Genomic DNA, 115343 nt, shown 5'->3' with positions numbered 1-115343 from the left:
TGCCGTCATGTTGTTCTTCACGCTGGTGGATACGGCCAGTAAGGAAACCCTGCCGCTGATCACGATCCCCGCCCAGTAGTTCTTTTTGGCATAGGCGCAGGAACCTTCAGCGAGAAGCATTTGCGCGCGTTTGCGGGAAGAAAATTTACGGTGAGCAAATATGGATACCACCATCAAAGACTACCCATTGCTGGTTTTCGTCGTCACGTTCAGCCTGTTATGGCTGGCCGAGAGGATCGGCGCCAGGGCCATCCGCGGGACCAGGAGTTCCTCTGCGGATGCACGGCAGGACGTAGGCGTGATTCAGGCTGCCGTTCTCACGCTGCTCGGGCTACTGATCGGCTTCTGCTTTGCCATGGCGGTCAGCCGCTACGACCAGCGCAAACTCTACGAAGAGGCAGAGGCCAATGCCATTGGTACGGAATATGTCCGCGCGGGACTGTTGCCGGCGGCCGATGCGGAGCCCGTGCGTGCGCTGCTTCGCGAGTACCTCCAGTGTCGGCTCGACTTCTATACGAACCATGATGCCGCCAGTCTGAAGAAGACCGACGCCGCGAGAGCAGCCTTGCAAGCCAAGCTTTGGGCGGTCGTGGAACGCAATGCCGCAGCCAATCCGAACGTCATCGTGGGGCTGGCGGTGGCGGGGATGAATGAGGTGCTGAACGCGGAGGGCTATACCCAGTCATCGTGGTGGAACCGGATCCCCAACTCCGCCTGGATGCTGATGCTTGTCGTGGCGGTGTGCAGCAACGCTTTGGTCGGATACGGCCTGCGCAAGAGGGAATCGGCGGGCTACCTGCTGCTGGTATTGCCCCTGGTGGTTGGCGTTTCTTTCGCGCTGATTGCCGATATCGACAGCCCACGCGGCGGCCTGATCCGCGTGGAGCCATACAACCTCATGCGTCTGGCGACTTCAGTTCATGCGGGGTCCGCAAGCGGTATTGCTCCCGCTGAAATGCGTGGCGCGGAGGGTTGGAGCGGTTCATTGGGCAAATAGCCGCTTTGAGACTTGAATTCCGGAGAAACGGGCTCACGTTATTCAAGGAAGCGCCGACTCGGTCAATCAGCCAGAGTATCGTCCACCATTCGCAAGGGCGTGCGCAGGCGCCGCGCGACCTCGATTCGAGAGGCCATCATGCTTAACAAAACCATTCCGACCCTGATCATTGCCGGGCTGGCAGCATTCGGTGTGACGCAAGCAGCCAATGCGCAGAAGAACTACATGGACGGCGGCGATCTGTACGGGGGCAGCCACGCGGCGAAGAAGGTATCCCCAAACTCGGGCGCGGCGAAGTCCGGCAAGTTTGACCCCTACACCGATGGAGCAAAGCAGTCGACCCGCTCCAGCCTGAACGCTTCGGAGAAGCGTTTCGATCCGTATTCCGAAGGTGCCAAAGCCGGAAAGTACGATCCATACACCGATGGCGCAAAGACGGGGAAATTTGACCCTTATACGGATGGCGCGAAGGCCTCTGGCGACAAGGCTCAGTAAGCCGGATCAGGAAAAAGCAAAACGGCCCGCTTCTTGCGGGCCGTTTTATTTCGGTTTTTGTTCGCGTGCATCGCTTCCATGGCCACCGCGCGGCACGACATGCTGCCAACTTGATCCAGCCCAAGTTCGGGGGCGCGGCCCAGACTACTGTTGAAACAGGCGTGTGGCAGCTAACGATGGCTAGGAGGAAGCGCTGCAGAAGAGTCGGCCTTGACGGAAGGCCGACTCCTTTTGCCGACCCGACCCGACCTGACCGTTAGCCCACGCCCAACCCCAACCTAACCTCAGCATAGAGAGCACAACCATGATCCGAAAGATTATCCCCATCCTGGCTGCAGCGTCGCTGAGCGCTCTTGGCGCGCAGAGTGTCCTTGCACAAAAGAACTACACCGACGGTGGTGACCTGTACGGCGGAAGCCACGCTCCAAAGCCGAAGAGCGAGGACCAGGCGAAGTCCGGCAAGTTCGATTCCAACACCGAAGGGGCGAAGCAGTCGACCAAGGCTGGTCTGGCGGGCAATGGGGCGACGCCGGACGCCAACACCAGTGGCGCCAGATCCGGCAACTTCGATCCCTACAGCGAAGGTGCGAAATCCGGCAAATTCGACCCTTATACCGATGGCGCGAAGAAGGCAGCCGCGGAGAAAGGACGCTAAGTCAACGCGATGCAGGGCCGGTCTTTCTTCCTGCTGGCCGGCTCTCGATCGCCAGTTTGACTTTCAGCGTCCACATCGTGAGTTACATGCCCCATCCTCGGCGCTGGGGATCCTGCCGCCGGCCGGCCCTCAATCGCAAATCTGACTATACCGAGGACGATCACATGTACCGTCGTATTCTTGTAGCCCTCGATGGTGGCGTCGCGGCTGAGGCAGGGCTGGAGCAGGCCATCCTGATTGCGCAAGCCTCGGATGCCGAGGTGGAAGTCATTTTTGTGCTCGACATCAGCGCTCCGTTCCTGGACGTAGCGGGCGCGGATCCGGTCCGAATGGCGGAGAATCTGACCACGGCTGCGGAAGGCGTGCTCGCAGCGGCCGCCACCAAGCTGGACCGGGCCAGAGTCCGATTCACGACGTGTCTGTCGGGCAGGTCCGGCATTGAGCAAGGCATTGCCGAAACGATCGCGGCGGAAGCCGATGCGTGGTCAGCGGACCTGATTGCGATGGGAAACAATGGAAACCACGGCCCGTCCGGGCCGCGCATGGGCGAGATCGCGCGCAAGGTCATGGCGCGGACCAGCCAGCCACTTCTGCTTGCACGAGCGCAGGTGGACAGAGGCCATGCGCCGAGTGAGGCGCACCGCCGCGCCGGGTGACGGTGCGCCTTTGGCAGTGAGCCCTACTTCAGTACCTCGACCATACCGGCTGACTGCTCAGTTCGCCTCCAGCCTGGCCTCGATACGCCCTTCGCGAATCGCTGCGACAAACGTGCGGAAATCGCTGCGGTTTTGCGAACAATATTCCGTGGCGAACTCGCAGATTGCATCATCGAAGGTCTGGCCGGAGCCCATGTAGCCAGCCATCATGGCGGCGTCCCCGGAGCGTGCATGCGCGCGCGCAAGGGCGTGTGCGCACATGCGGCCATATTGCCTGAGCATGCCCGTATCCCAATCCTCGATCACCGCGGAGAGCTTCATGTCGCGCAACTGGCGCACATAGAAGTCGCGTCCGTTTTCTCCGCGCGTCCAGCCAAGGAATACGTCGCTCGCCGCCTGCATGAGACGCTGGCCGGCGATCACGCGCTCACCGTGGTTGGCATGCAGGCTCTTGCCCGCGTAGGGCTCCAGCACGGAAGCGCGCGCTTCTTTCACCTGCAGGAACAAAGGGTCGTTGTCCGCAGCCATGAGCAATCCCACGCCACACATGGTCCCGACGCTGCCGACACCGACGACCTTGACGGCCATGTCGAAGAAGTGGAAACGGTCGAACAGCACACGGACATGCTCAGCGAGGCTGCTGCGATAGGAAGCAATGGCTTGCGCGTAATCCGATTCCATGCCGGGCGCCAGTTCTTCGGTCGGGTGAAAAATCAAGGGAGGCTCATCCTTGATCCTCGGCTGTTCTCCTTCCTCCGACACCAGTTTGGGATAAAGATAGTCGGGAACCGTCTTGCGTCGTTCCGCTTCAATGCGCTGCGCCAGGCGCTTGCGTGCCGCGGCAACGATCTCAGGATCGCCGCTGCGGTCTTCATACTTTTGCAGATCAATTCGGTCGTACCAAACGTCGAGAGCGCGCATCCACCCGTAGTTGAACATGCGTTCGCGGTACTCGCGCACGGTATCGGTCACGACGCGTGCGGCATCGCTCTTGGGCAGTACGAGATGCTCGGCCGCGATCGCCAGACTGGCCGCCAGTCGCTTGAGGTCCCACTCGAATGGGGCCGGCAAGGTTTCGTCGAGGTCGTTGATGTCGAAGATGATGTTTCGTTCGGGCGTGGCGAACCCGCCGAAGTTCATCAGGTGGGCGTCTCCACACGCCTGCACGCGGATGCCGCTGGACGGCGTGGTGGCAAGATCGGCCGCCATGAGCGAGGCCGATCCGCGGTAGAACGCAAACGGGGATGCCGCCATCCGGCCGTATCGGATGGGAACCAGGTCGAGAATCCGCCCGGCGTTGGATTCGTTCAGCAGTTCGATCGGATCGCGGCGATCTTCCGGTGCTTGCCAGCCGGATTGCGAACCGCGAGGGACTGTGTCGCGTAGCGCGCGTCCTTTTGCTGCGCGCTCGTCAGCGGTCAGGTAGCGCGTGGGTTCCTGACGCGCGGCGGCCAGGTGACTGGGTTTTTCCGGTTTGTTCATGACGCTTTCCTTCTCTCAAGCCAGCGCCGCTGCATGCGAGGCCAGCGGACTCTGCCGCGCGCGGACACCCGGGCGGCAACGATGCGCGCTACGTTGCTGCCAACGCTGTGGTGCTCGCGATGGGACTCTCTTGTGCGGCGGCACGAAACTCATCGATCACATCCGCAACCGAGATACGACGTCCGAAATACCCCACACGCTCTTCGAGCCCCTCTGCACGCAGCATGTCTCTCACAACGGCATGCGCGGCAACGAGGCGCAATCCAATGCCGGCGGCTAGCAGTTCCTTGTGCAGTGTCGCAAGCATGCGCGCGCCTGCCAGGTCGACCACGGGGCAAACCGAGAGGTCGCAGACCACCAGCCGGAGCGGCGGCGCGGAGTTGCGGATCGCCTGCCATACCACCGAGCGCACATGCTCGACGTTGAAGTACAGCAGCGAAGATTCCGCACGGAAGATCAGCGCCTGCGGAACGGCTTCATTGTCAGGGTTGCGTTCCATGTCCGAAAAGCTGCGCGTTCCCGGAATTCGCCCAAGGAATGCGACATGCGGGTGGGCGGCGCGCCGGATGATCAGCAGCATCGACACGAGCACGGCCACGATGACGCCCTTCAGGATGCCAAGCAGCAGGACGGCCGCGAATGCAACCATCGAGACGATGAACTCGAAGCGGCTCACGCGCCATACGTGGCGCAGTTCGCGGATATCGACCAGGCCTTTGACCGCGACCAGCACGATGGCGGCCAGCACCACGTTGGGAAGATTGGCCAGCAGGCCGGTGAGGAACATCAGGCAAAGGGCGATCGTTGCCGACGCGAATACCAGCGCCAGCGGTGTCCGTGCCCCGGCCTTGTCGTTCACCGAGGACTGCGACAACCCTCCCGCAACGGGATATCCCTGGAACAGGCCGACCGCCAGGTTCGCCGCGCCGAGCCCCAGCAGTTCCTGGCGCGCGTCGACCTCGTCCCCGTGTGCCTGCGCAAGGGCGCGCGCAGCGGAGACGCTTTCGACGTACGACAGCAGGAGGCAGGCGAAGGCCAGCGGAACGACCCCGTCCACATCGCGCGGCCGCAGGTCTGGCCAGTGCATGTCGGGCAGGCCTTGCGGCAGCGCGCCAACGACCTTGAAACCCAGCCCTCCCAGCGGCGTCAGCGACAGCAGCATGATCGAAGCTACGACGACGAGCAGGGCGACCGGACGCCCCGGCAGGAACTTCTCCCCAAGCAGCAGCACGGCGATCGCCGCCACGCCGAAGCCGAACACTGCGAGGTTGGTCAGCGGCAGTTGCTGCACAAGGATGGCAATGCGCTCGAAGAAGAACTCTCCGCCGCCTTTGACGCCGAACAGCTTCGGCAACTGGGTCAGGGCGATCGTCAGTGCCGCGCCGGCCTTGAATCCGAGCAGGATCGTTTCACTGATGAAGTTCACGAGCGAACTCAGCCGGAAGAGCCATGCGAGGACGCACATGGCGGCAATCAGTAGTGCCGTCAGCGCAGCGATCGACGCCCAGCGGCCTGGATCCCCCTGCGCCATGCCCGCGATGGTGACGCCGACCAGCATCGAGATCGCAGAGGTGGGGCCGATGGCGAGCTGCCGCGATGAGCCGAACAATGCGTAGGCCAGTCCCCCTGCCAGATAGCAGTAGATCCCGTACTGCGGGGGCACGCCTGCCAGCGACGCATACGCCAGCGATACCGGAATCCCATATGCCGCCAGCGTGACGCCGGCAACGACATCATGTGCGAGCCATTCCCTCTGATAGTGAAGCAGCCATTGCGCAGGCGGGAACCAGGCCTGCCAACCGCCCGCTACGGCGGTGCCGCGCTGTGTGTCGGGCAAGGAAGAGTCTTCCATGGCGGTGCCTCCATTAGCTTGAGATGTCCTGGCGCAGGACGAGGCGGGTTCAATGCGAGGCCAAGTGAACCTCGGAGGAACTGGGGTCGAGGATTCGGCTCCTCGCGTCGATCAGCAGCGAACTTCGCGCCCGAAGAACGGTTTCGTCGAATCTCGAAGCCGCTTCGCGAAGGAGGTCCATGTCGACCTGACTGGGCTTGGATGCTGACTGAAGCAGTTCCATCTCGTTGTAGATGATCCGCCCGACATCCCGCACCAGTTCCGGGTCCAGTTGCCCTTGCGATGCCGCGTGGACAAGGTGGTACAACAGGCTGACCAGTCCTGACGCCGTCGATACGGGTCTCGACCGTAGCGTCTTCTTCGTACCAGGCATTGCCGCGTCCTCCGATCCATGTATCTGAAGGCTAGATGCCGCGACACAACAGGACTTGACGCGTATCAAGCCGGACGAGGGCCTTGGACGCCGGCTGCCACCATCGCGAGTCTTGACGTACGACAACTGCGCGGATGCCCTGCGGCCTACATTGCAAATGCTGAGGTAGAGCCGGTCTGGCTGATGGAGCACCCGTACGAGAAGGGGGCGCGAATGAAACTCGTCACTGCGCAACAAGTGGTGATCCACGTGGATGACGTGGGACTCCCCGGGGAACTGGCCTTGCCCGAGACACCTTGCGGGATTGTCCTGTTTGCCTGCGGGAGCGGCAACTCGCGCCATCACCCGCGCAACCGCCTGGTCGCGTCGATACTCCATGATGCGGATATCGGTACCCTGTTGATTGACCTCCTGACGCCGGAAGAAGATGTTGGGTTGGCGCGGCGTTTCGACATTGCGCTGCTGAGCGACAGGCTGAGGGCTGCGACGGAAGCGGTGGAACGCCTGGCTGGGCAGCGCGACCTTCGGCTCGGCTACTTCGCGGCGAGCACGGGTGCGGCCGCAGCGCTGCGTGCCGCTGCGGCGCCGCCTTCGCAAACGCGTATCGACGCCGTGGTGTCCAGGGGCGGACGTGTCGACCTGGCCGGTGTTGACGCGCTCTGCCGCCTGGCTTCTCCGCTGCGGATGATCGTCGGGGAAGCCGATCCTGTTGTCGTCAACCTCAGCGCCCGGGCAGCGGCGTGCATCTCTTGTGAGAAGCGGCTGGATGTGGTGCCCGGGGCGACCCACCTGTTCGAGGAGCCAGGTGCACTGGAGCAGGTGGCAGAGCTTGCGGCGGGATGGTTCGTTCGCCATTTTGCTGCAGCGCAAGCGGGAAGGGGCACATAGCGTCGTTGCTGTCAGCGCCGTCAAGGGTGAGCCGCACGAGCAAGAGGTGGTGCGAAGCGCAGTCGTTCGGAACGATATTGCGTTGCCGCAAGCGTGCGCCGCTTCTGTCGATTATCTTGGTGTCAGGCGCGTTCACTTCAACGAGGTCGTTGAATATACCCGGGCACTTCCGCGTCATGGTCGATGGCATTGGCGGCATCCCGCCCGGCACAAACCAGATAAGCGGCCGGATTCCCTCTGGCAGCCGCAGCATGAATTCCTCGATGGGCAGTCCGGATGACTTTTCGGCGGCGGCGTGGGCACCGGTGGGGACATTCTTGTCGGCCATGCGGGGTGCCCAGTTTGCCTGCGCCTACGAACTCTTCCAGAGGTCGATGCGCCAGTTCGGGCCGCCGTCATACCATCTGGACACTGTCTGCCAGGAGGGCAAACACGTGCCCGTGACAATGACCGTCGTTGCCGAGACCCCGTTCTGCCGTTTGCTGCGCTTCTCGGCGGGTGACGGTCGTGGTGTACGCCGGATGTTGTGCGCACCGCTTGCCGGGCACCGAGCGGTGGTGGTCCGCGACACCATCGAATCCATGCTCCCCGACGCGGACGTTTATGTCACCGACTGGATTGATGCACGGGACGTACCACCTGAAGCCGGCCAGTTTGGCCTGGCAGACTGCGTCTTGCTGCTGGAGCAGTTCATGACGATGCTCGATCCGGCGCACCTTGACGTGGTGGCGATCTGCCAGGCGACCGTTCCAAGCCTGGCGGCCGTTTCTCGCCTGGCATCCGGAGATGCGCCGGAAGTGAGGGCGCTGGCACTGATTGGCGGCCCGCTGGATGCAAGGCTTCACCCGACCAGACTCGGCGACATCGCGGCCATGATGCCGCTGCCGGTGTTTCTCGCCCACTGCACAGGCGCCGTGCCACACGGATATCGCGGCGCGGGACGAATCGTGTATCCGGGCTTTCTGCAATTGCCTACGCTGGCAAGTGGCCAGCCGGAGCGCCTTTCGGCGATGGTGCTCGCTGCGCTTCAGGGGCCATGGCCAGGGTCCCGTGCGCAGGCAGATCTGCGCCATGCAGCCGTAGCCGGCTATGTGGCGATGATGGACATGCCGGTTGAGTTTGTGCTCGATACCATGCGCATCGTGTTCCGCGAACACCTGTTGCCACGCGGGTCGTGGTCCGTGGGTGAAATGCCGGTGGATCCGGCAGCCATGCGGGCAACACGGCTACTGACGGTTGAAGGGCAACTCGATGCGATCACCGGCGCCGGGCAGACGCACGCCGCGCAGACGCTGTGCCTTGGTCTGGATCAACGGTTGTGTACACAAGTCACCGTTCCGGGTTGCGACCACTATGGGTTGTTTTCCGGTCCGGTGTGGCGAAGCCGCGTTTATCCCATGCTACAGAGCTGGCTGAACGCGCCCGAGCGGTTGCCAAGGTGAGGTAAGAGCACCCGCGGGCGTGTTGCTGCCGCGCCTGGCCGTAGCCGAGCCGCAGGGTGACGGCCATTCGACGTCGTGCCGGATGTGCCTGATCGGCCCCGGCCTCTGAATCCTGCAAGCTCGTCATCTCGTGCTACGATCCGCCCAAATGAAAAAGCCTATCTACTACACCTGCCAGAACCAGTCCTGCGGAACCCGCTGGGAGTCCACCGAAGTGGTTGTCGTCAACGAGGGCCAGGGCCCACTGTTCCGCTGCCCGATCTGCGGCGCGCGCAATGTGCTGGCCGCGCGCGAAGAGGACGGCGTGACCGTCTACCGTCAACGGCGGACGACCGGCTCCTGACGCAACGCCTGAACCAGACGGTGGCCGACTTGTTGACGCCGGTATGGTCCGTGACCAGACGCGCGAGGGGGCAAAGAGGTGACAGAGGCATCAGGCCTTTTCTTTTAATTTGATTTCGCCCGCTTCCGCGCAAGCGCATTGGCGACGTGGTAGCCGGACGTACCGCCAAGACCGGGCCCTGGATGGGTCGAGGCGCCGATGTGGTGCAGATGTCTAACCGGCGTTGCGTGATCCTTGACGCCCGGAAGCGGCCGCCAGAACATGAACTGGTCGATGCTGCATTCGCCGGAATAGGGATCGCCGCCGACGAGATTGACGTTCATCGCTTCGAGGTCGGCCGGCGACAGGACAGTCCGACCGACGATGCTTGCCTTCAGGTTGGGAACATGACGCGCAATACGGTCGATGATCCGGTCGGCGTAGCGCTCTCTGACTTCCGGCGTCCAGCGGCCGTCCGCGGGGGCGTCGATGACTCCCAAGGCATCGCCTTTGATAATCCGCGGGCACTCGGGGACCTGGATCCAGAGCACCCAGCCACCAGCCGGGCTCCTGGACGGGTCGACCGCGCAAGGCTGGGCCACGCAAATCGTGCCTTCGGCGGGAAGCAGTCCGCGCTCGGCTTCGCTGACTGCCCTGGAGACGCCGTCCAGCCCGGAGGTAAGGTGCAGGTAGATGACGTCCCGCAGATGCTCCTGGGGCCAGTCCGGCGGCGCCGACAACGACAGGTGAATCTGCATATTGCCCTTGCCATACCGGTATTCCGTGGCCTGCTGCCGCAGGGCTGGAGGAACATGAGCGGGGGCCAGCAGCTTGCCGTAGAGCTGCCCGGGCGTGACGTTGCAGACGATCTCCTTGCCCATGAACACGCGATCGTCCCGCGTCCGTACGCCGCGCGCCGAGCCGTTTTCGACCAGGATGTCCTCGACGTCCGCATTGACGTGGAAAGCACCGCCGCGGCTTTCCACGATTTGACGGAATGCGTCCACAGTGCGGGCATTTCCACCCTGGACGATCGGAAGTCCCACTGCCTCCAGACTGAACGCGACCACTTTGCCCATTAGCGCGGACATGGCGCTCTCCGGGCCAAGGCCGGTATGCAATACCCAGGGCGCCAGCAGCGCGCGGACCAGGTCGGACCGCATGCGAGTCTCCAGCCAACTGCGGCAACTCATCAGTGCAGGGGAAAAGAAGGCCACGGTGTCATGCACACCTTGCTTCCAAAGGCGGCCAGCCACCGTCTTTGCCACGCCGGCACTCCACAATTCGTTGCCGAGCAGCGAGAACACGAGGCCTGCATTCTGCTCGACCTCCCGCATGGCGGCCAGATAGGCATCGCCGTCGCCGCTTGCCAGTGCATTGAATGCGCTGACATTGCGCTCGCGGGACCTCGCCAGAATCAGCGAACGATTGTCGGGCAGCAAGACGCCCGTGGGCGTGTCGTTGTTGCCATAGCTGAGTCCCGCCTGATGGAGATCATCCTTCAGCTCCGCGTAGCCGGGGGACGTGACAAACAGCGGGTGTGCCGTGGACAACGTATCGTGCAAATAGCCCGGTGCATTCAGGGTCTCGGTGCGAATGCATCCGCCCAGCGTGCTGTTGCGTTCGAGTACGCAGACGCGCTTGCCGCGCTGGGCCAGGACGGCGGCGCACACAAGCGAATTGATACCACTGCCGACAATCACGGCGTCATAGGTAGGCATGGATTATCCCGGGGGCAAGGATAAGAAGAGGCAACGCGTCTGGCCACAGCGCTGGCCTGCAGCTGGCCTGCGCGGCCGGCCGTGTGCGGCATTCAGGCCGCTGCGATGTATTCGCTGCGGATCAGATTAGCAAGGTCGTTGAGCGAATTGGCGGCGCGGGTATAGCTGCCCTTGTAGAAGAGCAGGGATTCGCGGTCCGATGTGTCGAAATGATGGACCTCGCCAATGAAAATGATGTGGTCGCCGCCGTCGTACTGCTGTGCGTTGCGGCATTGGAAGACTGCCGCGCACCCTGGCAGGACAGGCGCGCCCTCGATACCATCGGTACACGAGATTCCATTGAACTTGCCGTCCGCACCGCGCGCAAAGCGGTTCGAGACGTCTTCCTGGTCAGAAGCCAGGACATGGATCACGAAACTGCCGGTGTTCCGGAATGCTTCGAGGCTGTATGACTTCTTTGCGAGGCTCCACAGCACCAGGCGCGGCTCCAGGGATACCGAGCTGAAACTATTGACAGTCACGCCCCATGGCTCACCATCGGTGGTGCGGGTTGTGACAATGGCTACGCCAGTGGCGAAGCGGCCGAGGGCATTCCGAAACCCGCGAGCATCGATCATGGTTGTCTCCTGTGGCCTGCTTGCACCGATGACGGGGCAAGCAGGCGGCTTGTTCTGGCGGGACTGTGATGTCTTCAGGCGGCGCGAGACTGGGACTCTTGTGCGATCCAGGCGTCGGTGGCGTCTTCGTCGAACCAGTAGCTGCCGTAGTCGCGCGGATCGTTGAAGCCGTTGGCAATGCGCTGGGCGACACGCGGCGCGTGCTGCGCGGTGGCCAGCAGCCTGACGATATGGTCCGGCGGCGGGAACAGCAACGAGTTGGTCCACCGGATCACAGGCTCTGCGTAGCCCTCATAAAGGCCGTCGAAAGTCGACTGCATCCATGCCTTGTCGAAGGGCTTGTCACCGTTGCGCAGGATGGCGTCGAAATAGTGCAGGGCGCCTTTGGTGGCGTTATTCGAGCCTTGCCCGGTAATCGGATCATTGACCATGACGGCGTCGCCGAGGCCCATCACAACACGGCCCGAGGGCAGCGTAAGCGTGGGATTACGCACGGTCGGGGTGACACGCCCACTCAGGATGCCGTTCGCATCGGTAAGCTGGACATTGGCGCACCGTTCGCTTTCCCAGGGGAGGTAGTCGCGCAGGATGCCCAGGCAAACGTCAAGATGCTGGTCGGCAGATTTGACATCCGCCCAGCGGTCCATGGGGCCGCCCGGAATGGCTTCGAAGACCATGATGTCACAGGCCTGCGTTTCGTTGCTGCCCTGGGTGGTCAGGGCCGGGAACACGAAATACTCGCCAACGCCGGGAATCAGGTTGAAGTTGACGCATTCAAACGGGCCACTGCGCTCCATCCCCGTCACATATGCAAGTGCCAGCTGGCGTTGCGGTTGGCGAACGGGGGAGCGCGCATCATTGCGGGTCAGCAGGTTGACGATCTCGCCCTTGCCGCCGGCCAGCAGGACCAGGTCATGGCTTTCGGTCAATGCCTCGAGCTGGGGGATTTCGACGTTCTCGATGCGCAGATCTCCGCCGCGGCGCTCGAACTCCGTCATCCATCCGGGCATCTTGACACGCTGGTCCACCGACTGCGCACAGGCATTCAGGCGAGCACGCCAGTGAATGGCCATCTCACCCTTGCCATCGGAAGTCGGGATCGTCAGGCCAATACCATTCACGTTGGGGCACTGCGCTTCCCATTGGTTCATCCCGAAATTGCGCTCGATCTGCAGGGCCTGGTCGAAGATGCACTGAGACGACATCACCTTGCCGCTCCAGACTTCTTCTGCTGTTCGGTTTGTCACCAACGTGACCGCATAGCCTTGATGGAGCAGGGCGCATCCGAGCAACAGGCCAGCCTGGCCTGCGCCAACGATGGCAATCTTGCGGGGCGTGATCTTGGCAAAGGAATGCGTAGTCATGTGTCTCTCCAGTGGGGGCTTGTCGTTGTGTGACGCGTGGGCGCAATCGGGACGCCCGCACGGCGATTTCATCTGGCGCTGTTACGCCATGAGGCGTTGGATGGCTGCATGCCGGCCTTCGGGTCCCAACGCGCCATAGCCCCCATCGCAGGCGTAGTCGGTTCCGGTGACGAAAGCGGCTGCGTCGGACAACAGGAACAGGACAACCTGCGCAACTTCCTCAGGCTTGCCAAGGCGTCCGAGCGGATGGAAGTCGGCGGCGACACTGTCGGCCTTGGCCTTGTCGCCGCCGCTGAGCGCACTGATGACCGACGACCACGTCCACCCCGGAGAAACCGAGTTCACGCGAATGTTGAGCGGGGCCAGGTCAAGCGCCGCGCTGCGGGTGAACTGCTGCATTGCGGCCTTGCTGATGGGGTATAGCCAGCGCCCCGACTGCGCCACGCCGGCGGAGATCGAGGCAAAGTTCACGATCGCTCCGCCGCCGCGCTTCTTCATCTCCGGCACGCATGCCTGGAGCATCATTGCCGCGCCGACGACATTGACGTTGTAGGAATCCAGCCACTGCTCCCGGGTGGAATCGGCGCCATTGTCTACATAGGTGCAGGCGCAGTTGATGAGTAGGTCGATGCCACGAAATGCATCGACGGTCTGGGTGATGCAGGTCGCGATGTCGGCATCGCTGGTCACGTCCACCGCGACAAAGCGGCAACGCAACGGATGGCGTTCCGCAATCCGACGGCCACCTGCCTGGTCGATGTCAACGACAACAACGTTCGCGCCTGCCGAAATGAGGGCCGAAACCACGGCCTCGCCAATCATCGTTGCACCACCGGTCACGATGGCCGTCTTGCCTTCAATGCCTTGCATGTCTGTCTCCGCTTGTTTTCTGGCTTGCACGTCGCCATGTGGGAGGTAGTTTGGTTTAGCGATGACGAGGCTGCTATCCGGAATCCGCTGGCCCGATATCCGGATTGCGCGCCTGTGCTGCAGGGTGGGGATGTGGGTGGCGATGCCCGCAGGAAGATCAGGGCGACGTTGTGAGACGGCTCGGCCTGGAGGTGTCGGTGCGCGACGTACGCAGTCTTATTGTTGTATCAACGACTGAACGGGGCAGGTGCGTTCGATGCCTCTCAGCGCCGCGTATCGCTGGAATGGCGTTCCGCCGCCTCGCCACGCAAAGTCGCTGAGGGGGAAACGCCGAAGCGCTTCTTGTAGTAGGCCGCAAACCGGCCCAGATGCGTAAAGCCAAACCGATATGCAATATCGGTGATGGAGGCGTGCTCGGCTCCCGCTGCGGCGATCAGTGCCTGTCGCACGCTGTCCAGCCTGACGTCGCGCAGGTAACCGACTGGCGTTGTATTCAGATGACGCCGGAAACCTTCCTCCAGTGCCCGGACGCTGACGCACGCGATTTGCGCCAGATCTGCGACGGTCAGCGGCGTATCGGCATTCGCGTGGACGTAGTCGATGACCCGCTGCATATGGCGAGGCCTGGCAGGTTCGGCGCTGCGTGCGAGGAGATAGGAATAGGTGTGGGGCTGCAGCAGCAACAGTGTCCGCAGGAGATAGTCCTCCATCGACGCCACCGCTGCAGGAAACTGAAGCCAGTGGGTGCCGTGCTGATCGATATTCCTTGCAAGGTCGAGTACCGCTTGCGTCCAGGGGCTGGAAAGACCTGCCTGCTGAGGCAGCGACGGATCGAATGCGAGGGGCCCGTCCGGGTCACGCCCAGTCAACAGGGCGAAGCGGTGCTCCATCGCCGCCTTCTCTATCCAGAGCAACACCTGTGCACAGTCCTCGTGCCAGTGCATTCGAGTGGGTGTGTCCGGGCTCAGCAAGCTGGCCGTGTTGACGTCTGAAACGACGCTTTGCGCGCCGCACTGGATGTCTGCGTGGCCTGCGACAGGAATCTGAGCCAGATAGAAGTCGCCCAGCCGGCCAGGGTCGATTTCTACATCGGCGCCGTATGACAGGAAGTTGATGGCGGTGTCATGCAGCTTCACGAGGTTGTGCTGGACATGCAAATGCTGGGCCGCCCCCGCCACGCGCAGAACGTGCGGACAAAATACTGCTGCAACCCTGCCCTGAGTTTCCTCAACGTCCTCGGAGCGAAACAACGGATAGTGGGCGAGCAGATCCGGAAACGAGTCTTTTTCGAAACTTTGACGGGGCGGCATTGCGGATGTTCGGGGGCTGTCTCTATCGTTGGACCTGCAAAGATAATCGCCGGATGCCCGGTCTAAGGCAATCATAGTTTAAGGCTAAACAATTCCACAATCATGGTTATGGCGGGTGACGGATGCGCCGGCGCTGCGCAGGATGATGGGTGTCGGGGAAGCAACCGACCGTTGCGTTTTCCCATACGTACATTTACGTAATGCTGCAATGCAACAAATTCTTTGCTACAATCAGGGAAAACCCGATGAGGGTAATCCCTGTAAGGAAGGACGCCATGAACACCCAATCCGATATCAAGCTGACCGATCAACTGGAACGCGACCTCATCGATCGTGAGCTGGGCTACCGTGGCCTGGGCGTTGCCAACGATGTGAAGCGCGCGATTGCTTTTGTGCAATCGGTGCTGTCGCGTCTGCAAATGCAAGCTCGCAAGGCCAAGGTCAGCTACGCCAACGGCTGAACGATCGAGCATGCTGGTTTCCTCAGCGAGACCGCAACGAAGCCGGCTGAAGCCGTCCGTATGGACGTTCTCGCCGGCTTTGCCATTGATGGACCGACGATAGCAAGTGATTTAGCGGTTGCTTGTGAACGGAATTCGCAAGCGTTGCCAGAGCTTTTCGTTTTGAGCCGGCGTGGCGGAAGGCTATCGTGGAGGCCTTCCCGCAGTTCCCCCGCACGCCATGCCGCCGCTCGTCCTGTGCTGCCTGCTGATCACCTACGTGGTCTGGGGCACGACCTATCTCGCTATCCGGTTTACGCTGGAGAGCTTCCCGCCGTTGCTGATGATGGGCTCGCGCTTTCTCTGCGCCGGCCTGCTGCTGGCCGCCTGGCTGGCCTGGCGGCGCACGCCGATGCCGACATGGCGCCAGCTGCGCAACTGCGCGGTGCCAGCGGTATTCCTGCTCGTCGGCGGGATGGGTCTGACCGCCATTGCCGAGCAAACCATTTCTTCGGGCGCGACTACCGTGATGATCGGGGCGATGCCGATTTTTGGCCTGTTCTGGAGTGCATGTTTCGGCACGCGTCCGCGCTGGTATGAAGGGCTGGCGATTGCGATCGGCAGCGTCGGCATCCTGGTGCTGACCGCCGGCGCCGAATTCCGCGTCAGCACCGCAGGCGTGGTGGCGCTGCTGCTCGCTGTGGCGAGCTGGTCGTTCGGATCCCAGCTTGCGCGTCGGCTGGAACTGCCGGAAGGTCCGTCCGCGTTCGCCGCGGAGATGCTGATCGGCGGAGCGATCCTGATGGGGCTATCGGCGTTGCGCCAGGAGCCGTGGCCGGCCACGATCAGCACGCAGGCGTGGTGGGCGTGGGGCTATCTCGTGGTGATTGGCTCGCTGGTGGCGTTCTCCGCTTATATGTACCTGGTCGCGAACGTGAGCCAGACGCTGGCCACCAGCTATGTCTATGTGAACCCGCCCGTGGCGCTGGCCGTGGGCGCGTGGCTGGGCGGGGAGCAGGTCGCGCCGCAGACGCTCGGGGCGATCTTGCTGATCCTCGCTGCGCTGGTGGTGCTGAGCGTGGGCAGCCTGCGGACCGCGCGCGCGGCGGCGGCCTGAGCCGCGCCGAATGCGTCAGGACGAGGATTGTTCCTCGATCCAGAGCGACAGCCGCACCTTGTAGGCCTGCTGGATATGGCGGCGCGTGATCTGCTCGGCCAGCGCGGGGTCGCGCTTTTCCAGCGCTTCGACCAGGGCAAGGTGTTCCTCGTAGGAACTGCGGGGCCGGCCCGGCACCGACAGCGTGGTGCGGCCGAGCAGCGCCATCGACTCGTGCAGCGACCGCAGGGTCTTGAGCAGGTAGCGGTTGTGCGCGCAGCGATGCAGCGTTTCGTGGAAAAGCCGGTTGTTGGCGGCCAGCCGGTCGGGATCGTCGATCATGGACAGGTCGCGCTCGACGATGTCGCGCAGCAGCGAGATCTCGACATCCGTGGCGTGGCGCGCGGCCAGCGCGGCGGCGGTGCCTTCGAGCACTTCGCGCATGACATAGAGCTCGCTGACCATGCTGGCGTCGAGCTGGGTCACCATCATGCCGCGGTTGGGCTCGTTGACGACCAGGCCTTCGGATTCCAGCCGCGACAGCGCTTCGCGCACCGGAGTGCGCGACAGGCCCAGCGATTCCGCCAGCTCGACCTCGCGCAGGCGCGTCCCCGGGGAAAGCTGTCCGGCCTGGATGGCAGCACGCAACTGCTGGTAGGCGCGCTCTGAGCGCGGCAGGGACGAGGCCTGGCCGGCGTCGGTGCCGCCGGTGAATTCGGTGGAGATCATGTGAAGCTGGCTGGTTGACCCATGTAAGCGGTCATCATACCCGCTCGCAAGCCGCTGACATCACTGCGACGCAATAGTGTGCAACGCAGCCGGGCGCTTGCCGGACCCTGGAATCCGGGGCCCGGCAAGCGGTGTGTCAGGCGCTGTAGGCCGTCTGCGACTGGAACGGGTGGTACTGGTAGAGCCAGGTCTCGGACAGCGGCTTGCCATCCAGCCGCAGGAACAGCCGCAGGTCGATCGGCTCCTTGCCGTCGGCTGTCAGGTCGAACTGGGCGCGCCAGTGGCCCGGTACGCCGTTGGGCACGGCCTCGGTGAAGACATAGGAGAACTTGCCGCGCGAGGCGGTCAGCACTGCTTCGGGCTTGACGCCGAACGGCAGCTTCTCCAGCGGGGCGCCCTTGAATTCCACCATGAACTTGCGCACGCCCTTCGGGCGCGGCTGGCCCGGCTGGCCGCCGTTGCCCATGCGCGTGGCCACGCAGCGGGCCAGTGGCGAGGGAAACGGCTCGTCGGCCAGCCAGTGCAGCCGGTAGCGCAGCCGGTAGGTGTTGCCTGCACGCGCGGGCGCCTTGGGCACCCACATGGCGACGATGTTGTCGTGGATCTCGTCATCGGTGCGCAGCTCGACGAGTTGCACCGCGCCCGCGCCCCAGCCGTCGCGCGGCTCGACCCACAGGCTTGGCCGGCGTTCGTAATTGACGCCGTCCTGGTAGTGGTCGAACAGCCGGTCGCGCTGCAGCAGGCCGAATCCGCGCGGGTTGTCGTCGCCGAAGGCGGATGCCATGGTCTGCGGCGGGTTGTTGAGCGGGCGCCAGATATGCTCGCCTGCACCGTTCCAGATAGCCAGGCCGTCGGAGTCGTGGACTTCAGGGCGCCAGTCCACGGCGGTGCCTTTCATGGTCTCGGAGAACCAGTACATCGACGTAAGCGGTGCGAGCCCGAGCCGCGCCACGTCCTTGCGCAGGAACAGCGCGCATTCGACGTCCATGACCACGGCCTTGCCGCGCTGCATGACGAACTTGTATGCGCCGGTGATGCTGGGCCCGTCGAGCAGCGCATAGACGGTGACCGTGTCGCCCTTGCCCTCGGGCGGTTCGAAATAGAAATGCGTGAAGTTCGGGAATTCCTCGGACTTGCCGGCCTCGGCCACGTCAATGGCGATGCCGCGCGCGGACAGGCCATATTGGTACAGCTCACCGATCGCGCGGAAGTACGACGCGCCGAGGAAGGCGACCCAGTCGTTCTTCTTCCAGTCGCGCACCTTCTGGTCGCCCTGCCGGCTTTCCTGGAAGCGGAAGCCCGCGAAGCCGCTGCCGCGCGGCAGCTTGTGCGCGGGGCTGTCGGCGGGCATGTCGAAGTAGCTTTCTTCGTAGACGATTTCCCGTGCGTTGCTCTTGCTGTCCTTGCCGCGCTCGACCACATGCATGCGCACCGGCGTGCGGAAGTAGGTGCCCAGGTGGAAGAACGTCACCGGGAACTGGCCCGGGCCATCGGCAAACAGCGCGTTTTCCGGACGGAAGCGGATCTTCCCGTGGGCATCGTAGTCGATGCGGTCGAGGATCTCGGGTGGCGGCGCGGGCGGTGCGGCATAGGGTTTGCCGGCGAGCGCGCGGGCCTGGTCGATGAGGGCGTCGAAGCTGAACGGGCGTGCGTCGCCCAGCTTGATCCCACTGGCGGCCAACGCCGAAGGGGGGATGCCCAGTGCGGCCAGGGCAGCCGAGGCGGTGGCGGAAACCAGCAGGGTGCGGCGGTTCATCATGTGGCGTCAGCGTCCTTTTTCTCGTCTTCGATCAGTGCAGAACTGTAAGAGACGCCATCGCCGTGCGAAAGTTCGGACACCGACTGTTACAGCGGATGGCTCGAACGTCACTGCCCGGCGCGTGCGCGACGCTGCGCCCGCCGTTTCCTTGAAATCATGTTCAACCCTTCGACCGCCGCGGAGAACGCCATCGCCGTATAGATATAGCCCTTGGGCACGTGGGTGCCGAAGCCTTCGGCGATCAGCGTCATGCCGATCATCATCAGGAAGGCCAGCGCCAGCATCACGATGGTCGGGTTGCGGTTGATGAAGTTGGCCAGTGGCGTGGCGGCGAACAGCATCGCCGTGACGGCGGCGATCACGGCGATGAACATGATCTCCACATGCTCGGTCATGCCGACCGCGGTGATGATGCTGTCGATCGAGAACACGAGATCCAGCACCAGGATCTGGCCGATGGCGCTGGCAAAGCTCTGGGACGCACTGGCTTTGCCCGTGTCGTCGCCTTCTGCCTCGCCGGAAACGTGGTGATGGATTTCCCGCGTTGCCTTCCACATCAGGAAAGCACCGCCCGCAATCAGGATCAGGCCGCGCCACGATATACCCCGGCCGAGTACGGTGAAGAGCGGCTCGGTCAGCGTGACGATAAACGCAATGGTGGCCAGCAACGCGAGCCGCAGGATCAGCGCCAGGCCGATGCCGACGCGCCGCGCCTTCTCGCGCATGTCTTCCGGCAGCTTGTTGGTGAGGATAGAGATGAAGATCAGGTTGTCGATGCCGAGCACGATCTCCATGACCACCAGTGTGGCCAGCGCCGCCCACGCGGCGGGATCCTGCAGCAAAGCGAGGGACGATTCCATGTCAGCTCCGGTCAAGAGGGGGCCGATGGACCCGGGCCCGCAAGCGCAGTGTTGCCGACATGTTAGCAACTGACCTGCGACGAAGGAAATCTTGTTCGCCTCCCAGCGAAGATTGGGGTTGTCGTCTGCCTTTGTGGAATATAGTATGTGATATATCAATGAATACTATCGAGCCATCAAGGAGACAGGCAATGAAAGTGTGCATCTATGGGGCAGGGGCCATCGGCGGCTACGTGGGCGCCCAACTGGCGCGCGCGGGAGCGGAGGTCAGCTTCGTCGCGCGCGGTCCGCACCTGGCGGCCATGCAGGCCAACGGCGTGCGGCTGCTGATCGACGGCGAGGAGCGCGTGGCCAAGGTCAACTGCACGAGCGATCCGCGCGAGCTTGGTCCCCAGGATTACGTGTTTATCACGCTCAAGGCTCATTCGGTGCCCGGCGTGGTGGACCTGATTCAGCCGCTGCTGGGCCCGCAGACCGCAGTGGTCACGGGCGTCAACGGCATTCCTTACTGGTACTTCTACAAGCACGGCGGCAAGCTGGCAGGCAGCACGCTCGAAAGCGTGGACCCGGGCGGCAAGCAGTGGCGCGGTTTCGGACCCGAGCGCGCGATCGGCTGCGTGGTCTATCCCGCCGCGGAAATCATCGAGCCCGGGGTGATCAAGCACGTGTACGGCAAGAAATTCCCGCTTGGCGAGCCGGATGGCAGCCAGTCGGATCGCGTCAGGCGGCTCAGCGAGATGATGATGGCGGCCGACCTGGAGGCGCCGGTGCGAGAGAACATCCGCGATGAAATCTGGCTCAAGCTGTGGGGCAACCTCTGTTTCAACCCGATCAGCGCGCTGACCCACGCCACGCTGGACGTGATCACGGCGAATCCCGCCACCCGTGCGCTGTCGCGGCAGATGATGCTGGAAGCCCAGAGCATTGCCGAATCGTTCGGTGTGAAATTCCGGGTGGACGTCGAGCGCCGTATCAACGGCGCGGGTGCCGTGGGCGCCCACAAGACGTCGATGCTTCAGGATCTGGAAGCAGGCCGCGCGATGGAGATCGATCCGCTGCTCACCGTGGTGCAGGAGATGGGCCGGCTGGTTGGCCATCCCACGCCGATGTGCGACGCAGTGTTGGGCCTGATCAAGCAGCGCGACGAGATGGCACGACTGGCTGCCTGATACGGCGCTGTGTGTCCGCCGCCCGGTCCCTCGCCCCGCACGGACCGGGTGGCCCTTTCTGCTATCGGATTGGCGGGGAAAGTCACGCTTTCGTGGCTTCGCAATCGGGACTGGGAACGCGATTGTGATATACCATATACGACAGACCGGGCATCGCGCGGGCGCCCCGCATCGAACCTTTATCGGGTTTGATGCGATTCGGGAATGATCCCGGGCGATTTTGCTAAGCTGTGCAGGAATGTGGCGGGCAGCTATTGTGGCCGCCGCGCCACCGGTCTCCCTCGAGCTTATTCATGTCTGCGCAAAGCCAACCTATCGTCCAATCACCAGCACTGGCCCTGTCCGTGCAACCGATCAACGCCGGCGCCAGCCTGCGCGACCAGGCTTACGCCATGTTGCGCCAGGCCATCGCCGACGCGGACATCTATCAGTCGCGCGACGAGATCCGGCTCGATGAACGCGTGTTGAGCGAGGCGATGGGCGTGAGCCGCACGCCGATCCGCGAAGCCATGACGCTGCTGGAGCAGGAAGGCTTCCTGCGCACGGTGCCCCGCCGCGGCATCTACATCATGCGCAAGACCAAGCGCGAGATCGTCGAAATGATCCAGATGTGGGCGGCGCTGGAAAGCATGGCGGCGCGCCTGGCCACGCTGCACGCCACCGACGCGGAGATCGCGCAACTGCGCAGCATGTTCGACAGCTTCCGTGATTCGACGCCGGCGGAGCATATCGAGGAATACTCCGACGCCAATATCGTGTTCCACCAGGCGATCGTGCAGCTGTCGAAGTCGCAGATCATCATGGACACGATCCGCAACATCTTCATCCACGTGCGGGCGATCCGGAAGATGACCATCTCGCAGAGCGACCGCGCGGCCCGCTCGATTGTCGATCACCTGCGCATCATCGAGGCGCTGGAAAAACGCGACACGGAACTTGCGGAGCGGCTGGTGCGCCAGCATTCGCTGGACCTGGCCGACTACGTCGAGAAGCACTGCGACTTCCTTGACTGAGCGGCGGTCCATCGCCACAGCTTGCTGACAAAAACGGCGGACTCAGGTCCGCCGTTTTTGTTTGTGAGTGGAGGGCGGAGACCGGCTGTACTTTTGGTATGTAATATATCAGTGAAATTTCCCCGACGATGTCATCCGTTTAGCCTGATACATCACTTGGGATTGACCCCGAACCTGCAAGCTTAGTGCTGACAAGGGCTCGCTTCGATCGACTTGGTCCGGGCGGGCGTTGCAATTGTTGCGGTGCACCGACGAAAGTTGGTGTGGGAACAGGAAAAGAGCTTGCCGTTCTCTGATATATCACATACCGTATGTCATCAAGACGGTCGAAACGATCAGCAGAGATTGAAGCACCCAGCGGGGCCCACCGCCACCCGAATTCAAGTCAAACGAGGAGACCAAGCATGTCCGAAGTCCAAGCCACGCGCGCCGAGAGCAGCACCGCGGAAAACACCCTGAAGACCCTGCACCAGTAAACGGACGCCATCAGAGCCGAGGAGACATCGCCATGGAACGAAAAGCATTGGATGGCATCCGTGTTCTGGACATGACGCACGTTCAGGCAGGCCCTTCCGCCACGCAGCTGATGGCGTGGATGGGCGCCGACGTGATCAAGGTGGAAATGCCGGGTCGCGGGGATATCACCCGCAGCCAGCTGCGCGACGTGCCCAACGCCGACAGCCTGTACTTCACCATGTTGAACAGCAACAAGCGCAGCCTCACGCTGAACATGAAGACGGCGGAAGGCAAGGCGCTGCTCGAAGACCTGATCCAGCGCAGCGACGTGCTGATCGAGAACTTCGGCCCCGGCGTGCTGGCGCGTGCCGGCTTTGACTGGGATCGCATGCAGGACCTGAATCCGCGCCTGATCTATGCCTCGATCAAGGGCTTCGGCCCCGGCCCGTACCAGGACTGCAAGGCCTATGAAAACGTGGCCCAGTGCATGGGCGGCTCGGCCTCCACGACCGGCGATGCCGCTGGCGTGCCGACCGTGACCGGCGCGCAGATCGGCGATTCGGGTACCGGTGTGCATTGCGTGGTCGGCATCCTGGCCGCGCTGCTGCAACGCGAGCATTCGGGCCGCGGCCAGCGCGTGGAAGTGGCCATGCAGGATGCGGTGCTGAACCTGTGCCGCGTGAAGCTGCGCGACCAGCAGCGGCTCGATGCGGGCCCGCTGCGCGAGTACCCCAACGAGCAGTTCGACGACCACGTGCCCCGCGCCGGCAACGCGTCGGGCGGCGGCCAGCCGGGTGCTGCGCTGCGCTGCTCGCCGGGCGGCCCGAACGACTACGTCTACGTCATCATCCAGCCGCAGGGCTGGGAACCACTGATGCGCCTGTGCGGCCGCGAGGACCTGATCACTGACCCGGAGTTCGCCACGCCCGAAGTACGCCTGAAGAAGCTGGGGCAGTGCTTCGGCATCATCGAGCATTGGACCCAGGGCAGGACCAAGTTCGAAGTGATGAACGCGCTCAACGAGGTCGATGTGCCGTGCGGCCCGATCCTGTCGATGAAGGACCTGATCGAAGACCAGTCGATGTACGAGCGCGGTTATCTTGTGGAACTGGATCACCCGGCGCGCGGCAAGTACGTGCAGTTGGGTTCGCCGATCGCGCTGTCCGATTCTCCGGTGAAGGTGGAACGTGCCCCGCTGCTGGGCGAACACACCGAGGAAATCCTGGAGTGGCTGGGCCGCACGCCGGCCCAGATCGCGGCGATGAAGCTGGCCGGCGCCGTCTGAACGTCCGCCTTCCTTTCCTCTTCTTCTTCCCCTGTTTCTCACACCGAGCGGGCACGCCTGGCGCGTGCCCGCCGGAGGAGCTCGTGCTGTGAAATCCTGGATTCGTTTTCGCCGTCCCGACGGCAGCGTCGGCCACGGCCGCACGGAAGGCGACGGTAGCGACCGCGTCGTTGAATTCAATGGCCCCGGCTATGTCGATCCTCAACCCACCGGTGCTACCTACAAGCTTGGCGAACTGCACCTGCTCGCCCCGTGCGAACCCGGCAAGGTCGTGGCGCTGTGGAACAACTTCCACGCATTGGCGCGCAAGCTGGAAAAGCCCGTACCGACCCATCCGCTGTTCCTGATCAAGCCGGCCACTTCGCTGGCGGGCCCTGGCGATGCCGTGGAGCGTCCGCGCAGCTATGACGGCAAGATCGTCTATGAAGGCGAGCTCGGCATCGTGATCGGCAAGAAGGCGCGCAATGTGTCGGTGGCCGAGGCGGCGTCGCACATCTTCGGCTACACCGTCGTCAATGACGTGACCGCGGCCGAGCTGATCGCTGCGGATCCGAATTTCCCGCAGTGGACCCGTGCCAAGGGCTTCGACACCTTCGGCTGCGTTGGTCCTGCCATCGTGCCTGGATTCAACTGGCGCGCCGCCAGCGTGAAGACGCGGCTGGACGGCGTGGAGCGCCAGAACTACCCGCTCTCGGACATGATCTTCACACCCGAAGAGCAGGTCAGCCGCATCTCGCAGGACCTGACGCTGATGCCGGGCGATGTGATCGCCGTAGGCACGTCGCTGGGCGTGGGCTCGATGAAGGATGGCGCGGTGGTGGAGGTGAGCATCGAAGGCATTGGCTCGCTGGTGAACCACGTGCGCGGGTAATCGCGCTGCAACTGAACCTGAAACTGCAAGGCCGCAAGGTTCCTCCCCTCTCGCGCTTGCGGGAGAGGAGAGGAACCAATGCGGTCGCGAATACAAAGGTAATCCCATGCCAATGACCATTGGTGTCCCCCGCGAAGTCCATCCGGGGGAGCGGCGTGTCGCCGCGACGCCGGATTCCATCCGGGAGTTGCTCAAGCTCGGCTACGAAGTGGCAGTGGAAAGCGGCGCCGGGCAACAAGCTTCGTTCTCCGATGACGCCTATCGTGCCGCGGGCGCGGCCATCGTCGACGCTGCCAGCCTGTGGGCGTCGGTCGACGTCGTCATCAAGGTGCGCCCGCCGCAGGTCCATCCAAGCCTCGGCGTGGAGGAAGCGGCGCTGCTCAAGAAGCACGCCACGCTGATCAGCTTCGTCTGGCCTGCACAGCAGATGACGCTGCTGGAACGTCTTTCGCAACGCGGCGCCACTGTGCTGGCCATGGATTGCGTGCCGCGCATTTCGCGCGCGCAGAAGCTCGACGCGCTCAGTTCGATGGCCAATATGGCGGGCTATCGCGCAGTGATCGAAGCCGCGCATGCATTCGGCCGACCGTTCGCCGGCCAGATCACGGCCGCGGGCAAGATTCCGCCCGCGCGCGTGCTGGTGATCGGCGCTGGCGTGGCTGGCCTTGCTGCCATTGGCGCAGCGCGCAGCCTCGGTGCCGTGGTGCGCGCGTTCGACACGCGGCCTGTGGTGCGCCAGCAGATCGAAAGCCTCGGCGCCGAATTCCTGACGGTGGAAATCGAGGAAGACGGCAGCGGCAGCGGCGGCTACGCGAAGGAGATGAGCCCGGCCTTCATCGAGGCCGAGATGAAGCTGTTCGCGGAGCAGGCGCGCGAGGTGGACATCATCATCACGACCGCGCTGATTCCCGGCAAGCCGGCACCACGGCTGCTGGAAGCCGACACGGTGATGCTGATGCGTCCCGGCAGTGTGGTGGTCGATCTCGCCGCGGAGCAGGGCGGCAACTGCGTGCTGACCGTACCTGGTGAGTCGGTGACGCACCAGGGCGTAACGGTGGTCGGCTACACCGACCTGCCGAGCCGCATGGCGGCCCAGTCGAGCCAGCTCTATGCCACCAATATCCGGCACCTGCTGACGGAGCTGACACCCGGCAAGGACGGCCAGCTCGTCGTCGACATGGATGACGAGATGATCCGTGGCGCCACGGTGCTGCACCAGGGCGACGTCACCTGGCCGCCGCCACCGCTGAAGACCTTGCCGCCGCCTGCGCCCGCGGCGGAGGTGCAGGCGCCTGCCGAGCCTGCTGCGCCGCCCAGCCGTACGGGCACAACGCTGGTGTCGCTGGGCATCGCCGTGATCGCGTTGCTGGCGCTCGGTGCCGTGGCGCCACCGGCCTTCATGGCGCACTTCACGGTGTTCGTGCTGGCCATCTTCGTCGGCTACCAGGTCGTGTGGAACGTGACCGCGGCCCTGCACACGCCGCTGATGAGCGTGACCAATGCGATCAGCGGGATCATCGTGGTCGGCGCGCTCGTGCAGCTCGGCAAGCCGTCGCTGGTTACCGCCATCGTCGCCGGCGCGGCGGTGCTGATCGCCACCATCAACATTGCAGGCGGCTTCCTCGTGACGCAGCGCATGCTGAAGATGTTCCAGCGAGACTGAGGAGACAGACATGCCTTCGGGAATCAGCAGTATTGCTTACCTGGGCGCGAGCGCGCTCTTCATCCTCAGCCTGAGCGGGCTGAGCCATCCGGCCAGCGCGAAGCGCGGCAACCTGCTCGGCATCGCGGGCATGGTGATCGCCGTGCTGACCACGGTGCTGGCCGGCAGCCCCGACGGGGTGCCCATCATCATCGGCGCGATGGTGCTTGGCGCGGCGGCCGGCGCGGTGCTGGCGCGGCGCGTGGAAATGACGCAGATGCCGGAGCTGGTCGCGGTGCTGCACAGCTTCGTCGGCCTGGCCGCGGTGCTGGTGGGCTACGCGAACTATCTGGACGCGCATGCGCTCACCGGTGCGGAGAAGGCGATCCACGAGATCGAAACCTACCTCGGCATCCTGATCGGTGCGGTAACGTTCACGGGCTCGGTGATCGCGTTCCTCAAGCTGCGCGGCACGCTCGGCGGCAAGCCGACGCTGCTGCCAGGCCGCCACGTGCTCAACGCGCTGGCGCTGATCGTGTGCGTGGTGCTGGCGTACCAGTTCCTCAACGCGCCATCGGTGCAGGGCGGGCTGGTGCCGCTGGGCGTGATGACGGTGATCGCGCTGCTGGTGGGTGCGCACCTGGTCGCGGCGATCGGTGGTGCCGACATGCCTGTGGTGGTGTCGATGCTGAACAGCTACTCGGGCTGGGCCGCTGCGGCGACCGGCTTCATGCTCGGCAACGACCTGCTCATCATCACCGGTGCGTTGGTCGGCTCCAGCGGCGCGATCCTCAGCTACATCATGTGCAAGGCCATGAACCGCAAGTTCCTGTCGGTGATCCTGGGCGGGTTCGGCGCCACGCAGGCCAAAGGCGCGGCGACGGAGCAGGGCGAGGTGCTGCCGGTGTCGAGCGACGAAGTCAGCGCGCTGCTGAAGGATGCGAACGAGGTCATCATCGTGCCCGGCTATGGCATGGCGGTGGCGCAGGCGCAGGGCACGATCAGCGAGATCGCAAAGCGGCTGCGGGCGCAGGGCGTCAATGTGCGGTTCGGCATCCATCCGGTGGCCGGCCGTCTGCCCGGGCATATGAACGTGCTGCTGGCCGAGGCGCGCGTGCCGTATGACATCGTGCTCGAGATGGAGGAGATCAACGACGATTTCGAGCATGCCGACGTCGTCCTGGTGGTCGGTGCCAACGATATCGTTAACCCGGGGGCGCTCGAAGACCCCGCGAGCCCCATCGCCGGCATGCCCGTGCTCGAAGTCTGGAAGGCGCGCACCGTGGTGGTGTCCAAGCGCAGCATGGCCGCCGGCTATGCGGGTGTCGATAACCCCTTGTTTTACAAGGAAAACACCCGGATGTGGTTCGGCGATGCCAAGGGCAGCGTAGACGCGTTGCTGCGCCAGCTCGAGGAGGTTCCTGCCTGATTGGCCACGTCCGTCTGCTCAAATGATGACGATGACTTATGTATCAACTTGCAGTCATCTGGCGGACGGACGCCAAATTGATGCGGAATCTGCAATATATAAACGATCGTAAATAGATACGATAAAAAAGTTTAAGACTGATCAAATTAAGCATCGGGTAGCATCAATCCCCAGATTCACGTGCCGCAATGTCAGGCGCCGATCCAGTTGTGAAGAAGGATGCCGAAATAGAGCACCCCAAGCAGTCCCGACGAGGACGCAGAAAAAGCACTAGGAGACAGGTAGATGGCGCATCAAGAAGCGGGAGCCACGTCCGGCAATGGTCGTGGCCTGCAGAATCGTTGGTTTCAGTTGGCCGTAGGTGTGGTTTGCATGGGGCTGGTGGCGAACCTGCAGTATGGCTGGACTCTCTTTGTGTCACCGATGGACGCCAAGCATCACTGGGGCACGTCCGCGATCCAGGTGGCATTTTCAATTTTCATCGTGACCGAGACCTGGCTGGTGCCGCTTGAGGGCTGGCTGGTAGACAAGTTCGGTCCGCGCCCGGTCGTGGCGGGCGGTGCGATCTGCGCCGGCCTGGCGTGGGTGATGAACGCCTACGCGACGACACTGCCGGAGCTGTACGCAGCAGCGGTGATCGCGGGCATCGGCGCCGGCGGTGTGTACGGCACGTGCGTGGGCAATGCGTTGAAGTGGTTTCCGGACAAGCGCGGCCTGGCGGCCGGCCTGACGGCAGCGGGCTTTGGCACGGGCGCGGCGATCACGGTAATTCCCATCGCGAACATGATCCACAGCGCCGGGTACGAAAAGGCGTTCCTGTTCTTCGGCATCCTGCAAGGCGTGGCGATCTTCGCGCTGTCGCTGCTGCTGGTGAAGCCGCGCGCACCGAAGGGCGCGGTGGCCGCGAAGGCGGTGCTGACCAACAAGGTGGAATTCACTCCCGGCCAGATGGTGAAGACGCCGGTGTTCTGGGTGATCTACGCGAGTTTCGTGGCCGTGGCCGCGGGCGGCATCATGGCGACCGCGCAACTGGGCCCGATCGCCAAGGACTATGGCTTTGCGTCGATGCCGGTGACACTGCTGGGCCTGACGCTGCCGCTGCTGACGATGACGCTGTCGATCGACAACCTGTGCAACGGCTTCACGCGTCCTCTCTGTGGTTTCCTGTCTGACCGCTTCGGCCGTGAGAACACGATGTTCGTGATCTTCATCGGTGAGGGGCTCGCGCTCCTGGGCCTGATGCAGTTTGGCCGCGACCCGTATGCGTTCATCTTGTTCGCGGCGCTCACGTTCCTGTTCTGGGGCGAGATCTTCTCGATTTTCCCGGCGCTGTGCGCGGACACGTTCGGCAGCAAGTTTGCGGCGTCGAACGCGGGCACGCTGTACACGGCAAAGGGCACGGCGGCGATGCTGGTACCGCTTGCATCGGTTCTCTCGGCAAACGGTGGCTGGGATGCGGTGTTCACCGTCGCGGCGGTCGTCACGATTGCGGCTGGGGTGTCGGCCAAGTTGTTGCTGGCCCCGATGCGCAAGCGGTTCATCACGGGCCATTCGGACACGCCCATGCCGGTATCGGACGTCGCCTTCTTTGCGAGTGCATCGGCCAAGCGCGGCGAATAGGCACAGGCCGGACATTGCCGTCAGCGTACTTGTAGCGATGCATTGATGTTTGTAGAGGCCTGGCGCATGCGCCAGGCCATCAGGCGCAAGCGCCTGGAGCCAGGAAGAGACGTCGGGGACCTCGCCAAAGCATTTCAGAGGGCCTCAAAACGTCTGAAAACGTGGTATGTAATATATCTATGTGCCGAGGATCCCTAGGCCCCTGGCTTGTGGATAGGCTTTCTTCATCTGTGCACGATGCGAATCAATGGCGCAGATTGAGAAGTTGCGCTGATTTAGGCACAGATCCAGGCTGATTTGCTGCAGTGCACCGACGAAAGTTGATTGCGAGGTAGGAAAATAGCTTGCCGTTCTCTGATATATCACATACCGTATGTCATCAAGACCGGTCGAAATGATCGGGACAGGTTGAAGCAGGGGGCGAGCCCCATGCACCACGAAGATAAGTCCAATGAGGAGACCAAGCATGTCCGAAGTCGTAGCCAAGCAGCCCGATAGCACTACCGCGGCAGCCACGAAATAAAACATTCCCACCCCAGTCAATTTGCATAGAAGGAAGCAACCATGGCAGAAGTCGGAAACGAGCTCCAGCGTCACGCCGCGGAAGAACATCAGGCACAAACCGATGGTTTTCATCTGGTCATCGACGCGCTGAAGCTGAACGGCATCGAAAACATCTACGGCCTGCCCGGCATTCCGGTCACCGATCTGGCTCGTCTGGCGCAGGCCAACGGCATGCGCGTCATCAGCTTCCGTCACGAGCAGAACGCGGGCAACGCCGCAGCGATTGCCGGCTTTATCTCGCAGAAGCCGGGCGTTTGCCTGACCGTGTCGGCCCCCGGCTTCCTGAACGGCCTGACGGCGCTGGCACATGCCACCACCAACTGCTTCCCGATGATCCTGATCAGCGGCTCGAGCGAGCGCGAGATCGTCGATCTGCAGCAGGGTGACTACGAAGAGATGGACCAGTTGGCCATCGCCCGTCCGCACGCCAAGGCTGCCTTCCGCGTGCTGCACGCCGAAGACATTGGCGTGGGTATCGCGCGTGCCATTCGTGCCGCCGTGTCGGGCCGTCCGGGCGGTGTGTACCTCGACCTGCCGGCCAAGCTGCTGGGCCAGTCGCTGGAAGCAGCGAAGGGCAAGAAGTCGCTGATCAAGGTGGTGGATCCGGCCCCGCGCCAGCTGCCGGCACCGGACTCGGTCGACCGCGCCGTCGCACTGCTGAAGAACGCCAAGCGCCCGCTGATCCTGCTGGGCAAGGGCGCCGCCTACGCACGCGCCGATGCGGATATCCGCGCGCTGGTCGAGAAGACCGGTATTCCGTACCTGCCGATGTCGATGGCCAAGGGCCTGCTGCCCGATACGCACCCGCAATCGGCCTCGGCGGCACGCTCGTACGTGCTGGCTGAAGCCGACGTGGTGATGCTGGTCGGCGCCCGCCTGAACTGGCTGCTGTCGCACGGCAAGGGCAAGACCTGGGGCGGCCCGAAGCAGTTCATCCAGATCGACATCTCGCCGACCGAAATGGACAGCAACGTCGCCATCGCCGCGCCGGTGGTGGGTGACATCGGTTCGTGCGTGTCGGCGATCCTCGGCAAGGTCGGCAACGACTTCGCCAAGCCGCCCGCCGAGTGGCTGAACGCGGTGTACGAACGCAAGGACAAGAACCTGGCGAAGATGGGCGAGCTGCTGAACAAGGAAGTCTCGCCGATGAACTTCCACACCGGGCTGCGTGTGCTGAAGGACGTCATCAAGGCCAATCCGGATATCTCGTTCGTCAATGAAGGCGCCAACACGCTGGACTACGCCCGCGCCGTGATCGACATGTACGAGCCGCGCAAGCGCCTCGACGTCGGCACCTGGGGCGTGATGGGCGTGGGCATGGGCTACGCGGTCGCCGCGGCGGTGGAGACCAACAAGCCGGTGCTGGCGCTGTGCGGTGACAGCGCGTTCGGTTTCTCGGGCATGGAAGTCGAGACGATCTGCCGCTACAACCTGCCGGTCTGCATCGTCATCTTCAACAACAACGGCATCTACAAGGGCGTCGACGTGAATCCTACCGGTGGCAAGGACCCGGCAGTCACGACGTTCGTGCCGGGTGCGCGCTACGACAAGATGATGGAAGCGTTCGGCGGCGTCGGTGCCAACGTGACCACGCCGGCGGAACTTGAAGCTGCCGTGAACGAAGCGCTGCGCTCGGGCAGGCCCACGCTGGTCAATGCTGTGATCGACCCGTCTGCCGGCACCGAAAGCGGTCGCCTGACCAACCTGAATCCGCAAAGCTCGGCCAAGAAGTAATTCAACCGAATCTCACTCCCGAATTCACCCCTCTGATCCAATAGGAGAACGAAAGTGACCCTCCCACTCAACGGCATCAAGATCATCGACTTCACGCACGTTCAGGCAGGGCCCGCGTGCACGCAGCTTCTCGCGTGGTTCGGTGCGGACGTGATCAAGGTGGAGCGCCCCGGCTCGGGCGATGTCACGCGCACGCAGCTGCGCGACATCCCGGATGTCGACGCGCTGTACTTCACCATGCTCAACAGCAACAAGCGCTCGCTCACGCTGGACACCAAGAAGCCGGATGGCAAGAAGATCCTGGAGCAGCTGATCCGCGAATCGGACGTGCTGGTCGAGAACTTCGGCCCGGGCGCGCTGGATCGCATGGGCTTCTCGTGGGAACGCATCAACGAACTGAACCCGAAGATGATCGTCGCCTCGGTCAAGGGCTTCAGCGACGGCCACCACTACGAAGACCTGAAGGTGTATGAAAACGTGGCGCAGTGCGCCGGCGGCGCGGCGTCGACCACGGGCTTCTGGGATGGTCCTCCCACGGTATCGGCCGCGGCGCTGGGCGATTCCAACACCGGCATGCACCTGGCCATCGGCATCCTGACCGCTATCATCGGCCGCCAGCAGACCGGCAAGGGCCAGAAGGTGGCCGTGTCGATGCAGGACGCTGTGCTGAACCTGTGCCGCGTGAAGCTGCGCGACCAGCAGCGCCTGGACCGCCTGGGCTTCCTGGAAGAGTATCCGCAGTATCCGCACGGCGAATTCAGCGACGTGGTACCTCGTGGCGGCAACGCCGGCGGTGGCGGCCAGCCGGGCTGGGTGCTGAAGTGCAAGGGCTGGGAGACCGACCCGAACGCGTACATCTACTTCACCATCCAGGGTCATGCGTGGGAGCCGATCTGCAAGGCACTGGGCAAGCCCGAGTGGATCAGCGATCCGAACTACAGCACGGCCAAGGCGCGCCAGCCGCATATCTTCGATATCTTCAAGACCATCGAGGAATGGCTCGCTGACAAGACCAAGTACGAAGCGGTGGATATCCTGCGCAAGTTCGATATTCCGTGCTCGCCGGTGCTGTCGATGAAGGAAATCGCCGAGGATCCGTCGCTGCGCGCCAGCGGCTCGATCACCGAAGTGCCGCACAAGGAGCGCGGCTCGTACCTGACGGTGGGCAGCCCGATCAAGTTCTCCGACCTCAAGCCGGAAATCACGGGTTCGCCGCTGCTCGGCGAGCACAGTGAGGAAGTGCTGGCGGGCCTCGGCTACGCCGCGGAAGACATCAAGCGGCTGCGCGAAAGCCAGGTGATCTGAGCCGGCTCGCCCGTGCCTGAACAGGACTGAGCTGGAATGGACGCCGGAGCGCCGCGCATGCGGTCTCCGGCGTTTTTTACTGCGGCCCGGAGCTGTGCCAAACTGCATTGCGGCACGTTGCCGCCAATCTGTACCGCCAACCTTTACACCCTGCCGCAATGTCCGGCAAAGAGGGGATCCCCATGCAAGCCAGCATCGACTACGAACAACTGGTTTCCGCCATCGGTGACGCCGTCATCATCTCCGACGCCAACGGCGCCATCACGCTCTGGAACCCGGCAGCCGAACGCATGTTCGGCTACACGCAGGCCGAAGCGATGGGCCAGTCGCTGGACCTGATCATCCCGGAGCGGCTGCGCGGCCGCCATTGGGAAGGCTACGACAAGACCATGGCCACGGGCATCACGCGTTACGGCCACGACCTGCTGAAAGTGCCGGCCGTCGACAAGGATGGCAAGTCGATGTCCATTGCGTTCACTGTGGCACTGCTGCGCGGCGCGGACGGCAATATCTCGGGTATCGTCGCCATCATTCGCGATGAGACCGTGCGCTTCCAGGAAGAGCGGGCGCTGCGCAAACGCATTACCGAACTCGAGGCGCAGTTGAAGGTCGGCGCCTGACGCCGGCCTGCGCGGTCAAGCGGCACAACAGCTGGTTTGCGAGAGCCGGGGAGAGTATCTCGTCCTCGCAAAACCGGTGTAAGTCCAGTTGCGATTCAGAGGGATTTATTTGGCAATAATGATTTAAGTCAATCCATAACTATTCCTCTTCGAGAGATGTGCGCGTAGCACCCTTCCTCAGTGTGATTCGAGTTCCATTTTTCTGCCGAGTCCCTGTTCTGTAGCTTCACGGTGCCGGGCAAATCCGTATGGGAAGGCTATGTCCCGCGTGACAGACTAGGTACGTCCGAATGTCAACGAGATGACGATTCGTTTCGTTTACAAACAATTACGTGCTGAGTAGCGAAGGCGCTGCACGGAGACACAGTGCGGTACCTGGAATAAAGTGAATAGAACAGTGGATGGACAGTTGTTGGGTGGCGATGCTACGGGTTCTCGCAATACAGTTGCAGCCCTATTGATCCACGGTCTCGGCGGCACCGAACATGAACTTCGGCTCGTCGAGAAGACGCTGAAGGCGGAAGGATACGAAACAAAGTGCGCCGTACTGCCCGGTCATGGCACACGCCCCGAGGATCTGGTCGGCGTAAGGTTCGAGCAGTGGCTCGAGGCCGTATCGGTTGAATATCTCGAACTGCGCGCCAGGCACGATACCGTCCACATCGTCGGCATGTGCATGGGCGCGTTGCTCGCGCTCGCGTTGAGCCAGCTGATCGGGGACAGGCGGGGGAGGGTCGTCGCACTGGCTACCCCTGTGTTCCTGGATGGCTGGTCGCTGCCCTGGTACCGCCGGCTGCGGCATCTCGCCTATCACTTTCCCCGTGTCCGCGACAAATTTCGCGTCAAGGAATCCGAGCCGTTTGGCGTCAAGAACGGCGTGTTGCGGGCGGCGATCAAGGCACGCTTCCTGCGCGGCGATACTTTCCACTATTCGTGGACACCACTTGCCTGCATTCGCGAACTGGACCGTCTGCGCCGCTACGTACGCAAGCGCGTGCGGCGCGTTAGCCGGCCGGCACTGATTATTCACGCTCGCGAAGATGAGCTGACGAGCCTGCGATCGGCCTACTTTCTCAGCAAACACATTCGCAGCGCCAAGTTGCTCGTTGTGGACCAGAGCTACCACATGCTCAGCATCGACAATGATCGCAGGCTGGTCGCGAGCACTGTGGCGCAGTTTCTCCGCGAAGACGAGAACGGTGGACAGAACTTCGGCACCGCGCTGAGGGGCGTCTTTGCCGAACCCGCGAACGAGCCTTTCGAGGCATTGGTCGGTATTTCCCTGGCCGCCGAATAATCACGAGTCACGCCGCCATTGCCGGCCAAGCCGGCGTGTCCGGAAGGGATTGGTAATGATTCCTGTTTGCGTTCGTGGCCGCCTTTAACCTACAATCTTCGATCCCCGACCCGAAGGTAGGCACAAGCCATGATGCTGCAGATTCCGGACATCCTGTCCAAGGCCCAGGTGGCGCAATGCCGACAACTGATGGATGCCGCGGACTGGGCCGATGGCAACGCGACCTCCGGACATCAGTCGGCGCTGGCCAAGCGCAATCTGCAACTGCCTGAGGGCTCGCCCGTGGCGCGGCAGATCGGCGATCTGATCCAGGATGCACTGGGCGCCAACGCGACGTTCTTCTCCGCGGCGCTGCCACTCAAGGTGTTTCCGCCGCTGTTCAACCGCTATGAAGGCGGCCAGGCGTTCGACAACCACGTCGACAATGCCATCCGATACCTGCGCGGCACCGGTTTTCGCGTGCGTAGCGATTTGTCCGCGACGTTGTTCCTGACGGAGCCGGAGGACTACGACGGCGGCGAACTCGTGGTCGAGGACACCTACGGCCAGCACCGAGTCAAACTGCCGGCGGGCCATTTGGTGCTGTATCCGGCCACGAGCCTGCACCACGTCACGCCCGTCACGCGCGGTGCGCGCGTGTCATCGTTCTTCTGGATCCAGAGCATGGTGCGCGACGAAGGGCAGCGCGCGTTGCTGTTCGAACTCGACACGCGGATCCAGCAGGTCGCGGAAGCGATGGGGCAAAAGGATTCGGGCGTCGTTGGATTGACCGGCGTCTATCACAACCTGCTGCGTCGCTGGGCAGACGCCTGACAACAGCCGAGCGCCAAACTGCGCGCTTGTTTAAAACGGCATTGAAGGGCGCGACGCCCTGACTTCACACACACCGCCTCCAGCGCGCACCACTCCCGGTTCAGCGATTTCGAAGGAGGTGGTCCCTACGAGCTTGGGCATGTGCCCGCAGGAAACGTGCAAGGCGATCACACGATATCGCTCGCAGCAGGGTCCACAGACGCTTGCAGGGCTCGTTCAATCAGCGCTGTATTCCCACTCACGGTGGTGCCCCACGCGGCAGGCAGCGTAATTCACTCTGAAGCCCATACCCGTACAACACCCCTGGCACACTACGATAAAAATTCGCCCCTTTGGGGCAACCAAAACGCGTTTTTGGTTACTTTTGTCGCTCGGACAAAAGTGACTCGCCGGCTACGCCGGCGAAACAGCCGCGCCAGCCAAGAGCGATAACCCCGCCCGAACGACAAGCCCCCGCCGGCTACGCTAGCGAAACAGCAGCGCATGCCAAGAGCGATAACCCCCGCAATTCAACGATGACCCTAAAAAAAACCGCAGGCTCCGGCAGATGCCGAAACCCGCGGTTGCTCGCAACATCTAAATCAACTTTCCGTCAGCCTCAGAACCTGAAGTTCGCCGTCAGCATGCCAAAGCGGCCCGCCGCCATGGCGCCGTAGTGCGTATGCGCCTTCGTGTAGTACGTCTTGTCGAACAGGTTCTGGATGTTCAACTGCAGCGTCAGGTTCTTGTTCACGCGGTACGCACCCATCAGGTCGAAGCGCCAGTACGACGGCACATACAGCGAGTTGGCCGGGTTGGCGTAGACCTTGTCGACATAGTAGGCGCCTGCGCCCACCGTCAGCGGCGCCAGGACCTGGTAGGTCGTCCACAGGCTGAAGCTGCTCTTCGGCGTGTTGGGGAACTGGTTGCCGTTGTTGGCGGCGTTCGCGGTCTGCGGGCCGTTGTCGACCAGTACGCTGTCCAGGTAGGTGTAGCCGCCGAACACGCCCCACTTGTCGGTCAGGTTGCCCGCGAAGCCCAGCTCGAAGCCCTTCACGCGCTGCTTGCCGGCGTTGATGGTGGTGTTGGCGTCAACCGCGACGCGCGCATTGTTCTTCTCGATCTGGAAGATCGCGCCGGTCAGCGACAGGCGGCGCGACAGCAGGTCCCACTTGGTGCCGATTTCGAACGAACGCGCGGTTTCCGGCTCAAGGTTGCGCTGCGCGGCGGTGATGTTGTCCGCGCCATCGCCGTTGGTGGAACCCGGCGGCGTTGACGACGTGCCATACGACACGTAGATGCTGCCGTACTCGACCGGCTTGTACACCACGCCGGCCTGGTAGTTGAAGAAGTGCGACTTGTTGCGGATGTCCACCTGCGCCACGGCCGCGCCGGTGTTCGGGTTGGTGTACGCGTTGGTAAACGAGTGCGTGTCGTAGTTGTCGTAGCGGATGCCGCCGTTGATCATCCACTGCTTGGTGATCTCGATCGTGTCGAACAGGTAGACCGACTGCGTGTTCGTCGTCGTGGTCTGCGTGTACGGCATCTTGGTGGTGCTGCCGCGCCACGGGTCGTTCGGGTTCGGATTGCCCAGCGGTGCGCAGTCGAAGCTCGCCAGCAGCGACGCGTTGCAGGTGCCGCCCGATGCGGCCGCGTTGGCCGACACCACGTTGTACGGGTTGTTGTCCGTGTTGTCGCGGCTGAACTCGAAGCCGAACAGCAGGTTGTGCTTGAGGCTGCCGGTGTGGAATTCGGACGTCAGGTCGGTCTGGTTGGTCAGCGTCTCGGTAGCCGAGTCGCGGTTCTTGGTGTTGCGCCATACGAAACCGCGCGGCACGTTGCCGCGGCTGTCGTCGGGGTTCGTGACGACGTAGTCGTTCGTGGAGCGGCCCCAGCGCGTCGTGTTGCGGAACACCAGGCCATTGCGGAAATCATGCTGGACCGATGCGGTGGCGATGTCGGCCTGGGTACGCTGGAAGTCGCGGTCGGTCAGGCCATAGAAATTGTTGCGGTCGACGCTGGCCGGCGCCGATGGGTTGGCCTTGGTTGCCTGGCTGGACGGGCGCGCGTACGGGATGCTGTAGTCGGGCATGCCGTCGCCCTGCAGATGGTAGTACGACAGCGTGACTTGCGTGGGCGAGTTCAGGCCGAACGTCACCGACGGTGCGAAGCCCCACGAGTGCTGGTCGACTTCGTTGCGGCCCGGCACGTCGAAGGACTGGCCCATCGCGTTCAGGCGCACCGCGGTGTTGTCGTTCAGCAGGTAGTTGCCGTCCGCCGTGGCGCGGAAGTACGAATCCGTGCCCACGCCGACCGAACCCTGCACGAAGTTCTCGGCGGTCGGCAGCTTCGACACAAGGTTGATCATGCCGCCGGCCGAACCCTTGCCGCCGAAGGCCGAACTCGGGCCCTTGATGACTTCGACGCGGTCAATGTTGAACATGTCGCGCGTCTGCGAGGCCGTGTCGCGCACGCCGTCGACGTAGATGCTCGACATCGAGTCGAAACCGCGGATGAAAGGACGGTCGCCGATCGGGTTGCCGCCTTCGCCGGCGCCGAACGTGATGCCCGGCGTGGTGCGCAGGGCATCCTGCAGCGAGTTGGAGCCGGTCTGCTGCAGGACTTCGGCGGGCACGACGGTGACGGACTTCGGCGTGTCGAGCAGCGGGGCGGTGAATTTGGACGACTGGGCTTCATCGACCTTGTAGCCATCGTCCTTCTTGCTCGTTACCGTCACGCTTTGCAGCGTCACCGGCTTCGACGCGGCCGCAAGCTCGGCGGCCGGCTGGTTTTCCTGCGCGCCCGCACCTTGCATGGCAAAGACTGCGACGGCACCAGTCAGTGCAGCGGCCAGCGGGTTCAGCCGGAATTTGTCCTGTTTTCCTTCCACGGTTCTACCTTCCCTTTGTAGTTCTTGACACGATCAATGCATGGTCATGAAGACAAGTTCAGGCAGCCTTGAAGCTATTGATGCAAGTCATCCATAACGGCGGGCGATTATACGGTGTTACAAATCAAAACACAAATGCGAATCATTCGTACTTACCGAAAATGTGAATTGTTGCTCCGAATAAAGTAGATCATAGGCTACTTATTGGCGGATTATATGGTGTATTCATCATATTGATATTCGCCGTCGGGGCTTGACCTTCCTCCCCGACGAGCTGATCAGCCCCGCCTGAGTGCCTCAGTCGCCATGCCCACATCGGCATGTGTGACAGATTTGATACAACTGGCGGCTTTCCTGATTGTCTGGAATACGCTTAATGAGGCGCACCGATCTCGTCTTCCCGGTGCAATTCGGTACCAGAATCATTGACGTGGTACCGAATGCCTCTTACATTGGCAGCACAAGAAATCACCACAGCGGAGACACCATGACCCCTTCCCAGGCGCTACATGGTTGCGCGACGGTCGCGCAACTGTATGTGTCGGCTCTTCGGGCCGCGCCGACATCGCTGGCGATCGTCGGCGACGGTATTGCGCTCAGCTATGCCGAACTCGCGCAGCGGTCGTACCGCATGGCGCGGCTGTTCCAGGCGAAGGGGCTGAGGCGGCAGGATGTGATTGCCTTCCTCGTCGGTAACCGTGCCGAGGCTGTCGTGGCGATCATTGCTGCGCAGCTTGCGGGGCTGAAGAACGTGTCGCTGCATCCCATGGCGTCGGAAGACGACCACTGCTTCGTGCTGGCGGATGCGAACGCAAGCGCACTGGTGGTAGACAACGCCCGGTTCGGCGCACGGGCCGAAGCGATTGCCGCGCGCGGCGCGGTGCCGCGCATCCTGCTGCTCGATGACAGCGCATCCGGCCCGGGGCTGGCCAGCGAGGCGGCCGGCATGGACGCCGCCGCATTCGAATCCGGCGGCGATGCGACGGAAATCACCAAGCTGTCCTACACGGGCGGTACCACCGGCCGTTCCAAGGGCATCCTGCATACCCACCGCACGGTGGTGACCATGCTGCAGCACATGCTGGCTACCTACGAGTGGCCGGCGCAGATCCGCTACCTCGTCACGACGCCGATTTCACATGCGGCCGGCAGCCTGATCCTGCCGACGCTGCTGCGCGGCGGCACGGTGTACCTGAGCGACAAGTTCAGTCCCGCCGATTTCCTGCGGCGCGTGCAGGAGCACCGCATCAACCTGACCTTCCTGGTGCCGACGCAGATCTATGGCCTGCTGGACCATCCAAGCCTGTCCGCGGCCGATCTGTCGAGCCTGGAACTCGTGCTGTATGGCGCCGCCCCGATTGCGCCGGTACGGCTGCAGCAAGCGCTGGAAAAGATCGGCCCCGTGTTCGGCCAGGTGTATGGACAGGCGGAAGCGCCGATGACCATCAGTTACCTCGCGCGGCGCGACCATGACTTGTCGCGCCCGCATTTGCTGCGGTCCTGCGGCAAGGTCATTGCCGGCAACCAGGTCGCGCTGCTCGATCGTGACCTGCGCGAGGTGGCGCCAGGCGAAGTCGGTGAGCTCTGTGTGCGCAGCCCGCTCGTGATGGATGGCTACCTGAACCGGCCCGAAGAGAACGACAAGGTCTTTGCGGGCGACTGGCTGCATACCGGTGACATGGCGCGCCGCGACGAGGCTGGCTATCTCTACCTGGTCGACCGCGCCAAGGACATGATCATCTCGGGTGGCTTCAACGTCTACCCGAGCGAGGTCGAGCACTGCCTGGCCCAGCACCCTGCCATTGCGATGTCCGCGGTCTTCGGCGTGCCGGACGAGAAGTGGGGCGAGGCGGTGACCGCCATCGTCGTGCCTCGCGAAGGACAAGCGTTAAGCGAGGAAGAAGCAATCCGCTATGTCACGGAAAGGAAGGGCGTCGTCAACGCGCCGAAGTCTGTGATCTTCGCCGAGGACCTGCCTTTGACGGCGCTGGGCAAGATCGACCGCAAGGCCATTCGCAGCCGGTACTGGACTGACCAGGACCGGCAGGTGGCCTGAGCGGTCCGACACGACAAGGCAAAGCAAAACACAGACGAGGAGACAACCATGCGCTTGATTCGCAAGCTGATGATGACGTGCGCGCTCGCCCTGGGCCTGGCGGGCACCGCCGTGCACGCGCAGGACACCTATCCTGCACGGCCGATCCGGTTTGTCGTGCCGTTCGCGCCCGGTGGCGTGACCGACCTGACCGCGCGCACCTTTGCCAAGTACATGGGCGATGCCCTGCACCAGCCGCTGGTGACCGAGAACAAGCCCGGTGCCGGCGCGACCATCGGCGCAAATTTCGTGGCACGCGCGGCGCCGGACGGCTACACGCTGCTGCTCGGCACCAACGTCACGCATGCGATCAACCCGCGCCTGATCGCCGCGACGCCGTATGACCCGCTCAAGGACTTCCAGGCCGTCGCGGTCTTCGGCCTGAACGGCAACGTGCTGCTCGTGAGCAACACCTTTCCGGCCAAGACGTTTGCCGAGTTCATTGCCTACGTGAAAGCGCGGCCCGGCAGCGTCAACTATGCGTCAGGCAGCGTCGGCAGTTCCGCGCACCTGGCGGCGGAATTGCTCAAGCAGGACGTCAAGGGGCTGGACTACACGCATGTGCCTTACGGCGGACCGTCCGAGGCCATGTCCGCGCTGATGGGCGGGCACGTGGATTTCCTGTTTGCCAACATCGGCGCGGCGGTCACGCAGATCAAGTCCGGCAAGGTGAGGGCGCTTGCGGTGACGACGGCGACGCGCGCGCCGCAGTTGCCTGATGTGCCGACGATTGCCGAATCGGGTGTGCCGGGGTTCGAGGTCGTGGGCTGGATGGCGGCGTTCGTGCCCAAGGGGACGCCGGCACCAGTGGTGGCACGCCTGAATCAGGTTATCAATCAGGCGCAGAAGAATGCGGATCTCAGGACCACGCTCGACGCCGCCGCGCTGATTCCCGTGGTGGCGGCGCCCGACCAGAGCAGCCGGTTTGTGCAGGACGAGTATGAGAAGTGGGGGCGGGTGATTCGGACAGCGGGGATTCCAAAGCAGTAAGGCAGGAAGGACGCCACTGCGCCGGCTCGGTTTCTGGAGGGAGAAACCGAGCTACGGATCACTGCATGTCAGTGCGCCGGTCCGCTTGGACGCCCCTCGCTGGCCCCTGGCCGCATCAACAACCCGTTCAGAATGATTTCATAGAACTCGCTGAACGCATCCCCGATCTTCATTCCCGTTTCCTGCAGGAACTGCTGGTTGCGCAGCCGATGCGCCGCGCCGAGGATCGCCTCGGACACCAGCCTCGGATTGTGGGGTGCCATCAGCCCCTGGCTGACACCCGCTTCGATCATGCTTTCCAGCCCGCGCACGCGGGCAAGCTGGTACGCATCGAACACGGCCCGGCCGCTTTCGATCATGTCGAGATCGGTGAGCGCAGCCTTGCTGAGCCCTGACGCATTCAGCGTGGCGTGCAGGTATGCGGAGATGGCCCGCGCGGGATCGGGCGCATGGCGGGCTGCGGCATAGCCCTTTTCGAGATTGGCCGTCAGGACGTCGCGGCAGACATTCACGAACAGCGTTTCCTTGGTCTCGGCGATTTCATAGATCCGGCGCCGCGAGCAATGCAGCCGCTGCGCGATTTCACCGATGGTCATTGATGAAATGCCCTCGGCACTCAACAGCCGCGTCAACTCCGTGGTGAATTCTTCGTCGGTACGTCGCTTTGCCATGAATCGATGGATGCCGGTGCCGGGCGGAGAAGGACCGGAGGGAGGCTGGAATCGGGACCCCGAATCTTACCGTTCCGTGGCATCCATCGACTACAAAACAAAAAAAGCGAGCACGCCCCGTGAGCGCGCTCGCTTCAAGTGGAGATCGGCGTCTCAGCTGTTCAGTTGAGATGACCGACCGCTCGCAGGTACTCGTTCTTCTTGTCGAAGATCAGCTGGCTCAGGAACGCGGCGTCATACGCGGTGAGCAGATGGGTGTGGTGTTCCTCGATGTAGCGGGCCACGCGTTCCTTCTCGCATTCGATGCCGCACAGCCATTCGTACATGGCCTCGTCCCAGCGGAAGCGCAGGCCCAGTTCGATGAACGCCGCGTTGTAGGCGGCGAGCTGGGTGGCGCGCGAAAGCGGTTGGTTGTCACGGCCGAGCGTGGCGGCCGGCTGGCGTTCGATCTGGATCTGGTTCATGGTGTGCCTCCTGTCTTCTCTCTGGCGGTGCGGTTGAGGGAAGCATAGGGGCGCCCATGGATTTACGATAATTAAAGTTTCATCGACAAATCATAAGGCATTGTTTATGGATCAAGCGTGACGGATCAGCCCTTCCACGCCAGTGATGCGCTGGATCAGCCCCGCACCTTCCTCCATCAGGAACTGCTTGAACGCGAGCGCCACCGGCGGCAGCCGCTTGTTCTTGCGGTGCACCACATACCAGTTGAGCATGACCGGGAAGCCCTCGATATCCAGCACGGCGAGCTTGCCCGTCTGCAATTCCAGGCCAACGGTATGGGCCGAAAGGAAGGCAATGCCCATGTTCGCAATGACCGCCTGCTTGATGGTTTCGGTGCTCTTGATCTCCATGGCGATGCGCATGTTCGACAGCCGTCCGGCAAAGCCTTCCTGCATGGAGTTCCACGTATCGGAACCCTTTTCGCGCGCGACAAAAGCCTCGTCCGTGAGCGCGGACAGCGGTATCTTGCGCTGGCCGACCAGGGGGTGTGTCGGCGCTGCCACGATCACATAAGGGTGCGGCGCGAACGATTCGTTGATGGTGTCCATGCCTTCGGGCGGGCGCACCATGACGGCCAGGTCCGTGAGGTTGCCGGCCAGCTGGTGCAACAGTTCCTCGCGATTGTGCACCGCAAGATTCAGCGTGACGCCGTCGTGCCGCTCCATGAATTCGGCCAGCAGCCGGGGGAAGAAATAGTCGCCCGCGCTGATCACGGCGACGTTGAGCCGGCCGCCGGAGATGCCCTTGAGCTGCGACATGGCGTCTTCGGCTTCGCGAAATTGCTGGATGATGCTGCGGCTGTAGTGGAGCATCTCATGGCCCGCGGGCGTGAGATAGATTTTCTTGCCCAGTTGCTCGAACAACGGCAGGCCGACATGGCTTTCGAGTTGCCTGACCTGCGTGGACACGGCCGGTTGAGTCAGGTGCAGCTCTTCGGCGGCACGCGAAAAGCTCATGTGCCGGGCCACGGTTTCAAAGACTTTAAGCTGGCGCAGGGTGGCATTCTTCATCAGTCGTTCCGTGCAATATATAAACGTTCGTCAATGCATATGATAAAAAACTTTAAGCCGTCTGAATCTCAGATTGAAGTAGCATCAATCCCACAGATTTGCATGCCGCAATGTCAGGCGCCGATCTAGTCGTTTAGGGCCCGCCCCACAGAGGCCCCCGAAAGCGTCCCGCCAGGGACGCATCAGAACCGCACTAGGAGACAGTTAGATGGCGCAACATCAAGCGGCAGCCGTGTCCGGCAATGGACGCGGCGTGCAGAATCGTTGGTTTCAGTTGGCCGTAGGCGTGGTTTGCATGGGTTTGGTTGCGAACCTGCAGTATGGCTGGACCCTGTTCGTGTCACCGATGGACGCCAAGCATCACTGGGGCACGTCCGCAATCCAGGTGGCGTTTTCGATTTTTATTGTGACCGAAACCTGGCTGGTCCCGCTTGAGGGCTGGCTGGTGGACAAGTTCGGCCCGCGGCCGGTCGTGGCAGGTGGCGCGATCTGCGCGGGCCTTGCGTGGGTGATGAATGCGTATGCGACGACGCTGCCGGAGCTGTATGCGGCCGCGGTGATCGCGGGCATCGGCGCCGGTGGCGTGTATGGGACCTGCGTCGGCAATGCGCTGAAGTGGTTCCCGGACAAGCGCGGCCTGGCGGCCGGCCTGACGGCGGCAGGCTTTGGCGCGGGCTCCGCAATCACGGTGATTCCCATCGCGAACATGATCCAGAGCTCGGGCTATGAGCACGCCTTCCTGTTCTTCGGCATCCTGCAAGGCGTGGCGATCTTCGCACTGTCGCTGCTGCTGGTGAAGCCGCGTGCACCGAAGGGCGCGGTGGCAGCTAAGGCTGTGCTGACGAACCCGGTCGAGTTCACGCCTGGCCAGATGGTGAAGACGCCGGTGTTCTGGCTGATCTACGCGAGCTTCGTCGCAGTCGCTGCCGGCGGGATCATGGCCACGGCGCAGCTGGGCCCGATCGCCAAGGACTTCGGCTTCGCCTCGATGCCGGTGACGATGCTCGGGATGACGCTGCCGCTGCTGACGATGACGCTGTCGATCGACAACCTGTGCAACGGCTTCACGCGTCCGCTGTGCGGCTTCCTGTCTGACCGCTTCGGCCGCGAGAACACGATGTTCGTGATCTTCATCGGCGAAGGGCTGGCGCTGCTGGGTCTGATGAAGTTCGGCCACGACCCGTACGCCTTCATGTTCTTCGCGGCGCTCACGTTCCTGTTCTGGGGCGAGATCTTCTCGATCTTCCCGGCGCTGTGCGCAGACACCTTCGGCAGCAAGTTTGCCGCGGCGAATGCGGGCACGCTGTACACGGCGAAGGGCACGGCCGCGATGCTGGTACCGCTGGCGTCGATCCTGTCCGCACGTGGCGGCTGGGATGCGGTGTTCACGGTGGCGGCAGTGGTGACGATCGCGGCCGGGCTGTCGGCGAAGCTGGTGCTTGCGCCGATGCGCAGGCGGTTCATCATGGGCCATGCCGAGGCCGCCGTGCCGGTGTCGGATGCCGCGTTCATGGTACGCAGCCATAGGGAAGCAGAATAAACAGGAAGCAGGGAAGGACTGGGGGGCCGGCTGCATCCGGACCCCAACGCCCCCGGCAAGCGGTCTGCGCACGACGCAGGCCGCTTGGCATGTGGGCCACGGACACAACAACTCATAACAGGTGGCCTCGCCGCCAAGGAGACAGCCGTGCGCAGACTGAAACCATCCACGCTTGCCGCAGGAACTTCCGCCGCGACGCATCGCAGTCCTGCGATGCCGTTGGCGCAACCGAAATGGGACGGAGGAGGAGGGCGGTCATGAACATTTCACTTCCCCAACTGAAGGCATTCGCCGCCGTCGCCCGGCACAAGAGCTTTACGCGCGCCGCGGCTGAACTGGGCCTCACCCAATCGGCCGTGAGCCGCAGCGTGCGCGAGCTGGAAGAAGAAATCGACCAGCGCCTGTTCGACCGTACCACGCGCCAGGTCGAGCTGACGGACGCCGGACAGCATCTGTCGCAACGCATCTGCCACCTGATCGAAGAGGTCGAGCAGACGCTGCGTGAAAGCCAGGGGGCCGCGCGGCCATCGCTGGGCATGGTGCAGATTGCGACGGACCCGGTGCTCAGTTCGATGTCCGTGCCCGCGTGGCTGGCCGGTTGCCGCAAGGCGTGGCCCGCGATCGCCATCCACCTGAAGGACCGTTCGCAGGAATCCGTATTGCAGAGCGTGCGCAGCGGCGAAGTCGACTTCGGCATTGCCACCGATCCGCAGTCGAGTGATGACCTCTATTGCGAGCCGCTGTGCGTCGACCCGTATCACGCCGTGCTGCCCGCGCAGCATCCGCTCGCATCGCGTGACGCCATTGCATGGGGCGACCTGTGCAATGCCAACGTGCTGACGCTCGACCAGCAGTGCGGCGTGCAGCCCGTCGTGGAGAAAGCGCTCAGCCACCACCACGTGCGTGCCGGTTCGTTGCAGCTGCTCGGGCATTTCGCTGCGGTGTTCGGCATGGTGGCGCTTGGGCTCGGCATCGGCGTAGTGCCATCGCGCGCGCAGGCGGGCGGTCTTCATCCCGCAGCCGTCATGCGGCCATTGCGGCCGCAGGTCACATCCACCGTCATGCTTGTGCGGCGCAAGAGCCGATCGCTGAAGCCCAATGCCGCGGCCATCTGGGATGCGCTGCGCGGACTGGAGTACCGCGATGCCGCCGAACCGGACCGGCAGCCGCCTGTCCCGCTGGAAGTCTAGGATTTCGGGGCGGTTCCGGCCGCCGTTGACCGCTGTTGTATTGGAGCAAAACTTCCGCTGATATATTACATACAGGATATTTACACATACTGCGGCGCAGCATATAATGGAAACTCCTAAACACAACGCAATCGGAGTTTTCAAATGGAAGTCGCTCTTCTCTTCGTTCTCGGTCTGGGCCTGATCGGTGCCGGTGTCGGCATGACGACCCTGCTGGCTACGCGCCTGCCGATGGATGTGCTGGTGACCGCGCAGGCACATGGCCGCTTCGCAGGGCTGGGTTCGAACCAGGAAAACGATGGCGTTGGACGCGCTCGCCCGTCGCGTACGGTGGCAGCCGCCGGCGAACTCGCCTACGCCTGATGGCCGCTCGCATCTGGCGCCGTGCCTGACTGAGCGGCGCACCTGACAAGGGCTGTAGCGGCCGGCAACCCTTGGCGCAGTATCCGCATGACGTGTTGTCCCGCAGTTGGCGCTGGCGTTTTGGCACAGCGCTCGCAGCAGCGAAACACCATAAAGCGAAGTCTCGGCCGCCTTCCCTCAGTGGACTGCGTATCCCCCCGCGCATCCTCTGCCACCTTCCGGCGAACTGCCGGTTCCAGGATGTACCCACGTCTTGCTTGTGCAGACAAACGGGTAATGTCTTGATTGTCTCCATCTAGGGACTTTCCCCAGCCCAGCTGTTTTGCCATTTTCGCGTGCTGCGAATCGCGTCATGCTGACGCCTGTTCTGACGCGCCGGATTGATGCGGCAGGACACCGTAACTCCTTGATTTCCAAAGGCTCCGGAAACTTTTGTCTGCCATGTTGATGCGCGTTGCGCACCAGTCGATCCACGACGCCGCGGCGTGGCGATTTTTCGTGCAAACCGGATGCTGCAGGGCCGCGAAGAATACGCTTGACTTGCGTGATATATCACATACCGTATAGCACTAGAACGGCTCAGCTGTTCGAGAAAGCGCAGTAAGCGAGAGGCGTCAGCAGGCGCCCGCATCTTCCACCACGGGTGGTTTCGACCGCCTAGAAGGAGACATCATGGAACTGCAGCAAAAGGAGTCCACGTCGCGCTTTGCGTCGCCGTGGGTACAGCTGGTCTTCGGCGTCATCTGTATGGCGATGATTGCCAACATGCAGTACGGGTGGACGCTGTTCGTCAACCCGATCGATGAGAAGTACCACTGGGGCCGCACCGCGATTCAGGTTGCATTCACCATCTTCGTGGTGACCGAAACCTGGCTCGTGCCGATCGAAGGCTATCTGGTCGACAAGTACGGCCCGCGTCCCGTCGTCGTAGGCGGCGGCCTGCTGTGTGCGATTGCGTGGGCGCTGAACTCCGTGGCGTCGTCGCTGCCAATGCTGTATTTCGCGGCGGCTATCGGCGGTATCGGCGCGGGCGCTGTGTATGGCACCTGCGTGGGCAATGCGCTGAAGTGGTTCCCGAACCGGCGCGGCCTGGCCGCGGGCATCACGGCGGCTGGCTTCGGCGCGGGTTCCGCCATGACGGTGGTGCCGATCGCCAACATGATCAAGTCCTCGGGCTATGAAGCCACGTTCCTGTGGTTCGGCCTGGGCCAGGGCCTGATCGTGTTCTTCCTCGGCATGGCCCTGTATCCGCCGTCGGCGAAGATCCTGAGCGAGGTCAAGTCCACGCTGAAGGCTGCCGCAACCTACAACGCCACGCCGCGCCAGGTGCTGAAGTCGCCGATCTTCTGGATCATGTACGCGATGTTCGTGATGATGGCCGCCGGGGGACTGATGGCCACCGCGCAACTCGGCCCGATCGCCAAGGACTTCGGCCTGCATGACTCGCCGGTGTCGATCCTCGGCCTGACCCTGCCCGCGCTGACCTTCGCGCTGACCATCGACCGCGTGCTCAATGGCCTGACCCGCCCGTTCTTCGGCTGGATCTCGGACCATATCGGCCGCGAGCGCACCATGTTCTTCGCCTTCGCGGTGGAGGCGGTGGGCATCCTGATGCTGTCCAAGTACGGCCACAATCCGGTGGCGTTCGTGATCCTGACCGGCATCGTGTTCTTCGCCTGGGGTGAGATCTACAGCCTGTTCCCGGCCACGTGCGGTGACACCTTCGGCCCGAAGTTCGCGGCGACCAATGCTGGCATGCTGTACACCGCCAAGGGCACGGCCGCGCTGCTGGTGCCGTTCTCGAGCGTGATCACTGCCGCGACCGGCGACTGGCACGCGGTGTTCGTGCTGGCCTCGGCCATGGCCGGGCTGTCCGCGGTGATCGCACTCTTTGTCCTCAAGCCGATGCGTGAAGCGCATGCCCGCAAGTATGTGCATGCCAATACCACCAGCCCGATGGGGTACCGCGCCGTGCCGGAGGACCTGACCTGATGAAACGATGAAGAAAGCCGTACGGCGTGGCGCTGTCATCACGCAGCACAGACAGCGCAGCCGGTAGCACAATACGAGGAAGATAAGAAGGAGAGCGACAGGAAGGCTGCCCGCCAGGGCGCCTTCCTGAACGCCTTTATAGCGACGCCATGATCGCCCCCGCAGGAGACAGAAGCCCATGAACCAGGTTGTCATCCCGATCGAGGCCACTGGCCTCGGCAGGCTGCGCAAGCGCCGCCAGCCCAAGGGCCGGCAGGTGGACGCCGCCGCGCTGACGGAAGTCCGCGCGGCGCTTGGCGACATGCCGCGCCGCCGAGACCTGCTGATCGAACATCTGCACTGCATCCAGGACCGCTATGGCCAGCTGGCCATGCCCCACCTTATCGCGCTGGCGCAGGAACTTGGCCTGGCGATGACCGAGGTCTACGAGGTCGCGACCTTCTACCACCACTTCGACGTGGTACGCGAAGATGCGGACGGCCATATCGAGCCGCCGCCGGCACTGACGGTACGCGTATGCGAGGGCATTGCCTGCGAGATGGCCGGGGCGCAGGCACTGATCGACAAATTACCCACCGTACTCGGCACCGAGGTACGCGTGGTGGCGGCACCGTGCATCGGCCGCTGCGAGAAGGCGCCGGCGGTGCTGGCGGGGCAGAACCCAGTCGATGGCGCGACGCTGGATACCGTCGCGGCTTGCGTGGCGGCGGGCACCGTTCGCGATGACATCGTCGCGCAGACCGGCTACGGCGCCTACAAGGCAACCGGCGGCTATGGCTTGCTGAAAGCCTTTGCACAAGGCTCGCTCGATCCGGCTGCGGTACTTTGCACGATGGAAGACTCCGGCCTGCGCGGCCTGGGCGGCGCGGGTTTCCCGACCGGCCGCAAATGGCGCATCGTGTCGGGCGAGCCGGCACCACGGCTCATGGCCGTGAACATCGACGAAGGCGAGCCCGGCACCTTCAAGGACCGCGTCTACCTGGAGCGCGATCCGCACCGTTTTCTGGAAGGCATGCTGATTGCTGCCGCCGTGACGCAGGTTGCAGCGATCTACATCTATCTGCGCGATGAATACGCGGGCTGCCGCGCCATCCTGACGCAAGCGCTGCAGGAACTGCACGACGACCCGCCGGTACCGGACCTGCCGCGCATAGAACTGCGCCGCGGCGCGGGCGCCTATATTTGCGGCGAAGAGTCCGCCATGATCGAATCGATCGAAGGCAAGCGCGGCATGCCGCGCCTGCGGCCGCCCTATGTGGCACAGGTCGGCCTGTTCGGCAGGCCGACGCTCGAGCACAACTTCGAAACGCTCTACTGGGTGCGCGACATCCTGGAGAAGGGCGCCGAGTGGTTTGCGTCGCAGGGCCGGCATGGCCGCAAGGGGCTGCGCTCGTTCTCGGTGTCGGGGCGCGTGCGCCAGCCCGGTGTGCACCTGGCGCCGGCCGGTATCACCGTGCGCGAGCTGATCGATGAATACTGCGGCGGCATGATCGACGGACACACGTTCTACGCGTACCTGCCCGGCGGTGCGTCGGGCGGCATCCTGCCTGCGTCGATGGGCAATATCCCGCTCGACTTCGACACATTGCAGCCGCACGGCTGCTTTATCGGCTCGGCCGCCATCGTCGTGCTGTCCGACCACGACAGCGCGGTGGCCGCGGCGCGCAACCTGATGCACTTCTTCAAACACGAGTCGTGCGGGCAATGCACGCCGTGCCGCGTCGGCACCGCCAAGGCGCTTGATCTGATCCGCGCGCCGAAATGGGACTTGCCCGCGCTGGAAGACCTGTCCGCCGTGATGCGCGATGCCTCGATCTGCGGGCTCGGACAGGCTGCGCCGAATCCTGTCGATTGCGTGGTCCGCTACTTTCCCCATGAACTGCAGGCGGCGCCAGACCGCCCGGAGGCACAGGCATGAATGCGCTGACACGCGCCGAACGCGCGCTGGTGGAGTCCACGGAGCCGTCCGTCACGTTCACGCTGAACGGCCGCGAGGTCTGCGCGCAGCCCGGCGAAAGCCTGCTGAAGGTCGCGCAGCGCGAAGGCTTCGACGTGCCGCATCTTTGCTACAAGGACGGGCTCGACACGGCCGGCAACTGCCGCGCCTGCATGGTCGAGATCCAGGGCGAACGCGTGCTCGCGCCGTCGTGCTGCCGCTATCCGTCGCAAGGCATGACGGTGCAGACAGATTCGGAACGCGCGCTCCACGCCCAGCGCACGGTGCTCGAACTGCTGCAGTCGGACATGCCGGAAACCGACTACACGCGGCACAACGAACTGGATCAGTGGTCCGCGCGACTCGACGTCGGCAAGCCGCGCTTTGCGCCGCGCGAACGGGTGGTCGCAGATCTCTCGCATCCCGCCATCGCCGTCAACCTGGATGCCTGCATTCAATGCACGCGTTGCCTGCGCGCGTGTCGCGACGAACAGGTCAATGACGTGATCGGCCTCGCGCTGCGCGGCGACGCAGCGCGCATCGTCTTCGACATGGACGATCCCATGGGCGCCTCCACGTGCGTCGCGTGCGGCGAATGCGTGCAGGCGTGCCCGACCGGTGCGCTGATGCCCGCGCGCGACGCCGCGCTCGCCGTGCCCGATCAACAGGTCGATTCGGTCTGCCCGTATTGCGGCGTGGGCTGCCAGCTGACCTACAACGTCAAGGACAACCGTATCCTCTACGTGGAAGGGCGCGACGGTCCGGCCAACCACGAGCGCCTGTGCGTGAAGGGCCGCTACGGCTTTGACTATGTCCAGCATCCGCAGCGGCTGACCGCGCCGCTGATCCGGCGCGAAGGCGTGCCGAAGCGCGGCGACTTCGTCATGGACCCGGACCATGTGATGGACGTCTTTCGCGAAGCGACGTGGGAAGAGGCGCTCGCGCTCGCCAGCGGCAAGCTTGCGCAGATCCGCGACACGCACGGCAAGCGCGCGCTGGCCGGCTTCGGCTCGGCCAAGGGCAGCAACGAAGAGGCCTATCTGTTCCAGAAGCTCGTACGCACCGGCTTCGGCAGCAACAACGTCGATCACTGCACGCGGCTTTGCCATGCGTCGTCGGTGGCGGCGCTGCTTGAAGGGATCGGTTCGGGCGCGGTATCGAACCCGGTGATGGACGTGGATCGCGCCGAACTGGTGATCGTGATCGGCGCCAATCCCACCGTGAACCATCCCGTGGCGGCGAGCTGGATCAAGAACGCAGTGAAGAACGGCACGAAGCTGGTCGTTGCCGATCCGCGCCGTTCGGATCTGGCGCGCTTTGCCTGGCGCTTCCTGCAGTTCACGCCCGACGCGGATGTCGCGCTGCTCAACGCGATGATGCATGTGATCGTCAGCGAAGGGTTGGTCGACCAGGGCTTCATCGACAGCCGTACCATCGGCTTTGAAGAACTGCAGCGCAACGTGGCTGCATTCAGTCCGGAATTGATGGCGCCCATCTGCGGCATCGACGCGCAGACCATCCGCGAAGTCGCGCGTGCCTATGCCACGTCGAAGGCCTCGATGATCCTGTGGGGCATGGGGGTTTCGCAGCATGTGCACGGCACCGACAACGCGCGCTGCCTGATTGCGCTGGCGCTGATGACGGGCCAGATCGGCCGTCCCGGCACCGGGCTGCATCCGCTGCGCGGCCAGAACAATGTGCAGGGCGCGTCCGATGCGGGTTTGATTCCGATGATGTATCCGGACTACCGCCGCGTGGACGATCCTGACGCCATTGCGAGCTTCGAGGCGCTGTGGGGCATGCCGCTCGACCGCCAGCCCGGCTTGACCGTGGTGGAGATCATGCATGCCATCGGCCGCGGCGAGGTGCGCGGCATGTACATCATGGGCGAGAACCCCGCCATGTCCGACCCCGACGCCGAGCATGCGCGCGAGGCGCTCGCCGCGCTAGACCATCTCGTCGTGCAGGACATTTTCCTGACCGAGACTGCTTATCTCGCCGATGTCGTGCTGCCGGCGTCGGCCTTCCCGGAAAAAACCGGCACCTTCACCAACACGGACCGCACCGTCCAGCTTGGCCGCCAGGCGCTGTTGCCACCGGGGCAGGCACGGCAGGACCTGTGGATCATCCAGCAGATGGCGCAGGGGCTCGGCCTCGACTGGCACTACGGCAATGTGGCGGAGGTCTTCGACGAGATGCGCCACGCCATGCCTAGCATCGGCGGCGTGACATGGGAGCGGCTGGAGCAGGAGGGGGCCGTGACGTATCCCTGCCGCGCCGAAGGCGACCCGGGCGAGCCGGTGATTTTCACTGACCACTTCCCGACCGCATCCGGGCGGGGCCGTTTCGTGCCGGCGGACATCATTCCTGCCGATGAACGGCCCGACAACGACTACCCGATGGTGCTGATCACCGGGCGCCAGCTCGAACACTGGCATACCGGCAGCATGACGCGGCGCGCGGGCGTGCTCGATGCGATCGAGCCCGACGCGGTGGCACTCGTGCATCCGCTCGATCTTGGCTTGCTAGGCGGCCAGCCGGGCGACGTCATCACGCTGGCTTCGCGGCGCGGCGAGGTCTCGCTGTATGCGCGCGCCGATGCCGGCACGCCGCGCGGTGCCGTGTTCGTGCCGTTCTGCTACTACGAAGCGGCTATCAACAAGCTCACCAACGCGGCGCTGGATCCGTTCGGGAAGATTCCCGAATTCAAGTACTGCGCGATCCGGATGACGCTGGGCGGTTTGGCACCCTCTCAGTCGAGCTATGGCGGAGGGAAGGTCCTGGGCGCGTGACGATGCGGCAGGCCGCCGCCCGCGCTTGGCGCGAATCGGCGGCCAGTGTCATGATGTCGATGTTTGCGCGGCCTGCGGCGGCACTCCGGCTTGCGCAGGCGGCACGTCACCAACGGCAACATGACCCGGGAGAGAGGCAACTATGCAAGGCAGGGAAACACAGGGGATGTCCCGCGAGCGGCTTGCGCGCATTGAACGTTTCATCGACGAATCCTATGTCGCGAATGGCAAGCTGCCCGGTGCGCTGGTCCAGGTATGGCGGCGCGGCGAACTGGCGCTGAACTCCGCGCTTGGCTTCGCTGACCGGGAACGGCAGGTGCCGCTGGCCGAGGATTCGATCTTCCGCATCTATTCGATGACCAAGCCCGTGACTTCCGTGGCGGTCATGATGCTGGTCGAGCAATGCAAGATCGCGCTGGATGATCCGGTCAGCAAGTACATCCCGGCATGGGAGAAACTGGGCGTTCACGCGGGCGGCTTCATGGAGAGCTTCCAGACGAAGCCGGCCGCGCGCCCGATGCTGGTGGTCGACCTGCTGCGCCACACCTCGGGCCTGACCTATGGCTTCCAGCAGAACACCAACGTCGACGCGGCTTACCGCAAGCTGAAGCTGGGCGAGCTTGCCACCGAAGGCACGCTCGACGAAATGATCGACAAGCTGGCCGGGCTGCCGCTCGAATTCTCGCCGGGCGAGGCCTGGAACTACTCGGTTTCCACCGACGTGCTTGGCTACCTGGTCGGCAAGGTCAGCGGCATTCCGTTCGAAACCTTCCTGAAGGAACGCATCTTCGATCCGCTGGGCATGGTGGACACCGCGTTCCATGTGCCGGAAGACAAGGTGTCGCGCTTCTGCGCGTGCTATGCCGTCGGCGCGCTCGGTTCGAAGGTGGTATCGGACAAGGGCCCCGTCCTGCAGGACGATCCGCGCGCCAGCCCCTACCTGAAGGTGCCAAGTTTTATCTCGGGCGGTGGCGGGCTCGTGTCTACCGCCGCGGACTACATGCGCTTTGCGCGCATGCTGCTGCAAGGCGGCGAACTCGACGGCGTGAGGCTGCTCGGGCCCAAGACGCTGAAGCTGATGACTGCCAACCACCTGCCGGGCGGGGTGGATTTGCCGGCCCTGTCGCGCTCGATGTTCAGCGAAGCGACCTATGACGGCGTGGGATTCGGCCTCGGATTTGCCACCACCGTGACGCCCGCGTCCACGCTGATTCCGGGCAGCGCCGGTGATTTTTTCTGGGGTGGTGCGGCAAGCACTTTCTTCTGGGTGGATCCGCAGGAGGATCTTATCGGTCTCTTCCTGACTCAGTTGTTGCCGTCTTCGGCCTATCCCGTGCGACGCCAACTGCGCACGCTGGTCTACAGCGCCATCACGGAGCCTGGGGCTGCGCCGCGCTGAATGCCCGTGGGTCCGGGCAAGGCTAAAATATGGGTATGTAACACCAGCCGGAAACCGGACACATTGGCATGAGGAAGGCAAACACTCTGATCATCGCGATCACGCTCGCTGCGGCGAGCCCGCTCGCGCAGGCGAGCCTGTCCGCGGATGCCCATGCATTCAAGGACAACGTCAAGGCAGCAGGCAAGCAGGGCGGACATGCCGTTCGCGATGCCACGTTTGCGATCGGCCGCGGCACCAAGGCGGCCGCGCATGGAGTCGCTGATGCGACCAAGCATGGCTATCGCGCCACCAAGCGGGCGGTGACGGGGCACGATTAAGGCTCGGCCCTCTATGTGGGGGCGTCGTGGGTTCTGCCTGCCAGCAACCACGTACGCAGGTCACCGATCCCCCTGGCCGTGATCACACCCCGCTCTTCAAGCAGGAAGGGTTCCGCAAGGTACCGTCGAGTGGCTTCCGTGATCTGGACGCGACCGATCACGCCTTGCGATTCCATCCGGCTGGCGATATTCACGGTATCGCCCCACAAGTCATAGATGAACTTTCTGCGGCCGATCACGCCGGCGACGACGGCACCGCTGTGAATGCCCACGCGCAACTGCAAGCTGTAGCCGCTGCGCTGGTTGAAGCGGTCCAGTGACGCCAGCATGTCCAACGCCATATGGGCAGCCCGGACCGCGTGGTCGGCCGCGGGGACAGGCAGGCCGGCCGCCGCCATGTAGGCATCGCCGATCGTCTTGATCTTCTCGAGTCCCCGGCGGTCGGCAATGTTGTCAAAGTCGGCAAATATCTCGTTCAGCACCTTCACCAGGTGCTCGGGGCTCATGCTCGGCGAAAAGCGGGTGAATTGCACGAGGTCCGCGAACAGCACCGACACGTCCTCGAACCTGTCCGCGATGACTGCAGGCGGGCCATCGGCGACGAGATCGGCCCGCAGCTTCAAGCGCTCGGCGACGGGAGCGGGCAGCACATTCAGGAGCAGTTGTTCGGTGACCTGCTGCTCGCAGACCAGCTTCTCGTACAGGCGCCTGAGTTCGTCGCCCTGGCGAACGATGGTCTCGTGGCTCGCTTCCAGTTCGCGCACCTTCTGCTCGAGTTCCTTGCCGTAGTTCAGCGATTCCCCGTGCAGCAGGCGCACTTCGAGCATATTGCGGACCCGCATCAGCACCTCGCCCATATCAAACGGCTTGCTGACGAAGTCTCGCGCACCGGCCCGCAGCGCGCGCAGCTTGTGATCGGGCTGGGCGGTGATGACGATCACTGGCAGGTAGCTGTCTGGCTGCATGGCCTTGAGGCCTGCCATGACCTCGAAGCCATCCATGTCCGGCATCTGCAGATCCAGCAGGATCAGGTCATAGTGGTTCCTGCCGTGCAGTTCGCAGACCAGGCGCGGATCGCTGGTGGAATCGACGCAGGCATATCCCGCGCTGCGCAGCATCTGTTCGAGCAGCAGGACATTGGCCGGCAGATCGTCGACGACCAGGATGGCTGCGGCCAGGATGTCCGATGCGCTGATCATGGCGAGCGACTTGCTTCATCTGTCCTGCGCGGCCTCACGTGCGCCCGCGGCTCGCGGCGGGTCCAGTGCGGCGTTCAGTGCGTCCGTCAGCTCGTCGAGCCGGATCGGCTTGGTCAGATAGCGGAAGAACCCTGCCTGGATGCCTTTTTCTATGTCGCGCGGCATGGCGTTGGCACTGAGCGCGATCACCGGGATGTGCGCGGTCGTCGGGTCTTCACGCAGGCGCAGCAGTGCTTCGATGCCGTTGATGTCAGGCAGATGGATATCCATGACGATGACCTGCGGCAGGGCAGTGCGTGCCAGCTCGATGCCAAGCGTGCCGTTGACAGCGGTAATCAGCTGCACATCGGCCCGGCGCGCGATCAGTTGTTCGAACAGCTTCAGGTTGGCGGGATTGTCCTCGACATACAGCAGGGTATGCGCCGAAGCCGGGGCTTCCGCGTGTGCGCCGGCGGGTACCGCTGTCTCGACGCTGCCGGCCGGCAACTCCGGCGCACGTGCGCCCGGTAGTTCGATCCAGAACAGGCTGCCCACCCCAGCCGTGCTTTCCGCGCCGATGGCGCCGCCCATCAGTTCTACCAGCCGCTTTGCCACCACAAGACCGATTCCAGTGCCCTCGACGGGGCCGCCCTCATGTCCGAGTCGGTTGAACGGCTGGAACAGCTGCGCCAGCCGCTGCGGTGCCAGTCCCGCGCCGGTGTCCCGCACACTGACGCGAACGCGGTCGCCCGCCGCCACGTGAACCTCGACGGTACCGTGGTCCCGGTTGTACTTGATCGCGTTGGAAAGCAGGTTGAGCAACACCTGCTTCAAACGTGTCCTGTCGGCGCGCACGAAACAAGCGAAGTCGGGCATGTGAAACCGCATGCGCACCGCGCGCTTGAGCGCCTGCTGTTCGAGCATGGCGCGACATTCCTGCAAGGCTTCTACGACCGATACCGGCTCCGGAGACAGCGACGCATGCCCGGCCTCGATGCGGGCCAGATCCAGGACTTCATTGATGAGTTCCAGCAAATGCCAGCCAGCCTTCAGGATCTGGTCAAGGCTGGCTTGCTGGGAAGGCGTCGGCGGCTGGGCATCAGAGGCCATCAGCTGCGCAAAGCCGAGGATGGCGTTCAGCGGATTGCGCAGCTCATGGCTCATGCTCGACAGGAATTCCGACTTCGCATGATTGGCGCTTTCCGCCGAGGCTTGCGCCTGCTTCAGGTCCTCGATGTCGGTGGAGGATGACAGCCACTTTACGATGTTCCCGTCAGCGTCCCTCAGTGGCGCGCCGCGCTCCAGATGCCAGCGATACGCGCCATCGGAAGCCCGTCTCAGGCGATACTCGACCTCGTATTCCTGGCATTTCGCGACAGCGTCCACCCAGCCCGCATAGTTGTTCTTCAGGTCTTCCGGGTGGATGGCCGATTGCCAGGCGCCGGCCTGGGTTTGCTCGAAGCTGAGGCCCGTATAGGCTGTCCACCGGCGGTTGCAGTAATCGATCCGGCCCTCCGCATCGGCGGTCGAGATCATGTGGGGAATGCCGTCGGCGAGCAGCCTGAAGTGCGCTTCGGTCGCGCCGGGGTCGGGGGCGGAAGGGCGGCCGTTTTCCGTTCTGTCACGAGGCGGCTTGCGCATGGTTTCCCCCGCAGTCGCCGGTCTGGTGGTGTCCCTGGGAGAGCGCTGATGCCAGACCCGCCGGAGCCGGTGTAAATGAGGAATCAACCACCAGAATACGCGCAGCTACCGCCGGTGCAAGCCGGGGCGCGCAAAGTGGCTGCCGGCCCGTTCGCATGTCGATAGTGCGGCACCTCGTTGCCGACCCCTGACGTCGGCCTGCCGGACTTGCCCCGACCCTATCGGGCTGACATCCTCGCCAGGAAGCGGGCCACTGCCGGGATGTCTTCGTTCGACAAGGTGGCGGCAATGGCGTCCATCCCGCCGGTCGCGTCATGGCGCTTGCCGTTCCTGAACGCGGCAAGCTGGTGCGCGAGATAGTGCTCTCCCTGGCCGGCGAGGCGCGGTGCCAGATCCTTGCCCGTCAACGCTTCCCCATGGCACGCCTGGCAACTGCGCGCCTGGACCACGGCCTTGCCGCGTGCTTCGAGCGCCCCGTCGGCCATGACATCCGGATTGCCGGCAGGCGCCTGGCCTGCGTAGTAGGCTGCCAGTGACCGGATCTGCGCATCCGTCAGGTTCCTGGCGAGCGGCCCCATGGTCGGGTTGTCGCGCTGCCCGGTGGCGAATGCGCGCAACTGCGCCTCGAGATACGCTGCCGGCTGGCCGGCCAGGGCGGGGTACTCCGCATTGCGGGACTGCCCGTGCGGGCCGTGGCAGGCGAAGCATGACTCCGGAAACTGCGGCCAGGCGCCGCCATGCGTCTGGCTTGCCAACGCCTGGATGTCCAGTGCCGTGCCGAACCGGTGGTAGTCCACGAGATCGGGAACGACGAATGCGGCCGCTCCCGCCACTACCGCAGCCGTCGCGAACATAGCGCGCTTCAACTTCATTTATGCCTCCGTGACCGGCGAGTGCAGCGCGCCGAGTGCCTGCAAGGCGGCACGGTGCCCCGAGCGCACGGCGCCGTCCATGGCGCCGGCCCAGATGTCGGCCGTCTCGGTCCCCGACCAGATCATCCGGCCCAGCGGCGGATGCAGGTGCTGGCCCAGCTTCGTCCAGAAACCGGCCGGCATCGGGTTGATGCAGCTCATCGACCACGGGTCGACCTTGCCCCAGTCAAGGTCGTGGTATTGCGTCGGTTTCAGCGCCTGGTCTCCGAATGCCTTGGCATAGATGGCCGACACGATGGGCTCGGCGGCTTTCGGGTCGGCCGGCAGGTATCCGGGTTTGACGAAGGCGCTGATCACGCCGACCGAGCCGTCCGGCGGCGAGTTGTCGACCGACCAGATCAGCGGGCCATCGAGAGGCACGACCTGTCCGCTGAAGCCCTTCTCCCGCCAGAACGGGCGCGCGTAGACATGTGCGGTTTTGCGCATGGGCGCATGCGCCGGCCAGGCCCGGTGCAACTGCGCCCGGCCGGCGGGCAGCGGCGGATCGAACACGACCTGCTGGCACAGCGCCGGGTTCAGCGCGGCGATCACATGACGGGCGCGCACCACGCCCTGGTCGGTGTGCAGCTCGACAATGTCACGATCCCAGCCGACGATCCTGCGCACCGGGCTGGACAGCCTGACCTTGTCGCCGAGCTCGTGCGCCATGCGGGTGCTGAGGATCTGCGAGCCGCCAACGAAGCGGGTTTCCTGCGCGCCATCCTTGATCTTCTCAAGCCTGTCGTAGCTGCTGTCCGCGCTGTTGATGACCGACAGGTAATGCAGCAGCCCGATCTGCGCGGGCGGCGCGCCGAGCGACAGCGTCGCCGCCATGCTGAACGAGAACTTCTCCTCGTTGCTCAGGCCCTGCCGCGCGAGCCAGTCGCCCAGCGACAGCTTGTCGAGTTCGGCCGCTTTCGCCGCTTTCCACGGCGCGCCGCTGGGTACGCCGCGCGCCATCTCGCTGAGTTTGGCGGCAACCAGGCCCTGGGCGCCCACGCCGCCCTCCAGATCCTGGGTCACGCGGATGTCGCCAGCCAGGAACACGGTCTTGCCAGCGTAGTAGGTGCCGAACGTCTCCACGCCCAGTTCGCGCGCCAGGTCCGCAATCGCCGTCTGGCCGGGGCCGATCCACTGGCCGCCGGCTTCGGAGACCACCTTGTTGCCGAGATCATGGTTGTAGGTGCGCCCGCCGACGCGGTTGCGCGCCTCCAGCACGACAAACGACTGGCATCCGGCGCGTTTCAGGTCGCGTGCCGCAGTCAATCCCGCAAGGCCGGCACCGATGATCGCGACATCCAGCACATCGCGATCCGCGCCCGCCGGGCCAGCTGGTCGCTGTGCGGCGGCTGCACTGCGCGGCGTCGCCGCTACGGCCAGCGACGCCGCGCCAGCCGCTGCCGCAATGCCGAGGATCTGGCGTCGGGTGATTGCCACCGCGCCGGACTCCGGCAACGGCTTCCGGGGGCTGCCGGCTTCGATCGCGTCCGGCGGACGCTTTATGCGCTTGAACATGGGTCGAGTCACAGGTGGTAGGATTTTCGACCTAATATAGGACAAAGATACAAACAAGTCAAAACGGCTTTGATGTCTTGTTTTGTTCACTCATGAATGAATGGAACTTCCTGTTATGACAGGGAATACCCTGCCTTTTTCTTTTCTTTCATTTTTGTCATGATGTTCTAACATTGGTAACGTGACCTACAAACTAGCGGCAAGGAAAACCAGGAAATCATCATGGACGAATCCACGCGCAAGGCTTTCATGGAGGACGGTGCGGTCCTGATCGAAGGCTGTCTCAACGAAGCGCAGCTGGCCCTGTGCCGGCAGGCCTTTGACTGGGGTGTCGAAAACCCAGGACCCGCTTCCTGCGACCTGTTCGCCGGTACCGAGCAGCGGACGCTGAACGACAACGCCAATCCTTACGCGAAGTCGCGGCTGGACGAACTGGCGGCCGCGCTGCCGTTTGGCCGCCTGTTCGCGGACCTGTGGGGCTCGGAACACGTCTGGTATTTCGCCGAGGAACTGTTCCTCAAGAGCGGCGGCAAGAGCGGCCGCTCGCCCTGGCACCAGGACACCTCATACCTGCCATGGTCGGGCATGCACTTCGGCAACGCGTGGATCAGCTTCGAGTCCGTGCCAAAGCGCAATGCGCTGGAGATCGTGCGCGGCTCGCATCGCGGCACGCGCCATGACGGCACCACGTTTCAGAACGCCGCCGATCCGACCGACCCGCTGCACGGCGGCGGTACCTGGCCGCGCCTGCCGGACATCGAAGCCGAGCGCCGCGCGAGCCCCGGCACCTACGACATCGTTTCCTGGGCGACGAAGCCCGGCGATGTACTGCTGCTGCACCCCGGCGTGCTGCATGGCGGGGGCGCGGTCGATGCCGACTTCCCCGACCGCCACACGCTTGTGTTGCGCTTCTTCGGCGACGACGCGACGTTCAGCCCATTGCCCGACCACAGCATCTCGGGCTTCACGCCAGCCGGCGTCCTGTTCGTCGACGAACTCGCCGCGCTACGGCACGGCGATCCCTTCCGTGCACCCTGTTTCCGCCAGCTTGTCTGAGAAAGGACATCACTTCATGCCGAACCCCACTGCCCAACGACAGTCGATCGTTCCCCCCGGGACCGAGGCGCTCTACAGCGTCTTCCATTTTTCGCCCGCCACCCGTGTCGGCGACACCATCTGGGTGTCCGGCCAGGTCGGCATCGACGCCAGGATGATGCCGGCCGACGGCATGGCGGCACAGGCACGCATCGCCTTCGAGTCGCTGAAGGCGGTGCTCGCTGCCGCCGGCGCCAGCCTCGCCGATGTCGTCGAACTGACCACCTATCACACCAGCTTGCGCGATGAGCTGGCCGCCTTCACGCAGGTCAAGGACGAATACCTGCCGGAGCGCTATCCCTCGTGGACCGCGGTCGGCGTGACGGAACTCGCGCTGCCGGGCCTGTGCATCGAGATCCAGGCCGTGGCAGTGGCGGGCAGCGGCGAGGGCTGACAGGTGCATGGCACGCTCCACGCCCTATTTTTTGTCCTTATGTTTGTCTTATTGATCTAATTTAGGTTGGTTGTTCTACCTAAATGACCGGGCCGGCGCCACACCATGACATTGCCGGTCCCGAGAGGAGACACAGGTGAAATACACGACATTGTTCATCAGCGCGACGATTGCGCTCGGCGGGGCGGCCTATGCCGCCGACCAGGATGCGGCCCGGCTCGGCAAGGACCTCACGCCCGTGGGCGCCGAGCGCGCCGGCAACAAGGACGGCACGATTCCCGAATGGACCGGCGGAGACATGAAGGCGCCGGCCGGCTGGAAGCCCGGCACGCCGCGCCCCGATCCCTACGCGAGCGAAAAGCGCCAGTTCACGATCGACGCCTCCAACGTCGACAAGTACAAGGACAAGCTCGCGCCCGGACAGCTCGAGATGGTGAAGACGATCCCGGGCTACCGCATGGACGTCTACACCACGCACCGCTCGTGCGGCTTCCCCGAGTCCTTCTACGAGCGCACGAAGAAGAACGCGACGGCAGCGAAGCTCGGCGCCAACGGCCAGGACCTCACCGAGGCGCTGGGCGCCGCCGTGCCATTCCCGATCCCGCAGAGCGGCACTGAAGTGATGTGGAACCACAAGCTGCACTGGAAGGGCGAGGGCTTCCATATCACCTACGCCGGCTATATCCCGCCCAAGGGCAGCGAAGGCATCGGCGAGCCGCTGAGCCAGGAGGAATGGCAGACATCGCCGATGTGGTCGCCGTCGAACAAGGGCGTGGCCGATGCGCGCGGCATTGAAAGCCTGTACCTCAACGTGTTCACCGGTCCGCCCTCGATCGCCGGCGACGCCACGCTCACGCAGTACAACTTCGAGAAGGCCAACGACATCTGGCTGTATTTCGCGAGCCAGCGCCGCGTGCGCCGCGCGCCGACGTACCAGTACGACGCGCCGCAGCTCAACACCGAGAACCTGCTGATCGTCGACCAGTACATGCAGTTCAACGGCCCGCTCGACCGCTACGACTGGAAGGTGACGGGCAAGAAGGAAATGTACGTCCCCTACAACACGTACCGGGTCAACTCGCCCGCGAACAAGGTCGAGGACGTGGTCAAGCCGAAATACCTGAGCCGCGACCTGAGCCGCTACGAGCTGCACCGTGTGTGGGTGGTGGAGGCGAAGCTGAAGGAAGGCATGCGCCACACGTTCCCGAAGCGCTTGTTCTACATCGACGAGGACACCTGGACCATCCTGGTCGAGGACATGTACGACGCGCAGGGCAAGGTCTGGCGCACCACCGAGATGGGCCCCTACATGGCCTGGGAAGTTCCGGCATGCGTCTGGGCGGCGAACACCAGCTATGACCACCAGACCCAGCGCGCCGTACTCGACCGCGTCGTGGCCGGCTACAAGGAACCCGACTGGCTCGCCACCCGCGAGGGCCGGCTGAAGGAGAAGACCTTCGAGCCCGACGGCCTGCGCCGCTTCACCACTCGATAAGAAGAAGACCACGGGGAGACAGTCATGAAATTGCGTGATGTTGCAGGCGCGGCGGCGCAAGCTGCCGCGGGAATGCGAATGGACCGGAGGCTGGCCCGCACGGTGGTCGTGGGCCTGCTGGCGGCGGCGGACTGCGGTTCGGCCCATGCCGTGCAGTGGGCGCTCGACAACGACTGGACGGTCAATCTCGACTCCACGGTGTCGTTCGGCGTGGCGGTGCGCACGTCATCGCCCAACTGCAAGTTCGTCGGCAACGACAACGGCGGCTGTGTCGGCGACGCAGCAACGCCGTTGCAGAAAAGCAATCCGGCTGTCTTCTCTTCGAGCCTGGACGTGCTGCGCCTGAACCAGGACGACGGCAACCTGAACTACAAGCGCTGGCAGCCCGTATCGGCCAATGCGCAGTGGACCGGCGATCTCTACGTCAAGGCCACCGACGGCTGGAGCGGGCTCGTGCGCGGCGTCGTCAACTACGATTTCGCGACGGCCCATACCAAGCGCACCGATCTGGATCCGGATGCGAAGGACTTCGCCACCAGCAACCCGCGCCTGCTCGACGCGTACATCAACAAGGAATTCGACGTCGGCGACCAGCAGGCGCGCGTACGCATCGGCAACCAGGTGCTGAGCTGGGGCGAGGACCTCTACATCCCGGGCGGGGTCAACTCGATCAACGCGATCTACCTGCCGTCCGCGCACCAGCCCGGCACGCCGCTGAAGAACCTGTTCATTCCGGCGCCCATGATCTCGGCCAGCACGTCGCTGGGCCCGGACCTCGGCATCGAAGGCTTCTACCAGTGGAAGTGGAACAGCTTTGACTTCGACGCGCCCGGTACCTTTTTCTCGACCAGCGACTTCCTCGGCAAGGGCGGACGCGCGCTGTACGTCCCGACCTCGGCGCTCAACACGGTGCTCACAGCGTCCGGCATGTCGGCGCTTCCCAACGGCACGATCGGCGATACGGGCACGCGCATCGTCGGCATCAATCCCGCGACCGGGCTGCCCTACAACCGCCGGCTGAGCATGGGAGAACTGGCCAACCCGGCCACCAACCCGGCGGGACCGCTGCTCGGCACCGGCACGGTCATTCCGCGTGGCGCGAACAACGACCCCAACGGCGGGCAAGGCGGCCTGGCGCTGCGCTACAAGTTCCCGGACTCGGGCAACGAGCTGGGCTTCTACTACTACCACTACAGCGAGAAGGTGCCGTTCGTGACTTACCACGTGGTCAATACGACGGCCAACCCGTTCGGCTGGCAGGCCAATCTCGACTACGGCAAGAACCGCGACCTGTTCGGCCTTTCGTACAACTTCCAGCTTGGCGAATGGGCGATCGGCACCGAACTGTCATATCGCCCGCGCGACAGCGTCGCGATCGACCCGACCACGGTCATCGACCCGAACAATCGCTACTACTGCAATGCGCTCGCCGACTTCTCCGCTGCACCGGTCGGGACCACGTGCCGCGGCGCGATCGACACGCAGCACTACCAGCTTCACCTGACCGGCATCCACATCATGTCGCCGTCCGGATCGATGGGCTGGCTGCTGCGCGCGCTCGGGGCGACCGAAGGCACGATCACTGCCGAGACCGCGCTGGCGTACTACCCGAAGCTGAAGCTCAACGGGACCATCCCGTATGCCGTGACGGCCGACTACACGCTGCCGACCAAGCTCTCGGCCGGGATGGTGCTCGCGGCTTCGGTGACCTACCCGAACATCTTCGGCACGCGCGCTTCGCTGTCGCCGGATATCGCGATCTCGCAAGGCATCGGGGGCTACTCGGCGACGGCGCTGCCGGGATTCATCCAGGGCGCGGGTGCCGCGGTGATCGGCGCGACGATCGATTTCAAGACGAAGCCGGGGACAAAGATGCGCCTCGACTACACCCACAACTGGGGCGGGAGTGCCAGCAACCTGATGCGCGACCGCAATTTCATGTCTCTGAGCCTGACCTCTTCGTTCTGATTTCCGATGCTATCCCGTCTTATCACCCGTCTGGAAGCCGCCTTGTTCGGGCATCGCCTTCCGTTCCTGCTCGTGCTGGCCGCGTTCACGGTCGGCATGGGCATGCTCGGCGCGAAGCTCAAATTCGAAGCTGGCTTCGAAAAGCAACTGCCGCAAGGTCACGAGTACATCAAGACCTTCGAGCAGTACCGCGACCAGCTCTTCGGCGCCAACCGTCTGACCATTGCCGTCCATGCCCGCCAGGGCGATATCTGGAACGCCGGCGCGCTGACGCAGGTCCTGAAGGTGACGGACGCCGTCACCTACCTGCCTGGCGTGAACCGCACCAGCGTGACGTCGCTGTGGACGCCCAACGTGTTCTTCACCGAGATCACGGAAGACGGCTTCCGCGCCGAGCGCGTTGCCGGCGGCGACATCGTCCCGGAGAAGCTCACGCCCGATGTGATCGGCAAGGTCCGCGAGCGCGCTGTCGCCGGCGGCCACATCGGCACGCTGGTCGCGCGCGACCAGTCGAGCGCGCTGATCACCGCCGAGCTGACCGATGTCGATGCCCGCACCGGCAAGAAGCTCGACTACGTGGCGTTCAACCGCCTGCTCGAGGAGAAGATCCGGCGCCCGTTCGAGAACGACAAGGTCGAGATCCAGATCATCGGCTTTGCCAAGCAGACCGGCGATATCGCCGACCGCGCGGCGGACGTGGCGCGCTTTTTCGGCATCGCCTTCCTGCTCACGGGGCTCGCGGTGTACTGGTACTGCCGCTCGATCCGCCTGACGCTGCTGCCGCTCGCGTGTTCGCTGGTGTCGCTGGTCTGGCAGTTCGGCACGCTGCGCCTGCTCGGCTACGGGCTTGACCCGCTCGCGATCCTGGTGCCGTTCCTGGTGTTCGCGATCGGCGTCTCGCACGGTATCCAGCAGATCAACTTCATCGTGCGTGAAGTGGCGCATGGCACCGACTCGGCCATGGCCGCGCGGCGCAGCTTTACCGGCTTGCTGATTCCCGGATCGCTGGCGCTGGTCACCGCGCTGGCGAGCTTCATCACGCTGATCCTGATCCCGATCCCGATGATCCGCGAGCTGGCAATTACCGCTGCCATCGGCGTGGGCTACAAGATCATCACCAACCTGATGATGTTGCCGGTGGCCGCGTCGTACTTCCGCTTCACGCCGGAGTTCGCCAACCGGGCACTGGCGCGGCGCGAGCGCCATAGCGGGTGGCTGGGCGCGGTGGCCCGCATCGCGCAGCCGCGCAATGCACTGATCGTGACGCTTGCCGGTGCCGTGATCTTCGGCCTGGCGTTCTGGCAGAGCCAGGGCCGCCACATCGGCAGCCTGCAGGCGGGCGCGCCAGAACTGCGCGCGGACTCGCGCTACAACCTTGACGTGGCCGCGATCGTCAATCGCTTCGACGTGGGTCTGGACTGGCTGACCGTCGTGTTCGAGGCGACCCCCGAGCGCAAGGGCGAAGTCTGCTCCCGCGCCGACGAGCTGCTGTTCATCGACGACTTTGCCTGGCGCATGGGCAGCGTGCCCGGCGTGGTGTCGACCGATTCGCTGGCCGCGCAGCTCAAGCTCTACAACGTCGGCATGAACGAGGGCAGCCCGAAGATGGCTACCGTAACGCGCGACCCGCGCGGCCTCGGCTCGCAGTTCCAGGGCGTGAACAACCGCATCGCCGGACTGTCGTCGATCGACTGCCGCGTGCAGGGCGTCAACCTGTACTTGCCGGACCACCGCGCCACGACGATCAAGAGCGTGGTGTCCGCGGTGAAGGATTTCCGCGACGCCAACCGTCTCGACGGCGTACACGTGCGCCTGGCCAGCGGCAACGCGGGCGTGCAGGCCGCCACCAACGAGGTGCTGGAGGCGAGCGAGCTGCCGATGATGCTCTACGTCTACGCCGCCATCCTGATCCTCGTCTTCCTGGTCTACCGCGACTGGCGCGCGATGATCGCCTGCTGCCTGCCGCTGACCGTCGCGACGTGGATCGGCTACTGGTTCATGAAGAAGCTGGAGATCGGGCTGACCGTCGCCACGCTGCCGGTCATGGTGCTCGCGGTCGGCGTCGGCGTGGACTACGCCTTCTACATCTACAACCGCCTGCAGGTGCAGCTTGCGCACGGTCTCGCGTTCACGCGCGCTCTCGAACTCGCCATGAAGGAGACCGGCCTCGCCACCGTGTTCACCGCCATCACGCTGTCGGTCGGCGTGGCCACGTGGACATTCTCGAGCCTCAAGTTCCAGGCCGACATGGGCGCGCTGCTGACTTTCATGTTCATCGTGAACATGGTGATGGCCATCACGCTGCTCCCGGCATTCGCGGCCATGCTCGAGAAATTCTTCCCGCGGCGCGGACCGGCGTACATGCCGGAAATTCTGAAGCACTAGGACGCAACGATGATCCACCTGTCGATAACCCTCTTCCGATACCTGCTTCTTGCTGCGGTCGTGGCATGCGTGTCATGGCCGGCAGGAGCCGCCGAGACTACGGCCCAGACCCGCTGGCCGACGATGGAGCCGGCCCGTCCGGTTTCGAATGCGGTCACCGCGCCGCTGCTGGCAACCGCGCGTGCGGGCAACCATGTGGTCGCCGTGGGCGACCACGGCGTGATCCTGCTGTCCGATGACGGCGTCAGGTTCTGGCAGGCGAAGGCCGTCCCGGTCCGTGCACTGCTGACCTCGGTCCAGTTCGTCGATGCCCGCCACGGCTACGCGGCCGGTCACGATGGCGTGGTGCTGGCGACGCAGGACGGCGGCGAAAGCTGGACCTTGCTGCGTGCCACGCCCGGCGTCGAACAGCCGATCCTGGCGTTGCACTTCGACAGTCTCGAACACGGCATTGCCGTGGGCCTGTACGGCTGGGCGATCGAGACACACGACGCGGGCCGCACCTGGACCGACCTGACGATCGAATCGGGCGACAACGCCGACCGGCATCTGCTGCACATGTTCGCGACTTCCCGCGGCTCGCTGTTCGCGATTGGAGAGGGCGGCGTCATCTACCGCTCCGCCGACCGCGGCAAGTCATGGGAGGGGACGACCACCGGAGGCAAGGGCTCGCTCTGGCACGGCCTTGCGCTCTCGGACGGCACGCTCCTGGTCTGCGGCATGCGCGGCCACCTGTATCGCAGCAGCGATGACGGCAAGACATGGCAAGCCGTCGACGCAAAAACCACGCAGTCGCTGACCGGCATCGCGGAACTCGCAGATGGCAGCGTGACCGTCGTCGGCATGGGCGGCACGGTGCTCGAGAGCAAGGACCACGGCAAGACGTTCACGCGGACAGTGCGCCCCGAGCAGGAGGCGTTGACAGCGGTGCTCGCCAACGGCGCGCGCCCGCTGCTGGTGTCGATGACAGGTCCGTTGCCGGCAACCGGGCCGGCAAAGCAATAGGCCTTCGTGCAAGCGGCGCACTGCATTCCATTCATTCATCTCATTCCTGCCAACCCAAGACTCTCAAGGAGACAAACATGGCAAAGCACCCCGTCGTCGTCTATGGCGCAAGCGGCTACACCGGCATGCTGATCATGGACTGGCTGATCGACCAGAACATTCCCTTTACCGCCGTCGCACGTGATGCCGCCCGCACGAAGGAATTCATGGCGCAGCGCGTCGTCCGGCTCGAATCGGCCGAGTACGAAATCATCGAAGCCGAGCACGATGTCGACTCGCTCATCAAGGCTTTCCGCGGTGCCAAGGTGGTGTGCAGCACCGTGGGGCCGTTCTTCCGGTTCGGCATGGTGACGGTCGAGGCGGCGCTCAAGGCCGGATGCCACTACCTCGATCCGGCTGGCGAGCAACACTACATCCGCCAGGTGCGCGACGAGTTCGGCGAGCAGTATCGCCAGGCTGGCCTGCTGGTTTCCCCGTCGAACGCGTACATGTACACGTACTCGGAGATCGCGGCCGAACTGGCGCTGGAGACGCCGGGCGTCGACGCGCTGGAAACCGCCGCGCTGTGCCGCGGGCCGCGCGGCGGCGCGGGGATCAGCGTCGGCTCGACCGCGACCATCTTCGAAGGCTACCGGCAGGAAGCCTGCTACCTGTGGGAAAAGAAGCTGGAGCGCCATGCGCCGGATGCGTCGTTCAATATCGCCGATCCGGCGTTCATGCAGCCGGTGTTCTGCCTGCCGTGGGGCGGCACCTCGCTGCCGATCTTCTTCCAGAATGATCCGCGCGTGCGTAGCTGCACCTCGGTCGTGGGCTTCTACGACAACAACGCGATGCGCATGGTGCATGCGATCGGCCAGAAGTGGGAGGCCGAGTACAAGCACCTGCCGCCCGAGCAGCAGGACGCGGTGCTCAAGCAGCTGGTCGATTCGACCACGCCGGCCATGCCGCCGCGCGAGCGCACCCCGCTGCAGCGCACGGTCGACTTCGCCATCGGCCGCGGCCAGCTCGCGTCGGTGCGCGCCACCGTACACGGCATCACGCCGTACATCGCGACGGGTGCCATCCATGCTGCGGGGGTGATCAAGCTGCTCGATGGCGACACGGCACGCGTCGGTTTTGCGTCGGGCTCGAAGGCCTTCGGCCACCGGTACCTGCTCGGCTTCCTGGAACAGCGCGGCCTGGCCCGCGCGACGGTGACCAACCTGTAATCGTCTGGCCCGCCAGTCCCGCTTCAGAGCCGGGACTGGCTCCACGCAAAGACATTGCGGGAACGCATTGATAGTCAGTTGAAGAAGGAGTTCGCCATGCGACTCAAGCACATTGGCATTGCCGCCGGAATTGCCGCGGCGTTCCTCGCACCGGGCGGCGCCTACGCGCAGCCAGGCCGGATCGCGGTGTCCTGTCAGGCAGCGATGGATGCACGCGGTGATGTGCGAGCCGAAGCCGCCGGGACTCGCGCCGGCTGCCGTGCCAGCTTCGACCCGTTCACGGACGGCATGCGTGCCGGCCATTTCGACCCATTCACGGAAGGCCTGCATGGCGGCCTGTCCGGGACAGCACAGATCCAGAGGAACGCCTGACATGGCAATCATTGATTTTTTCGACCGAGGCCTGCGCATGAATCCGCACGGCATCGCCTATATCCAGGACGAGCGCAGCTTTACGTTCCGCGAGATTGGCGAACTGTCCTGCCGCATCGCCAACGGACTGCTCGCCGAAGGGCTCGTCAGGGAAACGAAGGGCGCCGTCTGGGCGGACAACGACGTCACGGCATGGGGATGTGCGCTGGGGCTATGGCGCGCGGGAATGGCCTACATCCCGGTCAACGGACGCAACGCGCCCGACGAGAACCAGTTCATCCTCGACGCCTTTGACTGCGAGGTGCTGTTCTTCCAGCAGGCGTTCGCGCCGGTCATCGACGCGCTGCGCAGCGCGCTGCCGAAGGTCAGGCTCTGGGTGTGCATCGACGCCGACCTGCCGTGGGCACCGTCGCTCGCGACATGGAGCGCGGGCCAGCCGTCGAGCGCCCCGGCGATCCACTACGACATGGACGATGTCGTGACCCTGTCCGCCACGGGCGGCACCACGGGCCGGCCCAAGGGCGTGATGAACACGCACCGCGCCTACCAGACCTACTTCGCGCAGTTCATGAACGCGTTCCCGTATCAGGGTGAGGAGCGCCCCGTGAACCTTGCCGCGGCGCCGATGACGCATACGGCCGGAATGCTGTCGCTGCCTTGCACCGCGCGGGGCGGCACCGTGGTCGTCCTGCCCAAGCCCGATCCCGCGGCTGTGCTGGGCGCCATCGCGCGGCACCGGGTGACGGAGTTCTTCCTGCCGCCCACCGTGATCTATCGGCTGCTCGATATTCCCGGCATCTCGAAGCAGGATTTCTCGTCGCTCAAGTGTTTCCTGTATGGCGCCGCGCCGATGTCGATCGAGAAGCTCAAGCGCGCAATCGAGGTGTTCGGCCCGGTCATGGCCGGTGGCTACGGCCAGACCGAAGCACCGGCGTCGATCTCCTACCTGACGCCAGCCGAGCACTTCGTCGGTGGCCGGCTGGCATCGGACGAGCGGCTGTCGTCGGTTGGCCGGCCCAATCCGCTGATTCGCGTCGAGATCCTGGACGACCGTGGCGAAGTGCTGCCGCAAGGCGAGAGCGGCGAGATCTGCGTACGCGGCGACCTTGTCATGAAGGGCTACTACAAAGCGCCCGAGAAGACCGCCGAAACCATCATCGACGGCTGGCTGCATACCGGCGACATCGGCCATCTCGACGCAGAGGGCTACCTGCATATCACCGACCGCAAGAAGGACATGATTATCAGCGGCGGCTTCAACGTCTACCCGAGCGAAATCGAGCAGGTCATCTGGGCCCACCCGGCGGTGCAGGACTGCGCGGTGATCGGCGTGCCCGACGACACGTGGGGCGAGGCCGTGAAGGCGGTTGTGGAGCTCAATGCGGGCCACAGCGTCAGCGCGGAAGAACTGGTCGGCCTGTGCAAGCAGAAGCTCGGCTCGGTGAAAGCGCCCAAGAGCGTGGATTTTGTCGCCGCGCTGCCGCGCAGCCCGGTCGGCAAGGTGCTGAAGAAAGACCTGCGCGAGCAGTACTGGCAGGGCCTGGAACGCAGGATCTGAGACGGGATTCGGGGAACGACAAGCTATGAGCAACATCTACATCGCCGGTATCGCCATGACCGTATTCGGCCGGCATTTCGAACGCAGCATCGAGGACCTGGCTGGCGAGGCGCTGCGCGGCGCGCTCGCGGACGCCGGCTGCGCGCCCGGGGACATCGGCGCGGCGTTCTATGCCGGCATTACCAACGGGGCGCTGCAGGGGCAGTTGTCGGTCCCCGGACAGGTCGTCTTCAGCAAGATCGGGATCGAAGGCATTCCGGTGTTCAACATCGAGAATGCATGTGCCTCGGGCAGCAGCGCCGTGAATCTGGCGGTGCAGCAGCTCAGGGCCGGCGCATGCGACGTGGCGCTGGCCATCGGCGCCGAAAAGATGAACGTCGTGGACAAGGCGAAGTCGTTTGCGTTGTTCGAAGCGGGCTGGGACGTATCGCGCATCGAGGAAAACTTCGCGACGCTGGCCAGGCTCGGGGAGGGTGTCGAGCCACCGCCCGGATCGGAGTCCGACAAGCCCTACAGCCGCTTCATGAAGATCTACGCGGCGATGTGCCGGTATCACATGAAGACGTATGGCACGACACAGCGCCAGATCGCGGCCGTGTCGGCGAAGAACCACGGGCATTCGGTGCACAACCCGCATTCGCAGTTCCGCCGGCCGTTCACGATCGACGAAGTACTGGCCGCGCCGCCGATCACCTATCCGATCACGCTGCCGATGTGCGCGCCAGTTTCAGATGGCGCGGCTGCGGCCATTCTGTGCACCGAAGCCGGCCTGCGGCGTATCGGCGCGGATCGCAGCCGCTGCATCCGGGTGGCGGCGAGCGTCATCCGCAGCTTCACGCACCGGCCCGTCGATGCGCCAGAACGGGGCATCGGCCACCTGGCCGCCCGTCAGGCGTATGAGCAGGCAGGTCTGGGACCGCAGGACATGCACGTCGCGGAAGTCCACGACGCCTCGGCCATGGGCGAAATCATCCAGGCCGAGAATCTAGGGCTCGTACCGTTCGGCGAAGGTGGTCCGGCGGCGGAGCGCGGCGATTTCACGCTGGGCGGCCGCATTCCCATCAACACCTCGGGCGGGCTCGAATCCAAGGGCCATCCGCTGGGAGCGACAGGCATCGGTCAGCTCTGTGAACTGGTGACACAGTTGCGCGGTGAGGCCGGCGCGCGGCAGGTGCAGGGCGCGCGCCGCGCGATCCAGGAGAACGGCGGCGGATTGCAGGGCGTCGAAGAGGCGGCGCTCGCCATCCATATCCTGAGCAAGGACTGAGGAGACAGACATGGCAGGATTCGACGGGCAGAGCAGGCATGCATATCGCCCGCTCGGCGGATGGGTGGAGGCGCCGCAGGATCCGCAACCGGAACTGGAAGGCCAGGCCAGCGCGGACGTGGTGATCGTCGGCGCCGGCTTTGCAGGGCTTTCGACTGCGCTGGAGTTGACCGCCCGCGGCGCGAAGGTGATCGTCCTGGAACGCGAGTTCGCCGGCTTCGGCGCAAGCGGTCGCAACGCCGGCTATCTCGCGGGCGGGCAGGGGCTCGAGTACGACCTGTTCCTGAAACGCGTCGGGCATGAGCAGGCGAAGCAGATCGTCAGCTTCTACGATGAAGGCGTCGACTACGTGGAGCGCAAGCTTGCCGAGTACGGCATCGACTGCGACTACAACGCCTCCGGCATCATCCGCGCGGGCGTTCATCCGTCGCAGGAGAAGAAGCTGCGCGAGAGCATGCGGATGGGCGTGGAACTCGGCTCGCCGGGCGAGTTCCTGGACGATGCCGCCATGCGGGCACGCGGCATTCCGCCGGCGTTTCTGTTCGGTTGTTACGTGCCGAGCGGCGGTACGCTCGATCCGGGCAAGTATGTGATGGGGCTGCGGCGGGCGGCGCTGCGTGCTGGGGTGAGGATTTACGAGAACACGGCGGTGGTTTCGTGGACCGAAGGCGACACTGTCACAGTGCACACCACGCGGGGCAGCGTGCGGGCGCCATTCCTGGTGCTCGCCACCAATGCCTATACGCCGCAGCTTGGTTTGCTGCGCGACAAGGTGATACCGCTGCGCGTTTCCGCAATCGAGACCGAGCCGCTGTCGGCGGCGCAACTGGCGTCGCTCGGCTGGCCACGGCGCGAGGGCATCGTGACCGCGCACTGGACCATGGAGAGCCATCGCCTGACAGCCCGCAACACGCTCGTGCTGACGACGAAGCGGCTGCACTACGTCTATGGCCGGCAGACACCGAATGTGCCGGACGAGGCCAGCTACCGTGAACTGGCGACTGGCCTGCATGAGCGCTTCCCGATGCTCGGAGACATTGCCATCCGCGCATGCTGGAGCGGCTATATCAGCTTCGCCTACGATGCATTGCCCGTGGTCGGCGAAGCGGGCGCGCAGCGGAACATCCTCTACACGGCCGGGTGTTCGGGTCATGGCGTCGGCACCCAGTCGCTGATGGGGCTGCTGCTGGCAGAACGCATCCGCGGCAGCGGGCACCCGCTGCTGTCGGCGTTGCACCACAAGACGCCGTCGACGCTGCCGGAACCGTTGCAGTGGTGCGCGGTCAATTCCGCGCTGGGCGTGGCCAACATGCTGGACGACCGGGTGAACCGCAGGGCGCGGCACGCCGTGATCCGATAGGCGGCGAACCGCGCCGTCACTATCACTTCAGAAGGAGAAAACCACCGCAGAAGAGGCTCAGGCGCCATGCGCCCCGACGGGCGTCAGCTATAATGACGCCCGCCCAGCGACCCGCTGGCGCGATCCGTTCCAACCTTTCCCAGTGCCGAAACGGCCCTGATTCAAGGCAGAAGCGATGACAGTGCCTACGGAGCAGCGCACCCCGAGAAAGCGGCGCACAACGAGCGCGGCGTCCACCGGAGCAGACCCCGACAGCCTGCGGGCCCAGGGCCTGCGCACGCGCAATGCCATCGTCCGCGTGGCAAGAAAACTGCTGCTCGAAGGCGGCAGCCTGGAATTCTCGCTGCGCGCCGTGGCGACCGGCGCGGGTATCAGCATCAGCAACCTCCAGTATTACTTCCCGACCCGGCAGGCCGTGCTGCGGGCCATCATGGCGCCGATCATCGACGCCTACCTGGAGGACCTGAGGCGCGCGCTGGACAGCAAGCTGAAGCCGCGCGAAGCGCTCGACGCGCTGCTGGACAAGGCGCTCGTCGACGCAAGGAACGCCAAGGACTCGGCGCTGTGGTGGCACTTCGTGTCGCTGGCTTCGACCGATCCCGAGTGCGCGCGCATGTTCGACGATTGGTACGAGACGCTCACGCGCGGCATTGCGGAGCTGGCGCGCGCCGTGAATCCGGAACTGAAGACCGCGGAGAGCCTGCATATCGCGTCGTTGCTGATTGCGATGGCAGATGGCCTTGCGATGCAACTCGGCTCGGGGCGGCGCAAGCGCGACAACCCGCGCGGCCTCGACAGCGCGTTCCGGGCTGCGGTCAATCATCTCGTGCTTGGGGAGCAGGCGACCCAGGAAGCCGGCTAGACGCCACAACGTCGTTGCTTTCGCGAAGAAGACAGGGAATACCCTGTCTTTTTTTTATGCTTTTATGTTTGGCAACATGACCTATGTTTTGTATAGTGTTCTACAAATGAGGCGGCCGGTCCAAGTAGTCATCCGGGGCGCTTGTATTCACGAGAAGGGAGACAGAGATGATTCGTCTGAACAAGACCGCGGCCTTGCCCGCGGTTGGCATGACCGGCTTCGAGACCCCGCTGGGCGAAGAGGAAAACGCGATCCTGCAGACCGTGCACCGGTTTGCGCGCGAGGTGCTGCGGCCGGTGGGCCGCGAGCTTGACCGCATGACGCCGGAGCAGGTCATTGCCCCGGGTTCTCCGTACTGGGCCGCGGTGTTCGAAAGCGCGAAGCTCGGGCTCGATCCGCAGCTGATCGCCCAGTTCCCGCCGGAGGTCGCCGTGCGCATCGAATCGCTGATCGGCGAGGAGCTCGGTTGGGGGGATTCAGGCCTGGCCGTTTCGCTCGGCGCCGCGACCATGCCGCTGACGATGGCGCAATCGCTCGGCAACCAGGAACTGATCGACATGTGCACGGGCAAAGTCGGCTGCTGGATGAACACGCAGCCCGACCGCGGTTCCGACGCCGCGATTCTGTACCGCGAGGAACTCAGCGATGGCGGCAGGCAGCCCATTGGCAACGTCACCGCGAAGGTGGGCGCCGACGAGATCGTCATCAACGGCCAGAGCTCGGCATGGGTGTCGAACGGTTCGGTCGCGCAGGTCGCGCTGGCCTATATGGCGGCGGACTATGGCGACGGCTTCTATGGCAGCGGCGAGCATGGCGCCTTCACCAACGGCATCGGCCTGATCCTGCCGCTCAACCTGCCGGGGATCTCGCGCGGCAAGCCGCTGGACAAGATCGGCCAGCGCTCGCTGCCACAGGGCGAAATCTATTTCGACAACGTCAGGGTGCCGAAGCGCTTCGCCATCGCGCTGAAGGACGAGTATCTCGGCAATCTGGCATCGACCTGGTCGTTTGCGGGTACCCACATGTGCCAGGTCTTCGTCGGCGTCGCGCGCGCGGCCTTCGAGCTGGCGCTGGCCTATTGCCACGAGCGCAAGCAGGGCGGGGCGCTGCTGATCGAACACCAGATGACGCAGTTGCGCGTGGGCGAGATGCTGCGCCGTCTCGAGATGGCGCGTGCCATCGCGCGCCGCAGCCTGGCGTTCGCGCGCCTGTCGCCGCAGAGCCACCCTTACGCAACGGCGCAGGCCAAGGTCAGCGTGACCGAAGAGGCGATGAAGATCGCGCACGAGGCATTCCAGCTGTTCGGCGCCAACGGCACCACGCGCGAGTTCCCGATCGAGAAGCTGTTCCGCGATGTGCGCTCCGCGCTGATCGAGGATGGCGAGAACTACATCCTCACGTCGCGCCTGGGCGTGCTCGCCAGCCGGCTCTACCAGGACGGATGGGGGCGCGAATAACGCGCGCGGGCAGCCGGTAGCAGCCATGACCTCGAGTACCAGCACAACTACGGCTTCTGGCGGACTGCAGCATACGTCCGGCGAGCTGCTCCATCTGATCCGGGCTGCCGTGGCGCGTATCCGGGAGGATGCGACGGATCGCGCCGCGATCGAGCGGCGCGTGTCCAGCCTGCTGCGGCACGCGCTTGTGACGCGTTCGCCGTTCCATATCGCGCTGGTCCTCGGGAGCGCGGCCGAGCTGATGCTGTTCCCGGAACAGGACGTGCTGGAGCAATGCACGGCCGCCGTGCAGCAGGGCAACCAGCAGGCGCTGCGCGCGCTGGTCTGGGCCGTACGGCACAGAAGCATGCGCGGGGGCGCCGGCGCGCGCCGGTTTGCGGTCGATCCGCAATGAGACAACAAGTAGCAAGAGACAGTGAAGGGCAATGGACAATGGGCAAGAACTCGTCCGCTGACAAATCCATCGGCAAATCCACCGACGGATCCATCAACACGCAGCGAAGGCAACTGCTGAAGATCGCCGCGACCTCGACGGCCGTGGGAACCATCGGGCTTGGCCCCGGCATGGCCAAGGCCGCCGGGCCGGAAGATGTCCTTGATGTCGTCATCGTGGGCGCAGGCCTGGCGGGCCTGACCGCGGCGCGGGACCTGCGCCACGCCGGCTGCGAATCCTTCGTCGTGTTGGAAGCGCGCAACCGCGTAGGGGGACGGACCCTCAACTACGACGTCGGCGTGGGGCAGGTGTCCGAGGTCGGCGGCCAGTGGATCGGCCCCGGCCAGACCGCAGTGGCGGATCTGGCGCGCGAACTCGAGGTCGGCACGTTCCCGAGCTACTACAAGGGAAACACCGTCATCCTCGGCGGTGACGGCCGCGTGGAGATGGACCTCAAGGGCACGTTCGGCAGCGACGAGGCGATCGGTGGCAAGCTCAGCGGCCTGTCGCGCGACGTGCCTTCCGGCGCGCCATGGAAGTCGCCGAAGGTCGCCGAACTGGACAAGCTGTCGGTCGGCGACTGGCTCGCCAGGCAGAACATCAAGCCCGACGAGCGCACCGGCTGGAATGCGAGCATCGCGCTCTCCGGCGGCGTGATGCCGGCCAAGATGGGCATGCTTCATTTCCTGTCGATGATCAACTCGGCCGCCTGCGACTACATGCAGCTCGACAGCATCAAGCACAGCGCGCAGGAAACGCGATTCGTGGGCGGCTCGCAAGTGCTGAGCACCAGGATGGCGCAGGCACTGGGCAAGCGGGTGCGTCTGTCGAGTCCGGTCCGAAAGATTTCGAACTGGGATCGCGACGTCGTCACGCTGCACACGGACCGGGGCGAGGTGCGCGCGCGCCAGGTCATCATGGCCCTGAGTCCGCCGTTGTGCCAGCAGATCCGCTTCGATCCGCCATTGCCGCCGCAGCGCGCCGCGCTGCAACGCGCCTGGCCCGCCCACTCGCCGGCGCGCAAGACGGCCATGGTCTATTCGCGTCCGTTCTGGCGCGACAAAGGATTGAACGGGCACATCTTCCAGGTCAACGGGCCCATCCTGTGGGCCTTCGACAACTCCCCGCCTGGGGGCGAGATCGGTGTCATCAACGCCTTTATCTCGAACGCGTCGATGCCATCGGATCACCAGGTCGCGCAGCGGTTCCTGTCGGAGATCTATGCACAGGCCTTCGGCCGCGAGGCGCTGTCCCCCGTGTCGTTCCACGATCACGACTGGGGTCGCGCCGACCCGTGGACCATCACGTGCGTGTCCGCTATTCCCCCGGGCTTCTGGAGCACGCATGGCGCAGCGCTGCGCCCGCCCTGCGGGCAGCTTATCTGGTCCGGCACCGAAACCGCGGAGATCTGGGCCGGCTATATGGACGGCGCCGTGCGATCGGGCCACCAGGCTGCGCTCCAGGCGCTCAACGCCCTGCGCCGCGCTTAGGAGACAGGAATGAAGAAACGCATATGGCTGGGCATCCCCGGCGTGATCGTCGCGGGGCTGCTCGCTTACTTTGGTGCCGACCTCGTCGGCCTGTATCGGCTCGACCGCTATATCTCGGCGTCGGCGGCGGTCTACGAGGCCAATAGCGGACCCTGGCCACACGTGTCCGACGTGTGCATCGGCTGCCATGGTGCCAAGGGCAATTCGCTGCATCAGGGCTATCCGAGCCTGGCCGGGCAGCCGGCGCCGTACGTGGCGGCCCAGCTCCACAAGTTCGCCAGCGGCGAGCGGCCCAATCCGACCATGGGCCCGCTGGCCATGACCATGAGCGAGACCGAGATCAACCATCTGGCCGACCACTTCGCCAGGCAGCCGGCCGCCGATAACCGGTACTTCGCCCCGGATGCCGCGCTGCTGGCGAAGGGCAAGGACCTGGTGGCATCCGGCAACTGCGTTGCGTGCCACGGCGGCAAGCTGATGGGGCATGACCAGTTTCCGCGTCTTGCCGGCCAGGGCTATGACTACCTGCTGGCGCAGTTCGACGCGTTTGCCGACGGCGCGCGCAGCGACCCGACCGGCATGATGCAGCGCATTGCCACGGCCGCGTCAGCGCAGGACCGCAAGGCGATGGCGACCTACCTCGCCAGCCTTGCGCCGCAGAAGAAGTGATGAATTTCCCGTTGGCAAACGCATACCCGGAGTCGTGATGGAACCCAGCTTTTACATTCTCTGCCTTTCAATCGCCACACTGGTGGCGACTTCCCTGATCTTTGGCCTGAAGTTTCTTGGCAAGCGCAACTATCTTCTCGGGTTCGAGTGGCTGGTCGTGACGTTCTCGGCGTCGAACTTCCTGCTCTATTTCCTTGGCGGTGTGCAGTTCTCCTATCGCATCTCGTACTTCCTGGATGCGTTCTCGCGGGGTTTCGGCATCCCGGTGATCGCCACCGCCGGGCTGTTGGCGGTCACGCATCGTTACAAGCCGTCGATCCTGGTGGATATCCTGTTCTTTGCTGCCGCAGTCGCGGGAACGGCCGTCCTGGTGTCGGCCGACTTCGTAGTGGAGCCCAAGCCTTACTTCTACGTAGCCATGTGGTCCGCGTTCTCGGTGTATCTGGCCTACTTTGCCTGGAGATTGCTGAGGGCCGGGGAGGGCTTGCATGCGTTTGGCGTACTCGCGGTGCTGCTGACGTGCCAGGCCATCGCCAGCATCTACGACTTCTACAAAATTCCCGGCGACGACGAGCACGCCATTTTCTATGTGCTCGCCTGCCTCACGTGGTCGTTCATGTGCGTCGTGATGTATTACGCCTATGGTGCGCTGGAGCGCGCGGAAAAGAGCGAGGCATCGCTGGCCGCGATGCTGGCGGCCCGATGAGCAAGGCGACCGTATGAGCAAGGACTTTTCCGCGTTCGCCGGCACCCGCCCGGTATCGGAAGCCATCGGGTTTGATCCCGCCGCACTTGAGGCCTGGATGGTGCGGCACGTGGAGGGCTTCTCCGGTCCGCTAAGCATCGAACAGTTCAACGGCGGCCAGTCGAATCCCACCTTCAAGCTGCTCACGCCGCACCAGGCCTACGTCATGCGTGCCAAGCCCGGTCCGCGCGCAAGGCTGCTGCCGTCGGCGCATGCGATCGAGCGCGAGTTCCGCGTGATGAACGCACTCGCCGGCACCGACGTGCCGGTGGCGAGGACGTATGCCCTGTGCGAGGACGAAACCGTGATCGGCCGGGCCTTCTACATCATGGAACATGTCGAAGGGCGCGTGCTGTGGGACCCGTCGCTGCCCGGCATGAACCGGGACGAGCGTGCGGCCATCTACGACGAGATGAACCGCGTCATCGCTGCATTGCACAGCGTCGACTACAACGCCGCGGGCCTTGGCGACTATGGCAGGCAAGGCAACTATTTCGCGCGCCAGATCGAGCGGTGGAGCCGGCAGTACAAGTCGTCCCAGACCGAATCCATTCCGGCGATGGATGCGCTCATGACTTGCCTGCCCCAGCACATACCGCACGAGGCGGAAGAGCAGGTCTGCATCGTTCACGGTGATTACCGGCTCGACAACCTCATCTTCCATCCCACCGAGCCGCGTGTCCTCGCGCTGCTTGACTGGGAGCTTTCGACGCTGGGGCATCCCATGGCGGACTTCAGCTATCACTGCATGAGCTGGCATATCGAGCCGGGTCCGCTCCGGGGCATGGCGGGCGCTAACGCAGCGCGCCCTGGTATTCCGGACGAAGCGGCCTATCGCCGCACCTATGAGCAACGTACCGGACGCGAGATTGCCGGAGACTGGCACTTCTACCTGGCCTTCAGCATGTTCCGCACCGCAGGCATCCTGCAGGGAATCATGAAGCGAGTCGCGGATGGCACGGCGTCGTCCGCGCAGGCGCTCGAAGCCGGGAAACTGGCCAGGCCGATGGCGGTGATGGCGTGGAAGTCCCTGCAAAAGCATTCGCGATGAGCAGCCAGCGCGATTCTTCCAACCTCACAGCATCATGACGATTTCAACTCCGACTCCAACTCCAACTCCAACTCCCATCGCTCAGCACGGCTTTGCCAATTCCCTGGACTTCACCGGCAAGACGGTGCTGGTCGTGGGCGGTTCCAGCGGCATCGGCAACGGCATTGCCCAGGCGTTCCGGCAACTCGGCGCAGAGGTCCATGTGTGGGGCACGCGTGCGCGCGCGTCCGACTACAGCGCCGATGAAGGCTCGGATCTCACCGGCTTGCACTATGCGCAGGTGGATGTCTCCGACCAGGCCGCCATCCACGCCGTGCGGCCCGCTTTCGAGCGCCTGGATGTGCTGGTGCTGTCGCAGGGCACCATCCTGTACAAGCGGGCCGAATTCGAGATGGAAGCCTTCGACCGGGTCCTGCGCCTCAACCTGTCCAGCGTGATGGCGTGCGCGGTCAAGTTCCGGCCGATGCTCCGTGACAGCCACGGTTCGCTGATTACGCTGAGCTCGATCGCGGGCTTCCGGTCCGTGCGCGGAAACCCGGCTTACGCCGCATCCAAGTCGGGCGTGGTGGGCCTGACCCGCACGCTCGGCGAGGCATGGGCGGCAGAAGGGATTCGCGTCAACGGCATTGCCCCGGGCCTGGTGGATACCAAGCTCACCAAGGTGACCACGGGTTCTCCGGCACGGCTGGACGCAACGCTTTCGCGCGTACCGCTCGGCCGCATGGGTTTGCCGCACGAGATAGCAGGGGTAGCGGTCTTTCTGGCGTCTCCTTTGGCGTCTTACATGGTCGGCGAGACCCTGCTTGTGGATGGCGGGCTGACACTGGCCTGACCGTGGCGGCACCAGAAACGTCAAGACATGAAGCATGTCGAAGTCAGCGCATTGAGTGACCTTCGATACAAGGGAATCTGTTGATATGAAAATTGGCATTCCACTGGAAATATCGCGCGGCGAGGCTCGGGTCGCTGCCACCCCGGAGACAGTCAAGAAATACGTCGCGCAAGGCCATCAGGTCGTGGTGCAGGCGGGCGCCGGCGTACGGGCCAGCCAGCCTGACAGCGCCTATGAGGCTGTCGGCGCGACCATCGGCACGGTGGCCGACGCGCTCGGCGCGCCACTCGTGCTGAAGGTGCGCGCACCTGAGGCCGGTGAACTGGCCCAGATGAAGCCCGGCGCCGTGCTGGTGGGCATGCTCAATCCATTCGATGCGGAGAACAACGCGCGCATGGCCGCTGCCGGCATCACGGCGTTCGCACTCGAAGCCGCGCCGCGCACCACGCGTGCGCAAAGCATGGACGTACTGTCCTCGCAGGCGAACATTGCGGGCTACAAGGCCGTGCTGGTCGCCGCGCATCACTACCAGCGCTTCATGCCGATGCTGATGACCGCCGCGGGTACGGTCAAGGCGGCACGCGTGCTGATCCTCGGCGCCGGTGTGGCGGGCCTGCAGGCCATCGCCACGGCCAAGCGCCTCGGCGCGGTGATCGAAGCCTCGGACGTGCGCCCGGCGGTGAAAGAGCAGATTGAATCGCTCGGCGGCAAGTTCCTGGACGTGCCGTTCGTGACCGACGAGGAGCGCGAGATCGCGCAGGGCGTCGGCGGCTATGCGCGCCCGATGCCGCCGGACTGGATGAAGCGCCAGGCCGAACTGGTGCACCAGCGCGCGATCCAGGCCGACATCATCATTACCACAGCCCTGATCCCGGGTCGCAAGGCACCCGTGCTGCTGCAGGAAGCGACCGTGCAGCAGATGAAGCCGGGCTCGGTAGTGGTCGATCTGGCCGCCGCGCAGGGCGGCAACTGCCCGCTGACCGTGGCCGACGAAGTGGTCGAGCGCGACGGCGTGACCTTTGTGGGCCACACGAATCTGGCCAGCATGGTGGCAGCCGACGCCTCGGCGCTGTACGCACGCAACGTGCTGGACTTCCTCAAGCTGGTCATCGACAAGGACGGCCAGTTCACGCTTAACCTCGAAGACGACATCGTCGCGGCCTGCCTGATGACGCGGCGAGTGGAAGAGGCGGTGGCCTGACGCGCGAGGGTGACAAGGGACGCCTGTTTGCTCCCCTCTCCCACTCGTGGGAGAGGGGTCGGGGGAGAGGGCAGGCGTTGCCACGAAGTGAAGGGGATCGCTGCTGCGAACACCAGCCCTCTCCCCCAACCCCTCTCCCGCAGGCGGGAGAGGGGAGCAAGCCGGTGGTCGATCCAGCCGCCGGTCATCGGACTGAGGTTGCAAGGAGATATGGAATGGAAATGGTGAACCACACGGTGATCAACCTGATCATCTTCGTGCTGGCGATCTACGTGGGCTACCACGTGGTGTGGACGGTCACGCCCGCGCTGCACACCCCGCTGATGGCGGTAACGAATGCGATCTCGGCCATCATCATCGTCGGCGCCATGCTGGCCGCCGGGCTGACCGAAGGCGGCGTGGGCCGTGCGATGGGTACGTTCGCCGTGGCGCTGGCCGCCGTCAATGTATTCGGCGGCTTCCTCGTCACGCAGCGCATGCTCGAGATGTTCCGCAAGAAGGCGCCCAAGGCGCAGCCCGCAAAGACGCCCGCGCACGCGGGCGGCGAACTGGTGGAGATGCAGCGATGAACGGACTGTCCATGAATACCGTGACGCTGTTCTACCTGGGCGCGTCGGTCTGCTTTATCCAGGCACTCAAGGGCCTGTCGCACCCGGGTTCGGCCCGCAAGGGCAATGCCTTCGGCATGATCGGCATGGCGGTGGCGGCACTCACTACGGTGGCGCTGATCCTCAAGCTCAAGAACGAGTTCCTGGCCGCCGGCAGCGGCACGGCAGCGGGGTCGGGGCTCGCGCTGATCCTGGCCGGCCTGGTCGTCGGTGGCGGCATCGGCGCGTACGTGGCGAAGAAGGTCGAGATGACCAAGATGCCCGAACTGGTCGCGGCGATGCATTCGCTGATCGGTCTCGCAGCGGTGTGCATCGCGGTGGCGGCGGTGGCGGAACCTTCGGCCTTCGGCATCGCGCCTGCTGGCTCGCATGAGATCCCGCTGGGCAACCGCATCGAACTGTTCATCGGCTGCTTCGTCGGTGCGATTACGTTCTCCGGTTCGGTGATCGCCTTCGGCAAGCTGGCCGGGCGCTACAAGTTCCGCCTGTTCCAGGGCGCGCCGGTGGTGTTCGCGGGCCAGCACATGCTGAACCTGGCGCTGGCCGTCGCGATGGTCGGCTTCGGCATTGCGTTCTTCATGACGCAGGACTGGCTGCCGTTCCTGGTGATGCTGGCCATCGCCTTCGTGCTCGGCGTGCTGATCATCATCCCGATCGGCGGTGCCGACATGCCGGTGGTGGTGTCGATGCTGAACTCGTACTCGGGCTGGGCGGCCGCCGGCATCGGCTTCTCGCTGAACAACCCGATGCTGATCATCGCCGGCTCGCTGGTGGGTTCGTCCGGTGCCATCCTCTCGTACATCATGTGCAAGGCGATGAACCGCTCGTTCTTCAACGTGATCCTGGGCGGCTTCGGCGGCGAAGCGGCCGCGGCCGGCGCGGCCGGTGCGCAGGCCCAGCGCAACGTGAAGTCGGGCTCTGCCGATGACGCATCGTTCCTGATGGGCAATGCCGAGACCGTGATCATCGTGCCGGGCTACGGCCTTGCTGTGGCGCGCGCCCAGCATGCGCTGAAGGAACTGACCGAGAAGCTGACCGAGAAGGGTGTGACGGTGAAGTACGCAATCCACCCGGTGGCGGGCCGCATGCCGGGCCACATGAACGTGCTGCTGGCGGAAGCCGAAGTGCCGTACGACATGGTCTTCGAAATGGAAGACATCAACAGCGAGTTCGGCCAGGCCGACGTGGTGCTGGTGCTCGGCGCCAACGACGTGGTGAACCCGGCGGCCAAGACCGATCCGCAGTCACCGATCGCGGGCATGCCGATCCTGGAGGCGTACAAGGCCAAGACCATCATCGTGAACAAGCGCTCGATGGCCGCCGGCTACGCGGGCCTGGACAACGAGCTGTTCTACATGGACAAGACCATGATGGTGTTCGGCGACGCCAAGAAGGTGGTCGAGGATATGTTCAAGGCGGTGGAGTGATCTGGCCGGTCCCCTTCGTTCGCTTGTGTGCTTGTCGCAGCAAGACAACATTTGTGGTCATCTTTTAGTAGCTCATAAAGCACTTTATCTCAATTGATTACAAACAATAACCGTTATCATTTACATTCATGACTTTTCGTCACTTGCCAGTTACAGGAAGAGAAGTCATGAAGTCGAGCCGATGCGGTAAAGAGCCCGCCGCACCCCAGATCGCGCTGCGCGCTACGGCGCTCGCCGTTTCGTTGCTGTGCATGGCGCCATTGGCGTTCGCCCAGAAGGCCGACGCGCAATCGGGGCAGAGTGGCAATGTCGAGCAGGTGCTCGATACCGTGCAGGTCACTGGCAACTGGCTGGGCACCGGACTGCAGAACAGCGTGAAGACCTTCCCCGGCGCGCGCACCGTGGTTGGCGAAGAACAGATCGAACAGAGCGGCGCATCGAGCATCAGCGACGTCATGCGCCGCATTCCCGGCGTGCAATCGACCGACAACTCCGGCACGGCCGGCAGCGCCATTTCCCTCAACATCGGCGTGCGCGGCCTGACCGGCCGGTACTCGCCACGCTCCACGGTGCTGCTTGACGGCATTCCGATGGCAGTCGCGCCGTACGGACAGCCGCAGCTTTCGTTTGCGCCGACAAGCCTCGGCAATATCGAGTCGATCGACGTGGTGCGCAGCGGTGGCGCGGTGCGATACGGCCCGCAAAACGTCGGCGGCATCGTCAACTTCAACACCAAGCCGATTCCGACCAGCCCCGGCATCACCGGCGATGCGTCGATCCGCGAGAACATCTACACCGAAGGCGGCGGCAGCAATACGCAGTACAACGCGTTTGTGGGCACCACGCTCGACAGCGGGCTCGGACTGGCCGTGCTGTACTCGGGCATGACCGGCCGCGAATGGCGCAAGGGCAGCGATGACGATGTCAACGACCTGGCCGTGAAGTTTGCCTACGACATCAACAACACCTCGCAGGTCTACGGCAAGGTCTCGTACTACGACGTGCGCTCGCGCACGCCGGGCGGCCTGACGGTCGCGCAATACAATGCCGATCCGTTCCAGAACACGCGGCCGAACGACTACTGGAGCGGCAACCGCACGGCATTCGACATTGGATACGTGAACACGATCTCCGCCAACCAGGAGTTCGAGATCCGCACGTTCTTCAACGAGAGCTATCGCCAGAGCACGCTGCAGCAAAGCGCCACCGTGATTGCGCACCAGCCGCGCAACTACACCACGTTCGGCATCGAGCCGCGCTATACGCAGCGCCTGGCGCTGGGGCCGACGACGCATGACATCACTGTCGGCTACCGCTATATCCGCGAACGCGGCGACGACAACGCCTTCAACCAGAATCCGCGTACCGGCGTGGTCGGTCCGACCACGACGTTCGACAACGCCACCGACGCGCACGCGGTCTATATCGACGACCGCATCGCCGTCGGCAACTGGCGCATCGTGCCGGGCGTGCGCTTCGAGCATATCGACACCACGCGCCAGCAGCGCGGCACGACCACGCAGTTCGACAGCATGAACAACAAGGCACTGCCGTCGATCAACGTCTCGTACCTCGTCAACAATGCGTGGACCGTGTTCACGGACTACAGCACGTCGTTCGGCCCGGTGCAGAACACGCAGCTCAATTCGCAGACGCCGAACAACCCGCTGCAGCCGGAAGTGGCCCGCACGTTTGAAGTGGGTACGCGCTGGACCGACAACCGCATCAAGGCCGAACTGACTGCATTCAAGATCAAGTTCGACAACCAGATCCAGCAAGTGCCGGGCCTGTTCCCCGCCACGTTCCAGAACATCGGTGCGACCGACCACGACGGTGTCGAAACCGCGATCGACTACACGTTCGACCGCGCGAGCGTGCTTGGCGGCCTGAACGTCTACGCCAACTACACCTACACGCGCGCGATCCAGAAGTCGGGCGCCACGGCCGGCATGGACGTCCCGTTCTACTCGCGCAATACCGATACCATCGGCGCGCGCTACAACTGGCGCAACTGGACCTTCAACGCCTCGACCACGCACCAGAGCGCGCAGTATTCGGATCTGGCCAATACCGTCGCCGAGTCGGCGGACGGCAGCAATGGCCGCATTCCGGGCTTCCGTACCTGGAATCTGCAGGCGATGTTCACGGTTCCGCAGTGGAAGCGTACCGACATCACCATCGGCATCAACAACCTGTTCGACAAGCGCTATTACACGCGTACGACGGACAGCAACGCCGGGCGTCTGGTTGGCGCGCCGCGCATGGTGTACATCCAGGCACGCGCCGGGTTCTGATCATTGAAGCGGGACCGGCCAGCGTAGCAGTGCAACGCAGCCGGCCGCCGTCCCGCGACTTCAGAACTTGTGCCGCATGCCAAGCAGCACACCGGTCTGGTTCGAACCCGGCTGCACGGTGTTCCCCGAACCCACGGCCAGCGCTGACCCGTTGCGGTTGAGCGCATATGCGCCGGTCAGGTAGAGGTCCGTGCGCTTCGATAGCGCATAGTCAAGCAGCGCGATGAAGAGCCACGGATCCTGGTTGCTGTTGCGGTTGTTGCTGTAGTACGCCGAGCCGGTCAGCGAGAGCGCGGGCGTGATGGCGTAGCTGGCCTGCATCCAGTACATGTCGGTGCGCAGCGTGGACGTCAGCGCCGTGCTGCCGTTGGCGCCGCCGTACTCGGAGCGGTTCCAGCGGTAGCCCGCCACCAGCTTCAGTGCACCGAATGCCGTGGTGGCGCCGAAGGCCAGGTTCTTGTTGGCCAGTCCCTGCGACGCCGCGGACGAGCCCTGTGTCTGGTCATAGGCCATCGCCAGGCCGAATTTTCCTGCGTCATACGCGAGCTGGCCACCGAATTGCCGTCCCGCGCGGCTGGCGCCCGGTACCTCGCCACCGAGGCCGGCATCCCAGCCCGTGCTGTAGCTGGTCTCGACGGTCAGGCCGCCGAACGTGCCGAGGTACTTCAGCGAGTTGTCGATGCGCTGCGAGAACACCGGGTCCATCGACGTGATCGAATAGCGCGCCGATACGCCGAGCAAGTCGTACGTCTTGGCGAAGTCGTAGATGGGCGCGTCCTGCCGGCCCAGCGTGACACTGCCGTAGGGGCCCTGCAGGCCGACATAGGCGCTGCGGCCGAACAGCCGCTGCGTGCTGCCGGTGCCGTTGGCCAGCGTGCCGGTGTCGAGGTTGGTGCCGTTCTCCAGCAGCACGAGTGCCTTCCAGCCGGCGCCGAGGTTTTCCGTGGCACGGATGCCGAAGCGCGAGCCCGACTGGTTGCCCGGTTGCATGCGGACCACGGAATGGCCGCCGTCGGCCGTGCGCACATGGTTGGCATACTCGACGCCCGCGTCGGCGACGCCATAGAGCGTGACGCTGGTCTGGGCGCAGGCGAGGCCGGTTGCGAAAGGCAGGCAAAGCACTGCCACCTTGGCTCGGTTCATGATTCTCCTTGATTTTTATGGATGAGCGCGGCTAGACACCCAGACGGGTGCCGGCAGCAAGGGGGAATGCGTGGGACAGCCGGCAGAGTGCCGGCGGCCAGGTCAGGGCGTCTGGCCTGACGTCGTGGCGACTTTCTGCGCGGGCCGGTCTTCGGCGATGCGGATGAAGAGGGTCATCAGGAAGGAAACGACCAGCAGCGCGGCCAGGAAGATCAGCCCCGTCGTGGCCGAGTGGCTCTGGCCCTTGATATAGCCGATCGCGAACGGGCCGACGAAGCCGCCCAGATTACCGATGGAATTGATGACGGCGATCGAAACCGCGGCGGTCGAACGCGTCAGGAACAGCGTCGGCAGCGCCCAGAACGGCGACTTGAACGCATAGAGGCCCGCCAGGCTCATGCTGATCAGGCTGATGGCAATGTACGGGTCCGGCAGCAGGCCCGCGCCCAGCAGCGCGATGGCGGCAACTGCAAGTGGAATGGCCGAATGCAGCCGGCGTTCGTTGCGGCGGTCCGAACTGCGCGACCAGAAGATCATCACGATCGTGGCGAACAGGTAAGGCAGCATGGCGATCAGGCCGACCTGTGTGTGCGTGAGGTTCGCCGAGAAGCCCTTGATGATCTGCGGCATCCAGTAGCCCACGCCCAGGCTCCCGCACTGGTACACGAAGTAGATGAACGACAGGTACAGCACCCGCGGGTTGCGCATGACCTGGAGCGTGCCGAGGTGCGCCGCATTCGGCCGGGCCTGGCGGTCGCGTTCGAGCTGTCCTGAGAGCCAGGTCTTCTCGGCCTCGGTGAGCCACTTGGCGTCACTGGGGCGGTCGGTCAGGTAGAAATAGCAGAGGATGCCGCCGACCACGGCCGGCGCGCCTTCGAGCAGCAGCATCCAGCGCCAGCCGCTCCATTGCAGCCAATGCACGTTGTCCATGATCCACGTGCTGAGCGGCGCACCGACGATATATGAGACCGGGATCGCGGCCGTGAACAGCGCCACCGTGGTCGCCAGTTCCTTGGCGCGGAACCAGTACGTCAGGTAGACGATGATGCCGGGAAAGAAGCCCGCTTCGGCCACGCCGAGCAGAAAGCGCAGCACATAGAGCTGGTTCGCGCTCTGCACGAACGCGCTGGCCACGGCGACCGCGCCCCACGTGAGCAGGATGCGCGCAATCCAGCGACGTGCGCCGAACTTGTTCAGCATCACGTTGCTGGGCACTTCGAACAGGAAGTAGCCGATGAAGAAGATGCCCGACACGAAGCCGAAGGCCTCGCTGGAGAGTGCGAGCTCCTTGTTCATCTGCAGCGCCGCGTAGCCGATGTTGGCGCGGTCGAGGTACGAGATGATGTACAGGATGAAGACGAACGGAATGATGCGCCAGGTGATTTTCCTGACGATCGCCGATTCTTTGGCTGCTTCGTTTTGGTCGATGGAATCTTGCATGGTGTGAAGACCGGCGCTGGTGCTGCCCGGTGCGTGAGGCGTTGCGGGGAGGGGGCGCGGCGCTGTCATGCCTGCGGCCGTGAAAACACCATGCAGACCGGGCTGCCCGATTGCACGCTGAAGCCGGTCGGATGCAGGCGGCCGGACGCAGGGTCGATGCGCATCGCGGCGATCGAGTCGCTGTCCTCGTTCAATACGTACAGGAAGCGGCCATCCGGTGTTGCGGTGAAGAAGCGCGGCGTGCGGCCCTGCGACGGATCGGCGCCCAGGAAGCGCAGATGCCCGGTGCGCGTGTCGACCTGGAACACCGCCACGCTGTCGTGCCCGCGGTTGGACGCGTAGGCGTAGCGGCCGCTGGCGTCGACCTCGATCTCCGACGCACGGCTGTTGCCCGTGAACGTGTCCGGGAGGCTCGACAGGACCGCATTGGTGTCAGCGCGCCCGATGCCGCGTCATAGCTGTAGGCCGTGACGGTCGAATCGAGCTCGTTGATGACATAGGCAAAGCGGCCACCGGGATGGAAGGCGACGTGGCGCGGCCCGGCGCCTTCGCGCGCGCCGACGAAGGCGGGCGCTGCGGGCGACAGCTTGCCGTCGGCGAAGCGGAACGTGAAGGTCCGGTCGAGACCCTTGTCCGGAACGATCACGAACTGGCCGGTCGGGTCGAACGGGTTGAAGTGCGGCTTTGCCTGCTTTTGCTCGACGCGATGCGGGCCGATGGGGCCGTCGAGCTTCACCAGTTGCGTAAGTTCGCCCAGCGAGCCGTCGGCGTTCAGCGGAAGCACCGCCAGGCTCGCGCCGATATGGTTCGAAACCACGACGTGGCGGCCGCTCGGGTCGATCGCCAGGTGAACCGGGTTCTTGCCCTGCGTGCTTTGGCGGTTGATGAATTCCAGCTTGCCGCTGGCACGGTCGACGGCAAAGGCGCTGATGTCGCTGAGGTCGCCGTGAACGGTGTAGAGGCGGTCGCCGGCGCGGTTCATTGCCAGGAACGACGGGTTGACCAGGTCCTTGACGAGCTGGGTGTGCTCGAGCGCGCCGGTCGCGGAATCGACGCGAAAGACGCTGATACCGTCGCCGCGGGCGTTGCGTTCGCGTGTGGTTCGCGAGCCTACATATGCGTACATCACTGTTCCTTGGGTGCGGGTTGGGCGAGTGGCCCCGGCCGTCTGGTGTGTCGGATGGGTCTGGTTGTCCGGCTGGGCGCCCCATGCCGCGGTGGCATCCACACCAAGCAGCGTGAGTGCCGCGGCCGAAGCGCCGCCCTGCAGCAGCCGGCGGCGCGTGTTGTCTGGGGGCAGCGAAGCGCCTGGGGAAGCATCGGGATTCAAGGGGTCGTCTCCGGTTATGCGGGGTTCCATGGCTGTCGGGGTTTCCACTTGATTGCATTTTTGCGTAAACATGTGCAAAGTACAGTCATGGAAAACACCTACCGCCCCCCGTACCGTCCGGTCGATGGCCAGTTCTGCGCTGGCGACGTCACATACCGTTTCGTAGACTTGCCCGCCATGCTGGGCGGCACGCTGGGGCGCCTGCCGGTCGTCCTGCGCGTGCTTCTGGAGAACGTGATCCGAAAGATGGAAGGCGAGGAACGCGACGCCGCGATCGCCGGCATCGTCCGCTGGCTGGAGCACGGCACGAGCGAGGACGAAATCGCCTTCCAGCCGGGACGCGTGCTGATGCACGACACCACCAGCACGCCCGCGCTGGTCGACATCGCCGCCATGCGCGATGCGCTCGCCGAAGCCGGCGCCGATCCCGATGCGCTGAACCCGGTGCTGCCGGTCGATTCCTCGGTCGACCATTCGCTCGCGGTCGAGTACTTCGCGCGGCCGGACGCCGCCGGCCTGAATCTCGACATGGAGAGCCAGCGCAATGCCGAGCGCTACAGCTTCCTGCGCTGGGCGTCGAAGGCGTTGCGCGGCGTGCGCATCCATCCGCCGGGCACCGGGATCATGCATACGATCAACCTGGAGCAACTCGCGACGGTCGTGACGACCGAACAGCGCGGCGGCGAAACGTGGGCGGTGCCCGATACGCTGATCGGCACCGACAGCCACACGCCGATGATCAACGGCATTGGCGTGCTGGGCTGGGGCGTAGGCGGACTGGAGGCGCAGACGGTGATGTTCGGGATGCCTGTGATGCAGCGCATTCCCGACGTGATCGGCGTGAGACTGACCGGCGCGCTGCCGCCCGGCACGCTGGCGACCGATCTCGCGCTGACCGTCACGCAGCGGCTGCGTGCTATCGGCGTATCCGGGGAGTTCGTCGAATTCTTCGGACCGGGCGTGTCCACGCTGTCGGCGGGTGATCGCTCGGTCGTGGCCAACATGGCGCCCGAGTATGGCGCGACGACCGGCTTTTTCCCGATCGACGATCGTACGCTCGACTACCTGCGCACCACAGGCCGTGATGCGGCGGCCATCGCACTGGTGGAAGCCTATGCGCACCACTCCGGGCTATGGTTCGAGCCGGAAGCCGAGCCGCGCTACACGCGCGTGCTGCATATCGATCTGGACCGGATCGGCATGCATGTCGCGGGTCCGCGCCGTCCGCAGGACCTGCTGCCGTACATGGATACCGCTGGCGCGCTTGCCGCCGTCCCGTTCACGCCGAAACTGCAGCGCGACGATATGCCCCGGCATCCCGTCGCAATTGCCGCAATCACGAGCTGCACCAATACGTCGGACCCGGCCTTGCTGGTGGCGGCCGGACTGGTTGCACGCAAGGCACGCGCGCTGGGTTTGCGCGTGCCATCGTGGATCAAGACGTCGCTCGCCCCGGGGTCGCCCGCGGCGGCCCGATATCTGGAGCGTGCGGGACTGATCGACGATCTGTCGGCCGTGGGCTTCGACATCGTCGGCTTTGGCTGCACGACGTGCATCGGCAACTCGGGGTCGCTGACCGAGCCGGTCCGGCAGGCGATTGCCGAGGCATCCGCGCAGCCCGTCGCGATCCTGTCGGGCAACCGCAATTTCCCGGGACGCGTGCATCCGGACCTGAGCCTGGGCTTCATCATGTCGCCGCCGCTGGTTGTGGCGTTTGCGCTGGCTGGCGATGCCGAACGCAATCTCGGCACGGCGCCGGTGCAGATGGCGGCCGATGGCACGCCGGTCCACCTGCGTGACCTGTGGCCGACGCGCGAGGAGATCGCAGCGCTGGTGGCGGCCGGGGCCGAGCCGTCGGACTACCGCCAGGCCTTCGCGCTCGCGTCGCGCAATCCGGCCTGGGCCGCGCTGCCGTCGCCGTCCACGCCGCGCTACCCGTGGGACGAGGCATCGACCGCGCTGCGCCGTCCGCCGTTCGCGTCGCTCGACCAGGGCACGCAGCTTGGCGACTACGCGGCGTATCCGCTGCTGGTGCTCGGCGACGACATCACGACCGAACATATTTCGCCGGCGAGTGCGATTCCGCGCGACAGCTTCGTTGCCGACTTCCTGGTCAGCCGCGGCGCGAGCCGCGACGACCTCAATGTGTTCGCGTCGCGTCGCGGCAACTGGGAAGTGATGATGCGGGCCGCGTTCTACAACAAGACGCTCGTCAACCTGCTGCAGCCAAATGTGCCGACGGCCAATACCGTCCATGTTCCGAGCGGCGAGGTGCAGCCGATCTTCGAGGTGGCCCAGCGCTACCGGCAGGACGGGGATTCCGTGGTGCTGGTCGCCGGGGCCCGCTACGGAACGGGGTCATCGCGCGACTGGGCGGCCAAGGGCCAGCGGCTGCTGGGAATCCGCGCGGTGATTGCGGTAAGCTTCGAGCGCATTCACCGTTCCAACCTGATCGGCATGGGCATCCTGCCGTTGCGATGGCCCGAAGGCGTGACGCCGCAGACGCTGGACATCCGTCCTGGCGACAAGGTCCACGTCAGCGCTGCGCCGGAAGCGCTGGCACCGCGCTGCAAGGTTCCCGTGCGCATCGTGCGCGCGAACGGCTCGGTGGATGCATTTGAAGCCACCGCCGCCGTGGAAACGCGGCTCGAGATCGAGCTGTTGCGGCGCGGGGGCGTGATTCCATCCATCCTGCAGAAGACGCTGGCAGGGCAGCGGAGTGCCGTCGCGGCACCGTGACCGCGCCAGGCCGGCGGATCGAAGATCCATGAACCAAGATCGATCCATTGCGACGCAGATTGTCGAGCTGATCCAGGCCGAAGGCATGCCGGTTGGCGCCCACCTGCCGGCGCAGATGCTGGCCGACAAGCTGCGTGTGTCGCGCTCGCCCGTCAACGAGGCGCTGGCCCTGCTGCATGAAAAAGGCGTGCTCACGCGCGAGCGCAACCGCGGATTCTTCCTCGCCCGCGAGGTCGCCGCGCCGGCCGGCGAACTGGCGACGCAACTGGGCCTGACCGAGCCTGACCTCGCGGGCGCCGCGTACTTCCAGATCGCGGAAGACCTGCTGCAAGGGAAGCTGGAGAACGAAGTCTCGGAGCAATTGCTCAAGGCGCGCTACGGCCTGACCGCCACGCAGCTCAATACCGTGCTCAAGCGGATTGCGCAGGAAGGCTGGGCCGAGCGCAAGCCGGGCTATGGCTGGGAATTCTCGTCGATGCTGACCACGCCGGATTCGCTGCTGCAGTCGTACCGGCTGCGCCTGGCGCTGGAGCCGGCGGCGTTGCTGGAGCCGGGCTACCGGATCGAGCGCAAGACCATCGAGCGCCTGCGCGCGGCCGAAAACCACCTGCTCAGCGGCGGCATCGAGACCGACACCGCCGACCAGCTTCACGACCGCGGCGTGCGCTTCCACGAGTCGCTGGTCGAAGCGTCGGGCAACCCGTTCTTCATCGACACGATCCGGCGCGTCAACCGCGTGCGCCGCCTGCTGTCGTACCGCTCGATGCGGCATCGCGAGCGCTATCCCGAACACGCGAAGCAGCACCTGCACCTGCTGGACCTGCTCGCGCGCGACCGCAACGAGGAAGCCTCGGCGGCCATGCGCGAGCACCTCGAACATACGCTTAGCGCACTCGCGAAGATCAGCCAGATCCTCGAACCCTAGACCTGGACCCTAGCGCCGGCAGACGCCGGCCTCCATGCCATGACCGTAGACAAAGACCTGCTTACCGCTTTCGCGCCCACCGGCGTGCTGCGCGCCTCGATCAACCTCGGCAATCCGATTCTTGCCGGCCGTGCTGCCGATGGCTCCGCCTGCGGCGTGTCCGTCGACCTGGCCGGGGCGCTGGCCGCAAAGCTTGGCGTGCCGCTGGAGCTGGTCGTGGTCGATGCGGCGGGCAAGTCGGTCGACGTGGTCAGCCAGGAGCAGGCCGATGTCGGCTTCTTCGCCATCGATCCCAAGCGCGGGGCCACCATCGCGTTCACCGCACCTTATGTGCTGATCGAAGGCTTCTACCTGGTGCGCTCGGATTCGCCGGTCACGTCGAATGCCGACGTTGACAAGCCGGGCGTGCGCGTCGTGGTCGGCAAGGGCAGCGCTTACGATCTCCACTTGACCCGCGAACTGCAGCATGCGGAGATCGTGCGGGCCCCGACCTCGCCGACCGTGGTGCAGACATTCCTGGAGCAGGGTGCGGAAGTGGCGGCCGGCGTCAGGCAGCAGCTTGAAGCGGACGCCGCCGGAAATGACCAATTGCGCCTGCTCGGCGAGCGTTTCATGGTCATCCGGCAGGCCATGGGCGTCCCGAAGTCGCGCGGCGAACGTGCGGCGGCCTTTCTCGCCGGTTTTATCGAAGAGATGAAGGCGGCCGGCGTGGTGGCTGGTGCGCTGGCACGGCACGGTATCCGGGGCGCTACTGTGGCGCCAGCGGAAGCTGTGCAGTAAGACTGCGGGGCCCAAACAGCCGCAGCTGTCCTGTTGCACTGCGCAATGCCGTGCGGGAGAATCCGTTCAATGGATGCCTTTGCCGGCGCCCCCCTGAGCGAAACCTTCCGAGAGAGCTTCAAATATGGACCACGCCCTGCGCGCGAGCCTTGCCAACGAGTTGCACGCCAGACCCTTCCTGCGTTTGTCAGGCTCCGTCGCCCTGGCGCACCTGGCGATTTACGCGGGAGACGATGCCGCCGTCCACGAGCAACTCCTGCGCGCGTTGTGTGATCTGACGGGCATGCCGGCGCCGGAGCCGGGCAGCACCCACTATGCCGCACAGTGGAACGGCGAGCGCCAGCTGAAGTGGGAACGCCACACGGAATTCTCCACCTACACGTTCGTCGCCAGCCGGCGCGATACCGACTATTTCTCCGGCTTGGCGACCGATCACATACCGCAGGAATGGTTCGCGCAGATTGCCGGTATGCGCTTCGTGGCGATACGCATGGAGCTGGTTTCCGGCGAGCACGCCGTTCAGGCGCGCAACGACTACAGCCGCTGGATCGACGGCCCGATCAAGGTCGGCAGCCGCGTGCTTGGCAATGGCGAGGTCTATTGCGACTGGACCATCAAGCCTGATGGCTTTTCGCGCTTCCTGGTGATCGACGAAGGCTTCCGAGAAGCGCAGGGCGGCCGCCTGCTGCAGCGGCTGTACGAGATCGAGACCTATCGCATGATGGCCTTGCTTGCGCTGCCCGCCGCGCGCGAGCTCGGTCGTTCGCTCGATGTCCTGCAGCGCTCGCTGTCCGGGCTGATGAACCGGATGGACTCCGCACCGAACGACAATGTGGACTCAGCCCTGCTGCAGGATCTCACGCACCTGGCCGTGCGCGGCGAGGCGCTGGCGGAGTCCAGCCACCGCTTCAGCGCCAGCCGCGCCTACGAGCGCCTGGTCATGGCCCGCATCCAGGAACTGCGCGAGGAGCGCATCGAAGGCATTCCGACCATTGCCGAATTCATGGAACGCCGCTTCACGCCGGCCATGGAGACGTGCCGCGCCAACTGGAACCGGCTCGAGCAATTTACAGCGCGCGTGGCGCGGGCGGTCGACCTGTTGCGTACGCGCGTGAGCCTGGCGCAGGAGGGCAACACGATGCGGCTGCTCGCCGGCATGGATCGCACTGCGCGCACGCAGCTTCACCTGCAGCACGCGGTCGAAGGGTTGTCGGTCGCGGCGATCTCTTACTATGTGCTGTCGCTCACGGCAGTCGGCCTGCGCTCCATGCATGCCTTCCACCTGCCGCTGGACCCGGAGCTGGTCGAAGGCCTGCTGATCGCGCCGGTCGTGTTGCTGGTGTTTCTGGTGATCCGGCGTACCAAGCGATCCAACGGGCACGGGCACGGGCACGGGCAGGGCCATCAAAGCGCGACGCGCGCAGGCTGAGCGCTCAGTCCGCCGTGATCTTGCCCACTTCGATCACCTTCTTCCAGCGCGCAAACTCCGACGCCTGAAACGCGGCGAACTGCTCCGGCGTATTGGCGACGATCTCGAAGCCAAGGTCGAGCAGCTTCGCCTTGGTGGCCGGCTCATTGAGCGCGGCCACGGTGGCGCTGTGCAGCTTCGCCTTGATCTCCGGCGGAAGTCCCTTGGGTGCGGCCACCGCCTGCCATGAATAGACCGTCACGCCCTTGATGCCGGCCTCGTCCATGGTGGGCACATCGGGCAGGATGGGCGACCGCGCCGTGCTCGTGATGGCCAGCGCGCGAAGCTTGCCCGCCTTGATATGCGGGACCGCCGTGTTGATGTTCATGAACGTGGCATCGACCTGTCCGCCGATCAGGTCATTCATCGCCGGAGCGCCGCCTTTGTAGGGCACGTGGATGCCTGTCGTGCCCGATTGCTGCCAGAACAGTTCGGCGGTGAGGTGGTCGCTGGTGCCATTGCCGGCGGAGGCGAAGGTCATCTTGTGGGGATTGGCCTTCTCGTAGGCGATCACATCCTGCAGCGTCTTGAACCGCGAACCCGCCGGCACGGCGAGGACATTCGGCGCCTGTACCGCGACGCTGATGTAATCGAAGTCCTTGAGCGGGTCATAGCCGGCGTTCTTCGTGAGATGCGGGCCGATGACGAAAGGCCCCAGAGACGAGACGAACACCGTGTAGCCGTCGGCGGGGGCACGCCTGACCATGGCGGCACCGATCATGCCGGCCGCGCCGGGCCGGTTGTCGACCACAAAGCTGCCGCCGAACTGCGTCTGGTACTTCGCGCCGAGAATGCGCGCCACGTTGTCCGTCGAGCCGCCCGCCGGGAAGGGCACCAGCACGGTGACCGGCTTCTCCGGCCACGCCGCGTGGGCCGCCATGGCAACGGTCATGGCAGTCGTCATGAGTACGGACGCAATCAGTTTTTTCATCTTCTGTCTCCTTTCACCGTTCATGGGTATGCGGGATGCCGACGCCTGTCAGGCGTGTTGGCCGAATTTGGCCTGCTCGCGTGTCCACGCGCGGGCCTGCTCGCTGATCGTGAGTCCCAGGCCCGGCCGGGCCGGCACTACGATGCGGCCGCCGCGGATCTCGAGCCGTTCGTTGAACAGCGGTTCGAGCCAGTCGAAGTGCTCGACCCAGGGCTCGCGCGGATAGGCCGCGGCAAGGTGCACGTGCAACTCCATGGCGAAGTGCGGCGCGATCATCAGGCCCGCATGCTCGGCCAGCGCACAGACCTTGAGGAAGGGCGTGATGCCACCAACGCGCGGCGCGTCCGGCATCAGGTAGTCAGCGGCGCGGTGCCGAATCAGGTCCCAGTGTTCGGCCGCGCTGGTCAGCATTTCGCCGGTCGCGATCGGCGTGTCGAACTGCGTGGCGAGCGCGGCGTGCCCCTCGTGGTCGTAGGCGTCCAGCGGCTCTTCGATCCAGACGAGGTTGAAGGATTCGAAGGTGCGGCACATGCGTTGCGCCGTCGGGCGGTCCCATTGCTGGTTGGCGTCGACCATCAGCGGCACGGCATCGCCAAGCCGCTCGCGCACGGCGGCCACGCGCTGGATGTCGAGCGCGCCATCAGGCTGGCCGACCTTCAGCTTGATCCCGCCGATCCCGCGCTCCACCGACGCCGCCGCGTTGACGAGCAACTGGTCCAGCGGCGTGTGCAGGAAACCGCCGGAGGTGTTGTAGCAGCGCACGGCGTCGCGATGGGCGCCCAGCAGCTTGGCCAGTGACAAGCCGGCCCGCTTGGCCTTCAGGTCCCAGAGCGCCACGTCGAACGCGCCGATCGCCTGTGTCGACAATCCGCTGCGTCCGACCGACGCGCCGGCCCAGCAGAGCTTGTCCCAAAGCCGGGCGATGTCGCTCGGGTCCTCACCGAGCAGGGCCGGTGCGATTTCGCTGGCATGCGCGAACTGTCCCGGTCCGCCGGCGCGCTTGGCATAGCTGAAGCCGATGCCTTCGTGGCCGCCGTGGGTCCGGATCTCGGCAAACAGGATCGCGACCTCCGTCATTGGCTTCTGGCGGCCGGTCAGGACCTTGGCGTCGCTGATCGGAGTAGCCAGTGGCAAGTAGCACGAGGAAAGCCGGATCGAGGCGATGGTGTCGGCGGTAGGAGCGGCAGAAGTCGTCATGAGGGTGGGCCAGGGAAGGATGTGGGTAGGGCGGACATCGACGTATCGGGACCGCCTTTTGATACAAATGATAACGTTATCATTTTGGGGCGAGCTTGGCTGATATAATCCATGCGTCATATCCCCGTTGGAATTGATATCTATGTTCCGGCCGGCTGCGACAGGTCGTTGCCGAAGGAATGATGGAAATGCTAACGTTGTCATTCCCGATCGTCAATCGCCTTCAGGCGAGCTGCCGGTAGCGATTTACCCTGACTCAGGACCTGCATGTCGAATTCCAATGGGCCGAAATCCGTGACGCTGCATGATGTGGCACGTGAGGCCGGCGTCTCGTTGATTACCGCCTCGCGGGCGCTCAGCAATCCCGGCATGGTGTCGGAGAAGACCATTGCGCGGGTCCGGCAGGCGGTCGAGACGACCGGCTATATCCCGAACCTGCTCGCGGGCGGGCTCAAGTCGAAGCGCAGCCTGATGGTGGCGGCGCTCGTCCCGAATATCGCGGTGGCCCAGTTTCTGCCGACGGTCAAGGCACTGACCGACGCGCTTGACGCGGCAGGCTACCAGTTGATCCTGGGGCAGACCGGCTACGACCACGCGCGCGAAGACGCCTTGCTTGGCACGATGATCAGCCGGCGTCCGGACGGCATCGTCGTCACCGGCCTGGTCCATTCGCAGGTGTCGCGGGAGCGCTTGCGGCGGGCCGGCATTCCGGTCGTGGAGACGTGGGATCTCAGCGACCGGCCGGTCGACATGGTGGTCGGCTTTTCCCACCTCAAGGTGGGCAGCGCCATCGCGGGTTATTTCCTGGGCAAGGGATGGCGCCGCCTGGGCATTGCAACTGGCGACGATCATCGCGCTTCAGTGCGTCGAGAGGGCTTCGTCTCGACGGTCGGCCACGACGTACCGACAGTCGTCGTGCCGGCGCCGAGCAGCCTGGCGCTGGGGCGCCGGGCCCTGGCAGACCTCCTCGAGAAAGATCCACGGATCGAAGCTGTCTATTGCAGCTCCGACCAGCTTGCGCAGGGCGTCATGGTCGAGGCGCTCGCACGCGGGCTACGCATTCCCGATGACCTGGCGATCTGTGGCTTCGGTGATGCCGACTTTGCCGCGCACCTGAACCCGTCGCTGACGACGGTGCATGTGGATGGCGCGGCCATCGGGGCGATGGCCGCGCGCCTGCTGCTGGAGCGCTGCCGCGGGGAGTCGGTTCCGGAACCGGTCGTCGATGTCGGATTCCGCATCGTCGAACGCGGTTCGACCTGACCTGGCCTTCACTCCAGCTTGATCCCCAGTTCCCGAATCAGCTTCGCATAGCGTGCCGTATCCCGCGCGATCAACGCGGCGAACGCCTCCGACGTGCTGCCGGACGGCACGGCACCTTGGTCGAGCAACATCTGCTTCACCTTCGGATCGGCCAGCGCCGCGCGCACGTCCTGCGAGATCTTGCCGACAAGCGCCGGTGGCGTCCCCGCCGGCGCCAGCAGGCCGATCCACGAGACCGCTTCATAGCCCGTCAGGCCGGTTTCGGCCACGGTCGGCACGTTGGGCATTGCCGCAGCGCGCTTGTCGCCGGTCACGGCCACGGCCTTGAGCTTGCCGCCCTTGATCATCCCCATGGTTTCGTACAGCGTCGCAAACGTGTAGTTCACGTGCCCGGCCATCACGTCGGCCACGGCCGGACCGCCGCCCTTATAGGACACGTGCAGCATGTCGATGCCGGCCTGGCGCGCGAACATGGCGCCGGCGAGATGCATCGAGCTGCCGCTGCCGGAACTGCTGTACGTAACCTTGCCGGGCTCGCGCTTGCCTGCTGCGATGGCCTGCGGCACGGTGGCTGCCGGGTTGCCGGGGGCGGTCACCATGATCTGGGGCAGTTCGGCCACCAGCGATACCGGCGCGAAGCTTTTCACCGCGTCATAGGGCTGCGACTTGTACAGCGACGGGTTGATCGAATGCGTGCCGATGTTGCCCATGAGCAGCGTATAGCCGTCCGGCTTTGCACGCGCCACATAGTCGCTGCCGATCTGCCCGGCGGCGCCCGGCTTGTTCTCGATGACGACAGCCTTGCCCCACATTTCCGTGAGGCGCTGCGCAAGCAGGCGCGCGCCAGTGTCGGTGCCGCCGCCGGGCGGGAAGGGCACGACGATGGTGACCGGCCGCTCGGGGTAGCCGCCAGCGTGCGCCGGTTGCTGCGCGATGGTGACGAGTGCGGCTGCGGCCAGCAGCGCCATCATGGGAAATGCGCGATGTTGCATGGTGTCTCCTGAATCTTGCCTGGGCGCTCTTTGCCGGCGCCTGTGCAGTGAAGTGATGAAGCAATGACGGGGTGAGGCGTGCTACGCCAGCACAGTGGTAGGCGGGCGCTCTCCGGCAAGGCAGGCCCGCAGGTTGGCGAGCACGATCTCGCCCATCGCATCGCGGGTTTCCCACGTCGCGCTGGCGCGGTGAGGCTGGATCACCACGTTGTCCATTCCGAGCAGGGCGGACGGCACGGCTGGCTCGTCGGCGAACACATCGAGCCCGGCGCCTGCGATGCGGCCCGTTTCCAGGGCGCGCACCAGCTCGGGTTCGTCCACGAGCCGGCCGCGCGCCACGTTGATCAGCACGCCGTCGGCGCCCAGTGCATCGAGCACCGTAGCGTCGACCACCGGCTTCGCGCCATCGGCGGATGCGGCCAGTACCAACGCGTCGCAATGGGAGGCAAGGGCGGCAATGTCCGGCAGGAAGGTGTAGGGCACGTCGGGCAGCGCACGCAAATCGGTGTACGACACCGGGCAGCCAAACGCCGCCGCGCGTACCGCAATGGCGCGGCCCACGCGGCCCATGCCGACGATGCCTATGCGCTTGCCGCTGAAACGCCGCGCGAGCGGCAGCGATGCCTTGCCCCACTGCCCGGCACGAACGTAGCGCTCCGCTTCGGTCAGCCGGCGGTACACCGCGATCAACAACCCGATGGCCTGGTCGGCGACATCGGCGGTCAGCACATCGGGCGTGGTGGTGACGTGGATGCCGCGCTCGCGTGCGTAGGGCAGGTCGACCGCATCGGTGCCGACGCCCGATACCGCGACGATCTTGAGCGCAGGCAACCGCCGCATCACGGATTCCTTCAGGCCGAGCGAGCCGCCCGTGACGACGCCTTCGATGCGCGGCCCGATTTCGTCGAGCAGCGCGTCGGGTGATGCGTTGCCGTACAGGCGGTGGATCTCGTAGGCAGCCTGGAGGCCGGCTTCGAGACTGGGCACTACGGGCTGGGTGAGCAGAATGGCGGGTTTCACTGGCTGGTGTCTCGGGAGCGGTTGTCGATGGGCCGAGTATAGAAACGCCATCCATGCATGTCTAAGCTATAGTTTGCATCGATCAATCCAACTATTGGCATGATGCAATGATCCCGGACCTGAACCAGTTGCGCTGCTTTATCGCCGTGGGGGAGGAGCTGCACTTCGGCCGTGCCGCCGCCCGGCTTTTCATGACGCAATCGCCGCTGAGCCGGCAGATCCGCATGCTGGAGGAATCGCTCGGCGTGCGGCTGTTCGACCGCAACAGCCGCGTCGTGCGCCTGACCGCGGCGGGCACCGCCTTGCTCGACGACGCGCGGCGCCTGCTGGCCCTGGCCGGCCACGCGGTGGATGTGGCGCGGCGGATCGACAAGGGCGTCAGCGGCAAGGTGCGCGTCGGCTTTACCGCCGTGGCCGGCTACGAGCTGGTGCCGAACCTGATCGCACGGGCCATGCAGGCGCTGCCGGAAATCGAGGTGACCCTGCATGAGATGGTGACCGTCGCGCAGATCGAGGCCTTGCAAGCGGGCACTATCGACCTGGGCTTCCTGCGGCCGCTGCCGGATCTGGATCCCGAATTGCAATGGCGGCCGGCGGTCAGCGAGCCGCTGCTGCTTGCCATGCATGCGACACATGCGCTGGCGGCGCGGGAGCGCATCGCTGCCGAAGATCTGGCGGCCCAGACGTTCATCCAGTACTCCGCCACCGAAGGCAAGTATTTCCATGACCTGATCGGTTCGGTGCTCGCCGGCGCCGGCCGTCCGCCGCGTGTGGTGCAGCAGATGAGCCAGACGCACAGCGTGCTCGCGCTGGTGCGGGCTGGATTGGGGCTGGCGCTGGTGCCGGCATCGGCGCGGCATCTGCATTTCCCGGGCGTGGCGCTGCGGCCGATCTGGCGCGACGATGTGCGGGCGGAACTGCACCTGGTGTGGCGCGATGCGAACCGCAACCCGGCGTGCCGGGTATTTGCGGACTTCGCGGCGATGTACCTGGCGGGCGCGGCCGACCATGGTCCGACGCCACCGGCACAAGGCTGATTACCGAACAAGGTCTACGATTCTTCAATCGACGCAGTGGTTCTTACACGCCGCATGGGGGCAAGTGTCGTATGTCACGGCGTGGCAGGCTGGAACGAAAGTTGCGCCGCGATATCCGTGGCCAAACGTGAGACATTAGGCATCCGGTAACGGCGTCGATAGCACCCCGGCGGGAACCAGCGAGTATGGATTGTCGCCATCGTCCTGCGGATGACCGTTGCCGGTGTTCAACCCCTGTTCGACCCTTCAGGAGACACCAGGATGATTAGCAAGAACACGATCTGCCTCTGGTACGACGGCGGCGCGCTCGACGCTGCCAACTTTTACGCTGCAACATTTCCGGACAGCTCGGTCGGCGCAGTCCACCGCGCACCGGGCGACTATCCCGACGGCAAGGAGGGCGATGTCCTGACAGTGGAGTTCACCGTCATGGGCATTCCCTGCCTCGGCCTTAATGGCGGGCCGCACTTCAAACACAACGAGTCCTTCTCGTTCCGGGTCGCGACCGACGACCAGGCGGAAACCGATCGCTTGTGGGACGCGATTGTCGGCAATGGCGGCCAGGAAAGCGAATGTGGCTGGTGCAAGGACCGCTGGGGTTTGTCGTGGCAGATCACGCCGCGCGCGCTGACAGCCGCGTACACCGATCCGGACCGCGCGGCAGCCAAGCGCGCCTTTGACGCGATGATGACGATGAAGAAGATCGACATCGCGAAGATTGAAGCGGCGCGGCGGGGCTGACGCTTGCTTTCAACTGAAGATCAGTTTCATTGCTGGGCCTGCCGGAGTTCCCGCCGCAAGATCTTGCCCACGGTGGACTTCGGCAGCGCGTCGACGAACACGATCGACTTCGGCACCTTGTACGCCGTGAGCTGCGCGCGGCAATGCGCGATCAATGCGGCTTCGTCGAGCGCAGCGCTCCCATCCTTCACCACATAGACCATCAGCGCCTCGCCCGATCGGTTGTCGCTGACGCCGACGCACGCGCACTCGACCACGCCAGGGTGCTCGCTGACCACCGCCTCGATCTCGTTCGGATAAACGTTGAAGCCGGAGACGATGACCATGTCCTTCTTGCGGTCAACGATCTTCAGGTAGCCGCCTTCGGTCAGCTCACCGATATCGCCAGTGCGGAAGTACCCGTCGGCGGTGAACGCGTCGGCGTTGGCTTCGGGCTTCTGCCAGTAGCCGCGCATGACCTGCGGACCCTTCACGCAGACTTCGCCTGCGTGGCCCAGCGCCACCTCGCGGCCATCGCTGTCGATCAGCTTGACATCGGTGGACGGCAGCGGCAGGCCGGTCGTGCCATTGAAGCGGTCGGCGCTTGGCGGGTTGAAGCTGACGATGGGGCTGGTCTCGGACAGGCCATAGCCCTCGCGGATAAACACGCCGGTCAGCGCCTTCCATTTCTCCGACGTCGCCGGCACGATGGCGGCGCCGCCGCCCGCTGCCAGGCGCAGCGTGGAGAAATCGACCTCGGCAATGCGCGGATGGGCAACGAGGCCGGCGTAGAGCGTGTTGACGCCGGTGAACACCGTGCAGCGCGAAGCCTTGAGCACGTCGATGAACGTATCCATATTGCGCGGATTCGGCACCAGCCAGTTGCGTGCGCCCACCGAGAAGAAGCTGATGAAGTTCACCATCAGCGCGAAGATGTGATACAGCGGAATCGCCGTGACCACGACCTCCTTGCCCACGTCCAGGTTGTCCGCGATGACTGCCTTGAACTGCGTGACGTTCGCCACGAGATTGCGATGCGACAACGCGGCGCCCTTGGAAACACCGGTCGTGCCGCCCGTGTATTGCAGGAAGATCAGGTCGTCGCCGTGCACCTCGACCGGCAGCAGCGGTAGATTGCGCCCGTGTTCGATGGCGGCGTCGAAGGTGATTGCCTGCGTCAGCCTCGGATCAGTGGGCGGCGACGGCAGTTCGGCGCCGGTACCATCGCCAAGGCCGGTCGTGATGACCGTCTTGAGCGGCGTGCGCGGCATCACCTCGGCGACCGTAGCGGAGACGCCGCTGTAGACGAGCAGTGTTTCCACGCCGGCGTCATTGAGCTGGTGCTCGAGTTCGCGCGCGGTGTACATCGGATTGATATTGACCTGCACCGCACCGATCCGGGCAATCGCGATCAGCGCGATCGGGAAGGCGATGAGATTGGGTGCCATCACGCCGATGCGGTCGCCCTTGCGCACGCCGAGCGCGGATTGCAGATACGCGGCAAACGCGCGCGATTGTTTATCGACTTGCGCGTAGGTGACGGTCTGGTCGAGGCAGGTGAACGCCGGCAGGCTGGCATGCTCACGCAGCGCGCTTTCGAACATTGCGGTCAGCGACGGAATGGCATCTGCGTCGATCGTTGCAGGGATGTCGCCATAGCTGGCGAGCCAGGATTTCGTGGTCATGGTGCTCATGGGAAAAGGGTTGAAACGAGAGCTGCCGCGCCTTGCGCGGCAGCCGATGCGGTCACTCAGGGCGCCACGATTTCGAACTTCGGGTCGAACTTGTCGAGCATGCCGAACAGCGTCTGCAGCGCAGCCGCGTCGCCATCGACCTTGGCCTGTCCGGCGCCGACCGCGGCCTGCAGCGTGGTCTGGCCCAGCAGCGTGCCGATCAGCACGGCGCGCGGCGCGGTCAGCGTGACCTGCGCGTCCGGGTGCTGGCGCTCGGCGCGGTACATGAACACGGAGTTGTCGACGGACAGCGCATAGCGCTTGCCGGTGTCGGGCTGGATCCAGTTGATCTTCACCTGCTTGCCGGCGGCGCGGTCGCTGTTCACGCGGACGGCGAGGAAGTCCAGGAACATGGTGTCCGACATCGCGCGCACCATGTCCGGGCTGGCGGTCTGGGTGGACGCCGTCTGCGGCACGCCGTTGCGCAGTTCGTACGCGCCCATCAGGTAGGCGCTGCGCCATGCGGCGGACTCGGCCTGGTAGCCCATCTGTTCCAGCGCATCCGCTTCAAGCCGGCGCGCGGCCTGGTTCGACGGATCGGCAAACACCACATGCTTGACCACCTCGGCCACCCAGCGGTAATCGCCCTGCGCGTAGGACTTGCGCGCCTGCTCCAGCACCTTGTCGGCGCCGCCCATGAACTGCACATAACGCTGCGCGGACTGTTCGGGTGGCAGCGGGTGCAGGTCCGCCGGATTGCCGCTGTACCAGCCCAGATAGCGCTGGTAGATGGCCTTGGCATTGTGATTGACGGTGCCGTAGTAATCGCGCAGGTCCCACTGGCTGGCCAGCGATGGCGGCAGCTTCACCATCTCGGCGATCTCGGTCATGGTGTAGCCCTGGTTGGCCAGACGCAGCGACTGGTCGTGGATGTACTTGTAGCCATCGCGCTGCTTCGCCAGGAAGGCGGTAATTTCCCTCTGGCCCCACTTCGGCCAGTGGTGCTGGGCGAAGATGACTTCGGTGCGGTTGCCGAAGCGGTCGGCGGTCTCGTCGAGCGCGCGCCACCACTGGTTGGCGTCGCGCACCTGCGCGCCGCGGATGGTGTAGAGATTGTGCAGGTTGTGCGTCGCGTCTTCGGCCGCGCACAGCGCCTTCCATTGCGGGAAGTACAGCAGCATTTCGGACGGAGCTTCGCTGCCCGGCGCCATCTGGAACTCCATCTGCACGCCGTCGATGGTGCGGGTCTCGCCGGACTTCTGGATGAGGTCAGTGGGCGGGATCAGCGTGACGGTACCGAGGGACACGGTCTTGCCCAGGCCAGCATCGACCTGCCCGCGCACGCCCTTCGGCAGCAGCGGGCCGTACATGTACTGCGCGCGGCGGCTCATGGCGTTGCCGGCGTAGATGTTTTCGCTGACGGCTTCTTCCATGAAGCCTTCCGGCGCCAGGATCTTCACGCGGCCGGCCTTGACGTCGTCTTCGCTGATCACGCCTTTCACGCCGCCGAAGTGGTCGACGTGGCTGTGGGTGTAGATCACCGCGACGACGGGCTTCTTCGGGCGATGCTTGTAGTACAGGTCGAGCGCGGCGCGCGCGGTCTCGGCGGTCAGCAGCGGGTCGATGAGGATGACGCCGGTGTTGCCTTCGACGATCGTCATGTTCGACAGGTCGAAGCCGCGCACCTGGTAGATGTGGTCGGTGACCTGGAACAGGCCGTGGTTCAGGTTCAGCTGCGCCTGGCGCCACAGGCTCGGGTTGACCGAGGCCGGGGCGGCGTCATCCTTCAGGAACGCGTACGCATCGAGGTTCCAGATCACGCGGCCGCTGGCGTCGCGGATTTCGCCGCTGTCGATGGTGCCGATGAAGCCGCGCCGGGCGTCTTCAAAGTCCTGGCGGTTCGCGAACGGCAGGCGGCCGAGCACATCGGCGTTGGCCTGGCGCGTGGCGGCGGTGGCATCGCCGGGCTGTGACGGTTCGGCGGCAAAGGCGTTGGTGGCGGACAGCGTGAAGGCGGGAATCGCCGACATCACCGACATCACAAAAAGGGCCGCGCCGAGCGCGGCAGACTTGCGAAGCATGAGGTCTCCGGTTCTTCTGGGTAGGTAGTGGGTTGTGGCCTGCATGTCTCAGCGCCAGTCCTGCGCGATCATGTCCGCGCCTTTCTCGCCGATCATGATCGACGGTGCATTGGTGTTGCCGCCGACCAGCGTCGGCATGATCGAGGCATCGACCACGCGCAGCCGTTCCATGCCGCGCACGCGCAGGCGGTGGTCGACCACCGCCATGTCGTCGATGCCCATGCGGCAGGTGCTGACCGGGTGATAGATGCTGTCGGTCCGGCGGCGCAGCACGCCGATCAGCTCGTCGTCGCTGAAGGTGCGCTTGGCGTACATCTCGCGTGGCGCGTAGCGGGCCATCGGTCCTGTCTCCATGATTTCGCGCGTGAGCTTGTAGCCCTTCAGCAGCGTGGCGACGTCGTCATCGTCGCCGAAGAAGTTCGGGTCGATGCGCGGCGGTGCCAGCGGATCGGCGGAGGTCAGCCCGACGGAGCCGCGGCTCTTCGGACGCAGCACGCACACGTGGCAGCTCATGCCGTGGCCGAGGTGCTGCTTGCGGTTGTGGTCGTCGACGATGCCGGTGACCCAGTGGATCTGCACGTCGGGCCGGGCCAGCGCAGCGTCGGTGCGCAGGAAGGCGCCGGCCTCGCCGAAATTGCTGGCGAGCACGCCGGTCTGCTTGCTGCGATATTCGAAGAAGGCCTTCGTCATGGTCGCAGCGCCGCGCAGCGACACGCCCATCAGCGACGTGTCATGGGTCTTGTACGGCAGGATGTAGTCGGGATGATCGACCAGGCCCTGGCCGACGCCCGGCAGTTCATGCCGTACGGCAATACCGTGCGGGCGCAGTGCCGATCCGTCGCCGATGCCCGAGAGCAGCAGCAACTGGGGCGTGCCGAAGGCGCCTGCCGACACGATGGTCTCGCGGCGCGCAAGGATATCGACCTCGCGTCCGTTCATCTTCACCTTCACGCCTTGCGCGGTCTTGCCCTGCAGGATCAGGCCGGTCGCGTGCACGCCGGTCAGCACGGTCAGGTTCGTGCGCTTGCCGCGCAGCGGATGGAGGAACGCCACGGACGCGCTGCAGCGGCGGCCGTTGCGGATGGTCACGTGGTAGTGGCCCACGCCTTCCTGGTCCGCACCGTTGAAGTCATCGTTGACCGCGTGGCCGGCCGCGCGGCCGGCTTCGATGAACGCGTGGGTCGCCGGGTGCGCATTGAGTGCGCTGACGGTCAGTTCGCCGCCGGCGCCGTGGTAATCGCTCGCGCCGCCGAAGTGGTCTTCCGAGCGGCGGAACCACGGCAGGACTTCGTCGTAGGACCAGCCTTCGTTGCCGAGGCTCGCCCAGTCGTCATAGTCCGTGCGGTGGCCGCGGATATAGATCATCGCGTTAATGGCGCTGCTGCCGCCCGCGTCTTGCCGCGCGGCTGGTAACCAAGGCGGCCACCCAGGCCCGGTTGCGGCACCGTCTTGAAGGCCCAGTTCACATGGCGCGTGGGCAGGATGCCAATGATGCCGGCGGGCGTGTGGATCAGCGGGGAGCGGTCCGTGGGGCCAGCTTCGATCAGGCACACACGCACGGCGGGATCGGCGCTGAGCCGGTTCGCGAGCACGCAGCCGGCCGATCCGGCGCCTACGATCACGTAGTCGAATTCCATTGCAATCAGAAAAAGAAGGGGTTGTGTCAGTCGGGGCTGCGGTGCGCCGGTTGTGTGCCGGCCGGCGTGCCGTGCTGCGATTCGCCTTGCGCTGGCGCGCCCAGGAACAGGCGCATGGCCAGGCGCTGCACCCACGAGCCGTAGGGCGGGTGGAACAGCTCGATCGGGAACCAGCGGCGCTCGGCGAATACGGACTTGGCGTGCGATAGCTCGCGGAAGCCCTCGGCGCCGTGGTAGTTGCCCATGCCGGACGTGCCGCTGCCGCCGAAGGGCAGGTCGTGGTTCACCACGTGCCAGCCCCAGTCGTTCAGCGTGACGCCGCCGGCGTGCGTGCGTTCGAGCAGCGGGCCGGTTTCGGCCTTGTCATGGCCGAAGTAGTAGAGCGCCAGCGGACGGGTGCCGCGCTGCACGTGCGCAATGGCTTCGTCGAAGCTGCCATAGGTGAAGACCGGCAGGATGGGTCCGAAGATTTCCTCTTGCGCCAGGCGCATCTGCGGCGTGACGCCGAGCACCACGTGCAGCGGCAGGCGCCGTCCGCCCGACGGCATGGCCGCCGACATCACGCGTGCGCCGAGCGCCCGCGCATCGTCGAGCAATGCCTGTTGCCGGCCCAGTGCGCCGTCATGGATGACAGCGGTGTAGTCGTCGCTGCCTTGCGGGTGCATCTGGCTGGCGGCATCCAGTACCGCTTGCGCGAAGGGCTCGGCATCTTCTTCCGGCACCAGCGCATAGTCGGGCGCGACGCAGATCTGGCCGCCGTTCACGGTCTTGCCATGGGCGATACGCGTTGCCGCGGTCCGCAGGTTCGCGCTGCGCGAAACGATGGCCGGCGACTTGCCGCCCAGTTCCAGCGTCACCGGCGTGAGGTTGGCCGCGGCGGCCCGCATGACATGGCGGCCGATTTCCGGGGAGCCCGTAAAGACGATGTGGTCGAACGGCAGGCTCGTGAATGCGCGCGCGACATCGGCATCGCCTTCGACGATGGCGACCATGTCTTCGTCGAACACATCGCGCAGCAGGGCGCGCAGCGCTGCCGACGTGTGCGGCGCGTACTCCGAGGTCTTCACCATGCAGCGGTTGCCAGCGGCCAATGCTGTCGCTACCGGGCCGAGCGCCAGGTAGACCGGGAAGTTCCACGGCACGACGATGCCGACCACGCCCTTGGGCTGGTACATGACCCGCGCGCTGTTGCCGAAAAACAGCAGTTCGGTGTGCCGGCGCGACGGCTTCATCCAGCGGCGCAGCCCGCCCAGCAGGTGGTTGATGTGCATCACGGACGGCAGGACATCGACCATCAGGGTCTCGGCCTCGGCGCGCGCGCTGAAGTCGCGCTGGGCCGCCGCGGCGAGCCGGTGTGCGTGGCCCCGGATGGCGCCGCGCAAGCGCCGCAACGTGGCCCGCCGTTCGCCGAGCGACGGGAACGGCGATGCCATGAACCCTGCTCGTTGCTTCGCGAGCAACGCCTGCAAAACCTCGTCCTGTGCTGTATTCGCCACCATAGTAACCCTAAAATTATCCTGAACGGTCAGTACAATTTAGAGTTTGGTAAATAGATGGTAGGCTGTCAAGCAGAGTGCGCCGGCCCTAGGGCAAATCCCAAGAAGCGGAAAGGCGCCTTGTCCACAAATCCCACGCAGTGCGCGCATCGGTGCGCAACAAGCAGCCATGAACTCCGCACAAGAGGGTGCCGCCGGCCCCGATCTCGCTCTCGACGCCGTCACGGAAGCGCGCACTGAAGCGCCCCCCGCACGCCCCGGCGCGGCGACGAAATACCGCCGCGGGCTGGAAACCCGCCAGCGGGTCATCGACCTGACCAAAACCCTGATCGCGGAACACGGATACGGCGAGGTGACGCTGGATCAGATCTCCGCGCATGCTGGCGTTGCCAAGAGCAGCCTGCTCTGGCATTTCGGCAGCAAGGAGATCCTGCTGGCCGAGGCCGCCATCAGCCTGTTCCAGGAAATCGAGGTTTCGCTCGGGCTCGGCGAGCTGCAGGATCTCCCCGTGTCACAGCGGGTGGACAAGCTGTTCGAGCGTGTGGCTGACTATTTCATGCGCAACCCGGAAACCAAGGGCATCGTGCTGGCGCTACTGTTCTCGGGCAACGCCCCGCAGACCGTGCGCGAGCATATCCGCGAAAGCTGGGCCGGGCACGTGCGTGTGATGGTGGAGGCGCTCGGTACGCCGAACCGCCCGCTGTCGCCCGATATGGGCCGTGTGGTGCTGGCGCTGTTCCATGGCTGCTATTGCCACTGGTACGCCAACGGCGCACAGGAAGACATCCGTCTCTATCTGGGCCCCGCAAAGGAAATGTTCCAGCAATGGTTCATTGGCGCCGCGTAAGGCGCTGGCGAGCCGTTGCGTCCCGAACGGTTCGGACATTGACAGGAAAATCCCGCTTATCTAAATTTTTCGTTGTGGGGCGCCAGTTTTTGCCCGTGAATGAAATGCCCGAAGCGATACCTTTTCCTGCGGGTTTCTTTAGTTTGGCTCTTGTGGCCGTTGCCTTGATGCCCTGAATGTCCGGAGTGCACCATGTCAAAGGTTACTTTGCGATCAAGCCGGTCCGCACCCTCTGGCTTGAGCGATCCCCAGGGCACGATCGACGCTTCCCGGCGTCGCGTACGCGAGCAGATACAACGAATCCGTACGATCCGCGCCGAAGGTGGCGACACTGAACTCGCGTGCCGCGTTCTCCAGTATCTGCTGGATGCGGTGGCGCAGATGCGGTGGAATCGCGACCTCCTGGTCGCCGCATACAGAATATGCGCTGACCACCAACGGCTGCCCGCAAAGGATCCAGGCGGCAACGATGGCCGCGTAGCACGTCGATCCGGTCGACGCGGCCGCGTACGCACGAAGAATGCCAACACCACTGGCAAACACGCGGCGGCGAGCGATGGTACAGAGGCGTAGTAAATATCCGCGACGGTCATGTTGAAATTTTCTTTTCGAGATACCCAGCGCGCAGGCATTGCGGCAGGATAGGCTGCGGGTCTGTCGCCAGTTCTCCACTTTTTGCGCCCAAGCCATCGCGATCGCGCGTGGTGTATGCAACGGTGACGCGATAGCCCTGAACGTGGCTACCAACGGCAGTACTCTCTGACGGAGTTCACCATGGCACGCAAACTGGTTCTGAGCCTGCTCGCCGTCGCGTTGACGGCTTGCAGCGGTACGCCTCTGACGCCGTCGAGTCCCCCGGCGAGTCAGCCAGGCGCGACGTCCACCCCCGCCAGCGCGCTGCCGCCGGCGAGCACGGCGCAAGCGGACGCCAAAGCGGTTGACCCTGCAGCCATCAAGGCGCTACAGGACATGGGCGCGTACCTGCAGACCCTCAAGCAGTTCGAGGTCACCATCAACCTGACCGGCGAGCGCGTCCTGCAGGATGGCCAGAAGCTCCAGCACACGGCGACGGCGGACCTTGACATCGTGCGCCCCAACAAGCTGCGCGCGCAGATGCGCAGCGCGCGCTCGCAGCGCGACCTGATCTACGACGGCAAGACCGTCACGCTCTATCAGCCCGAGCAGAAGTACTACTCGCAGGCCCCATTCAACGACAACCTGGGCGCCCTGACCGAGCGGCTGCGGGAGCGCTTCGGCATTGAAGTGCCGTCAGCCGACCTGTTCCTCTGGGGTACGCCGGCGGCGCCCGTCGACAACATCCAGTCGGCCATGAACGCCGGGCAGGACATCATCGTGGGCGAGCTGTGCGACCACTACGCGTTCCGCCAAGGACAGTTCGACTGGCAGATCTGGATCTCGGCCGGCGACCGTCCGCTGCCGCGCAAGCTGGTCGTCACGAGCCGTGCCGACGAGGCACGTCCGCAGTCGATCACCTACTACAAGTGGAACCTGAATCCGAAGTTCGGCAATACGACCTTCGCATTCAAGCCGCCAGCCGGCGCCAAGTCGGCCGAGTTCGTTCCCATGAAGTCGCGCTAAGGAGCCCACCATGAAATACGCAGATCGCAAGCTGTTCACGGTGTGCATGGCCGCGCTCGCCCTGGCGGCCTCCGGATTGGCGCCCACGGCGCAGGCACGCGTCGGTGGCGGCGGTGGTGGTGGCGGTGGGCATGCGGCCGGCGCGCGCGGCGGTGGTGGTGGCGGTGGCGCCATGGCCGGCGGCGGTGGCGGTGGCGGCGGAGCCCGGCAGGTCAATAACCAACGCACCGACGCGCGCGCCAACAATGTGCGCAGCACCAGCGTCAACAATGTCAACAACGTCAATTCGAACCGGAACGTCAACGTCAATTCCAACCGCAATGTGAACGTGAACGTCGACAACCACGGCGGCTGCTGCGGCTGGGACAACGACTACCACCCGGTGGCGACCGCTGCCGCGGTCACTGCCACGGTGGCGGTGACGTCGGCGGTGATCGGTTCCATGGTCCGCACGGTGCCGGCTGGCTGCGTGCCGGTCAACTATGGCGGGATGGTGTACCAGCAGTGCGGCACCACGTGGTACCAGCCGCAAGGGTCGCAGTACATTGTGGTGAACGCACCGTACTGAGGCTGGCAGTGGCCTGCCGGCGACCCCTCCATACTGTGGCCGCCGGCATGCGAACCAGCGCGGGGCAGGGCCCGCTCGTCCAGGCGCGGGAAGGGCGCGGCCCATGACCTAACGCGAACACGACAGGGCGGAGCCAGCGATGTCCGATGCCATTTCAAGGTTCCTGCCAACCAGCCAGACGCTGGCACTCGAACAGCGCGTGCTCTACGACGCCGCGGCGGGCGCCGCCGTGGAGCACCAGCAGCAGGCGCAGCCCCAGCCCGACGGCGCTGCGGCGCCGGCCCACGCCCCTGCCCCGGATGCACACGTGGCGGGCAAGCAGTTGCTGGTCATCGATGCCCGCATCAATGGTGCCGACCAGCTCGCACAGAGCGCGTCGCCGGGGACCGAAGTCGTGGTGGTCGGCGCGGGCCAGGATGGCGTTGCCGCCGTGCAGGCGGCGCTGGAACGGCTTGGTCGTGTCGACTCCATCCAGATCCTGGGCCATGGCGCGCCCGGCGAGATCACGCTAGGGCCTGTTCACACTAATTTGATTTAGTTGTATGCTTCGGTGATGGAAATCACCGAAGCCCAATATCGACAGATTGAACACTGCTTGCCTCGCCAGCGTGGCAACGTG

At 64.6% G+C, this 115343-nt stretch carries 95 protein-coding genes and 2 pseudogenes (1 of these 97 running past the window's edge); 66 read left to right on the top strand and 31 right to left on the bottom strand.

Annotated features, from left to right (window positions below; translation table 11 throughout):
- From KHO41_RS19795 to KHO41_RS19775, 5 genes are all read left to right on the top strand, one after another.
- Positions 1-79 carry the 3' end of a hypothetical protein gene (locus KHO41_RS19795; protein ID WP_244873910.1) on the top strand. The gene continues 932 nt to the left of window position 1, outside the view, so the window shows 79 of its 1011 coding nt (coding positions 933-1011); its start codon lies off the left edge, out of view; the stop codon is at positions 77-79.
- A gap of 81 nt (positions 80-160) precedes the next feature.
- Positions 161-997 carry a bestrophin-like domain gene (locus KHO41_RS19790; protein WP_244873909.1) on the top strand — a complete coding sequence of 279 codons (837 nt, stop codon included), beginning with the start codon at positions 161-163 and terminating at the stop codon, positions 995-997.
- Positions 998-1135: 138 nt separating this feature from the next.
- Positions 1136-1492, top strand: a complete 357-nt coding sequence (locus KHO41_RS19785; RefSeq protein ID WP_211954984.1) for a hypothetical protein — start codon at positions 1136-1138, stop codon at positions 1490-1492.
- Between the two features lie 304 nt (positions 1493-1796).
- A complete protein-coding gene (locus KHO41_RS19780; RefSeq protein WP_211954983.1) occupies positions 1797-2147 on the top strand; it encodes a hypothetical protein in 351 nt (116 codons plus the stop codon).
- A 56-nt stretch (positions 2148-2203) separates the two neighbouring features.
- Positions 2204-2803, top strand: coding sequence for a universal stress protein (locus KHO41_RS19775; protein WP_244873908.1), 600 nt, complete (start codon positions 2204-2206; stop codon positions 2801-2803).
- Between the two features lie 57 nt (positions 2804-2860).
- On the opposite strand, the gene KHO41_RS19770 is transcribed toward KHO41_RS19775, so the two are convergent.
- The 3 genes from KHO41_RS19770 to KHO41_RS19760 all read right to left on the bottom strand — a co-directional run bounded on the left by KHO41_RS19770 (position 2861) and on the right by KHO41_RS19760 (position 6510).
- Positions 2861-4285 carry a DUF2252 domain-containing protein gene (locus KHO41_RS19770; protein ID WP_211954982.1) on the bottom strand — a complete coding sequence of 475 codons (1425 nt, stop codon included), beginning with the start codon at positions 4283-4285 and terminating at the stop codon, positions 2861-2863.
- A gap of 88 nt (positions 4286-4373) precedes the next feature.
- Positions 4374-6137 (bottom strand): SulP family inorganic anion transporter, encoded by a 1764-nt coding sequence (locus tag KHO41_RS19765; protein WP_211954981.1) that lies wholly within the window; start codon positions 6135-6137, stop codon positions 4374-4376.
- A gap of 49 nt (positions 6138-6186) precedes the next feature.
- Positions 6187-6510, bottom strand: coding sequence for a hypothetical protein (locus KHO41_RS19760; RefSeq protein ID WP_211954980.1), 324 nt, complete (start codon positions 6508-6510; stop codon positions 6187-6189).
- 213 nt (positions 6511-6723) lie between these two features.
- Between KHO41_RS19760 and KHO41_RS19755 the strand changes: the two genes are divergently transcribed.
- The 3 genes from KHO41_RS19755 (at position 6724) to KHO41_RS19745 (ending at position 9183) form a co-directional block, all read left to right on the top strand.
- Positions 6724-7398 (top strand): dienelactone hydrolase family protein, encoded by a 675-nt coding sequence (locus KHO41_RS19755; protein ID WP_211954996.1) that lies wholly within the window; start codon positions 6724-6726, stop codon positions 7396-7398.
- A 176-nt stretch (positions 7399-7574) separates the two neighbouring features.
- Positions 7575-8840 (top strand): polyhydroxyalkanoate depolymerase, encoded by a 1266-nt coding sequence (gene phaZ, locus KHO41_RS19750; RefSeq protein ID WP_244873907.1) that lies wholly within the window; start codon positions 7575-7577, stop codon positions 8838-8840.
- Between the two features lie 148 nt (positions 8841-8988).
- The gene (locus tag KHO41_RS19745) at positions 8989-9183 is read left to right on the top strand and encodes a hypothetical protein (RefSeq protein WP_211954979.1); all 195 of its coding nucleotides are present in this window, start codon (positions 8989-8991) and stop codon (positions 9181-9183) included.
- A gap of 104 nt (positions 9184-9287) precedes the next feature.
- Here KHO41_RS19745 and KHO41_RS19740 read toward each other — a convergent pair whose 3' ends face one another.
- The 5 genes from KHO41_RS19740 to KHO41_RS19720 form a co-directional block, all read right to left on the bottom strand.
- The gene (locus KHO41_RS19740; RefSeq protein ID WP_211954978.1) at positions 9288-10883 is read right to left on the bottom strand and encodes a phytoene desaturase family protein; all 1596 of its coding nucleotides are present in this window, start codon (positions 10881-10883) and stop codon (positions 9288-9290) included.
- 92 nt (positions 10884-10975) lie between these two features.
- Positions 10976-11500, bottom strand: coding sequence for a flavin reductase family protein (locus KHO41_RS19735; RefSeq protein ID WP_211954977.1), 525 nt, complete (start codon positions 11498-11500; stop codon positions 10976-10978).
- A gap of 74 nt (positions 11501-11574) precedes the next feature.
- Positions 11575-12864: a styrene monooxygenase/indole monooxygenase family protein gene (locus tag KHO41_RS19730; protein ID WP_211954976.1), complete on the bottom strand. Its 1290-nt coding sequence runs from the start codon at positions 12862-12864 to the stop codon at positions 11575-11577.
- A gap of 81 nt (positions 12865-12945) precedes the next feature.
- The gene (locus tag KHO41_RS19725; RefSeq protein WP_211954975.1) at positions 12946-13734 is read right to left on the bottom strand and encodes an SDR family oxidoreductase; all 789 of its coding nucleotides are present in this window, start codon (positions 13732-13734) and stop codon (positions 12946-12948) included.
- A 263-nt stretch (positions 13735-13997) separates the two neighbouring features.
- The gene (locus tag KHO41_RS19720) at positions 13998-15044 is read right to left on the bottom strand and encodes an AraC family transcriptional regulator (RefSeq protein WP_211954974.1); all 1047 of its coding nucleotides are present in this window, start codon (positions 15042-15044) and stop codon (positions 13998-14000) included.
- 275 nt (positions 15045-15319) lie between these two features.
- On the opposite strand from KHO41_RS19720, the gene KHO41_RS19715 reads away from it, so the two are divergent.
- Both KHO41_RS19715 and yedA read left to right on the top strand, forming a co-directional pair.
- Positions 15320-15505: a hypothetical protein gene (locus KHO41_RS19715; protein WP_211954973.1), complete on the top strand. Its 186-nt coding sequence runs from the start codon at positions 15320-15322 to the stop codon at positions 15503-15505.
- A gap of 220 nt (positions 15506-15725) precedes the next feature.
- Positions 15726-16601, top strand: a complete 876-nt coding sequence (gene yedA, locus KHO41_RS19710) for a drug/metabolite exporter YedA (RefSeq protein WP_211954972.1) — start codon at positions 15726-15728, stop codon at positions 16599-16601.
- A 15-nt stretch (positions 16602-16616) separates the two neighbouring features.
- Here yedA and KHO41_RS19705 read toward each other — a convergent pair whose 3' ends face one another.
- The 3 genes from KHO41_RS19705 to KHO41_RS19695 all read right to left on the bottom strand — a co-directional run bounded on the left by KHO41_RS19705 (position 16617) and on the right by KHO41_RS19695 (position 19928).
- Entirely contained in the window at positions 16617-17309 is a 693-nt protein-coding gene (locus KHO41_RS19705) for a GntR family transcriptional regulator (protein ID WP_211954971.1), read from the bottom strand.
- 136 nt (positions 17310-17445) lie between these two features.
- Positions 17446-19068, bottom strand: a complete 1623-nt coding sequence (locus tag KHO41_RS19700) for a glucan biosynthesis protein (protein WP_211954970.1) — start codon at positions 19066-19068, stop codon at positions 17446-17448.
- A gap of 107 nt (positions 19069-19175) precedes the next feature.
- Positions 19176-19928 (bottom strand): TerC family protein, encoded by a 753-nt coding sequence (locus tag KHO41_RS19695; protein ID WP_211954969.1) that lies wholly within the window; start codon positions 19926-19928, stop codon positions 19176-19178.
- Between the two features lie 191 nt (positions 19929-20119).
- Here KHO41_RS19695 and KHO41_RS19690 point away from each other — a divergent pair, with 191 nt between their 5' ends.
- The 12 genes from KHO41_RS19690 to KHO41_RS19635 all read left to right on the top strand — a co-directional run bounded on the left by KHO41_RS19690 (position 20120) and on the right by KHO41_RS19635 (position 35746).
- A complete protein-coding gene (locus KHO41_RS19690) occupies positions 20120-21097 on the top strand; it encodes a 2-dehydropantoate 2-reductase (RefSeq protein ID WP_211954968.1) in 978 nt (325 codons plus the stop codon).
- Between the two features lie 293 nt (positions 21098-21390).
- Positions 21391-22110, top strand: coding sequence for a GntR family transcriptional regulator (locus KHO41_RS19685; RefSeq protein WP_211954967.1), 720 nt, complete (start codon positions 21391-21393; stop codon positions 22108-22110).
- Between the two features lie 508 nt (positions 22111-22618).
- Complete coding sequence (frc, locus tag KHO41_RS19680; RefSeq protein ID WP_211954966.1) at positions 22619-23851, top strand: formyl-CoA transferase; 1233 nt, start codon at positions 22619-22621, stop codon at positions 23849-23851.
- An 88-nt stretch (positions 23852-23939) separates the two neighbouring features.
- Positions 23940-24722, top strand: a complete 783-nt coding sequence (locus tag KHO41_RS19675; protein ID WP_211954965.1) for a fumarylacetoacetate hydrolase family protein — start codon at positions 23940-23942, stop codon at positions 24720-24722.
- Positions 24723-24828: 106 nt separating this feature from the next.
- Positions 24829-26385 carry a Re/Si-specific NAD(P)(+) transhydrogenase subunit alpha gene (locus tag KHO41_RS19670; RefSeq protein WP_211954964.1) on the top strand — a complete coding sequence of 519 codons (1557 nt, stop codon included), beginning with the start codon at positions 24829-24831 and terminating at the stop codon, positions 26383-26385.
- A gap of 10 nt (positions 26386-26395) precedes the next feature.
- Complete coding sequence (gene pntB / locus KHO41_RS19665) at positions 26396-27793, top strand: Re/Si-specific NAD(P)(+) transhydrogenase subunit beta (RefSeq protein ID WP_211954963.1); 1398 nt, start codon at positions 26396-26398, stop codon at positions 27791-27793.
- Positions 27794-28078: 285 nt separating this feature from the next.
- The gene (gene oxlT, locus KHO41_RS19660; RefSeq protein ID WP_211954962.1) at positions 28079-29413 is read left to right on the top strand and encodes an oxalate/formate MFS antiporter; all 1335 of its coding nucleotides are present in this window, start codon (positions 28079-28081) and stop codon (positions 29411-29413) included.
- A 564-nt stretch (positions 29414-29977) separates the two neighbouring features.
- Complete coding sequence (gene oxc / locus KHO41_RS19655) at positions 29978-31711, top strand: oxalyl-CoA decarboxylase (RefSeq protein ID WP_211954961.1); 1734 nt, start codon at positions 29978-29980, stop codon at positions 31709-31711.
- A 54-nt stretch (positions 31712-31765) separates the two neighbouring features.
- Complete coding sequence (gene frc / locus KHO41_RS19650; protein WP_211954960.1) at positions 31766-33016, top strand: formyl-CoA transferase; 1251 nt, start codon at positions 31766-31768, stop codon at positions 33014-33016.
- Between the two features lie 182 nt (positions 33017-33198).
- Positions 33199-33636 (top strand): PAS domain-containing protein, encoded by a 438-nt coding sequence (locus KHO41_RS19645; RefSeq protein WP_211954959.1) that lies wholly within the window; start codon positions 33199-33201, stop codon positions 33634-33636.
- Positions 33637-34093: 457 nt separating this feature from the next.
- Positions 34094-34933, top strand: a complete 840-nt coding sequence (locus KHO41_RS19640) for an alpha/beta hydrolase (protein ID WP_244873906.1) — start codon at positions 34094-34096, stop codon at positions 34931-34933.
- A gap of 129 nt (positions 34934-35062) precedes the next feature.
- Positions 35063-35746: a Fe2+-dependent dioxygenase gene (locus KHO41_RS19635; RefSeq protein WP_211954957.1), complete on the top strand. Its 684-nt coding sequence runs from the start codon at positions 35063-35065 to the stop codon at positions 35744-35746.
- A gap of 598 nt (positions 35747-36344) precedes the next feature.
- On the opposite strand, the gene KHO41_RS19630 is transcribed toward KHO41_RS19635, so the two are convergent.
- The gene (locus KHO41_RS19630) at positions 36345-38615 is read right to left on the bottom strand and encodes a TonB-dependent receptor (protein WP_244873905.1); all 2271 of its coding nucleotides are present in this window, start codon (positions 38613-38615) and stop codon (positions 36345-36347) included.
- A gap of 487 nt (positions 38616-39102) precedes the next feature.
- Here KHO41_RS19630 and KHO41_RS19625 point away from each other — a divergent pair, with 487 nt between their 5' ends.
- On the top strand, positions 39103-40671 hold the full coding sequence (locus tag KHO41_RS19625; protein ID WP_211954956.1) for an AMP-binding protein: 1569 nt from the start codon (positions 39103-39105) through the stop codon (positions 40669-40671).
- 48 nt (positions 40672-40719) lie between these two features.
- A complete protein-coding gene (locus KHO41_RS19620; protein WP_211954955.1) occupies positions 40720-41700 on the top strand; it encodes a Bug family tripartite tricarboxylate transporter substrate binding protein in 981 nt (326 codons plus the stop codon).
- Positions 41701-41768: 68 nt separating this feature from the next.
- Here KHO41_RS19620 and KHO41_RS19615 read toward each other — a convergent pair whose 3' ends face one another.
- The 3 genes from KHO41_RS19615 to KHO41_RS19605 all read right to left on the bottom strand — a co-directional run bounded on the left by KHO41_RS19615 (position 41769) and on the right by KHO41_RS19605 (position 43885).
- Positions 41769-42371: a TetR/AcrR family transcriptional regulator gene (locus KHO41_RS19615; RefSeq protein ID WP_211954954.1), complete on the bottom strand. Its 603-nt coding sequence runs from the start codon at positions 42369-42371 to the stop codon at positions 41769-41771.
- A gap of 161 nt (positions 42372-42532) precedes the next feature.
- Positions 42533-42835, bottom strand: coding sequence for an HAD family hydrolase (locus tag KHO41_RS19610; RefSeq protein ID WP_211954953.1), 303 nt, complete (start codon positions 42833-42835; stop codon positions 42533-42535).
- Between the two features lie 111 nt (positions 42836-42946).
- Positions 42947-43885: a LysR family transcriptional regulator gene (locus KHO41_RS19605; RefSeq protein WP_211954952.1), complete on the bottom strand. Its 939-nt coding sequence runs from the start codon at positions 43883-43885 to the stop codon at positions 42947-42949.
- 208 nt (positions 43886-44093) lie between these two features.
- Between KHO41_RS19605 and oxlT (KHO41_RS19600) the strand changes: the two genes are divergently transcribed.
- The 8 genes from oxlT (KHO41_RS19600) (at position 44094) to KHO41_RS19565 (ending at position 55417) form a co-directional block, all read left to right on the top strand.
- Positions 44094-45425 carry an oxalate/formate MFS antiporter gene (gene oxlT / locus KHO41_RS19600; RefSeq protein WP_211954951.1) on the top strand — a complete coding sequence of 444 codons (1332 nt, stop codon included), beginning with the start codon at positions 44094-44096 and terminating at the stop codon, positions 45423-45425.
- A 257-nt stretch (positions 45426-45682) separates the two neighbouring features.
- Complete coding sequence (locus KHO41_RS19595) at positions 45683-46615, top strand: LysR family transcriptional regulator (RefSeq protein WP_211954950.1); 933 nt, start codon at positions 45683-45685, stop codon at positions 46613-46615.
- A 144-nt stretch (positions 46616-46759) separates the two neighbouring features.
- The gene (locus KHO41_RS19590) at positions 46760-46978 is read left to right on the top strand and encodes a hypothetical protein (RefSeq protein WP_211954949.1); all 219 of its coding nucleotides are present in this window, start codon (positions 46760-46762) and stop codon (positions 46976-46978) included.
- Positions 46979-47650: 672 nt separating this feature from the next.
- On the top strand, positions 47651-48970 hold the full coding sequence (gene oxlT / locus KHO41_RS19585; RefSeq protein WP_211954948.1) for an oxalate/formate MFS antiporter: 1320 nt from the start codon (positions 47651-47653) through the stop codon (positions 48968-48970).
- Positions 48971-49148: 178 nt separating this feature from the next.
- Entirely contained in the window at positions 49149-50888 is a 1740-nt protein-coding gene (locus tag KHO41_RS19580; RefSeq protein WP_211954947.1) for an NADH-ubiquinone oxidoreductase-F iron-sulfur binding region domain-containing protein, read from the top strand.
- Positions 50885-53698, top strand: coding sequence for a formate dehydrogenase subunit alpha (fdhF, locus tag KHO41_RS19575; RefSeq protein ID WP_211954946.1), 2814 nt, complete (start codon positions 50885-50887; stop codon positions 53696-53698). The genes KHO41_RS19580 and fdhF overlap by 4 nt, the downstream gene beginning before the upstream one ends.
- A gap of 142 nt (positions 53699-53840) precedes the next feature.
- A complete protein-coding gene (locus KHO41_RS19570) occupies positions 53841-55097 on the top strand; it encodes a serine hydrolase domain-containing protein (RefSeq protein ID WP_211954945.1) in 1257 nt (418 codons plus the stop codon).
- Positions 55098-55165: 68 nt separating this feature from the next.
- A complete protein-coding gene (locus KHO41_RS19565) occupies positions 55166-55417 on the top strand; it encodes a hypothetical protein (protein WP_211954944.1) in 252 nt (83 codons plus the stop codon).
- A gap of 11 nt (positions 55418-55428) precedes the next feature.
- Here the strand turns inward: KHO41_RS19565 and KHO41_RS19560 are convergent, their stop codons facing one another.
- The 4 genes from KHO41_RS19560 to KHO41_RS19545 all read right to left on the bottom strand — a co-directional run bounded on the left by KHO41_RS19560 (position 55429) and on the right by KHO41_RS19545 (position 60662).
- On the bottom strand, positions 55429-56616 hold the full coding sequence (locus KHO41_RS19560; protein ID WP_211954943.1) for an adenylate/guanylate cyclase domain-containing protein: 1188 nt from the start codon (positions 56614-56616) through the stop codon (positions 55429-55431).
- A 15-nt stretch (positions 56617-56631) separates the two neighbouring features.
- Positions 56632-58236 (bottom strand): PAS domain-containing hybrid sensor histidine kinase/response regulator, encoded by a 1605-nt coding sequence (locus KHO41_RS19555; RefSeq protein ID WP_211954942.1) that lies wholly within the window; start codon positions 58234-58236, stop codon positions 56632-56634.
- Positions 58237-58454: 218 nt separating this feature from the next.
- The gene (locus KHO41_RS19550; protein ID WP_376989757.1) at positions 58455-59102 is read right to left on the bottom strand and encodes a c-type cytochrome; all 648 of its coding nucleotides are present in this window, start codon (positions 59100-59102) and stop codon (positions 58455-58457) included.
- A gap of 6 nt (positions 59103-59108) precedes the next feature.
- Positions 59109-60662 carry a flavin monoamine oxidase family protein gene (locus KHO41_RS19545; RefSeq protein ID WP_211954940.1) on the bottom strand — a complete coding sequence of 518 codons (1554 nt, stop codon included), beginning with the start codon at positions 60660-60662 and terminating at the stop codon, positions 59109-59111.
- A 222-nt stretch (positions 60663-60884) separates the two neighbouring features.
- Between KHO41_RS19545 and KHO41_RS19540 the strand changes: the two genes are divergently transcribed.
- The 23 genes from KHO41_RS19540 (at position 60885) to KHO41_RS19430 (ending at position 87838) form a co-directional block, all read left to right on the top strand.
- Positions 60885-61718, top strand: a complete 834-nt coding sequence (locus KHO41_RS19540) for a phytanoyl-CoA dioxygenase family protein (protein ID WP_211954939.1) — start codon at positions 60885-60887, stop codon at positions 61716-61718.
- A 16-nt stretch (positions 61719-61734) separates the two neighbouring features.
- A complete protein-coding gene (locus KHO41_RS19535; RefSeq protein WP_211954938.1) occupies positions 61735-62151 on the top strand; it encodes a RidA family protein in 417 nt (138 codons plus the stop codon).
- A gap of 136 nt (positions 62152-62287) precedes the next feature.
- Positions 62288-63646, top strand: a complete 1359-nt coding sequence (locus KHO41_RS19530) for a DUF1329 domain-containing protein (protein WP_211954937.1) — start codon at positions 62288-62290, stop codon at positions 63644-63646.
- Between the two features lie 24 nt (positions 63647-63670).
- Positions 63671-65614, top strand: a complete 1944-nt coding sequence (locus KHO41_RS19525) for a DUF1302 domain-containing protein (RefSeq protein ID WP_211954936.1) — start codon at positions 63671-63673, stop codon at positions 65612-65614.
- A gap of 6 nt (positions 65615-65620) precedes the next feature.
- A complete protein-coding gene (locus tag KHO41_RS19520) occupies positions 65621-67999 on the top strand; it encodes an efflux RND transporter permease subunit (RefSeq protein ID WP_211954935.1) in 2379 nt (792 codons plus the stop codon).
- A 9-nt stretch (positions 68000-68008) separates the two neighbouring features.
- Positions 68009-69004: a WD40/YVTN/BNR-like repeat-containing protein gene (locus KHO41_RS19515; RefSeq protein ID WP_244873904.1), complete on the top strand. Its 996-nt coding sequence runs from the start codon at positions 68009-68011 to the stop codon at positions 69002-69004.
- Positions 69005-69081: 77 nt separating this feature from the next.
- Positions 69082-70212, top strand: coding sequence for a saccharopine dehydrogenase family protein (locus KHO41_RS19510; protein WP_211954934.1), 1131 nt, complete (start codon positions 69082-69084; stop codon positions 70210-70212).
- 96 nt (positions 70213-70308) lie between these two features.
- A complete protein-coding gene (locus KHO41_RS19505; RefSeq protein WP_211954933.1) occupies positions 70309-70584 on the top strand; it encodes a hypothetical protein in 276 nt (91 codons plus the stop codon).
- A 1-nt stretch (position 70585) separates the two neighbouring features.
- A complete protein-coding gene (locus KHO41_RS19500) occupies positions 70586-72142 on the top strand; it encodes an AMP-binding protein (protein WP_211954932.1) in 1557 nt (518 codons plus the stop codon).
- Positions 72143-72167: 25 nt separating this feature from the next.
- A complete protein-coding gene (locus KHO41_RS19495) occupies positions 72168-73409 on the top strand; it encodes a thiolase family protein (protein ID WP_211954931.1) in 1242 nt (413 codons plus the stop codon).
- A gap of 10 nt (positions 73410-73419) precedes the next feature.
- Positions 73420-74769 (top strand): NAD(P)/FAD-dependent oxidoreductase, encoded by a 1350-nt coding sequence (locus KHO41_RS19490; protein WP_211954930.1) that lies wholly within the window; start codon positions 73420-73422, stop codon positions 74767-74769.
- A 175-nt stretch (positions 74770-74944) separates the two neighbouring features.
- Positions 74945-75631, top strand: coding sequence for a TetR/AcrR family transcriptional regulator (locus KHO41_RS19485; RefSeq protein WP_211954929.1), 687 nt, complete (start codon positions 74945-74947; stop codon positions 75629-75631).
- Positions 75632-75798: 167 nt separating this feature from the next.
- Positions 75799-77088: an acyl-CoA dehydrogenase family protein gene (locus KHO41_RS19480; RefSeq protein ID WP_211954928.1), complete on the top strand. Its 1290-nt coding sequence runs from the start codon at positions 75799-75801 to the stop codon at positions 77086-77088.
- A gap of 25 nt (positions 77089-77113) precedes the next feature.
- A complete protein-coding gene (locus tag KHO41_RS19475; protein ID WP_211954927.1) occupies positions 77114-77482 on the top strand; it encodes a hypothetical protein in 369 nt (122 codons plus the stop codon).
- Positions 77483-77520: 38 nt separating this feature from the next.
- Positions 77521-79011 (top strand): flavin monoamine oxidase family protein, encoded by a 1491-nt coding sequence (locus tag KHO41_RS19470; protein WP_211954926.1) that lies wholly within the window; start codon positions 77521-77523, stop codon positions 79009-79011.
- Positions 79012-79020: 9 nt separating this feature from the next.
- Positions 79021-79680 carry a c-type cytochrome gene (locus KHO41_RS19465; protein WP_211954925.1) on the top strand — a complete coding sequence of 220 codons (660 nt, stop codon included), beginning with the start codon at positions 79021-79023 and terminating at the stop codon, positions 79678-79680.
- A 37-nt stretch (positions 79681-79717) separates the two neighbouring features.
- Positions 79718-80386 carry a hypothetical protein gene (locus tag KHO41_RS19460; protein ID WP_211954924.1) on the top strand — a complete coding sequence of 223 codons (669 nt, stop codon included), beginning with the start codon at positions 79718-79720 and terminating at the stop codon, positions 80384-80386.
- Positions 80387-80399: 13 nt separating this feature from the next.
- Positions 80400-81476 carry a phosphotransferase gene (locus KHO41_RS19455; RefSeq protein WP_211954923.1) on the top strand — a complete coding sequence of 359 codons (1077 nt, stop codon included), beginning with the start codon at positions 80400-80402 and terminating at the stop codon, positions 81474-81476.
- Positions 81477-81510: 34 nt separating this feature from the next.
- Positions 81511-82308 (top strand): SDR family NAD(P)-dependent oxidoreductase, encoded by a 798-nt coding sequence (locus tag KHO41_RS19450; protein WP_244873903.1) that lies wholly within the window; start codon positions 81511-81513, stop codon positions 82306-82308.
- A gap of 85 nt (positions 82309-82393) precedes the next feature.
- Positions 82394-83509: a Re/Si-specific NAD(P)(+) transhydrogenase subunit alpha gene (locus KHO41_RS19445; protein ID WP_211954922.1), complete on the top strand. Its 1116-nt coding sequence runs from the start codon at positions 82394-82396 to the stop codon at positions 83507-83509.
- 215 nt (positions 83510-83724) lie between these two features.
- Complete coding sequence (locus KHO41_RS19440; protein WP_211954921.1) at positions 83725-84078, top strand: NAD(P) transhydrogenase subunit alpha; 354 nt, start codon at positions 83725-83727, stop codon at positions 84076-84078.
- Positions 84075-85544 (top strand): NAD(P)(+) transhydrogenase (Re/Si-specific) subunit beta, encoded by a 1470-nt coding sequence (locus tag KHO41_RS19435; protein ID WP_211954920.1) that lies wholly within the window; start codon positions 84075-84077, stop codon positions 85542-85544. Before KHO41_RS19440 ends, KHO41_RS19435 begins: the two co-directional genes overlap by 4 nt.
- Before the next feature lie 167 nt (positions 85545-85711).
- The gene (locus KHO41_RS19430) at positions 85712-87838 is read left to right on the top strand and encodes a TonB-dependent receptor family protein (protein WP_211954919.1); all 2127 of its coding nucleotides are present in this window, start codon (positions 85712-85714) and stop codon (positions 87836-87838) included.
- 60 nt (positions 87839-87898) lie between these two features.
- Here KHO41_RS19430 and KHO41_RS19425 read toward each other — a convergent pair whose 3' ends face one another.
- The 3 genes and pseudogenes from KHO41_RS19425 to KHO41_RS19415 form a co-directional block, all read right to left on the bottom strand.
- Positions 87899-88981 (bottom strand): porin, encoded by a 1083-nt coding sequence (locus tag KHO41_RS19425; protein WP_211954918.1) that lies wholly within the window; start codon positions 88979-88981, stop codon positions 87899-87901.
- A 102-nt stretch (positions 88982-89083) separates the two neighbouring features.
- Complete coding sequence (locus KHO41_RS19420) at positions 89084-90421, bottom strand: MFS transporter (protein WP_211954917.1); 1338 nt, start codon at positions 90419-90421, stop codon at positions 89084-89086.
- Positions 90422-90486: 65 nt separating this feature from the next.
- A pseudogene (locus KHO41_RS19415) lies at positions 90487-91547 on the bottom strand (lactonase family protein).
- Between the two features lie 291 nt (positions 91548-91838).
- On the opposite strand from KHO41_RS19415, the gene acnA reads away from it, so the two are divergent.
- The 4 genes from acnA (at position 91839) to KHO41_RS19395 (ending at position 97624) form a co-directional block, all read left to right on the top strand.
- On the top strand, positions 91839-94490 hold the full coding sequence (gene acnA / locus KHO41_RS19410; protein WP_211954916.1) for an aconitate hydratase AcnA: 2652 nt from the start codon (positions 91839-91841) through the stop codon (positions 94488-94490).
- Between the two features lie 28 nt (positions 94491-94518).
- Positions 94519-95415 carry a GntR family transcriptional regulator gene (locus tag KHO41_RS19405; RefSeq protein ID WP_211954915.1) on the top strand — a complete coding sequence of 299 codons (897 nt, stop codon included), beginning with the start codon at positions 94519-94521 and terminating at the stop codon, positions 95413-95415.
- Between the two features lie 39 nt (positions 95416-95454).
- Complete coding sequence (locus tag KHO41_RS19400) at positions 95455-96195, top strand: ABC transporter substrate-binding protein (protein WP_211954914.1); 741 nt, start codon at positions 95455-95457, stop codon at positions 96193-96195.
- 124 nt (positions 96196-96319) lie between these two features.
- Positions 96320-97624: a DUF3422 family protein gene (locus KHO41_RS19395; protein ID WP_211954913.1), complete on the top strand. Its 1305-nt coding sequence runs from the start codon at positions 96320-96322 to the stop codon at positions 97622-97624.
- 4 nt (positions 97625-97628) lie between these two features.
- Here the strand turns inward: KHO41_RS19395 and KHO41_RS19390 are convergent, their stop codons facing one another.
- A complete protein-coding gene (locus KHO41_RS19390) occupies positions 97629-98594 on the bottom strand; it encodes a Bug family tripartite tricarboxylate transporter substrate binding protein (protein WP_211954912.1) in 966 nt (321 codons plus the stop codon).
- 48 nt (positions 98595-98642) lie between these two features.
- On the bottom strand, positions 98643-99791 hold the full coding sequence (locus KHO41_RS19385; RefSeq protein WP_211954911.1) for an L-talarate/galactarate dehydratase: 1149 nt from the start codon (positions 99789-99791) through the stop codon (positions 98643-98645).
- Between the two features lie 267 nt (positions 99792-100058).
- Here KHO41_RS19385 and KHO41_RS19380 point away from each other — a divergent pair, with 267 nt between their 5' ends.
- Positions 100059-101054 (top strand): LacI family DNA-binding transcriptional regulator, encoded by a 996-nt coding sequence (locus KHO41_RS19380; RefSeq protein ID WP_211954910.1) that lies wholly within the window; start codon positions 100059-100061, stop codon positions 101052-101054.
- Between the two features lie 8 nt (positions 101055-101062).
- On the opposite strand, the gene KHO41_RS19375 is transcribed toward KHO41_RS19380, so the two are convergent.
- Both KHO41_RS19375 and KHO41_RS19370 read right to left on the bottom strand, forming a co-directional pair.
- Positions 101063-102046 carry a Bug family tripartite tricarboxylate transporter substrate binding protein gene (locus tag KHO41_RS19375; RefSeq protein ID WP_211954909.1) on the bottom strand — a complete coding sequence of 328 codons (984 nt, stop codon included), beginning with the start codon at positions 102044-102046 and terminating at the stop codon, positions 101063-101065.
- A gap of 81 nt (positions 102047-102127) precedes the next feature.
- Positions 102128-103117, bottom strand: coding sequence for a 2-hydroxyacid dehydrogenase (locus KHO41_RS19370; protein WP_376989965.1), 990 nt, complete (start codon positions 103115-103117; stop codon positions 102128-102130).
- A 56-nt stretch (positions 103118-103173) separates the two neighbouring features.
- Between KHO41_RS19370 and KHO41_RS19365 the strand changes: the two genes are divergently transcribed.
- Positions 103174-104103 (top strand): LysR substrate-binding domain-containing protein, encoded by a 930-nt coding sequence (locus KHO41_RS19365; protein WP_211954907.1) that lies wholly within the window; start codon positions 103174-103176, stop codon positions 104101-104103.
- A gap of 261 nt (positions 104104-104364) precedes the next feature.
- Complete coding sequence (locus KHO41_RS19360; RefSeq protein WP_211954906.1) at positions 104365-104844, top strand: VOC family protein; 480 nt, start codon at positions 104365-104367, stop codon at positions 104842-104844.
- Between the two features lie 26 nt (positions 104845-104870).
- Here the strand turns inward: KHO41_RS19360 and KHO41_RS19355 are convergent, their stop codons facing one another.
- The 4 genes and pseudogenes from KHO41_RS19355 to KHO41_RS19340 form a co-directional block, all read right to left on the bottom strand.
- A complete protein-coding gene (locus tag KHO41_RS19355) occupies positions 104871-106508 on the bottom strand; it encodes an AMP-binding protein (RefSeq protein WP_211954905.1) in 1638 nt (545 codons plus the stop codon).
- A 65-nt stretch (positions 106509-106573) separates the two neighbouring features.
- Positions 106574-108577, bottom strand: coding sequence for an alkyl/aryl-sulfatase (locus KHO41_RS19350; protein ID WP_211954904.1), 2004 nt, complete (start codon positions 108575-108577; stop codon positions 106574-106576).
- A 48-nt stretch (positions 108578-108625) separates the two neighbouring features.
- Positions 108626-110214 (bottom strand): annotated as a pseudogene (locus tag KHO41_RS19345) (GMC family oxidoreductase).
- A gap of 26 nt (positions 110215-110240) precedes the next feature.
- Positions 110241-111713, bottom strand: coding sequence for a coniferyl aldehyde dehydrogenase (locus tag KHO41_RS19340; RefSeq protein ID WP_211954903.1), 1473 nt, complete (start codon positions 111711-111713; stop codon positions 110241-110243).
- A gap of 166 nt (positions 111714-111879) precedes the next feature.
- Here KHO41_RS19340 and KHO41_RS19335 point away from each other — a divergent pair, with 166 nt between their 5' ends.
- Positions 111880-112557 (top strand): TetR/AcrR family transcriptional regulator, encoded by a 678-nt coding sequence (locus tag KHO41_RS19335; protein ID WP_211954902.1) that lies wholly within the window; start codon positions 111880-111882, stop codon positions 112555-112557.
- Positions 112558-112770: 213 nt separating this feature from the next.
- Here KHO41_RS19335 and KHO41_RS19330 read toward each other — a convergent pair whose 3' ends face one another.
- Positions 112771-113271 (bottom strand): hypothetical protein, encoded by a 501-nt coding sequence (locus KHO41_RS19330; RefSeq protein WP_211954901.1) that lies wholly within the window; start codon positions 113269-113271, stop codon positions 112771-112773.
- A 60-nt stretch (positions 113272-113331) separates the two neighbouring features.
- Here KHO41_RS19330 and KHO41_RS19325 point away from each other — a divergent pair, with 60 nt between their 5' ends.
- The 3 genes from KHO41_RS19325 (at position 113332) to KHO41_RS19315 (ending at position 115262) form a co-directional block, all read left to right on the top strand.
- Positions 113332-114156 (top strand): DUF2092 domain-containing protein, encoded by an 825-nt coding sequence (locus KHO41_RS19325; RefSeq protein ID WP_211954900.1) that lies wholly within the window; start codon positions 113332-113334, stop codon positions 114154-114156.
- Positions 114157-114166: 10 nt separating this feature from the next.
- Complete coding sequence (locus tag KHO41_RS19320) at positions 114167-114724, top strand: hypothetical protein (RefSeq protein ID WP_211954899.1); 558 nt, start codon at positions 114167-114169, stop codon at positions 114722-114724.
- A gap of 139 nt (positions 114725-114863) precedes the next feature.
- The gene (locus tag KHO41_RS19315) at positions 114864-115262 is read left to right on the top strand and encodes a DUF4347 domain-containing protein (protein WP_211954898.1); all 399 of its coding nucleotides are present in this window, start codon (positions 114864-114866) and stop codon (positions 115260-115262) included.
- Positions 115263-115343: the final 81 nt, after the last annotated feature.

The organism is Cupriavidus numazuensis (assembly GCF_905397435.1).
GTDB lineage: Bacteria > Pseudomonadota > Gammaproteobacteria > Burkholderiales > Burkholderiaceae > Cupriavidus > Cupriavidus numazuensis.
This window is presented reverse-complemented; position numbering and strand designations above follow the sequence as displayed.

Excerpts from the sequence above, each read along its gene's own strand:
- KHO41_RS19790 (WP_244873909.1), top strand. The coding sequence starts at position 161 with ATGGATACCACCATCAAAGACTACCCATTGCTGGTTTTCGTCGTCACG.
- KHO41_RS19785 (WP_211954984.1), top strand. The coding sequence starts at position 1,136 with ATGCTTAACAAAACCATTCCGACCCTGATCATTGCCGGGCTGGCAGCA.
- KHO41_RS19780 (WP_211954983.1), top strand. The coding sequence starts at position 1,797 with ATGATCCGAAAGATTATCCCCATCCTGGCTGCAGCGTCGCTGAGCGCT.
- KHO41_RS19770 (WP_211954982.1), bottom strand. The coding sequence starts at position 4,285 with ATGAACAAACCGGAAAAACCCAGTCACCTGGCCGCCGCGCGTCAGGAA.
- KHO41_RS19765 (WP_211954981.1), bottom strand. The coding sequence starts at position 6,137 with ATGGAAGACTCTTCCTTGCCCGACACACAGCGCGGCACCGCCGTAGCG.
- KHO41_RS19760 (WP_211954980.1), bottom strand. The coding sequence starts at position 6,510 with ATGCCTGGTACGAAGAAGACGCTACGGTCGAGACCCGTATCGACGGCG.
- KHO41_RS19755 (WP_211954996.1), top strand. The coding sequence starts at position 6,724 with ATGAAACTCGTCACTGCGCAACAAGTGGTGATCCACGTGGATGACGTG.
- phaZ (WP_244873907.1), top strand. The coding sequence starts at position 7,575 with ATGGTCGATGGCATTGGCGGCATCCCGCCCGGCACAAACCAGATAAGC.
- KHO41_RS19745 (WP_211954979.1), top strand. The coding sequence starts at position 8,989 with ATGAAAAAGCCTATCTACTACACCTGCCAGAACCAGTCCTGCGGAACC.
- KHO41_RS19740 (WP_211954978.1), bottom strand. The coding sequence starts at position 10,883 with ATGCCTACCTATGACGCCGTGATTGTCGGCAGTGGTATCAATTCGCTT.
- KHO41_RS19735 (WP_211954977.1), bottom strand. The coding sequence starts at position 11,500 with ATGATCGATGCTCGCGGGTTTCGGAATGCCCTCGGCCGCTTCGCCACT.
- KHO41_RS19730 (WP_211954976.1), bottom strand. The coding sequence starts at position 12,864 with ATGACTACGCATTCCTTTGCCAAGATCACGCCCCGCAAGATTGCCATC.
- KHO41_RS19725 (WP_211954975.1), bottom strand. The coding sequence starts at position 13,734 with ATGCAAGGCATTGAAGGCAAGACGGCCATCGTGACCGGTGGTGCAACG.
- KHO41_RS19720 (WP_211954974.1), bottom strand. The coding sequence starts at position 15,044 with ATGCCGCCCCGTCAAAGTTTCGAAAAAGACTCGTTTCCGGATCTGCTC.
- KHO41_RS19715 (WP_211954973.1), top strand. The coding sequence starts at position 15,320 with ATGAACACCCAATCCGATATCAAGCTGACCGATCAACTGGAACGCGAC.
- yedA (WP_211954972.1), top strand. The coding sequence starts at position 15,726 with ATGCCGCCGCTCGTCCTGTGCTGCCTGCTGATCACCTACGTGGTCTGG.
- KHO41_RS19705 (WP_211954971.1), bottom strand. The coding sequence starts at position 17,309 with ATGATCTCCACCGAATTCACCGGCGGCACCGACGCCGGCCAGGCCTCG.
- KHO41_RS19700 (WP_211954970.1), bottom strand. The coding sequence starts at position 19,068 with ATGATGAACCGCCGCACCCTGCTGGTTTCCGCCACCGCCTCGGCTGCC.
- KHO41_RS19695 (WP_211954969.1), bottom strand. The coding sequence starts at position 19,928 with ATGGAATCGTCCCTCGCTTTGCTGCAGGATCCCGCCGCGTGGGCGGCG.
- KHO41_RS19690 (WP_211954968.1), top strand. The coding sequence starts at position 20,120 with ATGAAAGTGTGCATCTATGGGGCAGGGGCCATCGGCGGCTACGTGGGC.
- KHO41_RS19685 (WP_211954967.1), top strand. The coding sequence starts at position 21,391 with ATGTCTGCGCAAAGCCAACCTATCGTCCAATCACCAGCACTGGCCCTG.
- frc (WP_211954966.1), top strand. The coding sequence starts at position 22,619 with ATGGAACGAAAAGCATTGGATGGCATCCGTGTTCTGGACATGACGCAC.
- KHO41_RS19670 (WP_211954964.1), top strand. The coding sequence starts at position 24,829 with ATGCCAATGACCATTGGTGTCCCCCGCGAAGTCCATCCGGGGGAGCGG.
- pntB (WP_211954963.1), top strand. The coding sequence starts at position 26,396 with ATGCCTTCGGGAATCAGCAGTATTGCTTACCTGGGCGCGAGCGCGCTC.
- oxlT (WP_211954962.1), top strand. The coding sequence starts at position 28,079 with ATGGCGCATCAAGAAGCGGGAGCCACGTCCGGCAATGGTCGTGGCCTG.
- oxc (WP_211954961.1), top strand. The coding sequence starts at position 29,978 with ATGGCAGAAGTCGGAAACGAGCTCCAGCGTCACGCCGCGGAAGAACAT.
- KHO41_RS19645 (WP_211954959.1), top strand. The coding sequence starts at position 33,199 with ATGCAAGCCAGCATCGACTACGAACAACTGGTTTCCGCCATCGGTGAC.
- KHO41_RS19635 (WP_211954957.1), top strand. The coding sequence starts at position 35,063 with ATGATGCTGCAGATTCCGGACATCCTGTCCAAGGCCCAGGTGGCGCAA.
- KHO41_RS19625 (WP_211954956.1), top strand. The coding sequence starts at position 39,103 with ATGACCCCTTCCCAGGCGCTACATGGTTGCGCGACGGTCGCGCAACTG.
- KHO41_RS19620 (WP_211954955.1), top strand. The coding sequence starts at position 40,720 with ATGCGCTTGATTCGCAAGCTGATGATGACGTGCGCGCTCGCCCTGGGC.
- KHO41_RS19615 (WP_211954954.1), bottom strand. The coding sequence starts at position 42,371 with ATGGCAAAGCGACGTACCGACGAAGAATTCACCACGGAGTTGACGCGG.
- KHO41_RS19610 (WP_211954953.1), bottom strand. The coding sequence starts at position 42,835 with ATGAACCAGATCCAGATCGAACGCCAGCCGGCCGCCACGCTCGGCCGT.
- KHO41_RS19605 (WP_211954952.1), bottom strand. The coding sequence starts at position 43,885 with ATGAAGAATGCCACCCTGCGCCAGCTTAAAGTCTTTGAAACCGTGGCC.
- oxlT (WP_211954951.1), top strand. The coding sequence starts at position 44,094 with ATGGCGCAACATCAAGCGGCAGCCGTGTCCGGCAATGGACGCGGCGTG.
- KHO41_RS19595 (WP_211954950.1), top strand. The coding sequence starts at position 45,683 with ATGAACATTTCACTTCCCCAACTGAAGGCATTCGCCGCCGTCGCCCGG.
- KHO41_RS19590 (WP_211954949.1), top strand. The coding sequence starts at position 46,760 with ATGGAAGTCGCTCTTCTCTTCGTTCTCGGTCTGGGCCTGATCGGTGCC.
- oxlT (WP_211954948.1), top strand. The coding sequence starts at position 47,651 with ATGGAACTGCAGCAAAAGGAGTCCACGTCGCGCTTTGCGTCGCCGTGG.
- KHO41_RS19580 (WP_211954947.1), top strand. The coding sequence starts at position 49,149 with ATGAACCAGGTTGTCATCCCGATCGAGGCCACTGGCCTCGGCAGGCTG.
- fdhF (WP_211954946.1), top strand. The coding sequence starts at position 50,885 with ATGAATGCGCTGACACGCGCCGAACGCGCGCTGGTGGAGTCCACGGAG.
- KHO41_RS19570 (WP_211954945.1), top strand. The coding sequence starts at position 53,841 with ATGCAAGGCAGGGAAACACAGGGGATGTCCCGCGAGCGGCTTGCGCGC.
- KHO41_RS19565 (WP_211954944.1), top strand. The coding sequence starts at position 55,166 with ATGAGGAAGGCAAACACTCTGATCATCGCGATCACGCTCGCTGCGGCG.
- KHO41_RS19560 (WP_211954943.1), bottom strand. The coding sequence starts at position 56,616 with ATGATCAGCGCATCGGACATCCTGGCCGCAGCCATCCTGGTCGTCGAC.
- KHO41_RS19555 (WP_211954942.1), bottom strand. The coding sequence starts at position 58,236 with ATGCGCAAGCCGCCTCGTGACAGAACGGAAAACGGCCGCCCTTCCGCC.
- KHO41_RS19545 (WP_211954940.1), bottom strand. The coding sequence starts at position 60,662 with ATGTTCAAGCGCATAAAGCGTCCGCCGGACGCGATCGAAGCCGGCAGC.
- KHO41_RS19540 (WP_211954939.1), top strand. The coding sequence starts at position 60,885 with ATGGACGAATCCACGCGCAAGGCTTTCATGGAGGACGGTGCGGTCCTG.
- KHO41_RS19535 (WP_211954938.1), top strand. The coding sequence starts at position 61,735 with ATGCCGAACCCCACTGCCCAACGACAGTCGATCGTTCCCCCCGGGACC.
- KHO41_RS19525 (WP_211954936.1), top strand. The coding sequence starts at position 63,671 with ATGAAATTGCGTGATGTTGCAGGCGCGGCGGCGCAAGCTGCCGCGGGA.
- KHO41_RS19520 (WP_211954935.1), top strand. The coding sequence starts at position 65,621 with ATGCTATCCCGTCTTATCACCCGTCTGGAAGCCGCCTTGTTCGGGCAT.
- KHO41_RS19515 (WP_244873904.1), top strand. The coding sequence starts at position 68,009 with ATGATCCACCTGTCGATAACCCTCTTCCGATACCTGCTTCTTGCTGCG.
- KHO41_RS19510 (WP_211954934.1), top strand. The coding sequence starts at position 69,082 with ATGGCAAAGCACCCCGTCGTCGTCTATGGCGCAAGCGGCTACACCGGC.
- KHO41_RS19505 (WP_211954933.1), top strand. The coding sequence starts at position 70,309 with ATGCGACTCAAGCACATTGGCATTGCCGCCGGAATTGCCGCGGCGTTC.
- KHO41_RS19500 (WP_211954932.1), top strand. The coding sequence starts at position 70,586 with ATGGCAATCATTGATTTTTTCGACCGAGGCCTGCGCATGAATCCGCAC.
- KHO41_RS19495 (WP_211954931.1), top strand. The coding sequence starts at position 72,168 with ATGAGCAACATCTACATCGCCGGTATCGCCATGACCGTATTCGGCCGG.
- KHO41_RS19490 (WP_211954930.1), top strand. The coding sequence starts at position 73,420 with ATGGCAGGATTCGACGGGCAGAGCAGGCATGCATATCGCCCGCTCGGC.
- KHO41_RS19485 (WP_211954929.1), top strand. The coding sequence starts at position 74,945 with ATGACAGTGCCTACGGAGCAGCGCACCCCGAGAAAGCGGCGCACAACG.
- KHO41_RS19480 (WP_211954928.1), top strand. The coding sequence starts at position 75,799 with ATGATTCGTCTGAACAAGACCGCGGCCTTGCCCGCGGTTGGCATGACC.
- KHO41_RS19475 (WP_211954927.1), top strand. The coding sequence starts at position 77,114 with ATGACCTCGAGTACCAGCACAACTACGGCTTCTGGCGGACTGCAGCAT.
- KHO41_RS19470 (WP_211954926.1), top strand. The coding sequence starts at position 77,521 with ATGGGCAAGAACTCGTCCGCTGACAAATCCATCGGCAAATCCACCGAC.
- KHO41_RS19465 (WP_211954925.1), top strand. The coding sequence starts at position 79,021 with ATGAAGAAACGCATATGGCTGGGCATCCCCGGCGTGATCGTCGCGGGG.
- KHO41_RS19460 (WP_211954924.1), top strand. The coding sequence starts at position 79,718 with ATGGAACCCAGCTTTTACATTCTCTGCCTTTCAATCGCCACACTGGTG.
- KHO41_RS19455 (WP_211954923.1), top strand. The coding sequence starts at position 80,400 with ATGAGCAAGGACTTTTCCGCGTTCGCCGGCACCCGCCCGGTATCGGAA.
- KHO41_RS19450 (WP_244873903.1), top strand. The coding sequence starts at position 81,511 with ATGACGATTTCAACTCCGACTCCAACTCCAACTCCAACTCCCATCGCT.
- KHO41_RS19445 (WP_211954922.1), top strand. The coding sequence starts at position 82,394 with ATGAAAATTGGCATTCCACTGGAAATATCGCGCGGCGAGGCTCGGGTC.
- KHO41_RS19440 (WP_211954921.1), top strand. The coding sequence starts at position 83,725 with ATGGAAATGGTGAACCACACGGTGATCAACCTGATCATCTTCGTGCTG.
- KHO41_RS19435 (WP_211954920.1), top strand. The coding sequence starts at position 84,075 with ATGAACGGACTGTCCATGAATACCGTGACGCTGTTCTACCTGGGCGCG.
- KHO41_RS19430 (WP_211954919.1), top strand. The coding sequence starts at position 85,712 with ATGAAGTCGAGCCGATGCGGTAAAGAGCCCGCCGCACCCCAGATCGCG.
- KHO41_RS19425 (WP_211954918.1), bottom strand. The coding sequence starts at position 88,981 with ATGAACCGAGCCAAGGTGGCAGTGCTTTGCCTGCCTTTCGCAACCGGC.
- KHO41_RS19420 (WP_211954917.1), bottom strand. The coding sequence starts at position 90,421 with ATGCAAGATTCCATCGACCAAAACGAAGCAGCCAAAGAATCGGCGATC.
- acnA (WP_211954916.1), top strand. The coding sequence starts at position 91,839 with ATGGAAAACACCTACCGCCCCCCGTACCGTCCGGTCGATGGCCAGTTC.
- KHO41_RS19405 (WP_211954915.1), top strand. The coding sequence starts at position 94,519 with ATGAACCAAGATCGATCCATTGCGACGCAGATTGTCGAGCTGATCCAG.
- KHO41_RS19400 (WP_211954914.1), top strand. The coding sequence starts at position 95,455 with ATGACCGTAGACAAAGACCTGCTTACCGCTTTCGCGCCCACCGGCGTG.
- KHO41_RS19395 (WP_211954913.1), top strand. The coding sequence starts at position 96,320 with ATGGACCACGCCCTGCGCGCGAGCCTTGCCAACGAGTTGCACGCCAGA.
- KHO41_RS19390 (WP_211954912.1), bottom strand. The coding sequence starts at position 98,594 with ATGAAAAAACTGATTGCGTCCGTACTCATGACGACTGCCATGACCGTT.
- KHO41_RS19385 (WP_211954911.1), bottom strand. The coding sequence starts at position 99,791 with ATGACGACTTCTGCCGCTCCTACCGCCGACACCATCGCCTCGATCCGG.
- KHO41_RS19380 (WP_211954910.1), top strand. The coding sequence starts at position 100,059 with ATGTCGAATTCCAATGGGCCGAAATCCGTGACGCTGCATGATGTGGCA.
- KHO41_RS19375 (WP_211954909.1), bottom strand. The coding sequence starts at position 102,046 with ATGCAACATCGCGCATTTCCCATGATGGCGCTGCTGGCCGCAGCCGCA.
- KHO41_RS19370 (WP_376989965.1), bottom strand. The coding sequence starts at position 103,117 with ATGGCGTTTCTATACTCGGCCCATCGACAACCGCTCCCGAGACACCAG.
- KHO41_RS19365 (WP_211954907.1), top strand. The coding sequence starts at position 103,174 with ATGATCCCGGACCTGAACCAGTTGCGCTGCTTTATCGCCGTGGGGGAG.
- KHO41_RS19360 (WP_211954906.1), top strand. The coding sequence starts at position 104,365 with ATGATTAGCAAGAACACGATCTGCCTCTGGTACGACGGCGGCGCGCTC.
- KHO41_RS19355 (WP_211954905.1), bottom strand. The coding sequence starts at position 106,508 with ATGACCACGAAATCCTGGCTCGCCAGCTATGGCGACATCCCTGCAACG.
- KHO41_RS19350 (WP_211954904.1), bottom strand. The coding sequence starts at position 108,577 with ATGCTTCGCAAGTCTGCCGCGCTCGGCGCGGCCCTTTTTGTGATGTCG.
- KHO41_RS19340 (WP_211954903.1), bottom strand. The coding sequence starts at position 111,713 with ATGGTGGCGAATACAGCACAGGACGAGGTTTTGCAGGCGTTGCTCGCG.
- KHO41_RS19335 (WP_211954902.1), top strand. The coding sequence starts at position 111,880 with ATGAACTCCGCACAAGAGGGTGCCGCCGGCCCCGATCTCGCTCTCGAC.
- KHO41_RS19325 (WP_211954900.1), top strand. The coding sequence starts at position 113,332 with ATGGCACGCAAACTGGTTCTGAGCCTGCTCGCCGTCGCGTTGACGGCT.
- KHO41_RS19320 (WP_211954899.1), top strand. The coding sequence starts at position 114,167 with ATGAAATACGCAGATCGCAAGCTGTTCACGGTGTGCATGGCCGCGCTC.
- KHO41_RS19315 (WP_211954898.1), top strand. The coding sequence starts at position 114,864 with ATGTCCGATGCCATTTCAAGGTTCCTGCCAACCAGCCAGACGCTGGCA.